Source organism: Pseudomonas sp. IT-P44, from assembly GCF_949768225.1.
In the GTDB taxonomy this organism is placed as follows: domain Bacteria; phylum Pseudomonadota; class Gammaproteobacteria; order Pseudomonadales; family Pseudomonadaceae; genus Aquipseudomonas; species Aquipseudomonas migulae.
Window position 1 is genome coordinate 1 of sequence record NZ_CATKQM010000057.1, and the last position, 115,343, is coordinate 115,343.

The window sequence follows — 115,343 nt, forward strand, 5'->3', positions numbered from 1 at the left end:
GGAGCAGTTTTGACGTTAGGAGCGAGGCTTGCCCGCGAAGAGGTCATTACAGACCGTAACAAGACCCAACCCCCTCCATGGTGTAAGCTCTCAACCTCTCCGGATTCGACCCATTGCGAGCCCTATGCCGTCGCTTTTCAAACGCTCTCTGCTGCCCAAACTGCGCAGTTTTCCGCTGACCGCCGATGCCGTCACCATCCTTTCTGGCGCTGCCGAATTTCGTCGTTGCCTGTTGGAAAAAATTGCCCAGGCGACCCGGCGCATCTATATCGTCGCGCTGTACCTGCAACAGGATGAAGCCGGCCAGGAAATTCTCGATGCCTTGCACGCCGCCAAACTGGCGCGTCCAGAACTGGACGTGGTGGTGGTCGTCGATTGGCTGCGCGCCCAGCGTGGCTTGATCGGTGCCGGCAAACAGCCGGGCAATTCGGCGTGGTATCAGGAAACCACCCGAACCCATGCCAGCGTGGTCCCGGTGTACGGTGTGCCAGTGCAGACCCGCGAGCTGTTCGGCGTGCTGCATTTGAAAGGCTTCGTGATCGATGATTGCGTGATCTACAGCGGTGCGAGCCTGAACAACGTTTATCTGCACAAATTCGACAAATACCGCTACGACCGTTATCACCTGCTGCACAACGGTGCCCTGGCCGATTCGATGCAGCACCTGGTTCAGCACGGCCTGGTCGCCTCGAAAGCGGTGCATCGCCTCGATTTGCCGAACCTGCCGACCACCCGCAGCCTGCGCCACGACATCGGCGACCTGCGCAGCCGCCTGAAACATGCGGCGTACGACACCACGACGGGCACCACGGTTAAAGACGGTTTGTCGGTCAGCCCATTGCTTGGGGTCGGCAAGAACAACCCGTTGAGCCGGGTAATCTGCGAGTTGATCGCCAGCGCCCAGCATCAACTGACGATCTGCACGCCGTACTTCAACCTGCCGTTGGCGGTGACCCGGGAGATCAACCGGGCATTGGCCCGGGGTGTGAAGATCGACATCGTGGTCGGCGACAAAACCGCCAACGACTTCTACATCCCGCCGAGCGAGCCGTTCAAGGTGATCTCGGCGTTGCCGTACCTCTACGAGATCAGCCTGCGGCGTTTCGCCAAGCGTCATCATCGCAGCGTCGACAGCGGTCAGTTGAACCTGCACCTGTGGAAGGACGGCGATAACACCTATCACCTTAAAGGCATGTGGGTCGATCAGCGTTACACCTTGCTGACCGGCAACAACCTCAATCCGCGCGCATTCCGTCTCGACCTGGAAAACGCGCTGCTGATTGATGACCCCAAAAGTGAATTGCTGCAGCCGCGTCGCAGTGAACTGGCGGAGATCTTCCAGCACACCACCCGCATCGAGCGTTATCAGGACCTGCAAACCCTGCCGGATTACCCGGCGGGCGTGGCCAAGTTCCTCAAGCGTGTCAGTCGCGTGCGCATTGAACGCTTGCTCTATCGCATCCTATAAAGCCTGACGCTGCCGGGGCCCTGGCCACAGGGCCACCAGCAGCAACAACGCAGCCGCCACCAGATACGGCAAACGCGGTTCGATGCCGTAGATCAGCGTGGCGGTCAACGGCCCGATCACCACGCCGAACCCTTGGGCGGCGCCGATGGAGCCTGCGGTCGCGCCTTGCTCCGAGGCCTCGACCGCATTGGCGGCAAGCGCGGCGAAGGACGGGAAAATCAGGCCCATGCCGCTTGCCGAGACAAAGAACCCCAGCCACAACCCCCACGCCGAATCGACCATGATGCTGCCGGAAAACCCCAGCGCAGCGACCATCGCGCCGACCCGGATCAGCCGTAGCGGCGGCCATTCCAGTCGACGCACAACCAGCTGCGAACAGATCAACGCGAAGCCGACCATGGTCAGGGCGATACCGGCCGTTTGCGCGGCGTCGGCCGGGCTCATGCCCAGTCGATCGATGGCGAAGAAGCCGACGGTGATCTGCGCGACAGAAACGCACAGCATCGCCACGAACGCGACCGCCATGGGCCGGCGCAACCGTGGATCGTTGAGGTGCACCTTGCGCGGTGCCTGACGCAAGTGCAATTCCTGAGCCTTGAGTTTGTAACGCAGCACCAGGAACGCCAACAACGGTAAAAAAGCCATGGCGTAGAACGGCAGGCTCAGGCTGTATCGGGACAGCAACGCCGCTATCGCCGGGCCGATCACCAGCCCGCAGGCGTTGGCAGCGCCCAACGCGGCCATGGCTTTGGCGCGGTGTTGCGGCTCGACGTTGTCGGCAATCAGTGCATTGCAGCCGACCGGGATCGCTGCATAGAACACGCCGATCAGCCCGCGACCGAGCATCAGCCCGATAAACGCCAGCGCCGCTGAAGGCAGGAATCGCAAAGACGTGTCGATGAACAGGCACAAGGCCCAATAGGCGAGGGTGAATCCTGCAGTGCCGAGCAACAGAATGCGTCGTCGTCCAAAGCGGTCGCTGGCCTGACCCCATGGGCGCGCCAGCACCATCCAGATCACCCCGGACACCGTCACCGCCGCCCCGGCCTGCCAGGTGGCCAGGCCCAAGACCCGGGCGATGGGCCCGATCAAAGAAACGAACGCCATCATTGCCATGGTGCAGGCCATGTTGGCGACCATGAGCGGGCGCAGGTCGAAGGTTGAAGCGGACATGGGTGAGTCTTCCGTGAGCTTTTATTATTGGCGGGGGATGGTAGCAGGAGGGGAATGTGTAGGGGCTGAAAATGCCTTCGCGGGCAAGTCGGATCGCCGCACCGCTCGCTCCTACAGGGGATCGAATACCTCTGTAGGAGCGAGGCTTGCCCGCGAAGGGGTCCGCTCAGACGCTACAAAAAAATCAATTCAACCCCAGTTTCCCACGCAACGTCGACAAATCCTCAGCCAACGTATTCACCGGCCCAACCAGCGCCTTACGGTCGCTGTCCTTCACTTTGTCATAGGTCTCAAAACCGCCATCCCTGGTTTTGTACTTCGCCAGCGTCTTGTTCACCGTGGCAAAGTTTTTGTCGACCTTGGCAATGAACGCCGCGTCCTGCTTCTCGATCTGCGGACGGAACAGGTCGACGATTTTCTTGGCGCCGTCGATATTGCCCTGGAAGTCATACAGGTCGGTGTGGCTGTAACGATCCTCTTCGCCGGAGATCTTGGTGGCGGCGACTTCTTCCAGCAGCGCCGCCGCGCCGCCCACCACTTTTTCAGGCGGGAAGGTCAGGCCGGCCACGCGGGTTTGCAGGTCCTTGACGTCTTTGTTCAAGCCATCGGCCAGTTCGCCCAGGCCCTTGGTGCTCTTCTCGGAAAACAGCGAGTATTCGATGCGGTGGAAACCGGTGAAGTCTTCGGCTTTCACGCCTTTTTCGTGGTCGTCGACACGGGAGTCGATGGAGGCGTCGAGGTCACTGAACAGCTCGGCAATCGGCTCGATCGATTCGTAGTAAACCCGGGTCGGCGCGTAGAGTTTTTGCGCGGTGGCCAGGTCACCTTTTTTCACCGCATCGGTGAATTTCTGAGTGTGGCTGGCCAGTTCGTCCAGTTGCTCGGTGACGTAGATCTTGTAATCCGAAATCGGCCCCACCAGTTCCAGCGGCGCCGTCGCCGCGAAAGCCGAAAACGGGGTGTTGAGCAAACCAAGGGTCAGCAATAACGCGAGTGGCGACTTTTTCATGGGACGGTTCCGTGTTGGGGGTTGGTTAGGCGGTGGCTTTTGTTTGTGTGGCGTTGAGCAGCGAGCGACCGATGAAATCCTGGTCGCCCGTCACACCCGGCAGGGTGAAGAAGTACCCGCCGCCGACCGGCTTGAGGTACTCCTCGAGCGGCTCGCCGTTGAGACGGGTTTGCACGGTGATGAAGCCTTTTTCCAGGTCGGCCTGGTAGCAGATGAACAGCAAGCCCATGTCCAGCTGACCATTCTTGTTCACGCCGTTGGAGTAGTTGAACGGCCGGCGCAGGATCAGGTTGGCCTGACTCGCGGCGGTGCGCGGGTTGGCCAGGCGGATGTGCGCATCGAGCTTGGTCAGCTTGCCTTCCGGGTCCTTGGCGTAATCCGGAACCTCGGTTTCGTGGGCACCGCCCATGGGCGCGCCGGTGCTTTTGACCCGGCCGAGAATGCTTTCCTGTTCCTGCAACGGCGTGCGGTCCCAGCGCTCGACGAAGTTGCGGATGATCCGCACCGCTTGATAGCTGCCATTGACAGCCCACGCCGGTTCGTCGCTGCCGGGCTGGACCCAGACGATGCGATCCATGGCCTTGGCGTCGTTGGAATCGGGGTTGGCCGAGCCGTCGCGAAAGCCCAGAAAGTTACGCGCACTCTGCGCCGGCACACCGGGTTTCACCGGTGCCTGGGGCGGCACGCTGCCTTCCTGTTTCCAGCGCACCAGCAGCAAGTCCGGCAGGTTTTTCACGATATCGCGCAGGGCGTGGATGTTGGTGTCGGTGGTGTTGGAGCAGAACTGCAAACTCAGGTCGCCGTGGCAGCAATCGGCTTCCAGCGCATCGTTGGGGAAACCGACCATGCGGCTCAGCCGTTTCGGTTTGGCGTGGGCCAGGCCGAAGCGTTCGTCGAACAACGATTCACCCACCGAGACGGTGATGGTCAGGTTGTCGGGCGTGACCACCGGGCCAAGAATCCCTGAATCCACTGGCGGCAGTTTCGGATCGACCTGCGCCACCGGGCCGCCCTTCATCAGGAACGCGATGCGCTCATTGAGCGTGCGGAACAGCCGTTCGAGGTCTTCGCGGTCACTGGCCAACACATCAAACGACACCAACATGCCCGACGCCGGGCGCGGCGTGACGATGCCGCTTTGGTGCTGGCCGCGGAAGTCGTGGTGGTCTTCGGTCCGGTCGCTGCTCGGTGCTTCGGTGACTTGCGCGGGGCTGGCGGCCATGGCCGGGCAGCTCAATGCAGAACCGGCCAACGCCACACCGGCGGCCCCCATGCCCATCAATACCCGGCGACGCTGGAGGTTGAATTGCTCTGAATCGTTCATCTGAATGTCGTCTTCTGCTACAGGCCGGATAGGCCAAGGGCGGGATCGATTCCATCGAGTGCATCGGCCAGTGCCTTGGCCTTGTCGGCGATCTGTTTGCGTTGCGCGGCGCCGACCGTGTCGTAGCTTGCATAGCCGTCCTTGACCTTGAAGCCGTTGAGTTCGGCATTAAGGCTGGCGACAGCGCTGTCGATGGTTGGCAGCAGTTCGGCGGCGGACTTGGTCAGCAGCGGGCGCAACAGGTCGACGACTTTGCGGGCAGCTTCGAGGTTGCCGGCGAAACCGTTCAAATCGGTGTGGCTGTAGCGTTCTTCTTCACCGCTGCTGGCGCGCACGTCGCCGAGGTTATTGAGGTTGCGCACCACGATGCTGACCAGTTGTTCCGGGGGCAGCGATTGCGCGAGCAGTTGTTGCTTGAGCGTGGTGACGTCGGTCAGCAGCTGTTGGGCTACCGGTGTCAGGCCGTCGAGGTTGCGTTGCTGGAACAGCGCATATTCCAGGCGATGGAAACCCACGAAGCCGGGATCCTGCTCACGCTTTTCAAAGTAATCGGCACGGGCATTGATGGTGTTGTCCAGTTCCGCCAGGCGTTGCGTGGCCGGGGCAATGCGTTGATAGGCACTGCGCGCCGGGACGTACAAGGCTTGTGCCTGACTCAGGTCACCGGCTTCGATGGCTTGTTCAAGCGCAGTGACGGCCTTGATCAGCGCGGTACTTTGGCTGCTCAGATAAACGCGGAATTCCGACAGCGGCCCGACGAAAGCCACCATCGACGGCTTGGCCTTGGCTGCGGCATCGGACGCCGCGGTCGGTGTCACGTGCAACGTGCCACGAGGGTTGCTCAGCAGGCCGCAGGTGATCGCGTAATCGCCGGGCAACAGGTTGGCGTTGATCACCTGACTCAGGCCGGGCGCGATGTTTTCCCGTTCTTCGACCACCAGCACGCCGTCAAGGATTTCCCATTCAACGGCACGATCCGAGCGGTTGACGATGCGGAAACTGGCGCGACCGGCCGGCACCGTCAACGCGTTCGGTTCGCAGCTGTGGGGGTGAATGGTCACCAGCACTTCGTCATGGTTGGCCTGGCGTTTGGCCGCGGCCATTTTCGAGGCGTAGTAGAACAGGCCGCCGGCGGCGATCATCACGATCACCGAACCGGCCACCGCCCAGCGCAAGGCGCGGGGAGGGGAGGCCTGGGGAGGGGCTTGATTTGACATGGATGCCCTTACTGACTGGAAAAAATGCATTGGCGCACGCCCACCCTGTGGGAGCGAGACCGGCTTGCCGGCGATGGTCGTTAACGATGACGCTGGAGGCCTGATGCACCGCGGCGCTCTTATCGCGAGCAAGCTTGCTCCTACAAAGAAGCGGAAGAAGGTTGTTTAGCGGGTGCGGGCGCCGGGAGAAAAAACATCACCAACGCCACCAGCAGGTAAATCAGATAAGCGCCGAGGGTGCTGACGGTGGGCGCGTCCTGATAGCCGAACATGCCGGCCAGCACCGAGCCCAGCGGCCCGTCCATTGGCAGCGTCGCGCTGAAATCGAACAGCACGGTTTGCAGCTGATTCCACACCCCAGCTTCATGCAGCGCCTGCACCGAGTTGGCGAGAATGCCGGCCGCGACCACGAGGATGAACAGCCCTGTCCAGCGAAAGAACGCGCCGAGGTTCAGGCGCATGCTGCCGGTGTAAATGAGGAAGCCAACGATGATCGCCAGGATCAGGCCGAGCAGGGCGCCAATCGGGGCCGCCGGGCCTTCGCTTTGCTGGAACACCGCGAGCAGGAAAAACACCGTTTCCAGGCCTTCCCGGGCGACGGCGAAAAACACCATGGCAATCAGCGCCGTGACCTGATGTTTAGAGCCAGTCAGCGCCTGATCGAGGGAGACGTGCAGCGAATGCTTGATCGAACGCGCCACCTTGCGCATCCAGAACACCATGGAACTGAGGATGCCGACCGCCACCAGGCCGACCACACCTTCAAACAGTTCCTGTTGTTTCTGCGGGAACTCAGCGCTGACCAGTTCCAGGCCGCCGCCCACCAGCAGGGCCAGTGCGGCGGCGAGAAACACGCCGATCCACACGGCCGGCATCCACTGGCCACGACCGGTTTGCTTGAGGTAGCTGGCGATGATGCCGACGATCAATGCGGCCTCGATGCCTTCGCGCAGCATGATCAGAAAAGGAACAAGCATTCAGCACCGTCGTGGAATTAGATAGGGTGCTAATTTGTAACATAATGACACTCATTCCCAAATGCCAATAGTTGACATTTACCTGAACCTAACCTGAACAGCCCTCAACATCACCCAAGTACCCCCTGTAGGAGCGAGCGGTGCGGCGATCCGACTTGCCCGCGAAGAGGCCATGTCAGTCACTGTGGATGTTGAATGACACACTGCTTTCGCGAGCAAGCTTCGCTCCTACGGAACTGTGTCGCTGTGCGCTACTATGCCCTCCACTCAAACAACAGGGCACACCCCGCGCAATGTCGGAAAAAGACACCATTTCCATTCAACTGGTGCGTGAAGCGCTGTTGCAAAGTTGCGCCCCTGGCGCTGCCACCGACGAGGTGTTGAACAAGGTCGGCATCGATCCGGCGCTGCTGGAGTCCGCCGTTGCCCGCGTCCCGGCCACGGCCTATGCGCGTTTGTGGCGGTTGCTGGCCCGGCGTGGCGACGATGAGTTTTTTGGCATGGACCCGCGCAAGCTCAAATCCGGCAGCCTGGAGTTTCTGTGCCGCTGCTCGATGGTCCAGCCGAGCCTTGCCGCCGGCCTGACTTCGGGGCTGGGGTTTCTGTCGTTGATGCTCGAACACCTGCCCGCGCAGCTGGTTCGTCAGCAAAGTCTCGCGGAAATCGTCTTGCTGGAAGACGACCAGGACCCTCGCCGCGCGTTCACCTATTTCACCTACTGGATGATCGTTCACGGTGTTGCGTGTTGGCTGGCCGGGCGGCGGATTCCGATTCTGGCCATCGAGTTGCGCTGCCCGGAACCGGATTTCTGTGATGACTATCAGGTGATGTTTTCCGAGAACCTGCGTTTCGACCGGCCGCGCACCCGAATGATTTTTTCGGCCGATTGCCTGGATCTGCCGATCAAGCGCAGCGCGGAAGAACTCAAGCGCTTCCTGGCCCATGCGCCGGCCAATATTCTGGTCAAGTACCGCGACCCGGAGAGTCTGGCGAGTCGGATCAAGCACGATTTGCGGCAATTGCCCGCCGAGCAGTGGCCGGAAACCGAACCTCTGGCACAGCAACTGTGCATGTCGGCCTCGACCTTGCGGCGGCGGCTGGCGGAGGAGGGGCAGACCTATCAAGGCCTCAAGGACGGCGTGCGCAAGGAACTGGCCATTGTCTGGCTGGCGGAGCCGAGTATCAGCTTCGCCGAAATCGCCACGCGGCTGGGGTTTGCCGATGCGAGCTCGTTCTACAAGGCGTTTCGCAAATGGTCGGGGTCGAATCCGGGGCATTATCGGAGTTTGATTCTGACCGAGGCGAGCTGATCCGGGTTTTGTGGTGATTGGGCGGGCCTCTTCGCGGGCAAGCCTCGCTCCTACAGAGAAATGCGATCCCCTGTAGGAGCGAGGCTTGCCCGCGAAGGCGTCAAACCAGGCGCCACATCTGTTGGATCTTGGCCAAACCAGTCAGACAACTTGATAGCTTTGACCATTGCCCCACCCCCCGCGCAGAGCGAGTATTTCGCTGTTGGTTACGCTTCCCCCAACCTAATAAAAATACCGAGGGATTCTGGCAATGCGCGATTACTTGTCTGCCACGTCACAGTTCAATTATCAGCACACCGTCGACGCCGCACTCGCGGGTAACCTGACGGCCCTCAATGCCTGTGTCGAGTGTTGCGACCGGCATGCGTTGCCAGGTCGCATCGCGCTGTTCTGGGAAGGCCGGGACGGCACCAGTGCGACGTACACCTTCAGCGACTTGCAGGACAAGGCTGCACGTTTCGCCAATTTCCTGCTGGCGCAGGGCGTAAAAAAAGGCGACAAGGTCGCCGGCCTGCTGCCGCGCAATATCGAATTGTTGATCACCGTGTTCGCCACCTGGCGCATCGGCGCGGTGTATCAGCCGCTGTTCACCGCGTTCGGCCCCAAGGCCATCGAACACCGCTTGAGCAGCTCCGGCGCCAAAGTGGTGGTGACCGACGCAGTCAATCGCTCGAAACTCGCTGAAGTCGCCGACTGCCCGACCATCGTCACCGTCGGCGGTGCAAAAGGCCAGGGCATCGTCCGTGGCGATTTCAGTTTCTGGGCCGAACTGGCCAACTATTCCGCTGACTGCGAACCGGTGCTGCTGACCGGCGAAGACCCGTTCCTGCTGATGTTCACCTCTGGCACGACCGGCCCGTCGAAAGCGCTTTCGGTGCCGCTCAAGGCAATCGTCGCGTTCGAGAGCTACACCCGCGACGCCGTGGACCTTCGCCCTGAAGACGCTTTCTGGAACGTCGCCGATCCGGGTTGGGCCTACGGCATCTATTTCGGCGTCACCGGGCCGATGGCGATGGGGCATCCGATCACCTTTTACGATGGCCCGTTCACCCTCGAAAGCACCTGCCGGGTGATCAATAAATACGGCATCACCAACCTCACTGGCTCACCGACCGCCTATCGTCTGCTGATCGCCGGTGGCGATGAGTTCGCTAAGTCGATCAAAGGCAAGCTTCGCATCGTCAGCAGCGCCGGCGAGCCGTTGAACCCGGAAGTGATCCGCTGGTTCGCCGACAACCTCGGCGTGGTGATTCACGACCATTATGGCCAGACCGAATTGGGCATGGTCCTGTGCAACCACCACGGCCTCGATCATCCGATCCACATGGGCGCCGCCGGTTTTGCTTCGCCGGGCCACCGCATCGTGGTGCTGGACGAGGAGTACAAGGAACTGGGTGTCGGCCAACCGGGCATCCTCGCCATCGACCGCACTCAGTCGCCGATGTGCTGGTTCAACGGCTACGAAGGCGCACCGACCAAAGCCTTCGTCGGCAACTATTACCTGAGCGGCGACACCGTCGAGTGGAACCCGGACGGCAGCATCAGTTTCGTCGGCCGCAGTGACGACGTGATCACCACTTCCGGCTATCGCGTCGGCCCGTTCGATGTGGAAAGCGCATTGATCGAACACCCGGCCGTCGTCGAAGCCGCCGTGGTGGGCAAACCCGATCCGGAGCGCACCGAACTGGTCAAAGCCTTCGTCGTGCTCAGCGCGCAATACCGTGCCGCGCCGGAGTTGGCCGAAGAACTGCGCCAACATGTGCGCAAACGTCTGGCCGCGCACTCGTACCCCCGTGAAATCGAATTTGTCAGCGAATTGCCGAAAACCCCAAGCGGCAAATTGCAGCGCTTTATCTTGCGCAACCAGGAAATCGCCAAGGCTCAAGAGGCCTCAGCGAAGAACGTTTCAGCTTGAATCCAAGGAAACAATGATGCAGATCGAAAACAAGGTTTTTCTCGTCACCGGCGGTGCCTCCGGGCTCGGTGCGGCCACGGCTGAAATGCTGGTCGCGGCCGGCGCCAAAGTGATGCTGGTGGACATGAACGCCGAAGCGGTCGCGGCCCAGGCTGAACGTCTTGGCGCGCAAAGCGTGGTCGCGGACATCAGCAACGAAGCGGCGGCGGAAGCGGCGGTGCAGGCCACGGTCAAGGCCTTCGGTGGCCTGAACGGTCTGGTCAACTGCGCCGGCATCGTGCGTGGCGAGAAGATCCTCGGCAAAAACGGTCCGCATGCACTGGCCAGTTTCAGCCAGGTGATCAACGTCAACCTGATCGGCAGCTTCAACATGCTGCGTCTGGCGTCGGCGGCCATCGCCGAAACCGAGCCGGATGCTGATGGCGAGCGCGGTGTGATCATCAACACCGCTTCCGCTGCAGCCTATGACGGCCAGATCGGCCAGGCGGCCTATGCGGCATCGAAAGGCGCGATTGTCAGCCTGACCTTGCCGGCGGCTCGTGAACTGGCGCGCTTCGGTATCCGTGTGATGACCATCGCCCCGGGGATTTTCGAGACGCCGATGATGGCCGGCATGACCCCGGAAGTCCGCGATTCCCTTGCCGCTGGCGTGCCGTTTCCACCACGTTTGGGCAAACCGGCCGAGTACGCGCAGCTGGTCAGGCATATCATTGATAACAGCATGCTCAATGGCGAGGTGATCCGTCTCGACGGTGCCTTGCGCATGGCCGCCAAGTAAGGAGGATTTGTCATGACCCTTTCCCACGATCCAATCGTTATCGTCAGCGCCGTCCGTACCCCAATGGGCGGTTTCCAGGGCGAACTGAAAAGCCTGACTGCACCGCAATTGGGTGCCGCCGCGATTCGCGCCGCTGTTGAGCGCGCCGGTGTTGCGCCGGACGCGGTTGAAGAAGTGCTGTTTGGCTGCGTGCTGCCCGCCGGCCTCGGCCAGGCCCCGGCGCGCCAGGCTGCACTGGGCGCCGGGCTGGATAAATCGACCCGCTGCACCACCCTGAACAAGATGTGCGGTTCCGGTATGGAAGCGGCCATTCTGGCTCATGACATGCTGCTCGCCGGCAGCGCCGATGTGGTGGTGGCGGGTGGCATGGAAAGCATGTCCAACGCGCCATACCTGCTGGACCGCGCCCGTAGCGGCTATCGCATGGGCCATGGCCGTGTGCTCGACTCCATGTTCCTCGACGGCCTGGAAGACGCCTACGACAAGGGCCGCCTGATGGGCACTTTCGCGGAAGATTGCGCTGAAACCAACGGCTTCAGCCGCGAAGCCCAGGATGCGTTTGCCATCGCTTCGACCACCCGCGCGCAGCAGGCGATCAAGGACGGCAGCTTCAAGGACGAGATCGTGCCGCTGACCGTGACCGTCGGCAAAGAGCAAGTCGTCATCAGCAACGACGAACAGCCGCCGAAAGCCAAACTGGACAAGATTGCCTCGCTGAAACCGGCCTTCCGCGAAGGCGGCACGGTGACGGCGGCGAACTCCAGTTCGATTTCTGACGGTGCGGCGGCGTTGGTGCTGATGCGCCGTTCCGAAGCGGACAAGCGCGGCCTGAAACCGCTGGCGGTGATCCATGGCCACGCGGCATTCGCCGACACGCCGGGCCTATTCCCGGTGGCACCGATCGGCGCGATCAAGCGGCTGATGAAGAAAACCGGCTGGTCGCTGAATGACGTGGACCTGGTGGAAGTCAACGAAGCCTTTGCCGTGGTCGGCATGGCAGCGATGACCCATCTGGAAATCCCCCACGCGAAACTCAACGTGCACGGCGGCGCTTGCGCCTTGGGCCACCCGATCGGTGCGTCCGGCGCGCGGATCCTCGTGACCCTGCTCTCGGCCCTGCGCCAGAAAGGCCTGAAACGCGGCGTTGCGGCGATCTGCATCGGCGGCGGCGAAGCCACGGCGATGGCCGTGGAATGCCTGTACTAGGCCAACCTACCCCCTGTGGGAGCCAGCCTGCTGGCGATGCGGTATGTCATAAAAGCAGACAGTGACTGACACGACGCCATCGCCAGCAGGCTGGCTCCCACAGAGTTCTGTGTCGTACCCAGGATTTTAAGGATTTGCCATGATTCCCAATGACGAACAACTGCAGATCAGCGAAGCGGCCCGGCAGTTTGCCCAGGAACGGCTGAAACCGTTCGCCGCCGAATGGGACCGTGAGCACCGTTTTCCCAAGGAAGCCATCGGCGAAATGGCTGAACTGGGCTTCTTCGGCATGCTGGTGCCCGAACAGTGGGGCGGGTGCGACACCGGCTACCTGGCCTACGCCATGGCCCTGGAAGAAATCGCCGCCGGCGACGGCGCCTGCTCGACCATCATGAGCGTGCACAACTCGGTCGGCTGCGTGCCGATCCTCAACTACGGCAACGACGACCAGAAAGAACGCTTTCTCAAACCGTTGGCCAGCGGTGCAATGCTTGGCGCTTTCGCCTTGACCGAGCCGCAGGCCGGCTCCGATGCCAGTGGCCTGAAAACCCGTGCGCGCCTGGAAGGCGATCATTACGTCCTGAACGGTTGCAAACAGTTCATCACCTCCGGGCAGAACGCCGGCGTGGTGATCGTGTTTGCGGTGACGGACCCGAGCGCCGGCAAACGCGGGATCACCGCACTGATCGTGCCGACCGATTCACCGGGCTACAAAGTCGCCCGCGTCGAGGACAAACTCGGCCAGCATGCGTCCGACACCTGCCAGATTTTGTTCGAAGACGTCAAAGTGCCGGTGGCCAACCGCTTGGGCGAGGAGGGCGAAGGCTATCGAATTGCCCTGGCCAACCTCGAAGGCGGCCGCGTCGGCATCGCTTCGCAATCGGTGGGCATGGCCCGAGCCGCGTTTGAAGCGGCGCGGGATTACGCCCGTGAGCGCGAGAGTTTCGGCAAACCGATCATCGAGCATCAGGCCGTCGCGTTCCGCCTCGCGGACATGGCGACCCAGATCGCCGTCGCCCGGCAAATGGTGCATTACGCCGCTGCGCTGCGTGACAGCGGCAAACCGGCGTTGGTCGAGGCGTCCATGGCCAAACTGTTCGCCTCGGAAATGGCCGAAAAGGTCTGCTCTGCTGCATTGCAAACCCTCGGCGGTTACGGTTACCTGAACGACTTCCCGCTGGAGCGGATCTACCGCGACGTGCGGGTATGCCAGATCTACGAAGGCACCAGCGATATTCAGCGCATGGTCATTTCGCGCAGTCTTTAAGAAGGAGTCCATTGTGAGTTACGAAACGATTTTGCTGGAAATCCATGGCCGTGTCGGCCTGATCACCCTGAACCGTCCGCAGGCGCTGAACGCGTTGAACGCGCAGATCGTCAGCGAACTGAACCATGCCCTCGATGGCCTGGAAGCCGATTCGAACATCGGTTGCATCGTGCTGACCGGCTCGAAAAAAGCCTTCGCCGCCGGTGCCGACATCAAGGAAATGGCTGAGCTGACCTACCCGCAGATCTACCTCGACGATCTGTTCAGCGACAGCGATCGCGTGGCCAACCGCCGCAAGCCGATCATCGCTGCTGTGAACGGTTTTGCCCTGGGCGGTGGTTGTGAACTGGCGTTGATGTGCGACTTCATCCTGGCCGGCGATAACGCCCGGTTCGGCCAACCGGAAATCAACCTCGGCGTGTTGCCGGGCATGGGCGGCACCCAGCGCCTGACTCGCGCAGTCGGTAAAGCCAAGGCGATGGAAATGTGCCTGAGCGGGCGTTTGATCGATGCGGTTGAAGCGGAGCGTTGCGGGATCGTCGCGCGGATCGTTCCAGCGGATGAATTGCTGGAAGAAGCGCTGAAAGTCGCCGCGTTGATCGCCAAGAAGTCGCTGCCGATTGCGATGATGGTCAAGGAAAGCGTCAACCGCGCCTTCGAAGTGAGCCTGTCGGAAGGCGTGCGCTTTGAGCGTCGGGTGTTCCATGCGGCGTTTGCGACGCAGGATCAGAAGGAAGGGATGGCGGCGTTTATTGCCAAGCGTGAGGCGGAGTTCGTCGGTAAGTGATGTAGCGTTCTCACGGACGTCTTCGCGGGCAAGCCTCGCTCCTACGGGTTATGTGTTGTTCATGCGAACACCGATAACCTGTAGGAGCGAGGCTTGCCCGCGAAGCTTTTTAAGGTTCACACCAGATAATTCTTCAACTCGCGGGCAATCACCATCCGCTGAATCTCGCTAGATCCTTCATAAATCTGCGTGATCCGCGCATCCCGGTAGTAACGCTCCACCGGGTAATCCTCCAGATACCCGTACCCGCCATGGATCTGCATCGCTGACGAGCAGACCTTCTCAGCCATTTCCGAGGCAAACAGCTTGGCCTGCGAAGCCTCCGACAGACACGGCTTGCCGGCACTGCGCAACCGCGCGGCGTGCAGGATCATCAACCGTGCAGCGTTGAGTTGCATGTGCATGTCGGCCAGCATGTTGGCGATGCTCTGGTGCTCGATGATCGGCTTGGCGAACTGCACGCGATCACGGGAGTAGGCCAGCGCCGCTTCGAAAGCGGCACGCGCGATACCCAAGGCCTGCGCGGCGATGCCGATGCGTCCGCCTTCGAGGTTGGAGAGGGCGATGGCCAGGCCTTTACCGCGTTCACCCAACAGATTGGCTTCGGGGATGGTGCAGTTGCTCAGGGTGACTGCGCAGGTATCGGAGGCGCGAATGCCCATCTTGTGTTCGGTGCGATCAACGATGAAACCGGCGGTATCGGTCGGCACCAGAAACGCCGAGATACCACGCTTGCCCAGGTCCGGATCGGTCACGGCAAACACAATCGCCAGTTTCGCCCGTTTACCGTTGCTGACGAATTGCTTGGCGCCGTTGATCACCCACTGGCCGTCGCGCAGTTCGGCGCGGGTACGCAGGTTATGCGCCTCGGAACCGGCTTGCGGCTCGGTCAGGCAGAAGCAGCCGATGGCCTTGCCGCTGGCCAGATCCGGCAACCAGGTCTGTTTCTGTTCGTCGGTGCCGTAGTTCATGACCGGCCCGCAACCCACGGAATTGTGGATGCTCATCAGTGCGCCCGTGGCGCCGTCGCCGGCGGAAATCTCTTCCACCGCCAGGGCGTAGGCGACGTAATCGACATAAGTGCCGCCCCATTCCTCGGGCACCACCATGCCCAGCAGCCCCAGTTCGCCCATCTTCGCCACCAGACCGTCGTCGATCCAGCCGGCCTTTTCCCAGGCTTGCGCGTGGGGCGCGATTTCGCCGCGGGCAAAGTCCCGGGCCATGTCGCGGATCATGACTTGCTCTTCGCTCAATTCGATATCGTGCATGGCTCAGCTCCCGCTCCGGTCAAACCCTTTGAAAAAACTCGCGACGTGTGTGGCGTCCAGCGCCTGCAAGGTCGGCGGGTTCCAGCGCGGGGTCTTGTCTTTGTCGATCAGCAAGGCGCGCACGCCTTCGATCAGGTCGCCGCGCTCGAACCACTGACGGTCCAGGTGCAGCTCCAGGGCAAAACAGTCTTCCAGACTCAGGTGCCGACCGCGCCGCAGCATTTCCAGGGTCACGCCCATGGCCAACGGTGAACGGCTTTGCAGCAGGTCGGCGGTGGTGGTCGCCCATTCATGGCTGTCGGCAACCGTGACGTCGCGCAGTTGTTCAACAATACCCGGCACATCGGGCAGGGCGAAGAAGTGATCGATGGCCGGGCGCAGCGCTTCCAATGGCGCGTCCGGTAGTTGCTGCACGGCGAGTCGGGCCAGCAGGCCTTGCAGGTCCTTGAGCGGCGTGTCGTGCCATTCCAGCTGATCGAGTTTTTCGTCCAGCGTCGCCAGTTTGCTGCTGTCCAGATACCAGTCGGCCAGGCCGCAATAGAGCGCATCCGCCGCACGGATCTGCACGCCGCTGACGCCCAGGTAGATCCCCAGTTCACCGGGGATGCGCGGCAGGAAGTAGCTGCCACCGACGTCCGGGAAATAACCGATGGCCACTTCCGGCATCGCCAGGCGGCTTTTCTCGGTGACCACGCGTAAATCGGCGCCTTGCACCAGGCCCATGCCGCCACCCAGGACGAAGCCGTCCATCAGAGCGAGAACCGGTTTGCGGTAATGGTGAATCGCGAGGTCGAGGGCGTATTCCTCGACGAAGAAGTCTTCGTGCAGGGTGTCGCCGTTTTTGAAGCTGTCATACAGCGAGCGGATGTCGCCGCCGGCACAAAAGGCTTTTTCGCCGGCACCGCGCAAGACCACCGCGTGAATGTTCGAGTCCTGCGCCCAGGCGTCGAGCTGACGCTGCAGATTGCGCACCATGTCGAGGGTAATGGCGTTGAGGCCGGCGGGGCGGTTGAGGGTCAGGTGACCGATATGGTTGCGAACCTCGGCCAGCACGTCGTTTTGCGTGGCATCCATGGACGAAGTCCACTTCGATGAAACCTGAGCAGTCATCACTAACTCCCTGCTTTTATTGTTCTTTATAGAGAAGCTCGCGCGCGAGCGATGCTGGATCGTAACAGTGCAAATTTGCCTAGTACAACCCGGATATGTGCAGGTCTCGTGTGCATTTTTGTAATAGCGCTGAAGAACTTCCCTCTCAAGACCACCGCGGGCCGCGCTCACGACCGAATCGGCTGTGAAAACAGCCTTATCAGCGCAATCGGGGCGTCTGGAACGGCCCTTACGACACCTGCAACAGGTTATCTGTTGGCATTCTGGCCGTGCTTTTGAAGCCGTCTGTGCCGAGGGTTTCAGGCTGGAGGCCGCAACGTGCGGCCCCTCGAACAAAACAATAAGAACGCTGTTGCGGCTCGCGCCGCACCGACTCTCTGTTCCTGCCCATAAAGGCGGTCCGGTTCGCCAGGCCGCGATAACTCCAAACAAATCGGGACTCAAGAAGATGAATATCAAATGGCTGACTTTGCCGACACTCGCGCTGCTGTGCTGCACCACCGGCGCCCATGCCAAGGAATGGAAAGAGCTGCGATTCGGCGTCAACCCAAGCTACCCGCCTTTTGAGTCAACCACCGCCGATGGCGGCGTGCAGGGCTTTGGCGTGGACCTGGGCAACGCGATCTGTGCCGAGCTGAAACTGACTTGCGTGTGGGTCAGCAATGATTTCGACGGGCTGATTCCAGCCCTCAAGGCCGGCAAGTTCGACGCCATCGAATCGTCGATGACCGTGACCGAGCCGCGCAAAAAGCAGATCGACTTCACCGACCGTCTGTACGCCGGGCCGACCGCCATCGTCACCCGCAAGGACTCCGGGCTGCTGCCCACCGCCGAGTCGCTGCGGGGCAAGACCATCGGTTACATGCAGGGCACGATTCAGGAAACCTACGCCAAGGCCAAACTGGGGCCGGGCGGCGTGAAGCTGCGCGCTTATCAGAATCAGGATCAGGTGTACGCCGACCTGGTTTATGGCCGTCTCGATGCGTCGATCCAGGACAAGCTGCAAGCACAGATGAGCTTTCTCACATCGCCACAAGGGGCTGACTTCCAGAACAGCGAAGGCATCAGCGACCCGTTGGTGCCGTCGGAAATCGCCATCGGCGTGCGCAAGGACAACGAAGAACTCAAAGGCATGCTCAATGCCGCCATCAAGGCCCTGCATGACAAGGGCATCTACGCACAGATCCAGCAGAAGCATTTCGGCGATCTGGACCTCTACAACAACTGATCCTCGCGCCCCAAGACACTGTGCCGTGAACCGGCACAGTGTTTCATCGTGGGCGCCTCAAGACAGGTGACTGGCGTGAATTCCTTCCTGAATCTGATCGGGCTCGATGTTTCGGCCCTGCAAGGCTATGGCCCATTGTTGCTGCACGGCACCTGGGTCACGCTGAAACTGTCGGCGCTCTCGCTGCTGGTGAGCATGGCGCTGGGGCTGCTCGGCGCGGCGGCAAAGCTGTCGCCGCTGAAGCTGTTAAACCTGCCGGCAACCTTCTACACCACCTTGATTCGCGGTGTGCCGGACCTGGTACTGATGCTGCTGATTTTCTACAGCCTGCAAGGCTGGCTGAGCAGCCTGACCGAAGCGATGGGCTGGCCGTACATGGAAATCGACCCGTTCGTGGCCGGGATTATCACCCTCGGGTTTATCTATGGCGCGTATTTCACCGAGACCTTTCGCGGGGCGATCCTCAGCGTGCCGCGTGGACAGCAGGAAGCCGCGGCGTGTTTCGGTTTGAACCGCTGGCAGCGGTTTCGCTTCGTGGTGTTTCCGCAAATGATGCGTTTCGCCTTGCCGAGCCTGGGCAACAACTGGCTGGTGTTGCTCAAGGCCACGGCGCTGGTGTCGATCATCGGCTTGTCGGACCTGGTCAAGGTCGCGCAAGAGGCCGGTAAAAGCACCTTCAACATGCTCGATTTCCTGCTGATGGCGGGGGCGCTTTATCTGCTGATCACCAGCGCGTCGAACTACGCCTTGCGAGTGTTGGAGCGGCGTTACAACCAGGGCGTACGGGGGATGGTGCGATGATCGAGTTGATTGCCGAATACTGGAAACCCTTTCTGTTCAGCGACGGCGAGACCCTCACAGGCCTGGCGATGACCCTGTGGTTGCTGGTGGCGAGCATCGCGATGGGCTTTGTCCTGTCGTTGCCGTTGGCGATCCTGCGCACCTCGCGCTGGGGCTTGCTGCGCTGGCCGGTTCAGCTGTTTACCTACGTGTTTCGCGGTACGCCGCTGTATATCCAGCTGCTGATTTGCTACAGCGGGATCTACGGCATCGCGGTGGTGCGCTCGCAGCCGCTGCTCGAAGCGTTCTTTCGCGACGCGATGAATTGCACGCTGCTTGCGTTCACCCTCAACACTTGCGCCTATACCGTGGAAATTTTCGCCGGGGCGATCCGCAGCATTCCCTACGGTGAGATCGAGGCCGCCCACGCTTATGGTTTGAGCGGCTGGCGTCTGTACCTGCGACTGATCCTGCCCTCGGCGCTGCGCCGGGCGCTGCCGTATTACAGCAACGAAGTGATTCTGATGCTGCACGCGACTTCGGTGGCCTTCACCGCAACCATTCCGGACATTCTCAAAGTCGCCCGCGACGCCAACGCCGCGACCTTCATGACCTTTCAGGCGTTCGGCATTGCCGGCCTGCTGTACCTCGCGTTGTCGTTTGGCCTGGTTGTCGCATTTCGTCTCGCGGAAAAGCGCTGGCTGAGCTTTCTCGGGCCGACTCATTAATCCAATTATCCAGAGCAGCGCCGAATCGGGTGCTGCTGCAGGGGTGTCTGCATGTACAAACTCACGGTTGAAAATCTGTATAAACGTTTTGGTGACAATGAAGTGCTCAAGGGCGTCTCGTTGAATGCGCGGGCAGGGGACGTGGTGAGCATGATCGGCGCCAGCGGTTCAGGCAAAAGCACCATGCTGCGCTGCATCAATTTTCTGGAACGGGCGGACGAGGGCGCCATCGAACTCGACGGCGAACGGGTCATCACTCGCCCGGGCACGGGTGGCATGCGCGTCGCCCATCCGGCACAGTTGCAGCGCTTGCGCACGCGCCTGGCGATGGTGTTCCAGCATTTCAACTTGTGGAGTCACCTGACCGTCCTGGAAAACATCGTGTTGGCGCCGTGCCGGGTGCTGGGCATCAGCCGCAAGGCGGCTGAAGAAAGTGCGCGGGCTTATCTGGACAAGGTCGGCTTGCCGCAGCGAGTCGCCGATCAATACCCGGCGTTTCTCTCCGGCGGCCAGCAGCAACGGGTGGCGATTGCCCGGGCACTGGCGGTGGAGCCGGAAATTCTGCTGTTCGACGAGCCGACCTCGGCCCTTGATCCGGAATTGGTCGGCGAAGTGCTCAAGGTGATTCAGGCACTGGCGGAAGAAGGCCGGACCATGTTGATGGTGACCCACGAAATGGGCTTTGCCCGACAGGTGTCGAGCCAGGTGTTGTTCTTGCATCAGGGGCGGGTCGAGGAGCAGGGTGATGCGACGATCCTCGACCGGCCAAACAGTGAACGTTTGCAGCAATTCCTATCGGGTCGTTTGAAGTGAGGCAAGACGTACATGGCGGATATCCGCGATCTGTCGATCGTGCTTGATCGTATCGATCAGGCAATCATTGAAGTGCTGCGCCATGAAGGGCGCATCACTTACCAAAAGCTTTCGGAGCGCGTGCACCTGACCCCCAGGCCGTGCCTGGAACGGGTGCGCAAGCTTGAACAGCTCGGGGTCATTCGCGGTTACGGGGCGATCCTCGATGAGAAAAAACTGACACCGGGGTTGTCTTTGCTGGTGTTGGTTGCGCTGTCGAACCAGAGCGGGCGGGCGGCGCAAAAAGCCTTCGAAGCCAAGGTCCGTGCTTGCCCGCAGGTGCTGGAGTGTCGCTTGATCAGCGGTGCGTTCGACTACAGCCTGCGCATGCGTTGCCGCGACATGGAACATTACCGGGTACTGACCGAAGTCTGGTTCGACGACCCGGAGCTGCACATCGACAAACTGGTCAGCCACCCGGAACTGGCGATGGTCAAGACCACGATGGAGTAATAATCACCGCAGTTCCCTTGTGGGAGCGGGCTTGCTCGCGAAAGCGGAGTGTCAGTCGACATTGATGTTGGATGACACTCCGCTTTCGCGAGCAAGCCCGCTCCCACATTTGGTTTTTGGTGTCTGCCGAATCGGCTGGGCAAGACAAAAACTACAGCCGTTTCCATCACCTTAAAAACCCTTATCAACCGGGTTTTCCCGCTCCCGAAACAGACAATGAGCCTCTCTCAACCCTCATTGAATCTGTGCCCATGCAAACCACCAATACCGTTTTGATGATTCGCCCGACACGTTTCTCTTTCAATCAGGACACGGCGGCGAACAACCGTTTTCAGCGCCCGGCCGCCGTGTCCGAAGACGTTCAGCTCAAGGCCCTGCAAGAATTCGACGGCTACGTTGCCGCGCTGCGCGGGCAAGGCGTCGAGGTCCTTGTGCACAACGACCTTGAAGCCCCGCACACGCCAGACTCGATCTTTCCCAACAACTGGTGGAGCAGCCACCCCGACGGCACGTTGGTGCTGTACCCGATGCAGGGCCACAACCGGCGCCTGGAGCGGGATAAAGGTGTGCTCGACTGGCTGCGCGACGAATACCGGGTCGAGCAGTTGCTGGACCTTTCCAGCCTCGAACAGCAGGAAGTCTTCCTTGAAGGCACCGGCAGCATGGTGCTGGATCGTCAGCAGCGTATTTGCTACGCCGGCTACTCCACCCGCACCCACGCCCGGGCGCTGGATGAGGTGGTCAACCATCTGGGTTACGAGCTGTGCGCGTTCACGGCGCAGGACCGTCAGGGCGTCGCGATTTACCACACTAACGTGATGATGAGCGTCGGTACGCGGCTGGCCATTGCCTGCCTGGCATCGGTCACGAACCCGAGCGAACGCCTGGCCCTGCGCTCGCGGCTGGAAGACAGCGGCAAGCAAGTCATCGCGCTGAACTGGAGCCAGTTGGAATCCTTTGCCGGCAACATGCTGGAAGTTCAAAGCAGTGCGGGCGACCCCGTGCTGGTGATGTCACGTACCGCCTGGCAAGCGTTGGACACCCGCCAGCGTCGGTTGATCGAGGCCCACACCACGCCGCTGCCGGTGAACATCGACACCATCGAACGCATCGGCGGCGGCAGCGCCCGCTGCATGTTGGCCGAAGTATTCCTGCCCAAACACCTGACTGCCAAGGAGCAAGTGCGATGATCGTCCGTCCCGCCACACCGGCTGACCTGCCGGCACTCCTGGCCCTGGCCCATAGCGCCGGGACCGGTTTGACCACCTTGCCTGCCGATGCGCCGCGTTTGCGCCAGCGTCTGGAATGGGCCGCGAAAACCTTTGCCGGCGACGCCGAGCGTGCCGATGCCGACTACCTGTTTGTGCTGGAGAACGACCAGAAAGAGGCGATCGGTATTTGTGCGCTGGCCGGTGCCGTCGGCCTGCGCGAGCCCTGGTACAACTATCGAATGGGCTTGTTTGTCGCGGCGTCGAAAAACCTCGGGATCAATCAACAACTGCCGACGTTGTTCCTGGGTAACGACATGACCGGGCAATCGGAGTTGTGCTCATTGTTCCTGCACGCCGATCATCGCAGCGGCCTGAACGGGCGCTTGTTGTCGAAGGCGCGGTTCCTGTTTCTCGCAGAGTTCCGTCAGCACTTCGGCGACAAGGTCATTGCAGAGATGCGCGGCTACTCGGACGAAGCAGGCATTTCACCGTTCTGGGAAGGGCTGGGGCGGCACTTTTTCAAGATGGACTTTGCCGATGCCGATTATCTTACCGGCCTGGGCAACAAGACCTTCATCGCGGAACTGATGCCCAAGTTTCCGCTGCCGACCTGCCTGTTGCCGGAAGCAGCGCGTTCGGTGATTGGCCGCGTCCATCCCAACACCGAGCCGGCGCTGGGCATGCTGCAGGCGGAAGGATTCGAACACCGCGACTACATCGACATTTTCGACGGCGGGCCGCTGATTGAATGCGCCACCGCCGACATCCGCGCGGTGCGTGACAGTCAGGTGCTGCAATTGAGCCTTGGCACCCCCGGAGAACAGGCGGCGACTTACCTGATTCACAACCGCCAGTTTGCCGAGTGCCGAATAACCGCAGCACCGGCGCGGGTGGCGGCGGGTACGTTGATTGTCGATGCCCAGACCGCAAAAACGCTGGGGTTGAGTGCCGGTGCATCGGTGCGGGCGGTGAGTCTGGCAGTACCGGCCAAGCAATTATCTGCGGCCTGACTCGAACCTTCAGGAGCGAGACTGCTCGCTCCTGAAGGGTTCTGTAGGGTGTCAGGTTCTGCGGCTAAGGACCTCAGTGATACTGCGCCGCTTGGCATGCAACTCACTGGCTTGAATCAACTGTTCAAGGTCTTCGGGCGTGACATCAAAGAAAGCTTCCATGTCCGCCAGCGCCCGTTTCAGATCCTGGGCAGTGATCGCCTGGCTGTCGATGGGCGGGTGATCGGCTGGCACCATCGGCACCGGTTCGCTGGCGCGTCTTGGGTAACGAATGCGCGTCAGGTTGTTGTATGCGAGCGCGCTGAGCAACATCGTCGAGGCGCCGAGCATTACCGGGCCGAGGGCTTTCCAGTCCAGCGCGATGGTCGCCGGGTCTGCCAATACCAGCAGCAACGCCAAGGCACCGGCCGGCGGATGCAGGCAACGCAGCCAGCACATCAGAATCAGTGACATGCCTGCGGCCAGGCAAGCACTGCCAAGGGTTCGTCCGAGCACGTGGGCGACCAACAATGCGACCACCCCAGCGCTCAAGTAGCCGCCGAGAATCGACCAGGGTTGCGCCAACGCGCCGGAGGACACCGCGAACAACAGCACTGCCGAGGCGCCCAGCGGGCCGATCAGGTGCTGTGCCACTTCGATGCCGAAAACCTGTGAGCACAGCCAGACGCTGAACATCGTACCGAGGGCCATGCCGATGGCGGCACGGCTCCATTCAGAAGGTCGAGTATTGATGGCGGCGGGGAACCAGCGAGCAAACATGAGGTGAACGGTCCGTTGCAAAAGTCGAGGCAAAAAAAAGGCTTAGCTGGGATACCCAGAAAGCCCTTGAAGTCGTTCCAACTATTGGGGGAGGAACGAGGCACAGTGTGCCGCTCATTCCAGACGGAGACAAATTCATATTAATGCAGTTTCAGTGCATTAATTTTGCTGTAAAGCCACCCGGCGTCCGCTCATGAAACACAGGAAACCGCCCATGGCGGTCAGCGCGCTCAGGGCATAAAACATCGTCGGCGCCGGGGTGTGCATCAACAGGAAACCGCAAATCACCGGGCTCAGGGCACCGCCCAGGGCCGCCAGGTTTTGTGCGCCGTAGTAACTGCCGCGCAGTTCTTCCGGGGCCAGGGTGTCGACGAACAGGAATTCGGCGGGGTAAATGATCATTTCGCCGAGGGTGAAGATGAACATCGCGATGCACCACGACACCAGGCTGTCCGCCAGGCTGAAGCCGATCAGGCCGAGGATGAACAGGCTGGTGCCACCGGCAATCCAGTAGCGCAGTTGTTCACGCTTGAGGAAACGGCCGATCTGGTATTGCAGCAGGATCACGCTGATGGCGTTGCAGGCGAGCAGGGCGGCCATGGTTTCCAGGGCGCGTTTGGAGTCCTGGGTCACCAGCAGGTATTGCGACAGGTACAGGGTGAAGCGCCCATGGACCACGGTGCTGAGCAGGCAGCCGCAAGTGAACATGATCAGCGTGCGGTCGTTTTTCAGGGTGATCAGGGTTTTCAGAAAGCTTTGCGGCTGGCCGATCACGGGTGTCTGGCTCGAATCTTTCGGGATCCCGCTCATCAGGAAGATGCTGAAAAACGCAATGCCGCCGGCAATCAGGAACGGCGCAATCGGGTAGACACCGGCGATGACCACGCCGAGCATCGGCCCCGTGGCGTAACCGATGTTGGTCAGGGTGTAGCGCAGGGAAAAGGCCTTGGCGCGCTGACCCATGGGCAGGTTTTCGCTGAGGATCGCCTTCGAGCCGATCAGGAACAGCGCCGAAGCGGTTTCGGTGATCACCAGGGTCAGGGTGGTCAAGTAGAGGTTTTCGGCGAAGGTCAGCAGCACGAAACCGATGGCGCTGGAGAGCATGGCGAGGATCAGCAGCCGGCGCTTTTCGAGGCGGTCGATGATGTAGCCGCCGTAGAGCGCTAGCAGGGTGGCGATGAACACCGCGATGCCCAGCAGCAAGCCAACGTCCTGTTGGTTGAGGCCCAGTTTGTTGCTCAGGAACAACGTGAGCAACGGGCTGGTGATGGCGCGGCTGACGACGATGGTCAGCGATACGATCATCAACCGGCGGATAACAAGCGAGTAAGTGGCCACGGTGGGGCAAATGTCCTTATTCAGATTTCAGGGTGTTCGACGGTGTACCGTGTCGCGCCATTCGCGGGCAAGCCTCGCTCCTACGGGGTTTCGCTGCCCCTGTAGGAGCGAGGCTTGCCCGCGAAGAGGCCCGCGCAGACAACGCAAAATTCAACTCAACCACCGGTCCAGCGAACCAACCGATTCCAGCGTTTCCAACCGCCACAACTGCCCGATCAGTTCCTCTGCCTGCAACCTCGGCATCACCCGCACCGCCAGACTGAAAAACTTCCGTTCCAACGCGTCATCACTCAACGGATTGCCCGGCGCACCCAGTGGCGGGTCGACGCACAGGCTCGCCTGCCGACCGTCCACTGTCCGCACGCTCACCACGGGCTCGCCATCCTCTGACAGTTGCGGGTCCACTACAAGACGAATGCGCGACATCCACAGCGCAATCTGTGGAACACGCCGTTGCTCCTCGTCATACGCCTCCAGCCGGCAATGCCCATGGACCAGGCGTGCGGCGAGGGCGTACGGCAAGCTCATCTGCGCCGCTGCGAGGCTGCTCACTTCCTGAGCGCCGCACATGTCCTGCAGAAACCCGCACAGCGAAACCTCAAGGTCTTCAACCTGATCGACATCCACCTGCAGTTGATCCAGCAACAACCCCAACGCGTCGATGGCCGAATGCGTGCCACGGCACGAGGCGTACGGCTTGATCGAACAGCGGGCGAGCTTCCACACGACGCCCAGGTCGGCATCCAGTGCTTCTGGTTGTGAAGACGCCCCGGCCAGGGTTTTCAGGAAACCGCCCCAGACATCATCGAACAGCTTCGACGGCCCGGTGATGCCTTGCTGCGCAAACCGTGCCGCCAACAATCCACCTTCGGCGGCGCGCCCGCTGTGCAGTTTTTTACTCTGCGAACCGTCGTGGATGAAGGCCCACAAGCCGCCGCTGAAACTGCCGGCAATGCCCAGTGCCGAGAGCATTTGTCCGGCGTTCAAATCCAGGATGCGTGCACTTGCCGCCGCCGCGCCAAACACGCCGCAGGTGGCGGTGGAATGCCAGCCGGCGCCGTTGTGCGCCGAATAACCGCCACAGGCTTCGAGCACGCGGCGGCCGACTTCGTAACCGATGACCACCACCGTGATGAACTCGCGACCACTGACAGGCCGCGTGGACATCGAAACAGCGGCCATCACCGCCGGCAGCACCACCGCGCCGGAATGGTCACAGCCACCGGTGTCGTCCAATTCCAGCGCATGCGCGGCGACGCCATTGAGCATCGCAGCCTGAGCGGCGCCGACCCGCAGGTCCGCGCCCCAGACCAGCGTGCCGCCGGTTTCACCCGAGAACACCAGGCGCGCCTGTTTCGCCACATCGCTGTCAGCCCCGGCCAGCGTCGCGCCAAAGGTGTCGAGTATGTGCCGTTTGGCTTGTGCAACCAGTACCGGGGGCAAGTCTTCAAATCCTGTGTTGACGCAAAACTGCGCCAGTCGTTGCAAACGCTCGGTCATAGGAGGTAGTCCCGATAATGCCGTTCGTACACCGACGCCGGGTGATCCTCGGTCACAGGCGCCGCGGAATCGGCCCACCACTGAGCGACTTCGGCTCCGGTGGCGATCCACACGTCGTTGTGTTGCTGAATACCCTGCAGCAATTCGCGCAACACGCCGATCCGTCCCGGCGTGGCAATGATTTCCGGGTGCAAACGCAGCACGTAACACAGCCCGAAGCGGTGGAACCCGGCGAAGTCCATTTGCAGGTTGCCCAGGGTGTGGCTGTAGGAGGCGATCCGCGATTGCGCCGGCGGCACCGCCGGGCTCAGGTTGAACGCGAAGTAGGGTTCGTCTTCCAGCTCGTAGTGCAAGGGCAGTTCAATCACCTGCGGCGCTGTGGGATGCGCGAACGGCAAGTCATCGCCGCGCCACGAGGAGGACCAATGAATGCCTTGGTCCCTCAGCGCCTCGATGAACCCTGGTGCGCCATTGCCGGCAGGGATGCGAAACCCCGTCGGGCGCTGGCCGGTCAATGCTTGCAGAGCCTCGCAGCCGGCGGCAATTTCGGCGCTCTGCTGCGCCAGATCGAGGGTGTCGTAGTTTTGATGGCGATACCCGGCGCAGGCAATTTCATGCCCTCCGGCCTGGATCGCCTGAAGGTGTTCGGGGTTTTCTTCGGCGACGATGCCGGGGACAAACCAGCTGCTGCGAACCCCCAGTTCCTTGAACAAACCCAGCAGACGCTCGACGCCGCGCTGGCTGCCGTAACGCCATACAGACAGTGTCTTGTCGCGCCCGGCGACTTCCGGCGCCTGGGTGAGAATCCCGTGAATGTCGTTGTAATCGACGGTCAGCACCACGGCGCAGCGATAGCCGTCGGGCCAGACGATGGAATCAGCCATGGTGATGCTCCTTCAGCCACCACTGGGCGACGTCGCGGCAAGTGGCAAACCACACGTCGTCGCGCTGACGCATGTGTTCGAAAAGTTTTTCCAGCAACAGGATGCGTCCCGGTTTGCCGGTGATCTTGGGGTGGAACAGGGTGGTCAGGCACAACCCCTCATTCATGGCGCCGTCGTACTCGCGGCACCAGTTGTCCAGAGTCAGCTCGTAGCTGGCCGTGCGGTCCAGTCCCGAAGGAAAGTCCGGCGCGCGGGTGTAGGCGAGGGAGGCGTAGTCGTCCATTTCCCAGCGACCGGGGATTTCCACCAGTGGCGTGTCGAACCCCGGCACGTTCACCAGGTACGGTCGGTCGTCGCCGCGCATGCTGCTGGAGTAGGTCACGCCGGCTTCCACCAGCATCGCCGGGGTCTCGGCGCGCCAGTCGCCGGACGGCGTGCGGAAACCTTCGGCGCGGATGTTCAGGTGTTTCCAGAACACCTCGCGGGATTTCTTCATCACGTCCTTTTGCTGGTCCAGCGTCAGGGCGTAAAAGGATTCGTGTTTGTAGCCGTGGTACGCCACTTCATGCCCGCGCTCGACAATCGCCTGGCACTGTTTCGGCCAGTTCTCCACGACCCAGGCCGGAACGAAAAACGTAGTCGGGATGCGGAATTCGTCGAGCAGGTCGAGAATCCGTGGCAGCGCCCGGTAAGGGCCGTAACCACCAAAACCGAAGTACTCGGGCTTGTGCCAGATCGAGCCGTTGAGCATCGCATCGCCGGTGGGGCCGTCGAGGTCGAAGGCCAGGGCAAGGCAGGCCTTGTGCTGGTCGGGCCAGGTGGGTTGGGGTGAGGAGGACATCAGTAGCGCTCCGCTCATCTATAGGTAAACACAACCCCTGTAGGAGCGAAGCTTGCTCGCGAATGCGGTGTGTCAGTCAGTAGAGATGTTGAATGACATACCGCATTCGCGAGCAAGCTTCGCTCCTACAGGGCAAGCATTACTTGCCGGCGTTGATGGTTGCCGTCTTGATTGCGCCCAGCTCCAGGTCCCATTTTTTCAGGATGGTCTGATAGCTGCCGTCATCGATCATGCTCTGCAACGCAACCTTCACCGCTTCGCTCAGCTCAGGCTTTTTGTTGCTCAGGCCCATGCCGGAGAACTGCACGGAAATCGGCTGGCCGACCGTTTTGTACATGTCCTTTTCCTGAGTCTTCAGGTACGACAAGGTCTCGCTGCCTTGCATCGCGGCATCGATACGGCTCTGACGCAATTGCGCACGGGCATCCGCCGAGCCTTCGGTGCCGATCACCACGATGGCCGGTTTGCCGGCGGCTTCGCAGTTGGCCTTGCTGTATTCAGCGATTTCCGCCGGGAACGTGGTCCGGCGGCTGGTGCCGACTTTCTTGCCGCACAGGTCGGTGATTTCGTTGAAGTCCTTGTTCTTCTGCAGGGTGTAGAACTGCGGACCGCTGGTGAAGTAGTCGACGAAGGTCACGCTGGCCTGACGCTCTTTGGTGTCGGTCATGCCCGACAGCACCATGTCGACGCGGTCGGTGGTCAGGGCGTTGATCATTTGCTCGAAGCCGGTTTCCTGCCATTTGATCTTCACGCCCAGACGTTCGGCCAGGGCGTTGCCCAGATCAACGTCCACACCGGTGAGGGTATTGGTGGCCGGGTCCTTGAAATCCATCGGCGGGTAGTTCGGCATGATCGCGACGACGATCTCGCCTTTTTCCTTGATGCTGGCCGGCAATTCGGCGGCGAAGCTGACGCTGGATGCCATCAGGCCTGCGAGTACTGCTGGGATTACGATGTTCTTCATGGTCGTTCTCTTATGTGTGTTGTTACGCCAGCCGGCGCTTAGGTTCGAACGGCAGAAATGAAGCTTTGGGTGCGCGGGTTTTGCGGACTTATTAGTATTTCTTCGGGGCTTCCTGCCTCCACGATCTGCCCGCCGTCCATGAACACCATGCGGTTGGATACTTCGCGAGCGAAGCCCAGTTCATGGGTGACGACGATCATGGTCATGCCGGATTGCGCGAGATCGCGCATCACCGACAGCACCTCACCGACCAGTTCCGGGTCGAGTGCCGAAGTGGGTTCATCGAACAGCATCAGCTTGGGCCGCATGGCCAATGCGCGAGCAATGGCGACACGTTGTTGCTGACCACCCGAAAGCTCGATCGGGTAGCTGTTGCGCTTGTCGGCCAGGCCGACGCGGGCGAGCAGTTCCAAAGCTTCTTCGTGCGCCTCCTTGGGCGAACGCTTGAGCACCTGGCACGGCCCTTCGATGATGTTTTGCAGCACAGTCATGTGCGGAAACAGGTTGAAACGCTGGAACACCATGCCGGTGGCCAGGCGTTGACGGGCGATCTGCGACTCGTTGAGTTCGTGCAGTTTGTTGCCGACGATGCGGTAACCCACCAGCTCGCCGTCGACCCACAGGCCGCCCTTGTCGATCTTTTCCAGCTGGTTGACGCAACGCAGCAAGGTGCTTTTGCCGGAGCCGGACGGGCCGATGATGCACAGCACTTCGCCTTGCTCGACTTCGATGTTGATGTCCTTGAGGGCGTGGAAATGGTCGTAATACTTGTTCAGGCTCACGGCCTTGACGATGCTTCTCATGTTCGACTCCTCAAGAACGCTTGCCGGCGCCGCGAGCGAAACGACGCTCCAGACGGCTTTGACCAAAGGACAGCACGGTGACTGTGGCCAGGTACCAGATACCCGCGACGATCAGCAGCTCCATCACTCGGGCGTTGGCGTAGTAGATGTTCTGGGCGTTGTAGAGCAGCTCCGAGTACTGGATGACGCTCGCCAGCGAGGTCATTTTCACCATGCCGATAAACTCGTTGCCGACCGGTGGAATGATGATCCGCATGGCCTGCGGCAGGATGATCCGGCGCAGCGCTTGCAGGCGTGGCATGCCGATCGACTTGGCGGCTTCGTACTGCCCGGTGTCCACCGACAGCAGGCCGGCGCGCACCACTTCGGCGGTGTAGGCACCCTGGTTGATGCTCAAGCCGAGGAGGGCGGCCACGAACGGCGTCATCAGGCTCACGGTGTCCATTTCGAACACGCCAGGGATGCCGATGGTGGGGAAGATCAGCGCCAGGTTGAACCACAACAGCAGTTGAAGGATCAGCGGCGTGCCGCGGAACAGCCAGGTGTAGGTCACTGCCACGTAGCGCAGGATCGGGTTGGCCGACATGCGCATGATCGCCGTGATTACCCCGAACACAATGCCCAGCCCCATCGCCAGCACGGCCATGACGATGGTATTGAGCAAGCCCCACATGATCGCCTGGGACGTGAGGAACTGGCCGATGTACGACCACTCGATCTTGCCTTCGGCGAAGGCCCGCACCAGGCCGATGATCGCGATGACGATGACCGTGGCGAAAAAGATCCGCCCGTAGTAACGCCGTGGCACGTGATCGTACTGGGTGATATCGAACTGGTTTTCCGCCAGTTTGCGCTCCGCCTGGAGTCGTTCTGCCTGAGTCTGGCTCATGTTGTTTCTCCGAACACTGGTATTACAGGTCAAACACAATTCCCTGTAGGAGCGAAGCTTGCTCGCGAAAGCGGTGTGTCATTCACCACTGATGCTGACTGACATGGCCTCTTCGCGGGCAAGTCGGATCGCCGCACCGCTCGCTCCTACAAGGGATCTGCGTTGTCTATCAGAGGCGGAAGCCCTGATAGTTCTCGGTCCATTCGTGTTGCGCGGCGAGGGCGGTCTTCAACCGGCCGATCTGCTCGCGCACCTGCTGCGGCGCCGTACCACCCCAACCGCTACGGGCGGCGATGGCGGCTTCCAGCGTCAGGCTGTCGCGCACTTCCGGGGTCAGGCGCGGGTCGATCTCGGCCAACAGTGCCGGCGAGGCTTCCCACAACTCGATGTCGTGTTTCTCACAGGCCTGAACCAGCGCGCCGGTGATTTCATGGGCTTCCTTGAACGGCACGCCGCGCACTGCCAGCCAGTCGGCCACTTCGGTCGCGAGGGTGAACCCGAGCGGTGCCTGACGGCGCAGCTCTTCAACGTTGACCTTCATGGTCGCGACCATCCCGGCCATGGCGGGCAGCACCAGCAGCAAGGTGTCGACGCTGTCGAGCACGCCGTTCTTGTCTTCGCTCAAGTCGCGGTTATACGACAGCGGCAGGGATTTCAGGGTGGAGAGCAGACCGGTGAGGTTGCCGATCAGGCGACCCGCCTTGCCCCGGGCCAGCTCGGCAATGTCCGGGTTTTTCTTCTGCGGCATGATCGAGCTGCCGGTGGCGTAGGCATCGTCCAGTGCAACCCAGCGAAATTGCCGCGACGACCACAGGCAGAATTCTTCCGCGAGGCGGGAAATGTTGATCCCGAGCATGCTGGCGATAAACAGGAACTCGGCGACGTGATCGCGGCTGGCCACGGCGTCGATGGAGTTTTCGCACACGCCGCTGTAACCCATTTCTTTGGCCGACTGTTGCGGCAGGCGTGCGATGGCGGAACCGGCCATGGCGGCGGCGCCGAGTGGCGACAGCGAGGTGCGGATGTCCCAGTCCACCAGCCGTTGCACGTCACGCAGCATCGATTGGGCATGAGCGAGCAAGTGGTGAGCAAAGACGATCGGTTGCGCCTGTTGCAGGTGAGTGAAACCGGGGCAGATGCTTTCGATGTGCTGTTCGGCCTGATCGACCAGCGCTTGCTGCAAGGCCAGCACTTCGACGGCCAGGGTGCGGACGTGATCACGCAGGAACAGACGCAGGTCGTTGGCGGTCTGGTCGTTGCGCGAACGGCCGGCGCGCAGCTTGCCGCCCAATGGGCCGAGGCGCTCGGTCAGCAGGCGTTCGATGAAGGTGTGGACGTCTTCGTCATCCAGCGTTGGCGCGATGCTGCCGGCTTTGAAGTCAGCGCCGATACCTTCCAGCGCGCCCAGCATGGTGTGGGTTTCCTGCTCGCTCAACAGCCCGGCGCGCTGCAGTTCACGGGCATGGGCCTTGGAACCGGCGAGGTCATACGGGGTCAGGCGAAAGTAGCGTTCGGGGCAACGGGACAGGGCCGCCAGGGCTTCGGATGGGCCGCTTTTGAAGCGGGCACCCCAGAGACGGTCGGTGGTTTGAGACATTGTTGTTTTCCTCGTCGGTAAAGCGAACTGAAATTGATGCGCAGAGCCGGGAAGACCCGCCGGAAATAATTCGGGCGTGGTTCGGCCTAAGCAGTTTTCAAGAGGGCAGTTGCAGCGTTGCGAGAGCTGATCGAAGTGTCAGCTTTTAGTAGTTCGAAATCAGTGAGTTGGCACTGAAGTACGGGGATTATTAGCGGTTGCCAAGCCTGGTTTTCTGTGTTCATTATTATTGGCCAGCTATGTTTTTGTTGTTGGGCACAGGTTGTTGAATAGCGCGCCAGAGGTAAATAAGCATTATGGAAACCCCACTTTCCAATTCCGGAAACCCGGCGCCAAAAACGGCGCATCGGGCGCCACTGGCCCTCAGCGGGCTGGATTTCAAACTGCTCAAAGTGTTCAAGGCCGTGGTCGAGGCCGGTGGTTTCAGTGCGGCGCAGAACGAGCTGAATGTGGGGCTGGCGGCCATCAGCAAACAGATCTCCGACCTTGAAATCCGCATCGGTATGCGCTTGTGCACCCGAGGTCGCGAGGGCTTTCATCTGACCGAAGAAGGCCGTCTGGTGTATCAGGCGTCGATTGATTTATTTGCCTCGGTCGACAACTTTCGCGACCGGCTTAGTTCAGCGCAGAACGAACTTATTGGCGACTTGGGTGTGGGGGTTATTGATAATACTATTTCCGATCTTAATTCACCGTTAGTTGCAGCGCTTAGACGGATAAATGAAGAGTCGCCGAAAGTAAGGTTTCAACTTCAGGCGTCACAACTGGATGAAATTGAAAGAGGGGTCGTAGAGGGACGCCTCGTAGCCGGTATTGTGCCGGTTTATCAGAAACGCGAAGAGTTCGACTATTACACGCTGTATGAAGAACGCTCGGAGGTTTACTGCGCGATCGGCCACCCGTTGTTCTCGGTGCCGGACGCAGAAATTGGCAGCAACGTGCTCAAGGATTACGAGTGCATCAACCACCGCTACGCGATCCACCGCGACAAACTGAATTTTGCCCGATACGACAGTTTTTCCGCCTCGGCCACCCAGGTGGAAGCCGTGGCGCTGCTGATCAAGACCGGGCGTTTCGTGGGTTTTCTACCGCAGCATTACGCCGCGTCGATGGTCGCCCAAGGGCAATTTCGCGCGGTGCGGCCGGACCTCATTCACATCAGCACGCCGTTCAATCTGATCCTGCGTCACAACACCGTGCGCAGTCCGTTGGTGAAGGCGTTTGCCCAGGCGTTGGGCGTTGATTTGAAGGTGCCTGTTTGTTAATCAAACTTTACTGACACCATCAAACTGTAGGAGCTGGCTTGCCAGCGATAGCAATCAAAAGATCACCACAAAGTCCAAGGTCCTCATCGCCGGCAAGCCGGCTCCTACAGTGTTTTGCGTATGCCTCTGTCAATCACGCAACAACCGAAGCCACTGGCCATTGTTGATGCGGAATCGGTAACTTGCGCGAGTCGCCTCGCCCCATCGGAAAGTACATAAACCCGCTGCGCGCCAACCGGTCTGCGTCATACAGATTGCGTCCATCGAATATCACCGGCGCTTTCAATCGTTGCTGGATCAGATTGAAATCCGGCGCCTTGAACTGCTGCCATTCGGTGCAGATGATCAACGCATCGGCGCCGGCCAGCACCGATTCCGGGGTGCCCATGAGCATCAGCTTCGCTTCGTCGGGATACAAATGCTGGGTTTCCTGCATCGCCTCCGGGTCGAACGCCCGCACGCTGGCACCGGCGGCCCACAGCGATTCCAGAAGTACCCGACTCGGCGCGTCGCGCATGTCGTCGGTGTTGGGCTTGAACGCCAGGCCCCACACAGCAAACGTCTTGCCGCGCAAATCGCCTTTGTAGAATGCGTTGATGCGCTCGAACAGTTTGTGTTTCTGCCGCTGGTTGATGGCTTCCACCGCTTGCAGCAGGTCGCTGGAGCAATGCGCTTCCTCGGCGCTGTGGATCAAGGCGCGCATGTCTTTGGGGAAACACGAACCGCCATAACCGCAGCCGGGGTAGATGAAGTGGTAGCCGATGCGCGAATCGGCGCCGATGCCCAGCCGCACAGATTCGATGTCGGCACCGAGGTGTTCGGCCAGTTCGGCGATCTGGTTGATGAAGCTGATCTTGGTCGCCAGCATGCAGTTGGCGGCGTACTTGGTCAGCTCGGCGCTGCGCAGGTCCATGAACATGATCCGGTCATGGTTGCGGTTGAACGGTGCGTAGAGGTCGCGCATGACATCGCGCACGTCATCGTTTTCGCAACCGATGATGATACGGTCCGGGCGCCGACAATCGGCGACAGCCGAACCTTCTTTCAAGAACTCCGGATTGGAGACGATATCGAACTGCAGTAACCGGCCGACCTTGATCAGGCACTTGTCGATGTGCGTGCGCAAGGTATCGCCGGTGCCCACGGGGACGGTGGATTTCTCCACCAGAATCACCGGCTGCTCGCGGTGGCGGGCCACCGCTTCACCCACCGACAGCACGTAGCGCAAATCCGCGGAACCATCGTCCCGGGACGGCGTGCCCACCGCAATGAACAACACCTGACCGTGTTGCACCGCGAATTTTTCATCAGTGGTGAACTGCAACCGCTTGGCCTCCAGGCTTTCGCGCACCAGGCTGGCCAGCCCCGGCTCGAAAATGCTCACGTGGCCTTGCTGCAGCAACTCGACTTTTTTCTCGTCGATGTCCATGCAAACCACGTCGTGGCCGACTTCAGCCAGGACAGCGGCCTGCACCAGGCCGACGTAACCGCTACCAAATACACTGATTTTCATAGGTCACTCCTGAGTGTGGACGCGTGAGCAGGTCGAGCGTTGATGGTGATGACGCCCAGAATGACCAGGGCCACCCCGAGGCTTTTGGAAAGGCTGAAGTCTTCGTTGAACACTGGCAGGACGGCGGCCAGCAGGTACACCAGCGCGTAGCTGATGCTCAGCAGCGAGTAAGCCCGGCCCAGCGGCACATCGCGCAGGGCCACGAGCCAGCTGAGCATCGACAGGGCGTAAGCGAGGATGGCGGCCAGCACCACGGCGACGGCGCTCGGGTCGAGGCTGGCGGTCAGCAAGTGCTCCGGTGACGGCAGGCGCGTCATGCTCCAGCGCATGCCCAACTGCGCGGCACTGCCGAGCAGCACGCTGCCCAGGGCGAAGGCGATGCCCCGGCGCAGGCTCATGCGTTCAACCCCAGCAAAATCACGCCGCCGATCACCAGCGCTACGCCCAACCAGTGGCGGCGGTCGATGGTTTCGTGGAAGACAAAGCGAGCGATCAGGGTGATCAGCACAAAATTCAGGCTCAACATCGGATAGGCGACGCCGACTTCAAGTCGCTGCAACACCAGCAGCCACACCAGCAAACCCGCGCCCAGCGCGGCGAGGGCCAGCCACAGCCATGGCGAGCGCAGTTTTTCGCCCCAGCCCGACGTCTTGCCGCGCCAGTTCTCCACGGCGTATTTCTGGGCGATCTGACCCAGGCAGGTCAGCAGGCAGGCCGCCAATACCAGCAACAGGCTCATGTCGCACCCTGAGGGAATATCAAAATCACAAGGTTGCCTTGTTCATAGCGTTTGCCATCCTTGGGCAAGCGGTCGATTTCACGCAGCTCGTCTTCACCCTTGACCCGCATCAGCACGCCTACCGAGCCACGCTGACGGGCGTCGTGCATCCACTGTTGCACGCGATCAGGGTCGACGCGTTGCGACGCGCCGTCAGGATAAGCGAGGCCATATTTCAGTTCGCCTATCGTGTTGTACAACGCCACGTCCGGGCGTTTCAGGCGCCAGGCCAGGGCCGAAGCGGCGCCCAGATCGTTGCTCAACAAACTGGCGGTCTCGCCGAGCTCCCGGGCATGCTCAAGGACAAACTGGTCGGGCATTTTGTTCGCCACCACCGATTCGGGTATGGCCGCCGGCAAGACCCCGACCAGCAGCAGGCTGCCGAAGGCCGGCGCCGCCCAGCATTGCAAGGGCCGGAACGCTTGCAGCAGGTTGGCCATGATCCAGCCGATCAGGCCGATGAACACCAGCACCAGGTTGTGCAACTCGTGGTCGTACAGCGGTTTTTTCAGTTGCAGGTACACCAGCGTGAAGAGGGTGGTCAGGCCCAGCATGAGATTGAGCAAACCATTGAGGCCCAGTACCCGGCCTTGCTCCAGCCGCAAGCGATCCGCCAGCGCATGCCCCAGCAGCAAGGCCAGTGGCAGCAGGCACGGCATGATGTAGGTGGGCAACTTGCCGTTGCTCAGGCTGAAAAACAGCAGCGGCATCAGCAACCACAACAGCAGGAAAGCGATGTTTGCCTGCCTGCGGGTTTGCCATGCCTGACGAAGTGCAGACGGCAGCAGCACCACCCACGGCAGACTGAACGCCACCAGCAACGGCAGATAAAACCACCACGGCGCGTCATGCTGCGCGTCCTCACTGGCGAACCGGCGGATGTGCTCGTGCCAGAAGAAAAACCGCCAGTAATCGGGCTCCTGCGCGTGCACCGCCAAGGCCCAGGGCAGGCTCACGGCGATGGCCACGGCAATTGCCAGCGGGCCGTAGATCAACAGTTCACGCCAGCGTTTTTGCCAGAGCATCCAGGGCAGGGCGATCAGCACCGGCAGCAGCCAGGCGAGAAAGCCCTTGGTCAGGAAGCCCATGCCACAGGCCAGGCCCAGTGTTGCCCAGGCAATCAGGCGTCGGGCGTGGGTGGCGCTATCCAACGCAAACCACAAGGCGACCAGGCTCAGGTTGACCCAGAAAGTGAACTGCGGATCGAGATTGGCGTAGCCGGCTTGCCCGGCGACCACGGTGAAACTCATGTACAGCAACGCGCAGGCAAAGCTTTTGCGTGGCTCGTTCCACAGCCGGCGAGCGATCAAGTAACACAGCATCACACTGAGCCCGGTACTGATGGCCGAAGCAATCCGCACCCCGAACAGATTGTCGCCAAACAGTGCCTGGCCAAGGGCGATCATCCAGTACCCGGCCACCGGTTTTTCGAAATAGCGCAGGCTCATGAAATGCGGCGAGATCCAATTGCCGCTCAAGAGCATGTCCTGGCTGATCTGCGCGTAACGGGTTTCATCGGGAATCCACAGACCGTGGGTGCCCATTGGCAGCAGGTAGCCCAGCAGGAAAAGACCCAGCAGCGGCGGCAGTACCCAGCGTTTACTCATGCACCTTGCACTCCCAGCCAGCCTTCACGGCCGTCGAGCGTGCCGCGCAGTACGCGACCGGTCGGCAAGGTGCCTGGCGCCTTGGGCAGCCATTCGCCCAAGGGTTGAAAATGGATACCTCGCTGGCGCGCAGCGGCCAGCAGTTGACGAAAATCGTTGGCCATCAGAATCCCTTCTACTTCGGCGTGGATCGTATAGACGTTGAGTTTTTCCGGGGAGAATCGATCGAGAATGAACCCGTTGAAGTCCTTGGCCGCGAGCGTTGGGCCAACCACTTCATCGAAGGTCGGCAGGTCCACCGGAATCTGCGGTGCCCCCAAACCACCCCTGGCCAGAGTCGGCTGGAACAGGCTGTGGCCACGGCAATCGCTGTTGTAGCGAAAGCCGAAAGCCTGCTTGGCCTCGATCACGCGCTCGTCCGCGCGCCAACCGGCGGCTGCCGAACACTCGATTTTTTGCCCGAGGATGTCGCCGAGCGTGTCCACGCCCTGGCGGATCTGCTCGATCAACTGTGCGTCGCTCCAGCGCCCGGCATTGGCCTGCCAGCCGTGGTGATCCCAGGCATGCAGGCCGACTTCATGACCTGCATCCCGGGCCTGGCGCATCAAGTGCCCGAGGTCGCGGCCAATGGGTTTGCCCGGCCATGCGGTGCCGGCCAGCAGGATGTCCCAGCCGTACAGCCCGGCGGCGTTGGAACGCAGCATCTTCCACAGGAACTGCGGACGGATCAGGCGCCACAAGTGGCGCCCCATGTTGTCCGGCCCGACGCTGAAGAAAAACGTCGCTTTGACCTGCGCTTCATCGAGCATCTCCAGCAGCCGGGGCACTCCTTCCCGAGTACCCCGGTAGGTGTCGACATCAATCCGGAGGCCTGCCTGCATCAGCGCTTGTCCGCGATTTCGAGCATCGCTTCACGCAAGAAGAAATCCAGGGTGTTGCCGATGGTTTCGCTCATCTGCACGGTCGGCGCCCAGTCCAAAAGACGCTTGGCGTTGTCGATGCTCGGTTTGCGGTGGGACACGTCCTGGTAACCGGTGCCGTAGAACGCCTTGCTTTCAACGTCGCGGAAGCCGGCGAACGGCGGGAAGTTGTCGCGCAGCGGGTGGGCTTCGAACTGGCGCAGCAGCTCTTCGCCCAACTGACGGATGCTGGCTTCGTTGTCCGGGTTGCCGATGTTGATGATCTGGCCGTTGCAGGCATCGTTGTCGTTATCGATGATCCGCGCCAACGCTTCGACGCCGTCTGCAATGTCGGTGAAGCAGCGTTTTTGCTCACCACCATCGAACAGGCGAATCGGCGTGCCTTCCACCAGGTTGAGGATCAGTTGCGTGATCGCCCGGGAGCTGCCGATGCGTGCCGAGTCCAGTCGATCGAGGCGCGGGCCCATCCAGTTGAAGGGGCGGAACAGGGTGAAGTTCAGGCCTTTCTGGCCGTAGGCCCAGATCACCCGATCGAGCAATTGCTTGGAGATCGAGTAGATCCAGCGTTGCTTGTTGATCGGCCCGACCACGAGGTTGGACGTGTCTTCGTCGAACTTGGCGTCCTGGCACATGCCGTAGACTTCCGAGGTCGACGGGAAGATCACGCGCTTGTTGTATTTGACGCAGTAGCGCACCAGTTTCAGGTTTTCTTCGAAGTCCAGTTCGAACACGCGCAGCGGGTTGCGGGTGTACTCGATCGGCGTGGCGATCGCCACCAGCGGCAGGACCACGTCGCACTTCTTGATGTGGTACTCGATCCACTCGGAGTGGATGCTGATGTCGCCTTCGACGAAGTGGAAATGCGGATGGCTGCGCAGGCGTTCGATGGCGTCCGAGCCGATATCCAGGCCGTAGACCTCGTAGCGGTCGTCACGCAGCAGACGCTCTGACAGGTGATTGCCGATGAAGCCGTTGACGCCGAGGATCAGCACCCGGGTGCGCCGTGGAGCGCGCCCTGATTCGGCACCGCGCAGCACGGAACCGTCGACCAGCCCCAGTTCGTTGGCCAGTTGCGGGCCGCTCAGGTACAAACCGTTGTCGTTGCGTTGACCGGCAGTGATGACCAGGGAATCTTCGCCGCAGGCAATACGCAGCGGATCGACGCTGATGACCCGGCCCGGTGCCTGACCTTCGTTGCCCTGGGCGACTTCGGCGCTCCACACAATCAGTTTGTGCTCACCCACCGCGCAGAACGCGCCGGGATAAGGCTGGGTCACGGCGCGTACCAGATTGAACAGTTCTTCGGCCGGTTTTTGCCACATCAACTTGCCGTCGGCAGGCGTGCGGCGACTAAACACCGTGGCTTTCGATTCGTCCTGCGGGGTCTCGCTGACTTTCCCGGCGAGCAACGCCGGCAACGTGTCGCGCAGCAGGTCGGTGGCGGCCACGCGCAACTTGCCGTGCAGGCTCAGCGCCGTGTCGCTGCGCTCTATCGCGACTTTTTTCTGGGCGAGAATCGCGCCGGCATCGGCCCGTTTGACCATGCGGTGCAGGGTCACGCCGGTTTCGCTTTCACCGTTGACCAGCACCCAGTTGGCCGGTGCACGACCGCGATAGCGCGGCAGCAACGAACCGTGCAGGTTGAACGCGCCGTTAGCGGCCGTGGCCAGCAACGGCTCGCTGAGCAGGTGGCGGTAGTAAAACGAGAACAGGTAATCGGGGTTGAGCTTGGCGATGCGTTCGATCCACAGCGGATGATTGACGTCTTCCGGCGCGTGCACCGGGATCCCCTGACGGGCGCACAGTTGCGCAACCGAGCCGTAGAAGGCGTTTTCCTGCGGATCATCGGCATGGGTGAACACGGCGGCAATCTCGTAACCGCTGGCGAGCAGGGTTTCGATGCCGGCACAGCCAATATCGTGATAGGCGAAGACAACAGCTTTTGCGCTCATGAGAGAACCTGATCTGAAGAGGTGGAAGTGAGGCCGTCGACGGTGACCACAGGCGCCGGGGTGGCCGGCTGGCCGCGCAGGACTTTTTCGATGAAGAACCGCGGACGGGCGCGAACGTCGCTGTACATGCGCCCGAGGTATTCACCCAAAAGACCCATGCCGATGAATTGCCCGCCGGTGAACACGAACAGCACGGCGAACAGCACGAACGTACCGTCACCGGCCCAACTGGCGCCGAACACCAGTCGCAGGACGATCAGCGCCATGGCGAATGCCACGCCCAGTCCGGCCATGGCGAAGCCGACAATGCTCAGCAACCGCAGCGGCGTGGTGGTCATGCACGTGATCAGGTCGAACATCAGATTGATCAGGCGCATGGGGCTGTACTTCGATTCGCCGTGTTCGCGCTCGGCGTGGGTCACCAGGATTTCCGTGGTGTGCCGGGCAAAGCTGTTGGCCAGGATCGGAATGAACGTGCTGCGTTCACGGCAGGCGAGCATGGCGTCGACAATGGTCCGGCGGTAAGCCCGGAGCATGCAGCCGTAGTCGCTCATGGCGACGCCCGTGGAGCGCTGCACGGCGAGGTTGATCAGCTTCGACGGCCAACGGCGCAGGGCCGAATCCTGGCGGTTGTTGCGCACCGTGGCGACCACGTCATAGCCGAGTTCGGCCTGAGCCACCAACCGTGGAATTTCTTCGGGCGGGTTTTGCAGATCGGCATCGAGGGTGATGACGACATCGCCCTTGCACTGCTCGAAACCGGCCATGATTGCCGCGTGCTGGCCGTAATTGCGGTTGAGAATGACCGCCACCACCGGGCTGCACTCGCGACTGGCGGCTTCTTCAAGTATCTGCGCCGAGTGGTCGCGGCTGCCGTCGTCGACCAATACGATTTCATAGTCATGGTGCAATTGCTGGCACGCCGCTTCGGTGCGCCTGAGCAGTTCGGGCAGGCTGCCCTGTTCGTTGTAGACCGGGATGACAATTGACACACAACGGATCGGATAAGGTTTCACAGGCGTCTGTCCACAGTGTTTTCGATGGCGCTGACCACACGGTCGACGTCGTCGTGGGTCATGTCGGGGAACAACGGGATCGAACACAGGCGCGCCGAGTTCCATTCGGTGTTGGGCAGGTAGATGTTGGGGAATCGCCGGCGGTAGTAGGTGTGCAGGTGAGTGGCGATGAAGTGAATGCCGGTGCCGATGTTTTGTTCCTGCAGGGCTTTCATGAACGCCTCACGGTCCAGCCCGCAGCGCTCGGTGTCGATGCGCAGGATGAACAAGTGCCAGGCGTGCTGCTGCGGGTAGGCCGGAATCGCCAGCGGTTGCACCGGTGAGCCTTCCAGCCGTTGCAGGTAAGTCTTGGCCAGTTCGGTACGCTTGGCGTTGATCTGGTCCAGGCGCTCCAGTTGCACCAAAGCAATGGCCGCATTGATGTCGGCCAGGTTGTATTTGAACCCCGGTTCGATCACTTGGGCCTGGGGTTTGCGGCCGTGGGTCAGGCGGTCGTAGGCATCGACGCCGAGGCCGTGAAACTTGAGCATGCGCACCCGGTTGGCCAGCGCTTCATCATCCGTGACGAACATCGCGCCCTCGGCGCAGGTCATGTTCTTGATCGCGTGGAACGAGAAGATCGCCGTGCCTTTCGCGCCGACGTGACGATTTCTGTAGAGGGTTCCGGCGGCGTGGGCGGCGTCTTCAATAACGGGGATGCCGTGTTTGTCGGCCAACGCATAGAGCGGGTCGAGATCGAACGCGGCGCCGGCATAATGCACCGGAATGATTGCCCGGGTGCGCGGGGTGATGGCCGCTTCAATGTGCTCCATGTTGCTCATCAGCGTGTCGCGGTCAACGTCGACGAACACCGGTGTCGCGCCCAGCAGGCAGATCATGTTGGCGGTGGAGACCCAGGTCTGGGACGGGGTGATCACTTCATCGCCGGGACCAATGCCCAAGGCCAGTAATGTGACGTGCATGGCGCCGGTCGCCGAGGAAAGTGCGACGGCATGACGGCAACCCACGTAGTTGGCGAAGTGTTCTTCCAGTTGCTGGTTTTTCGGTCCGGTAGTGATCCAGCCGGAGCGCAATACTTGCTCTACGGCAGCCATTTCTTCATCGCCGATACTGGGGCGGGAGAAGGGGAGAAAAGCCTGACTCATGGGCACCTCAAGGCTGTTGGCTTAGTGGTGTGGCTCTAGATAATTATTGGATCCAATAAAAGCGTAGCCGAATAATCTAAAGCTGCATCAATGAGTTGACTCATCATGCTGACAATCCGCTTTCATTGACTTTTCCTGCCTGGACCGGCAGGTTGGGAGCCCCTTGCGGCTCACCGGATGTATTAGAGGTTAGGCGCGTTTTTGTGAAAGGAACATGAAAAACCAGTCGGCGAATCGTTTTTCTGACAGCTATTAAGCCCGTGTTCAGACTACTGCCGTTCATCGCGTTTTTAGTAGAAAGGTCCTACAGAAGTGTTCCGCTTTATATGAAGGATGTTTCAATCCTTAGTTGTTTTATTGTTCTGTTTCCACTCAAGGCCGTTTTGTTTTGATTGACTTACCTGTTGCTGATTCAACTGCTGCAAAGAGCCCGATGACCGTGTATCTGGCGCGACTGGCGCCGTCCAGCCAACTGACCATGCGTTATGTGTTGCAGGATGCCGCCGACCGTCTGGGCTTCGAAGACATGAACGTCGAGGAAATTCCCTGGCACGAGCTTCAGCCCGAGGATGTGATCGCGCTGGTCGCGGCACTGCGTGAGGATGGCTACGCGCCGAATACGTCGTCGCTGTACGTCAACGCTGTGCGCGGGGTGATGAACGAAGCGTGGCGCATGAGCCTGATCAGCCAGGAACACTTGCTGAAAATGCGTTCGGTCAAGGGGATTGCCGGAACGCGGCTGTCCCAGGGGCGCAACCTGCGACGCTCGCTGATTCAGGAAATGATGGCGGTCTGTGCCGCGGACCCACGGCCACAGGGCCTGCGAGACGCGGCGATCATCGGGATTCTGTATGGCTCGGGCATGCGTAAATCGGAATCGGTGAACCTGGACCTCGATCAGGTGGATTTCACCGAGCGCAGCCTGCGGGTGACCGCCAAAGGCAACAAGCAATTGATCAAATACGCACCGGCCTGGGCATTCGCCAAACTGGATGCCTGGCTGGAGCTGCGCCGTTCGCAGCTCAAGGAAGGCGAAGTGGACGATCCGTTCCTGTTCAATCGCATTCGCCGTGGCAGCCACATCACCCGTGAGCGCATCACCAAGCACGCGATCTATTACATCGCCCGCCAGCGCGGTGCGCAGGTCGGGGTGAAGATCATGCCCCACGATTTTCGCCGCTCGTTCATTACCCGGGTGATCGAGGAACACGACTTGTCGATCGCGCAGAAACTCGCCCATCACAGCAATATCCAGACAACCGCCAACTACGACGTGCGGGATGATAACGAGCGGCGACGGGCCGTGGATCGTTTCGACCTTTAAGCTTCGCTCAACACGTGGGCGTGACCGATGGTCGAGACGTGCACCGCACTGCCGGTGGGTGGCGCGTACAGGCCCGAACTGCGCACCATGAGCGTGCGACCGGGCTGTTCGGCGGATGGCGGCGACTCCAGTTCCACGGTCAAGGTGCAGGTATTGCCGCTGAAATCCCGTTCGGTCACCACCGCGCGGCACCCAGTGGCCTCCACCGCGCTCGGCACGATGCCGACCACTTGCAGCTGCTCGGGCCGCAGCATGATCTGCGCGCAACGGTTGTTGCGATGGTTGTTGACCGGGATCCGCCCCAGATCACAATGCGCCCAGCCAGCCTCGATCCTGGCGGGCATGACCACCGCATCGCCGAGGAACAGCGCGGTTTGTTCGTCACCGGGGTAGCGGTAGAGGTCCAGTGGATGACCTGACTGCACCAGTTGGCCATCGCGCATGACCGCCAGTTGATCGGCAAACGACAGCGCCTCACTTTGATCATGGGTCACCAGGATGGTGGTGACCCCGGCGTCTGCCAGCAACCGCGCGACCAGTTTGCGCATGGCCGCTCGCAAGCCGGTGTCGAGCGCGGAAAACGGCTCATCAAGCAACATCAGGCGTGGCTGTTGCGCCAGTGCCCGCGCCAGAGCCACACGTTGTTGCTGGCCGCCGGAAAGCTCGTGGGGCCAACGATTGGCCATGCTGGAATCCAGTGCCACGCTGTCCATCAGTTCAGCGATACGCTCCTGTTTTTGCGCACCCTTGATCGACAGGCCGAAACCGATGTTGGCGGCCACGGTCATGTGCGGGAACAGGGCGCCGTCCTGCGGGACATAACCTATCTGGCGTTGGTGCGCCGGGACTTCGTGGGTGTCGTCCACCAACGTCTGGCCGTTGAGTGTCAGGCGACCCCAGTCCGGAAACTCGAAACCGGCGATCATGCGCAACAAGGTGGTTTTGCCCGAACCGGAAGGCCCGACGATCACCGTACGGCTGCCCGTTGGCACCGACAGGCTGATGTTTTCCAGGGCGCGTTGCGAGCCATAGGATTTGCAGATCGAATGCAGTTCAAGAGCGTTCATCGGCCAGCCGTTTTTTTGGATTGGTGATAGAGGAGCCCGGTCAACGGAAGTGACAGCAGGATCATCAGCAAGGCATAAGGCGCGGCAGCGGCGTAGTCGATTTCGCTGGTCAACGCCCAGAACCCGGTCGCCAGCGTGCGCGTGCCATTCGGTGCAAGCAGCAGGGTGGCTGTCAATTCATTGGTGATCGCCAGAAACACCAGCGCGGCGCCGGCGGCTGCACCGGGCGCGGCGAGGCGCAGGGTAATCAGCCACAGTGCGCGGCCGGGCGAGCGACCGAGACTGCGCGCGATGTTCTCCAATTCCACCGGTGCCTGGGCGATGCCGGCCCGCAAGCTGACCAGCGCACGGGGTAAAAACATCAGCAGATACGCCAGCAGTACGGTGATCGTGGTCTGATAAATCGGCCGGGCGAAATGTACCGTGACGGTCACCAAGGCCAGGGCGACCACTATGCCCGGCAATGAGCTGGTGATGTAGTTGCAGCTTTCGAGGGCCCGTTGCAGCCGCCCCGGCGAGCGGATCGACAGCCAGGCAATCGGGATCGCCGCGCAGGTGGTGAGGGCCGCACCCGCAATCCCTAGCAGCAGCGTCTGTTGCAGTGCCGGCATCAAGTCGGCCATCTGCCAGACGTGCACACCACCGGCGATCAGCCACTTGCCCAAGGTGATCAACGGCACCCCGAGCGCGAGGGCGCAGGTCACGATTTGCAAGGTCAGCGCGAGTACCGTGGGCACCTTTTTCAGGCGCACGAGCTGCTGCTCCCGGGCGCTTCCGGAACCGACGCGGGCATAACGCGCATTGCCACGCGCTGTCGATTCAACGGTAAGCATCGCCAGGCAGCACAGCGCGAGAACACTGGCCAGCATGTTCGCGGCAGGTCCGTTGAAGGTGGATTTGAACTGATCGAAGATCGCCGTGGTGAAGGTGTCGAAGCGGATCATCGCGTACAGGCCATATTCGGCCAGCAGGTGCAGCCCCACCAACAAGGCGCCGCCGCAAATGGCCAGGCGCAACTGCGGCAGCACGACGCGAAAAAATACGGCCCAGGGCTTGAGCCCCATTGATTGCGCGACATCTTCAATGGCCGGATCGAGCCGACGCAAAGTCGCCGCAATCGGCAAGTAGAGGAAGGGGAAGTAGGCGATGACCGAGACCAGAACCCCGGCAAACAGCCCGTGAATCGGCGGCACCAGGCTGACCCAGGCATAGCTGTGGACGAATGCCGGAACCGCCAGCGGCGCGGTCGCCAGTAACGACCACCAACGTCGCCCCGGCAGATCGCTGCGCTCGGTCAGCCAGGCCAGTGTCACGCCCAGCGCGATGCACAAGGGGATCGTGATCAACACCAACAACACCGTATTGATCAACAGCTCGCCAACCCGAGGCCGAAACACCAGCGCCAGCAAGGTCGACCAGCCAGTTTGTACGGACACGCCGATGACAAAGGCGATGGGCAGCAGCGCGAGCAGAGAAACCAGCACCGACAAACCGATCACCCACGCACCGCCGCGACCCACGAACAATCCGCGGGAGCGGCGGCGTAAAGTTGCGGGAATCGCCTCAGCGACGCCCGCGGGTAATGTTTCAGGTATCAATTAGAGCAGTCCGGCCTGAGTCATCAGCTCCACGGCTTTTTTACTGTCGAGTTTCGAGGCGTCGACTTTCGGCGCGTCGAGCTGCTGCAGCGGCACCAGTTTGGGGTTGGATTCAGCGTTCTTGCCTACAGCATATTCATAGGAGTTACCGGTCTTGAGGATCGCCTGGCCGTCTTTGCCGGTGACCCATTTCAGGAACGCCTGTGCTTGATCCTTGTGTTGGCTGGACGCCAGGACACCGCCACCGGAAATACTCACAAACGCGCCCGGGTCTTTGTGCTTGAAGTAGTGCAGGGCGGTGTTCTTGCTGTTCTCGCCGGTCTTGGCCTGATCACCGAAGCGGTAATAGTGATAAATCACGCCGCTGTCAATTTGCCCGGCGTTGACCGCTTTGAGCACCGAGCTGTTGCCCCGGTACGCGGTAAAGTTGTTTTTCATGCCCTTCAGCCACTCAAGCGTGGCGGCTTCGCCCTTGAGCTCCAGCACGGCGGCGACAATCGCCTGGAAGTCGGCACCAGCCGGGGAGGCCGCCCAACGGCCTTTCCACTTGGCGTCGGCGAGGTCCATCAGCGACTTCGGCAATTCGGCTTCGGGCAGTTTGCCCGGGTTATAGACAAACACCGTGGAGCGCGCGGCGATCCCGACCCATTTGCCATGGGCCGGACGGTAGGCTGCATCGACCTGTTCCAGGGTGGTCGGCGCCACCGGTGCAAACAGCCCGGCGTTGTCCACCAGCACCATGGCCGGGGAGTTTTCGGTCAGGAACACGTCAGCCGGGGAGGCCGCGCCTTCCTGCACGATCTGATTGCCCATTTCCGTGTCGTCGCCATTGCGTATCGTGACCTTGATCCCGGTTTCCTTGGTAAAACCTTCGACCCAGGCTTTGGTCAGGCTTTCGTGCTGGGCGTTGTAGACCACGATACCGTCGGCATCGGCGGCGTAGACGTGGCCGGCGCTCAGCAGGGCAGTGGCCAGCAGGGCTTTTTTCAGGAAAGAGGGGATATGGCGATTCATGCTTCGGGCAGCTCCTGTTTTTTTGGGCGTCATGCGCAGGAATTCGCGGGTCAACCAATGCGAATCATTTGCATGTTTCGGATCGCTGGAATGTAGTGGGTACAATGAGAAAAAAACGTTAAATAAACCGTTAATACATGTCATTTTCATTCAGATTAGCAGTGACTCAGCGCCTTGCGCGGTCGATCTGATTCAAACGATGTCGTCGATCAGGATATGGCGCTGGCCACGGCTGCAAATCTCGATTCTGGCTTCGACCTCGTAGACCTCGCGCAGCATCTGTTCGGTGATCACTTCATCGCTGGGGCCGCTCCCCCGGGAGGTTCCATTGGCAATCACCAATACCTGATCGGCAAAGCGTAGCGCTTGATTCAGGTCATGGATGGCAATAAATACAATGACTTCGCGTTTGCGTGCCAGTGCGCGCATGAAGTTCAGCACTTGCACCTGCCGATGCATGTCCAGCGCGCTGGTCGGTTCGTCCATCAGCAGGATTTCCGGTTCGCGCACCAGCGTTTGTGCGATCGATACCAATTGCTGCTGCCCGCCACTGAGTTCACCGAGGTTGCGAAAGGATAGTTCGGTGATGCCGAGCGCGTCGAGAATCTGGTCCACGAGTTTCAGCTCGTCGTCGTGAACGACCCATCCCGGCGTCAGTTGTTTGCGGGCCAGCAGCACGGATTCGTAGACGGTCAGCCGGGCACTGGCATTCAAGCCCTGAGGCATGTAGCTGATGCCCTGTGGCCCCTTTTTCGAGCTCTGCAAGTTGACCTGGCCCGGGCCGTCGATCAGCCCGGCCATGCGTTTGAACAGGGTGGATTTACCCGCTGCATTGGGCCCGACCACTGCGACCACCTGGCCACCGATAAACGTTGCCGTGGTCACGCCGCTAATGATTTCGCGCTGGCCATAGCGGGCGCCAAGGTTTTCAAGCTGGAGCTTCACCATGTGTTTTTCTTCCCGCCAAGGATCAAAGAGATGAAGAACGGCACGCCGATCAGCGAAGTGACCACGCCAATAGGGAAAATCGCGCCGGGGATCAGGGTTTTGCTGACCACCGAACTGGCGGACAGAATCAGCGCACCGGTCAGCAATGACGCCGGCAAAAAGAACCGTTGATCTTCACCAATCAGCATCCGGGCAATGTGCGGGCCGACCAGCCCGATAAAACCGATGGTGCCGACGAAGGCCACCGGAAACGAGGCGAGCAGGCTGACCATGATCAGCGTCTGGAAGCGCAAGCTGCGCACGTTGATCCCGAAGCTCGCGGCTTTGTCATCGCCTAAGCGCAGGGCCGTCAGGGCCCAGGCCCGTTTGGCGAAAATCGGCAGGGTTATGAGGATCACCGCGCAAATCACCCCGAGTTTTGGCCAGGTGGCTTTGGTCAGACTGCCCATGGTCCAGAACACTACGGCCGCCACCGCTTGCTCGGTGGCAAAAAACTGCACCAGTGCCAACAACGCGTTAAACGTAAACACCAGGGCAATGCCGAGCAACACGATGGTTTCGGCGGTTACGCCGCGACGCATGCTCAGAAAGTGGATCAGCAGCGCGCAAAGCATGGCCATGATGAACGCGTTCAGCGGCACCATGTACTGCGCCGCCAGCGGGAACAGCGCCACCCCGAAAGCCAGTCCCATTGCCGCGCCAAAACTGGCGGCAGCAGAAAGGCCCAGGGTGAATGGACTGGCCAGCGGGTTGTTGAGGATTGTCTGCATCTGCGCACCGGCCAGCGACAGCGCCGCGCCGACCGCAACCGCCATCAGCGCGACCGGCAAGCGGATGTCCCACATCACCACCCGCACTTGCGCCGACGCCGTGTCCGGTGAAAACAGGGCGCCAAGCACCTCCTTCAGGCTGTAACTGGCCGGACCCAGCGCCAGATCGAGCAGCACGCTGAACACCAGCAACACCGCCAGCGCCACCAGGATCAGCCGTTTTCGCAGGACTCGTTGACGGTACGTCACGCTCTGCGCAATAGGCAGTTCACCTAGCGAACTCATGGCTTGCCCCCGGTTTTATCAAGGCTGACGAAGTAGCCCGGTTGGTAGGGCACAGGCAGGAAGCGCTCGTGGAGTTCGCGAAACGCGGCGTCGGGATCCAGATCGGCAAACAACGCCGGATGAAACCACTTGGCCAATTGCTGGATGGCCACAAACTGGTAGGGGCTGTTGTAGAACTGATGCCAGATGGCATGAAACGCTTGATCGTTCTGCGCCTTGATGCCGGCATAGGCCGGGCGTTGGGTGTACCAGGCCAGTTTGTGCCGCGCTTGTGCCAGGTCCGCGCCCGGTCCGACGCCTACCCAGCGACCGCCGGGCGCAAAGGCTTGCCAGTTGGCGCTGGTGACGACCACTTGATCCGGGTTGGCGACGATCACCTGTTCGGGGTTCAACTGGCCAAAGGTGTTCGCGATGATGTTCTTGGCGATGTTGTTGCCACCGGCCATGTCGACAAACAGGCCAAAATTTTCGTTACCGAAACTCAGGCAACAATCGTCGGTGTACCCACCGATTCGCTCGATGAACACCGTGGGCCGCGCAGGGTGTTTGGCCTCGATGACGTCGGTGACACGACGGATCTGTTGATTGCGGAAGTCGATAAACGCCTCGGCGCGCTCTTCCTTGCCAAACAACTGGCCGAACAGGCGCATGGTCGGCTCGGTGTTTTGCATCGGGTTGTTGCGAAAATCGACGTAGACCACCGGGATCCCCAGCGCGTCGAGCTTCTCGATGTAGCGCGCATCTTCGGTGGCGTGCTGCGCTTCGATGTTCAGGACGATGACGTCCGGTTGTTGCGAGATCGCTTGCTCGATGTCGAAGGTGCCGTCTTCAAAGCCGCCGAAGGTGGGAATCCTGGCGATGTCGGGGAACTTGCGCAGGTAGGCGCCGTAAGTATCCGGGTCGGACTGAATCAAGTCCTTGCGCCAACCGACGATGCGCTCGATGGGGTTTTGCGTATCCAGCGCGGCGACCAGGTACAACTGGCGCCCCTCGCCGAGAATCACCCGCCTGACCGGGAGGTGAACCTTGACCTTGCGGCCCAGCAGGTCAGTGACCGTGACGGCGGCGGGATCCGGATTCGCCGCGAGCGCGGTGCGCGGCGCCAGGGAAAACCACACCACGCCCAGCAGTCCCGCCAATAGCAGGGCCGCGAAGGCGTGGCGGCGTGGATGAACAGATGCCATGGTTGAAACCTTTACAGGTAGCCAGACCGGGCAACGGCTCAGGCCGTTGCCCGGGGCTGAACGTTTCAGAAGTCGACGGTGGCCGACAGTTGCAGGGTGCGCGGCGAACCTTGTGAGAAGGCGCCATAGGACGCGACACCGGACCAGTACTCACGGTCGAAAACGTTCTGCACCGTGGCCCGGAATGTGGTCGGACGCTCCGCGATGCGCGTGGCGTAACGTGCGCCAACATCGAAGCGGGTCCATGGGTCGAGTTCCTGGGTGTTGGCCTGGTTAACGTATTGGCTGCCGGTGTAGATCGCGCCGCTGGTCAGCGTCAAACCTTCGATCCACGGCGTATCCCACTCGGCCCACAAGTTGGCCTGGACCTCGGGCACGCCCACCGGTTTGTTGCCGCGATTGGCAACGGTTCCGGTCTTGGTCAGTTCAGCGTCGAGGACGGTGACGCCACCGAGCAGGCGAGTGCCTTGGGCGATCTCGCCAAACACGTTCAACTCCACGCCCCGGTTGCGCTGTTCACCTTGTACCGAGAACACACCGGAGGCCAGCTCGCCGCTGGGTTTCTTGATCTGGAACAGGCTGAGCGTGGAGGTGAAGGTGCCGTAGTCGACCTTGACCCCGACTTCCTGCTGGCGGGAAATGTACGGCGCGAAGATCTCGCCGGAGTTCGACGCGGTGGCCGGGGCGATGTCGCCCTTGCTCAAGCCTTCGATGTAGTTGTAGTAAAACGACACGTGGTCCCAGGGCTTGACCACCACCCCGAACAGCGGCGTGGTCTCGCTTTCGTCATAAGACGTGGTGACGGCGCCGGCCGCGTTGAAGTTGTCGGATTCGATGTTCTGCTTGCGCAGGCCGACAGTGACCTGCAAGCGTTCATCCAGTACCGAAAGGGTGTCGGCCAACGCCACGCCCGACAGTTCTGTCTCGGAGACTTTGAGGGCATCCGGTTCGGCAATGGACGGTTTCGGACGGTCGATCGGGTGGTACATGTTCGACAGCACGGCCGGGCCGGAGATGATGCCGCGTTTCAGTTCGTCGCGATAACGGGTGACCTGCAACGTGGTGCTGTGGCTGATCGGACCGGTGTCGAAGCGCAGGCGGGCACCGGCGTCGACGGTGTAGCGCTCGACTTCGAATTTGTAGTAGCCCGGGATTGAAGAGGTGTCACCCGCGTTGTTGAGAATGGTCGGGGTCTGATCAGACATCCGCTTCACGTCCGACCGGCCGCCACCGGCGTGGGCGAACACGGTCAAGGCGTCGTTGAGGTCGTACTCGGCACCGAGCAGGGCCGATTTATCGCGGGTTTCGGCCCATCCCCAGTCCTGGCTCACGTTGGTGCGGCCGTTGGCGGCGGAGGGAATTTCCACGCCCGAGGCGATGAGAAACGGACGGGACGCGGCGTCGAATTGTTCTTTCTGGCTGATCAGGTCCAGGGTGGTTCGCAGGCGATCACCCTGATAGTCCAGGGAGATGGCGCCGATGTCGACGTCCCGGGATTGATCGTCGATGGCCGTGTCGCCTTGCTGGGTGCTGCCGTTGACGCGCACACCGAAGCGACGCTCTTCGCCGAAGCGCCGGCTGACATCGACGTGGCCGCCGATCTGCGAATCCATGGCGTAGCTGGCGGTGAAGCGGGTCAGGTCCTCGTCGAGGGAACGCTTGGGGACTACGTTGATCACGCCACCGACACCACTGTTCGGCGACATGCCGTACAGCAGGGCGCCGGGGCCCTTGATCACTTCGATACGCTCGGCGTATTCGGTGAAGACCCGGTAGTTGGGCGCAACGCCGTACACCCCGTCGAACGCCAGTTCGCCGAGGTTGCCTTCGCCCACCGGGAAACCGCGAATGAAGAAGGAATCGACAATGCCGCCGGTCTGGCCAGTGGAGCGTACCGAGGAGTCGCGCTCCAGCACATCGGCCACTGTCACGGCCTGCTGATCTTTCATCAACGTCGAGGTGTAGTTGCTTACGCTAAACGGCGCGTCCATCACGTCCTTGTTGCCCAGCATGCCGAGACGCCCGCCACGGGCGACCTGACCGCCCGGGTAGGCTGGCGGCAAGCTGCCCTTGCGACCGTCGGTGCCGTTGATCGTGGTTTCGGCAAGGGTCAGGTCACCCTCGCTGTTGGCCGGGATCGGCGCCAGGGTGTAGCTGCCATCAGTGCGCGGCACTATTTGCAGGCCGCTGCCGGACAACAGTCGGGTGATCGCTTCCTGGGTCGAGTAAGTGCCGGAAAGCCCCGGACTCATCAGGCCCTCGGTCATTGATGGCTGGAATGACAGCGCAATGCCGGCGTCCACCGCGAACTTCGACAAGGTTGCCCCCAGCGGGCCGGGGGCAATGCTGTAGGCGCGGGTCGCAGTGGCATCCAGTGACGCAGGCGCGGCAAGGGCAACGGGGCAGGCGACGCCGGTCAGGGCAAGGCTTAGCAACGCGCTGCGGATAGCCAGCTTGAGTGAGCGATCCGAACGCAGAGGGCGTGCAACGAACATGGAGTGATGACCCTTTCGACGAGGTTGAGAAGTTCTTCCTTTCCTTGCCAGTCGAGATCAAAAAAAGTATCACCCGCTCAGCCATTTTTTTTTGCGCGAGGTTCAGGCGGGGGAGAGCGTCACCCAATAACCGCTCAAGTGGCCGGTTGCGAGCACCGGGTAGGTTTGCACCAGCATGTTCAAGGTGCGTTGGGTATCGCTGATGGGGAACGCGCCAGAAATGCGCAGATCGGCAATCGCCGGATCACAACGCACGAAGCCTTTGCGATAACGCGCCAGTTCCGCGATGAAGTCGGCCAGACGCATGTTGTCGGCCATCAGCATGCCTTGGGTCCAGGCGCTGACGGAGCGGTCCACCGGGTTCAACAGGCCGAAAGCCTGCGATGAAAAGTCGGTGCGTTGCCCGGCATTGACGATCAAGGGCGTTACGCCGTTGCCACCAGGCAGTTCAACCCTGACAGCGCCGTCCAGTACTGCGAGCTGAGTGCGGGTTTGCAGTTCGCGCACCGTAAACCGCGTGCCCAATGCCTGCATTCGCCCCTGACGGGTAGTCACCAGAAACGGTCGGGACTGGGGGGCTGCATCCGGTGCGGTCTGCACCAGGATTTCACCTTCACGCAAATTGATCAGCCGTTGACGGGCGTCGAACAGCACATCGATCGCCGAATCGGTATTGAGTGTAATGCGCGAGCCATCGGCCAGCGTCAACTCGCGTTGCTGGCCCACAGCAGTCCGGTAGTCGGCCGACCATTGTTGGGATTCGACCAGTTTCCAACTGCCCCAACCGGCGGGTAACACGGCCAGCATTATCGCCAGTTTGCCGAGGGCCATGCGGCGTTCGGGATTGCTCGGGCGATCCAGCGCCGACATCGCCAATGACGGGGGCAGGCCGCCCAGTTTGCTTTGCAGCAGTTGGGCCCGGCCCCAGGCGCGGCTGCGTTCAGGGCTGCTGACACGCCAGCATTCCCACTCGGCGCGCTCGGCATCGTCAAGGTCGCCTTCGCTGATGCGCATCAGCCACTCGGCCGCTTCGTCGAGTACTTGCGGATCAATCTGAGTAGGCGTGGCGTAGGTCGACATTCATTCCACCAGCATCAGGCATTGAACGAAGGCCTGTTTCATGTAGCGCTTCACGGTGATCAGCGACACGTCCAGTTGCGTGGCGATGTCGTCGTATTTCAGCCCGCTGATCTGCGACAGCAGGAATGCGCGTTTGACCAGCGGCGGCAGGGCGTCGAGCATCGCGTCGATTTCGTGCAGGGTTTCCAGCACGATGAAACGCAATTCGGGCGAGGGCGCTTCAGGGGCAGGCAACAGCGCGAGGGCATCCAGATAGGCGCGTTCAAGCGCCTTGCGCTGATACCAATTGACCAGAATGCCCTTGGCCACACAGCTCAGGTAGGCCCGGGGTTGTTCAATGACCGCGACCCTGGAAGCCAGTATGCGTGTGAAGGTGTCTTGCGCCAGGTCCGCCGCATCCATGGCGTTGCCCAGTTTTTTGCGCAGCGTGGCGTACAACCAGCCGTGATGGCCGGTATAGAGGGCCTCGATCGCGCGCAGATGATTGTGATGAGTCGCGGGCAGGGTATCGCTCATGGATGATAATTTTTAGCGATTGAGAAGTATTCCCAATCCTAAGTGACTGCACCCCTGCGGCGCAAGGGGGAGGCTGATCAGTCGCAGCGTGGCGCTTCGTCCGGTTGCAACAGTACTGATCGATAACGCAAGGCGACAATGAGCACCAAGGCCATTGCGTAGGCCAGGCAAACGATCAGATAGGTGTATTGCAGGCCGTAGACCTGGCTGAGCAAACCGCCCAGGGAAATACCTGCGATGGAAGCCAGTTGCGCAGTGCTCTGAGCCACTCCCAGTACGTAACCCTGTTGTGAACTGTCGACCGTCTTGGAAATCAGCGCCATCAGCACCGGCGTCGTGGCGCCCAGCAGCACACCCCACAGGAAGTAGGCCATGACAAACACGGCCGGGTTTCGGGTAAGGCCGGCGACACCGGTCAGGCCGATGCAGCCGATGACAACCCAGGACATTCGCTGCAGGGTTTGCTGTTGGGTCCGGTGTTCGAAGTAGCTTGCCCAGCGTGTCGCCGAAAGGATGAAGCCCAGTGCCAGCAAGCCGTAACACAGGCCCGTGACCGAATTGCCGACCTCAAACACCGAGCTGACGTACAACGAAAATGATGTCTGCGGCAGCATCCGCGCCAACAGCAGAATGCCCATGACGCCCAACAGCGACATCAGGGGCGAGCCCTGCCACACGCCGCGTGCCCGACCCGGCTGCGGCGCAGCATCCACCACCGGCGTTTTTTTCACGGGAGGCACATCCGGCAACGTCACGGCCGCCACCACGGTGCACACCGCGCAGAGCGCCGAAGCGATGAGATTGATCCAGAAAAAAGTCGCGTAATCGAGAATCAGACCGCCGACCACTGCGCCGAGCAACGAGCCGACGTTGGTGGAGATTTGCAGGATCGCAAACAGGCGGGCCCGCCGTGAGGGCGCCTCGATACTGACCCCGTAAGCCTGGGCTGGCGCGATATACCCGGCAAAGGCGCCTTGCAGGAAGCGCAGCAGCAGAATCACCCAGATATCACTGCACAGTGCCAACCCCAACTGAGTCAACGACAAACCGGCCAAGGCACGAATCATCATCAACTTGTGACCATAACGGTCGCCGATTCGGCCCCAGAAGGCGCTGGTCAGCATGATGCCCAGCATCGGGCCAACATACACGGCGATGCTGGCGAAACTGAACAGCGATTCCGACGTGGTCAGCCCGCGCAGGTAGACCGGCCAGAACGGGCCGCTCATTTCCATCGCACCCATGGAGATGAGCTGGATCGTGAACAGAAGATAAATCAGGATTCTGACGCTGGAACCCTGAAAAGTGCCTGAATGGAACATCGGTCAGCCTCGGTGGTTGGCCGGCATCCTACGTGCTTTGCCATCAAGGGAAAACCATATCGGGCGTTCTGTATCGGTGTCAGTTGGCAGACGGACAGCCTCGCTGCGCAGTGGTTGCTGCCTGGCTGATCAACGCGGCCAGGCGTTTGACGTTGTTTTGCTGGGCCAGCACCAAGTCATCAATGGAGGGGCCTGAAGGCGTCTGCAAGGTGCTGCGGCACGTAATCAGCGTGCTATCGCCTTCGCCGGGATTACGCAGGCGCCATTTGACGTCGATCAAACCGTACTGCCCGGGAATCGAGTCAAAGCGTTGCACATCCAGACGTACCGATACTCTTCGCTGCGGACTGCTGTTGGCCAGTTGATCCACCAGAGCACTGCGCAACTCATCCACCAGACTCGCAGCCCACCATTGGGTTTCGAGAATTGCCACGCCGCTGTTGCCCTGACGAATGACGATCTGCGGGCGATCGACCTGGGCCGGCACGCTGAGGCTTTCGATCTGGATTTCCCCGCCGTTGCCTCGTGCGGTGCCGCTCGATTGTGCCGGGGTCAGGGTGTGGAACTGAATCGGGTCACTGCGGCAGGCGGCGAGCAGTAGACACGCAGTGACCAAGGTAATCTTCAGCGGAAAAGCCATGGGTGTTGCTCCTGTGGTCAGTTGCGCGGTGGGCCCTGTAGGTCCGTCGGTGCTGCGTTATTGGGACGACCGCGAATCAGCGACTCTGGATGCCGGCCCAGGTAATCCGAGAGCTCACGCAGGGAGCGCGACATGCGCCCGAGTTCTTCCAGGGTCTGGGTCAATTGCTCGCGTTGCGGCGAGTCTTCGGCAAGGGTCGAGCTGGCCGATTGCAGGGTTTTGCTGACGTCTGCCAGGGTGGTTTGCACGCCAGGCAGGGTCTTGGCGTTGAATTGCGCGAGGCCCTTGCGCAGCTCTACGAGGTTGCTGTCGAGGTTGCCGGCGATGCGCTCGATGGGCAGTTGGTTGATCTTGGTGACCATGCCTTCGAGTTTTTCCTGCAACTGTTCGAGGCTGCCAGGAATGGTGGGAATGCTGACAGGGCGGGCGGTCGGGTCGAACACGACTTTCTCCGCTTTGGGGTAGAAGTCGAGTGCGATGTACAACTGGCCGGTCAACAGATTGCCGCTGCGCGCCTGGGCCCGCAGACCGTTTTCGATAAAACTGCCCATCAACCGTACGCCGGCGGCTTCGTCATTGGGGTCATGCTTCAACGCTTCAAGCATTCTGGCGTGGGCCTGGCCGAGCCGTTGTGGGTAGATCACGATGCCGACGTTGACCGGAAAGCTGCGTTTTTTCGGGTCGAAATCCAGATTGACCGACACAACCCTGCCGAACTCGATGCCGAGGAATTCCACCGGCGCACCGACTTTCAACCCGCGCAATGCCTGGTCGAAACGCAAACTCAGGAACTGCGCCTTGCCGCTGGGCGGGGCGAGGGCGGTTTGCTGGTCTTCGAACAGCTCGAAGCCTTTGTCCTCTAGCGCCGGTTTATCGTTGGGGCTGTATTCCGGAGCCCTGAACGCGATGCCGCCCACCAATATGGACGAGAGCGACTCGGTCTTCACCGAAAAACCGTTGGCGCCGACGTTGACATCAATGCCGCTGGCATTCCAGAACCGGGTGTTATCGGTGACGAAGGCATCGTTGGGCGAATGGATGAAGACTTCGAGGTTCACCCCTTTGCCGTCGGCATCCAGGGCATAGGCGACCACTTGGCCGACCGGAATTTTGCGGTAGTAGACGGGGGAACCAATGTCGAGCGAGCCCAGGTCCTGGGTGTGCAGCGTAAAGCGCTTTCCGGGTTCGCCATAGGTAATGGGGGGCGGATTTTCCAGCCCGGTGAAATTCTTTGACCGGGCATTGGCCTGGCCGATGTCGGCGCCAATGTAGTCCCCGGACAGCAGTGTATCGATGCCCGACACGCCGCCAGCACCGATGCGGGGCCGCACCACCCAGAATTGCGAGTCTTCGCGGGTGAAACTTTCCGCCTGCTTGGACAGTTTGATGGTGGCGTTGACGCTTTTCTGGTCGCCGCTCAGTTCCACGTCGGAGACATGCCCGATCACCACGTTGCGGTATTTGACTTCGGTCTTGTTGGCGGTCAGGCCGCTACCGGTCTTGAACGTGACGGTGATGGTCGGTCCTTCCTGCAAAATGCTGTGAACCACCAGCGAAATACCCACCAGCACCGCGACAATCGGCACGATCCACACCAATGAAACGCTGTAGCGGCGGGTCTTGATGGGGGCCTGCCCGGGAGCTTGCGGCCCGTCAGCGGCTTGAGACTTCATCCATGACCTCCTCGTTTTCGGAATGTTGCTGATCCCAGATCAGACGTGGGTCGAAACTCATCGCCGACAGCATGGTGAACACCACCACCAGACCAAAAAACAGAATGCCCGCGCGCGGTTCGATATCGGCCAGCGCCTGGAACTTCACCAACGAAGCCACCAGGGCGACCACGATCACGTCAAGCATCGACCAATAACCGATGAGCTCGACGAAACGGTACATTTTTGAGCGCTCCTTGCGCGCCCAATCACTGTCGCGCTGAACGGTCACCAGCAATAACGACAGGGCGACGAACTTGATGCCCGGCACCGCGATGCTGGCAATGAAAATGATCAGGGCGATGTCCCAGGCGCCGTGCTGCCAGAAATCCAGCACACCGCCCATGATTGTGCTGTCCGCGCCGCTGCCGACCATTTTGGTGTTCATCACCGGCAACACATTGGCCGGGATGTAAAACACCAATGACGTGATCAAGTAGGCCCAGGTTCGGGTCAGGGCGTTGGTTTTGCGCCGATGCAGCGGCGCACCGCAGCGTTCGCATTCGTGGGGGTCGCCGGTCATGTCACAGGCCAGGCCGCAGCTGTGGCAGAGACACAGGTTGAGTTCGCTGGCGACTGGTGGCGTGGTCATAAGACATCCCACAGTTCACGGACATCGCGCCCGGCGATGCGGATCATCATCAGGCTGAGAATGGCCAGTGCGAACAGGCCGATGCCGGGCAGGACGTCGAGCAACCCGGCAAGCTTGATCACCGCGACCATCGCCCCCAGCAGGCAGACTTCCAGCATGCTCCAGGGCCGCAGGGTTTCCAGCCAGCGCATACAGAATTTGAAACCCGGCGAACGACGGGAGGCGAGGGCAAAACTCAGGACCCAGATCAGCAGCAGCAACTGGAAAATCGGCGCGATGATCATGGCGATGGCCGCCACCATCGCGATGAAGGTAATCGGACCCAGACTCAGGGCCTGCACCGAATCCCACAGCGTCGCGCTGTTTTTCAGGCCTTGCAGGCTGATGCTCATGACCGGGTAGAAATTGGCGAATATCCACAGCATCAGCGCGGTGACGGTCAGCGCCAGCCGCTGCTCCACCGTCAGGCCGTTATAGCGCTGAAGCACGCCGCCGCAGCGCGTACAGAGGGTTTTCTGATGTTTGGCGAGCGTGACTTTTTGATACACGCAGTCGCAGTGCTCGCAGATGATCAGTTGGTCAGTCGTAGCCATAGGCCGCACTCGCCAGGAGGCAGGAAAGTCAGAGCACATCCTCAATATAGAAGTGCCTTGCAATTGAGCAAATTAAAAGGCGGACTTAAAGTCACTTGCTGGCGATCGGGCCTTGAGTCCTGCACTGATCTTGCGGCCGCCATCGCCAGCAAGCCGGCTCCTACAGGGGTTGGTGTTTACCCGGTGGATCGGCTGCGCACGGATATTGTAGGAGCCGGCTTGCCGGCGATTGGGCCTTGAGGCTTGCGATTATCTTGAGGACGCCATCGCCAGCAAGCTGGCTCCTACAGGATTTGGTGTTTACTCCGTTGATTGGCTGCGCACGGATATTGTAGGAGCCGGCTTGCTGGCGATTGGGCCTTGAGGCTTGCGGTTATGTTGAGGACGCCATCGCCAGCAAGCTGGCTCCTACAGGGTTTGGTGTTTACCCGGTGGATCGGCTGCGCACGGATATTGTAGGAGCCGGCTTGCCGGCGATTGGGCCTTGAGGCTTGCGGTTATGTTGAGGACGCCATCGCCAGCAAGCTGGCTCCTACAGGGTTTGGTGTTGACCCGGTGGATCGGCTGCGCACGGTTATTGTAGGAGCCGGCTTGCTGGCGATTGGGCCTTGAGGTTTGCGGTTATCTTGGGGGCGCCATCGCCAGCAAGGGGTGGGTGTTTTAGCCTAGGACTTCGCGCAGGCGATACCAGAACATGCCGAGGGCCAGCAGCGGTGAGCGCAGCTTCGGGCCGCCGGGGAAGGTCATGTGGGGCACGGCGCTGAATACGTCAAAGCCTTGGCTGTGCCCGGCATGAATCGCTTCGCCCAGCAGTTTGGCGCACCAATGGGTCACGTTCAGGCCGTGACCGGAATAACCCTGTGCGTAGAACACGTTCGGATGCTGACTCAAGCGCCCGACCTGCGGGAAGCGATTGGCGGTGATACCAATCTTGCCGCCCCATTGATAATCAATGCGCACATCGGCCAGCTGCGGGAACACCTTGAGCATTTGCGGGCGCATGTAGGCGGCGATGTCTGCCGGATCACGCCCGGAATAATGGCAGGCACCGCCGAACAGCAAACGCCGGTCCGCCGAGAGCCGGTAGTAATCCAGGCCGACTTTCTGGTCGCACAGCGCCAGGTTCTGCGGGATCAACTGCGTTGCGACGTCAGGCGTCAACGGCTCGGTGGCGATGATGTAGCTGCCCGCCGGAAGCACCTTGCCGCTAAGCTTCGGTTCGAGTTCGTCCAGGTGCGCGTTACACGCCAACACCAGGCTGCCGGCGCGCACCGTGCCCCCGGCACAACGCACCTGCACGGTATTGCCATGAATCAACTCCAGCACCGGGCTCTGTTCGAAGATCTGCACCCCAAGCGATCGCGCCAGTCGCGCTTCGCCGAGCACCAGATTGAGCGGGTGCAAGTGCCCCGAGCCCATGTCCACCAGGCCACCGGCATACACGCCTGAATTCACTACGTGTTCACGGATCTGCTCCGGCCCGACCAATCGCGTTTCATGGGCGTAACCCGACTCGACAAGGCCTTCCTGCTCAGCCTTGAACGCCGCGAACTGTGCCTTGGTGTTGGCCAGTTCGCAAAAACCCCAGCGCAGGTCGCAATCGATGCCGTGCTCGCGGATGCGCTTGCCCACCAGCTCGACCGATTCGGTCCCCGCGCGCTCCAGGTAACGCACGCCTTCTACACCGATGTGCCGGGCGAAACCGCTGACGTCATGGCCAATGCCGCGGATCAACTGGCCACCGTTGCGCCCGCTGGCGCCCCAGCCGATCCGCCGGGCTTCCAACAAAATCACCGAGAGCCCGCGCTGGGCCAGTTCGATGGCCGTGTTGACCCCGGTAAACCCGCCGCCGATCACGCAGACATCGGCGACAAGGTCCTCTTCCAGCGCAGGGAAGGGCGTCAGCGTATGGGCCGATGCCGCGTAATATGAACGTGCATGTTCGTGGTTGTACTGATTCATTTGTTGGACTTCACTTTGCTCCAGGAACGGGTCATCAGCCGCATGATCGCCTGGGGCGGGGTGGTCGAGATGTAGAGCTTGTCGAGCACTTCCTGAGGCGGGTAAACCTCGGGATTGTTCACCAACTCTGGGTCCATGAATTGCTTGGCGGCCGGGTTGGGGTTGGCGTAACCGACCGAGGCGCTGACCTTGGCGATCACTTGTGGGTCGAGCAGGTAGTTGATGAAGGCGTGCGCCTCTTTTGTGTTGCTGGCGTCGGCAGGAATCGCCAGCAAATCGAACCACAGGTTGCTGCCTTCCTTCGGAATCGCATAGGCGATGTTCACGCCGTTCTTGGCTTCCTTGGCGCGGTTGGCGGCCTGGAACACGTCACCGGAATAACCGAACGCCACGCAGATGTCGCCGTTGGCCAGGTCCGACACGTACTTGGATGAGTGGAAGTAAGTGATGTAAGGCCGGATGCTCAGCAGCTTGGCTTCGGCCTTCTTGTAGTCCTCGGGATTTTCGCTGCGCGGGTCCATGCCCATGTAGTTGAGGATCGCGGGGAAGACTTCATCCGCCGAGTCCATCATCGACACGCCACACTGGCTGAGCTTCTTGATATTTTCCGGTTCGAACAGCACGGCCCAGGAATCGATGTGATCGATGCCCAGCACTTGCTTGACCTTGTCGACGTTGTAGCCGATGCCATTGGTGCCCCACAGGTAAGGCACCGAATGCTCGTTACCCGGATCGTTTTTCTCCAGTAGCGCCAGCAGTTTCGGGTCGAGGTTCTTGAAGTTCGGCAGCTGTGCGCGATCCAGCTTGAGGAACGCGCCGGCCTTCACCTGGCGCGCGAGGAAGTGGTTGGACGGCACCACCACGTCATACCCGGTACGGCCGGCGAGCAGTTTGCCCTCCAGGGTTTCGTTGGAATCGAAAACGTCGTAGATCACCTTGATTCCGGATTTGGCCTGGAAGTCGGCGAGGGTGGTTTCGCCGATGTAATCGGTCCAGTTGTAGACGCTGACCTGTGGTTGAGCCTGGGCAACAGCGCTGAACAGCAGGGCCAGCGCGACCGGGACCACGGATTTCAATAGACGCATATCGACACCTTTGGAGTTGTTGGATTCTTGTAGGAGCGAGGCTTGCCCGCGAAGGCGGACTGCCAGCCAACGGCGATGTTGAATGTGCTGGACTCTTCGCGGGCAAGCCTCGCTCCTACACGAATGTGTGATCTCGTGTGGTTTTCAGACGCTAAGAAGCAAAAACTCCCGCTCCCACGAGCTGATCACCCGTTTGAAATTCTCGTGCTCCGCTCGCTTGACCGCGACATAACCGCGGACAAACTTGCTGCCCAGATAACGCTCGATGGTTTCGCATTCTTCCATCTGCGTCAGCGCGTCTTCGATGGTGATCGGCAGGCGCAGGTTACGTCGTTCGTAGGCCCGGCCCTGTACTGCAGCGCTCGGCTCGATACGTTCGACCATGCCGAGGTAACCGCACAACAGGCTGGCGGCGATGGCCAGATACGGGTTGGCATCGGCGCCGGGCAAGCGGTTTTCCACGCGCATCGCCTCAGGGCTGGAGGTCGGCACACGCAGGCCCACGGTGCGGTTTTCCTCACCCCACTCGACGTTCACCGGCGCCGAGGTGTCCGGCAGGAAGCGGCGGAACGAGTTCACGTTGGGCGCGAACATCGGCAGCACTTTGGGAATGTATTTCTGCAGGCCGCCGATGTAATGCAGGAACAGCTCGCTCATCTGCCCGTCGGCATTGGCGAAGATCGGCTGGCCGGTGGCGATGTCCACCACACTCTGGTGAATGTGCATGGCGCTGCCCGGCTCGTCGCCAATCGGCTTGGCCATGAACGTCGCCGCGACGTTGTGCTTGAGCGCGGCTTCACGCATGGTGCGTTTGAACACGGTGATCTGGTCGGCCAGGTCCAGCGCGTCGCCATGACGGAAGTTGATTTCCATCTGCGCCGGGCCGTCTTCGTGGATCAGCGTGTCGAGGTCCAGGCCCTGTAATTCGCACCAGTCGTAAACGTCTTCAAACAGCGGGTCGAATTCGTTGGCGGCGTCGATGGAAAACGACTGACGCCCACTTTCCGCACGGCCCGAACGGCCCATCGGCGCCTTGAGCGGCAAGTCCGGGTCTTCGCAGCGCTGGGTCAGGTAAAACTCCATTTCCGGCGCGACAATCGGCTTCCAGCCTTTGTCGGTGTACAACTGCAAGACTTTCTTCAGCACGTTGCGCGGCGACAGTTCAATCGGGTTGCCGAACTTGTCGAAGGTGTCGTGGATCACGATTGCGGTGGGCTCGATGGCCCATGGAATCACGTACACCGCATCGGAAACCGGCTTGCACACCATGTCGATGTCGGCCGGGTCGAGCAGGTGGTAGTAGATGTCGTCGTCGACAAAGTCCCCGGTTACCGTTTGCAACAGCACACTTTCCGGCAGGCGCATGCCTCGCTCATGCAGGAACTTGTTGGTGGGCGCAATTTTGCCGCGTGCAATGCCGGTCAGGTCGCTGACGACACACTCGACTTCGGTAATCTTGTGATCTTTCAGCCACGTGAGCAGCTGATCGAAAGGGACATTCATAAAGACCTCGTTATTGGTTTTATTAACGCCGGGGAGGGTGGTTTCATCCGCCACACACTTCCCCTGGGACGCGTTGACGACTATCTTGGGCGAGCCTTGACGTTCCATCTATCCACTTTCAGCAGCACCAAAACGCACCAAACGAGTGCGTAAGGTCACCCATGACAGCGTGCAATCCATTACAGGTCCAAGCGTTCGATACCGCCGATGTCGCCGAGCAAATCCGCGCCACCCCCGGCTGGGTCCAGCATTACCAGCAGATGTCGCCGGGGCATTTCGCCGGGCGGGTGCGTTACCTCGACCTGCAGGGCGTAGAGATTTACGAAGAACACATGAACACCCGGGTCGAGCAGAATTTCAGCGCACCCGAGGGTGCACTGGCGTTCTGTTTCGATCGCAGTGACAACGCGCTGTACGTGCTGAATGAAGAAAGCCGCAACATCTGGATCACGCCGGAGAACTACCAGGAAATCGCCGTGGTGTTCGGGCCGGAGTTCGTTCAGCGTCACGGTCTGAATGTCGCCAGGCTCGAAGGTTTGTTCATGGCGCCGCTGAATTCGGGGCAGAACGCGCTGTTCAGCCGCTGGCTGAGCGGGACTCTGACCCGGTTGGCGCAAACCCTCGATCCGCCGAGCAAAGAGGCCTTGACCCAGCAGTTGCTGGAAGACTGCCTGTACATCCTCGACAACGCCTCGGTCTGCCTGGATCGCGGCGGATTGCAGCGCCGCGCTGAAGAGCGGGCGGTGATGAAGCGCATTGGTGAATGGGCGGCCGATTCCCCGGAAGAAACCCTGAACCTGCTGGAGCTTTCCCGGGTTGCCGGGGTGTCATTGCGTCAGTTGCAGCACGCGTTCAAGGCGTACACCGGCATGACGCCGACCCATTGGCTGCGTCTGCGCCGACTCAACAGCGCGCACCGCGAACTGCTCAATCGCTCGTCCTTGGAAACCACCGTAGCCGAAGTGGCGATGCAGTGGTCGTTCTGGCATTTGGGGCGGTTTTCCAGCAGCTACCGAGCGTTGTTCAAAGAGCTTCCCAGTCAGACCCTTGCGCGTAAAACCGGCCGGGCATCAAGCCGCTGAACCGATCACTGCTCAGCGTGGCTTGGTTGCTTTGGGCGATTTAGTGCTGCCGGGGATGTGCAGATAAGCCATGACGCTTTCGGTCAACTCGGTCGCCAGTTTGACGGCTTCCTTGTTGCGCGCCATCACCCCTGCGACCAACCCTTCGATCAAGGCGAGTACGGCGATGTTGGAACTGGTCATGACCGGGTGATCGGCCGGGGCGAACAGAACGTGATCGGCAACGCTGGTCAGCGGCGATGCAGGCGAATCGGTGATTGCCAGCACCTTGGCCCCGCGTTCATGGGCGAAACGGGCGAGTTGCAGGGTGTCGAGCGAGTAACGCGGCAGGGCAATCGCCAGCAAGACGTCCTGGTCGGTAATCGCGGCCAGACGGTAAGCGGCGTTTTCGTTACCGCCCTCCATGCTGATAGCGGTGGCGTCCGCACAGAACGGCATCAGCGTCGAGGCGGCGAGGCCGGCAAAATAGACGCTGTTGCCAAACCCAAGAATGTAGATTTTGCGTGCGTTGATCAGGCTGGTGACGAACGCTTCAAACGTGTCTTCATGGTTGTTGGTCGCCGCCGTCGCCAGGTTACTGGTGGCGCTCTGGATTTGTTCCTGCAGCCCAAACGCGCCGTCGGGGCGATGCGCCAGTTCGTTGCGCAGCTTGTCGACGGGCGAGACCATTTGCTGCAACGTCGCCACCAGCTCGGCCTTCATGCCGGTGTAGCCGCCGAGGTTCAGGGCTTTGGCCAGGCGGTTTACCGCTGCGGGTGAGGTGGACGTGACGTGAGCCATCTCTTCAATGGTCAGCGTCGCCGCCTTCAGCGGGTGGCGCAGAATGAAGTCGGCCACCTTGCGCAGTGACGGTGGCAATTCGGAAACGGTTTCCGCCAGTTTGCGCATGACCGGCGCGGCATAGACCGTGGTGTCTTTCGATGGGGTCGGCATATCCGGCTCAACATTTCCTGAGAATTAGAGAAGGCCTGGCATGAGGTTGGCGCGAGTGTATCCGAAGCCGACCCTCGGCGTGCACCGCAAGGGCGAGGGTCGGTGATGCAAACGCGCGGATTACTTCAAGCTGCCGGCCAAAAACTGTTGCAGCCGTTCGGACTGTGGTTTTACCAGCACCTCACGTGGGTCACCGCGCTCTTCGACCAAGCCCTTATGCAGGAACACCAGTTGATTGGAGACTTCCCGGGCAAACCCCATTTCGTGGGTCACCACCACCATGGTGCGGCCTTCCTGAGCGAGATCCTGCATGACCTTCAGCACTTCGCCGACCAGCTCGGGGTCGAGTGCCGACGTCGGTTCATCGAACAGCATCACTTCCGGTTCCATGGCCAACGCACGTGCGATCGCCACGCGCTGCTGCTCGCCACCGGACATATGCGCCGGCCACGCGTTCATGCGGTGCGCCACGCCGACTTTGTTCAAGTAATGCTCGGCCTTTTCCCGCGCTTCTTTCTTGCCCAGCCCCTGCACATGCACCGGGGCTTCCATGACGTTTTCAAGGGCACTCATGTGCGACCAGAGATTGAAGTGCTGAAACACCATCGACAGTCGCGAACGCATGCGCTGCAACTGCCGGGGTTCGGCAGCCTTCAGGCCACCGAGTTTGTTGTTCACCAGTTTGAGCTGCTCGCCATTGAGCACGATATTGCCCGCGTTCGGCTGTTCCAGCAGGTTGATGCAGCGCAGGAAGGTGCTTTTGCCTGAGCCGCTGGAACCGATGATGCTGATGACGTCGCCCGCTTTCGCTTCCAGGGATACGCCCTTGAGCACTTCGTGGGTGCCGTAGCTTTTGTGCAGGTTCTGGATTTCAAGTTTGTACATTCTGTTCACTCTCTGGTGTCAGTCGCTGAGTAAGCGGCCCTGGCGAATCAGGCGGGTGCCGGCGACTTTGGCCAGCCACAAACCGGGCTGGGCAAAACGCAGACGTTCGCGAGCATAAAGGATGCCGTCGGTGCTGGCGCGCACGATGCTGTGGCGATCGTTCAGCGGGTCAAGCACTTCAAACAGTGGATCGCCAACCTTGACCCGGGCGCCCAGCGGTTGCAGGAAACTCACCACACCAGGGTGCGGCGCGTAGGCGTATTGCGTCCCGGCGAATGGCGTTGCTTCACAAGCGGATATCGGGGCCTGGGGCCAGTCACCGCTGATCAGGCCTTGTTCGGCGAGATAGCCGAGAATGGCCTCCGCGCTGTCGACACATTGCTCGCGCTCGGTGTCGGCCATGCCACGCAATTCGATGGTCGTGGCCACGCACGCCATCGGGATAGCCGCTTCGGGAAACAGCTCGGCCAGGCGTAACCAAGGGATCGCACAGGCTTCATCGAAGGCGCTGCCGCCAGCATCTTCGGCCAGCAGGGCGGCACCGGCGCCCAGGCGTGCGGCCAATGAGCGCAAGCGTGGCCAGTGTTGCGGCATGGCATAAAGCAGCATGATCGACTCGAAGTCGCAGTGCAGGTCCAGCACCACGTCGGCGTCACACGCATGCTGCAACAGCAGGCGACGCAGGCCATCCAGTTCCGAAGTGGCTGGTGGTATGTCGGCGAGGACATCGGCCATGGCGCGACGGATCAGCGCGGTGTTGACGTCTGCGTCGGCGCCCAGTTGGCCTTTCACCAATGCGGCTACGGCTTCGGTCAGCTCGGGGAAATCACGATTGAAATTCTTGCCGCTGGAGAACTCGAAGCGACCTTGATGGGTGGCCTGGAACATCTGGGCGATGCCGATGGGGTTGGACATCGGCACCAACTCGACGACCCCGTTCAGGCGACCTTGCTCTTCCAGTACTCGCAGACGACGTTTGAGTTCCACCGCCACGCGCATCCCCGGCAACTCGTCGGCATGCAGGGAGGCCTGGATGTAAGCCTTGCGCGGCCCGCTGCCAAAGCGAAACAGTGACAGGCGCCGCTCGGTGCCCGAAGCACTCCACGGCAACAGGTATTCAATGTGCTCCATAACAGCTCCTTAATGCTTGCGCGGTGCCAGGTATGCCAGCCAGCGGCGCTCGGCCAACTTGAACAGACGAACCAGGATGAAGGTCAGGGCCAGGTAGATAAGGCCGGCAGTGATGAACGCCTCGAACGGCAGGTAGAACCGCGAACTGACTGTTCGCGCGGCCCCGGTGATATCCACCAGCGTGACGATCGACGCCAGGCTGGTGGTTTGCAGCATCATCAGCACTTCGTTGCTGTACTGCGGCAGCGCCCGGCGCAAGGCCGACGGCAGCAGAATGCGGCGGTACAAGGTCACGCGCGACATGCCCATGGCTTTGGCCGCTTCGATCTCGCCGTGAGCCGTGGCCTTCAAACTGCCGGCCAGTAACTCCGCGCTGTAGGCACTGGTGTTGATCGCGAAGGCCAGGCACGCGCAAAAGGTGGCACTGGACAGGTAGGGCCAGAGCGCGCTTTGGCGTACCGACTCGAATTGCGCCAGGCCGTAATAGATCAGGAACAACTGCACCAGCATGGGCGTGCCGCGGATCACGTAGGTGTAAAGCCAGGCCGGAAAGTTGATCAGCGGCGACCGAGACACCCGCATCAGCGCCAGCGGAACGGCCAGGACCAGGCCGAAGGCCAGGGAAATCAGCAGCACTTTCAGCGTCACCAGGATGCCGTTGAAATACAGCGGCAGGTTTTCCCAGATCAGGTTGTAGTCGAGCATCATTGGTTGCTCCCCCTCACAGTTCGGCGGCTTTGATGCCGACCGAGTAGTGTTTTTCCAGATAGCGCAGCACCAGCAATGACAGGCTGGTCAGCATCAGATAGAGCGCCGCTACTGCGAGGAAAAAGGTAAACGGCTGGTGGGTGGCGTCCGCAGCGTTCTTGGCTTTGAACATCATGTCCTGCAAGCCGATGACCGAGATCAGCGCGGTGGATTTGGTCAGCACCAGCCAGTTGTTGGTGAAGCCGGGAAGGGCGAAACGAATCATCTGCGGCACCAGAATTCGCCAGAACACCTGCGCGCCCCTCATGCCATAAGCGGCACCAGCCTCGGCCTGGCCTTTAGGGATCGCCATAAAGGCGCCGCGAAAGGTTTCCGACAGGTAGGCACCAAAAATGAAACCCATGGTGCAGACACCGGCGATAAAGGGATTGATATCGATATAGCGGGTGTAACCGAGCGCAAGAGCGACGCGGTTCACCAGATCCTGGCCGCCGTAGAAAATCAGCAGGATCAACACCAGGTCGGGAATGCCCCGAATCAGGGTGGTATAACTTTCGCCCAGCATCGCCAGCCATTTCAGTGGCGACAAACGAAAGGCCGCTCCCAGCAGACCCAATGCTATCGCCATGGCCATGGAAGTCAGGGCCAGGTTAACGGTCAGCCAGGCGCCATCGAGAATGCTCGATCCGTAGCCGTGAAGCATGATGAAGTTCCTCAAGCGAGCGCGGTGAGGCGCGCAAACAAGCCCAAAGCGACGCCTGCCCGGGGGCCGGCGCCAGAGTGGCGGTGAAGGCTTATTCGCCGTAGATATCGAACGCGAAGTACTTGCTCATCACTTGCTGGTACTTGCCATTTTCGCGGATAGCGTCAATGGCGGCACTCAGGCGGGCAACGTTGACACTGTCACCTTTACGCACCGCGATCCCGGCGCCCCGGCCGAAATATTTCGGGTCGTTGATGTCCGGCCCCACCAGGGCGAAATCCTTGCCTGCCGCGGTTTTGATAAAGCTTTCGTTGGTGTTGACGATGTCGGCCAGCGTCGCGTCCAGACGGCCCGATGCCAGGTCCAGGAACGCTTCATTCTGCGAGGAATAGCGCACCACCTCGATCCCGCGTTCCGCCAGTTGTTCGGTGGCGAAACGGTCGTAAGTCGAGGCGCGTTGCACGCCGACTTTCTTGCCTTTGAGATCAATCAGCGGGTCGTTGATCACGTTGCCGGCCTTCATCGCGAACTTGCCCGGCGTGTGGTAGTACTTTTTGCTGAAGTCGACCGACTTCATCCGGTCTTCGGTAATCGACATCGACGACAGCACGGCGTCGATCTTGCGCACTTTGAGTGACGGGATCATGCCGTCGAACTCCTGGATGACCCACTCGCATTTGATCTTCATTTCTTCGCACAGGGCATTGCCGATGTCGTAGTCGAAACCGCTGACGTTGCCCTCCGGTGTCTTGAAGGAGAAGGGAGGGTAAGCGGCTTCGATACCGATACGCAGGCTGTCTTCGTCGGCATGCGCCAGGAAGCTTGTTGCGCACAGTGCCATGGCGCCTAGAAGTGCTCTTTTGTTCATTTTGTTGACTCCTTGAAGGGGCGTTTGGGTGGTCCGGGTAGAAGCCGTCCGATCTGGCGATGTCGCAGTCCCTGAAATGTGTGCGGCTATAATTGACACGTTTTATTTCATTTTGCAACTGTGTGAAAATAAACATATCAGTACGGGGCGCACAAATCCTCGGCGTGCATGACTCCGAAACCGCTGTGTAGTGAGGGCCGTCAGTCACCCGTCGGAGGAGGGGGAGCGGGGGTGATCTACACTCTTGATGGCTGAGAAAAATGCCAGGAGGTTTTCATGAACAGGTTGTCTTGCATTGGCCTGTGTCTCGCGCTGTCGGTTGTCGCTACTCAGAGTCGGGCCGAAACGGTTGTGCCGATGAAAGGGCAGAACTCGCAACAAACACAGCTGGACATCAATGAGTGCCACAACGTGGCCGCCAGTCAGAGTTCATCGACGCAGCCAACATCCGGTGGCCGCCTGAAAGGCGCGGCGGTCGGTGCCGCTGCAGGAGCCGCTGGAGCTCAGGTTCGCGGGCGCCAGCACGACGAGTTTTATGACCGCGTCGATGACGATGTAAAGCAGGATTATCGGCAGAATCGCGCCAAAGAGACGGCAGCGGCAGGCGCGGTGGTCGGTGGCTCGCGTCAACGCCAGGAGCGCCGGGCGCAGCAGAAAACCGCCGCTTCGACCAGCTCGACGGCCTATACCAGTTGCCTGCAAGGGAAGGGGTATCAGGTCAATCCCTGAGCGTGTTTTGGCGGCCGCTGATCCAGCAGATACACCATCAGGCAGGCATACAGCGTCACCAGAATGAACAGTCCCATGCGCACGGCGAACGCGGTGTAGACGTCCTTGCCTGCGATGCTGTCCTGCACCGACTGGCCCAGCAGAATGATCATCGTGATCAGGCTGTTGAGCCAGAACCCAGGGCTCAAGCGGGTAGGGCTCAACGCGTAGAGCTTGCGCGCAATGATCAAACCGAACAGCAGCATCCACAGAAAAAACATCCAGAGGTGCACAAACAGGCTGAGTGCACTCCAGAACAGCACCGCCAGCACACCGGCGAGCAGGGTCGAACCGACCAGTTCGCGACCGGCGTTGCGGGCTGTGGTGGAACTCTGCTGACCCAGGCCGACCGCCTTCAGGATGATCGGCAGATAGCTTGCCGGATCGATCAATGCCAGTAAAAACGCCGGCAGCACAATCAGGGTTGCACGCAGCGCCACGCGGCTGACTTCTTCGGCCGGCATCGGCGGCGCGACCGGCGGCGACGGTGCGTTGGCAGGTTCAGGAAACAGCCAATGACTCAGCCCGACCACCATCACGGCCAGCATCAATCCTTTGACCAGCGCCCCGATGACCGTCGCTGCGAGGTCGAACTCGGCAACGCCGGCCGAGGAAATCATGGTCAGGCCGATCACCAGGAAAGTGACGATCAAATTGTTGCCGCCGCGCAGTCCAAAACGAAACACCAGAAACAGGCACACGCCGATCAACAGCACGCCGCTGACCGGGTAATAACGCAGGATCGGAATCAGCAACAGGCCGACGCCGGTGGTCAACATTGCGATCAGCGCGAGCGCCAGTCCAGCCTTAAACGGCAGCGCACGATTGACGCTGGCGAGCAGCAACAGAGCCAGCACCGGCGCGATGAACGGAATCGGCAATCCCAAACCGAAACTGGCTGCCAGGCACATCGCGGTGCCGGTGGCCAGGCGCAATGCGCGCTGCTCCCGGGGCGTGCGCTCAGTAGGCATACGACAGCCAGCTCATCAGGCCCACAAACAAGCGGCCGAGTGGATTCAACGGATTGCCCTCGGTGGGGAACGCCATGACTTCAGCCTGACCGCCGGTACGAATGGCGCGACTGTCTTGCAGTTTGGCCATCGAGTCTTCGGAAAACTCGATGATCACCGGAAAGCGTTGCGCCGGGCGCAGCCAGTCACGGCTGTTTTGCACAGTGGGCAACGTACCGGGCGGCGGCGTCTGACCGACACTGACGCCGTAACCGACACTGCGCACGCGCCCGTCGAACACCTCGCCCGGCAGCGCATCCAGAACGATTGCCACCGGCGTATCGACCCGGACCCGACCGAGGTTGTTTTCGGTCATGTCTGCGCTGATCCAGACATCGTGGATCGCGATCAGCGTCATCACCGGAGTGCCAACGGCAGCGAACTGCCCGGCGTCAGTGCGCAAGTCGGTGATCAAACCGGCCGAACGCGCACGAATCTGCGTATTGGCCAGATCCAGTTCGGCTTTCGACAACGCGGTGGCTGCGCTGCGCAGCAAGGCGTTCTCTTCCTCGCTGCCACCTTCCTGCTCACGCGCGCGCTGGACTTCGGCACGCGCAGCGGCGACTTGGCTGACCGCTTGTTCGCGGTTGGCCCGAGACACTTCGAGCAGGCGCACGGAAATGGTCCCGGGGTCATCGCGGTACAAACCTTCAAGGCGCTGATTGTCCTGGCGAGCCTTGAGTTCGTTGGCTTGTGCAGCGCGCAAATTGGCCTGGGCCGAGGCAATGCCGGCGGTACTGGCGCCGATCTGGCGACGTGTCGACTCAAGGTCTGCGCGCGCACGATCGACGGCGATCTGATAAGGCTGAGGATCGACCTCGAACAGCACGTCTCCCGCCTTCACGTCCTGATTGTTGCGCACGTTGACGCGAATGACCCGACCGGCCACTTCCGCGGCCACCGGAATGACAAAGGCACCGACCCGAGCCTGTTGCGTATAAGGCGTGTATCGGTCGGCCAACAGATACCAGGCCAGGCTCAGGAGGATCAACAGCAGCACCCACTTGAGCCCTTTTTTCGCCGGGTCGGCAGGCGGTTCAGGCGCCTTGGAGGAGGGCGCCTCAGGGGAGGGTTGCGCGGCATCACTCATGGTCCGTTACCTTTTTTGGCGGCTGCGGGCTCATCCAGTAAATCGCCCCAGTCCGTGCGTTTTTTCATGTCCTGGCGGGTGGCCGGATCAACGATCGGCTGGGCGCTGTACCAACCGCCGCCCAGCGCCTTATACAGCGCGATCACATTGCTCACGGCATTGCTGCGGCTGACCAGGTAATTGTCCTGTTGCTCCAGCAATGCACGTTGCGCGTCCAGCACCCGCTGAAAGTCGGAATAGCCTTCGCGATACTGGGCGCTCGCCAGCACCAACGAACGTTTGGCGGCGACTTCAGCCTCACGCAGGATGCTTTCGCGCTCCAGGGATTTGATCAGCCCATTGGCGGCGTCATCTGCCTCGCGAGCCGCCTGGCGAACCTTGTCGCGGTAAGCCTCGATCAACTGCTGCAACCGCGCATCCTGCACGCGCACGTTGTTGCTTATCTGGCCATGGTCGAACAGGTTCCAGCGCAGGCTGGGGCCACCGATCAGGTCCAGACTTCTCGAGGTGCCATTGAGCGTGTCGGCCGACCAGACGATGCTGCCCAATAAGGTCAGCGACGGGTAGAAATCGCTTTCGGCCACACCGATCAAGGCCGACTGGGCCGCGACATTCAGTTCAGCAGCGCGTACATCGGGGCGTCGCAGCAGCAGATTGGCCGGGACGTCCTGCAGCACGGCGCGGTCGACCAGCGGGATCAGTCCTTCATTGTCGATGAGTTGCGGTAGCGCACCGGGCGGCTGGCCAATCAACACCGCCAACGCATTGCGCGTGCGCAGCAACTGATCCTCGAAGCTGGGGATGGTGCTCAGGGTGCCCAGGTATTGTGTCCTGGCTTGCTGCAAGTCGAGTTCGGCTTGTTGGCCGCTGTTGAACAGCTTTTCGGTGATCTCGAAATTACGCTTTTGCTGTTTGGCGTTTTCCCTTGCAACCCGCAAGCGTGCCTCGGTGGTGCGCAACAAGAAGTACGTATCCGCCAGCTGCGCGCGCAGCAGCACGAGCACGTCTTCATAGTTGGCATGGGCGGCGAAGTAACTGGCATCGGCCGACTCGATCGCTCGGCTGAAACGCCCCCAGAAGTCCAGCTCCCAGCCAATGTCGAACCCGGCACTGTGCTGCCAGAAATGGCTGTCCTGAGGATTGTTCCCGCCGGATTGTCGGCGGTTGAAGTACAGACTGTCGGCGCTGGCTTGCTGCAGTTGCGGATAGCGTCCGCTTTGGGCAATCCCCAATTGCGCACGAGCCTCCATGACCCGTAGACCAGCGATTTTCAGATCCGAATTGTTCGTATCCGCTTCGGCAATCAGACGATCGAGGACGGGATCACCGAAGACTTGCCACCACTGACGCAAATCCGGGTTCAGGCTGCGTTGACTGGATTGCTCAAGGGCAGGGGAGCTCCAGTGCTCGATCCAGGTGGGCTTCGGCGACTGAAAATCCGGCCCCAGACGTACGCAGCCACTCAAGCCGAGCACACCCAGCAGCAACAGTTGTCCCGATCGCGTCAGATGCATGCATGTTTTCCAGCCAAGGAAGTTCACAGGAGCATAGACGTCCAAATGATCAACTGACTGCTAAGCTGTCCAAACATCTGACCCTTTTAACAGGTACGACAGCCATGAATGCACCCCATACCGCTGGATGGCGATTCAAACTGGGCATCGCGATCATTTGTCTGATGCTCGGCTCCTGGCTGTTGGTGCCGATCATGGCGGCAACCGACATGCCGGGTTCCAAGATCGCCGCGCTGACCGGCGTCCTGTTTATCAGTAACAAAGTGCTGTTGATTATCGTCATTGCTGTCATGGGCAAGGCGGGGTTTCAGCAGCTTAAAAGCACTGTATTTGGCTACGTGTCTAAACTGGCACCAGCAACCGACACCGAAGTTGGGCCATGGCGTCATTGGATCGGTGTCGTGATGTTTTGCCTGCCGCTGATTTCGGCATTTCTGGAACCCTATGTAGACAGTATCTGGCCCGGACTCAGGCCCAACATCTGGCAGCTCCAGGCGTTGGGCGACTTGATGTTGATCGGCAGCTTTTTTGTACTGGGGGGAAACTTCTGGGAAAAAGTGCGCGCATTGTTCATTCGAACCGCGCGAGTGGTGAACACCAGTGCAGTGTGATTATTGATTAACTTAACTAAAGGGCTATTTAGTATAGCTATTTGCCATCATGGCATTCGGAGCAGCCATTGCAGCTAAACAGTGAAGCACTCGTGACCGCGCTTAACCTTGAACCACATCTCGAAGGTGGCTACTACCGAAGAACCTATCAGGCTGATCAACAGCCTTTGGTCGAGACGATTGGTGGTCCACGTTACACGATGAGCTCCATCTATTACCTGTTGACCACAGATTCGCCCGTCGGCCAGTTTCACCTGAACCGATCCGACATCATGCATTACTACCACCTGGGCGACGCCATTGAGTACAGCCTGATTTTCCCGGACGGCACATTAAAAACTGTCGTGATGGGCAGCGACGTTTTGGCCGGAGAATGTTTGCAGCTGCTTGTACCAGGCGGCATCTGGAAAGCTTCGCGGTTGATGAAGGGATCGACGGGATTCGGTTTGATCAGTGAAGCGGTAACACCAGAGTTTCATTTTGCGGACATGGAAATGGGCGACAGGAAAAAGCTCAGCGAAGAATTTCCAGAGCATGGAGCGCTGATTGAGCAACTGACGAGAGATTGAGGATCGAGGGGGAATCGGTGCTTCAAAATCTGCGTGCAACCGGGCTGATCTCGAAACACATTGTTACGTGTAATGTATATTATGTTAAACCAGAGGCCATGTTAGAAATGTTCATGAGCCTCGTAAGGCACTGATTCGACAAACCCACTTCTGACGTCCACTCTTTAAACGGGCCATATCCTTTGTGTTCATGGTGAACCATTGAATGAGGTGGCTGCCGATGAAGCTGATTCAAGGTCGCTTCTCTTCAGGTCAGCGTGTACCGCTGCTCGTGCAAGCTGGTAATGCGGCTCCGTTGCCCATACTCGTTCCGTTCATCTACGTCCAACTCAAACTCAGGCACCGCGCTTACAATACGGCGGCAGCGCATCTGCGAGCGATCCAGGCTTTCTATAGCTATGTCAAAAGCCGAGATCTGGATATCGATGAGGCCATCTTGGCCTGCCACTTCGAGGCGATTCTGGCTTTACTGGACGGTTACGCCATCTCGCTCCAAAGCGGCCGTCTAGCCGACAACCTGGTCGCCCGTATCGTCAAAGCTGAAACGACACCTTTGCCGCAGATCGATCCGCGTACCCGTGACCAGTACCTGCGGTTGCTGAAGCAATACCTGTCCTGGTGCGTCACCCGTTACATTCCGCGCGCCCGTCAGAACTCAACCACCCTGGCTAACATCGAAGTTGTATTTGCAGATGTCGCCGACGTCATTGAGCGGCGCTTTGAGAGCCATATCATCTATGTTCGTCCCGGCCGCACTCGTTACCGCAGCCTGACAGATACGCAACTCCAGATCATTCGCACATTCATTGTCCCGGGCGCTGCGGAGAATCCGTTTCCGGAACGACTGCAGTTGCGCAATTGGCTAATGATTGAATTGCTGCTGGAGACTGGTATCCGCCGCGGAGAGCTTCTGAAGCTCTACACCACCGATATCAATCAGGGTTCTCAGCAAGCTTATCTCAGCATCAATGACCGCGAACATGACCCCGGAGATCCGCGCGCTGAAGAGCCTGCACTGAAAACACACGGGCGGACCGTAGGTATCTCGACACAGTTGTATGAGGTCTACGAGCGCTATATTCAGAGCGAGCGACGCCCAGTGCGTGACGGAAAACCGATGAAATTGCAGTACCGATATTTGTTCATCTCTGACCGAGGCCTCCCGTTGTCGATCCGCGCGTTGTCTAACGTCCTAGATCGGCTGTTTCTGACCATTGAATTGGCTGATCCAGGGTTGTTGCCTACACTTTCTGCGCATGACTTTCGCCACACCTTTGCAGACCGGTTTTTGGCTTACCTGGTCGAAAAGCATGGGTATGACCTCGAGCGGGCCACTGACGAACTCCGACGAGTCTGCGGTTGGTCTGAGACTTCGACGATGCCACGTCGTTATGCAAGTCGTTATTTAGCCGAGTCGGCCAACCTCCACAACGCCCAGCGAGCCTCGACAGCCCGGAGCCGACTTGACTGTTAAGGAGGTTCGCCGTGACCATATCAGCTGATCAAGAACACGCGTCACCCTCCTCCTCTTTGCCAGCCTACGTGTTCAAGGGGCCGGCTCAGGTTGCGATTCGAACTCGCACTAATGATCAGCCAAAGTACGTCGATACACGTCTGCCGGCGTGGACGTGGTACGACGGTGGGCTCGCAATGACAATCGATTGGGCTGCGCTCCATCTGAATCCTGACATCATGCAAATCGCCAAAGCGTTCGTTGCATATGCACTCGAAAAGTACGCACCGGTGACGGCATTCAAAGCATCCGGATTGAGGCTCACCTGATCTCCAACTAGTATAGATAAATATCTAAATTTAGCACAGGTCACTGAGGCTCGACTAAAGTTAAATGTCAAGCCCTCGATGAATTACTATTCAGGAAAATTTTAAAGGGCGCGCCTCAAGCTCCTATTCTGACGCCACGAGCAACTACCAAATATTGTGCTGAACGGTTCGCCAACAAACCAAATCCAGAAACCAAATAGTTAGCCGCACAGAAATAAAGGACTCTATGAAATTTCACCAATTTATTTTATTCCGTGGAAATCACGAGCTATTTTGGCGCGCAGATAGCGAAGATGGCACAGGGGAATTTGAGCGCGATATCTCGTTGTGCTTTGCCACGTCTTTGGACCCCCTCAATCGTCAGATTGCCATATCATGCAGACAAACCTCGTCCGCTGCACTTAGAAAAAGAATTGAAATTTTTGTTGATATTTATAAAGGGCCTGACCCGAGAATCAATAAAATTAAGTCTTTCGTTGAAAAAATACCCGACGGAGAGCATTTTTTCTATATACCCTACAAGTCAAGGCTTACCAATCAAGAAAAGGTATTGATGACCGTTGAGCTAATGGCTGCAGATGCCGGGCAAAATGTAGATAAAGCTCTAAATGTGTTTGATAAAAATATGGGGTATTTCTTCGAGCACTATGAACTCGACGGTAAAATCCCAGAAAAGAAAACCTGGATTGGCGAGCGCTCGAAGAAAAAACGCATTTGCCGATTCTGCAAGAACACCCGAGTGCATCCTCACAGCGATCCGACCCAAGAAGCCAAAACAACATTTAAACAAGAAGCTCACGCGATATCGGAGGCTCTAGGGAACAAAACTCTTATCCTGCATGAGGAGTGCGACGCTTGTAACAAATATTTTTCCGAGACGTGTGAAAGGCACATTTATACTTATTTGAGGTGCCTGGGGACTTTCTTCAAAGTCAAGAGCAAAGATAACAAAGTGTCGTCAATCAAGGGTGAAAACTTCCAAATAACTTACTTATCTAAGGACCGGAAAGAAACAATTCTTGCCGCAGTCAATGCCCCCTCAACTGAGGCGCCTGAAACTATAGGTTTAGATCCGCACGAACTTTCTAGGCAGATCTTAGCTCTTGATTTTGCTATCAGCTATACACTGCCAGATGGCGAGGAAGCACCTCAAGACCGACCGCCGACCAGCATTCCACTTAAGTTCAAAGAGAAGCTCAGTCCTCAAGAAGTATACAAAGCACTCGTAAAGTTTGCACTGAGCGTTATTGAAACGGAAAATTTAGTTGGCTTCGAAAAAACTTTGGAATGGGTCTCCGGTAGTCGCAAAGTGACAGCCCTTCCGAAAATAGCAATTTTGAGATCCTATGCAAGCTTTTCAAAAGCGGCTGAACTGATAATCTATCGCCGAATTAGTAACGACAAAACGTTGCCTTTAGCGATCGGGGAGCTTCAATTTACTTTCCAAAAAATGATCTTCATCATCCCTTCCTTTGATGAGGCAGAGGCCAACTTCATTACTGACGAAGAATTCAAGCACTATTGGGATTTCTGTCTATTTAACGCTGTTCAAGGATGGAGTTTCCAGGACTTTTCCGATCCAGAGGAAAAGGAGTTCATTTTCAACATGAACCTTTCTGAGAACAAATCCCCCCATCAAGAGGAAGCGGATACGTCTCAAACTATTAAATCCTAGGGACTCTCAGATCAAGTCGGCACAGGCCGCCTGGCCTGTGCTGAAATAGACCCGCATGATCATCCTCCCCCGTCAAGGATGCTGGAAATCCTATACCATCGGAATCCCAGCGTTGGTGAGCTCATTTCAGTATCGGTATTGGCGTATTTGCTCTTTGGTATATTCGACTATTTCCTGCGCAGCTGAGATTTGCTTCTGCTTTTCAGCTTCGCTTACGAATCTCAATCTTCTGAACCTACTCGTCAGCATTTCCATTTGGAGCTCTAAGATTGGCCTAACTACAAACACATGGCCGAAAATCGATTTTGCATGCTCCATGGCGAAATTTACTTCAGCATCCCTGCTTAGGACGCTCGTGACATTATCCTTTTGAAGGAAAACTTTGCCAGTTCCTGCGTTCACGTTATGCGAGTGATCGATTATGTAGGGGGTGTCATAAAGCGCTGGATTGCTCTCAACTCCTCCTTTAAATATCGGCTGCCTCAAAGTATAGGACGGGCTATATGAAGTACGATCAAAACAGTTGGGCAAAATTTTCTGAGTACCTTGGGTTATGCCCCAGTTAGCAATGTTGGTGCCTGGGAACACTGCTTCGAACTCAGGGTAAGGAAAGCCAACAGAGTGAGCTACAAGGAAGTCAGTAGATGCGCTTACGAATACAAGATTGTTGACCCTTACCATCAACGCTGTTGGGCTGGACATGAATGTCAAGGAATTAGCCCCTGACCATTTAAGGGTCTTTTCGGGAAGATAGGTATTTGTGATGGATAGGTATCTATCTTTCACTCCCACCCTTTCATTTATGTAGTGATTTGGCGGCAAGGAAAATACTGACTTATTCATGTAGGAAACGCCGAGCCATGTGCCAGCTCTTAATTTGTCGAACCAGTCGAGCAAAATTTCCAGTTCCTCTCCAGTGACGCTTTCGTCCTCACTCAGTCGTTCGATGATTCCTTTAACTCGTCCTTCTAAGCCGCTAAAGTTATTGTTGCAGGTGTCACACGCTGGAAATGTGTAATTCTTACCGGGGAAGATAATCTCCTTCCCCGTGACCCAGTTCGTACCAACGCTCGTGTCCTTAGAGTGGAAGCCAGTCATTTTTAGCAGCCACTGCGGATAAATGTGCTCTTTTGTCCTTGATTCTGGCGAGTTCCCACAGAAAATACATTGCGCTGCCACTCTATGCACCTTATAAGAGTTGATGAATAAAAACTTTAGACCGGGTAAAGGCCTGCAGCTAAAATCATAACAAATTTATATGCCCGCAGGTAGTGCTCGCGGATAATATTGCCTTTAAATTTTGTTATGCTAGCCGGGTCTTGATGTGGTTTTAATTTCGTTTCGCGAAATGTCTCGATGGTTTAATTTTTTGCCAGAGGGTGGGTAGGCGCTTCGCCAGATGCTCTGGATTTAGGTGCGAGCAAGGCGAAATTAAAAAGTCATCGGGTTTCCGGCATTAAGCTCTTCAGCGTTATATGCGTGAGTCCACATCAATATTAAATTCTAGCTGGCGTAATCAACTGCAAGCGCCTCGGCTTGTTGGACTTGCTCAGAAATTGTAGGTAAGTAGATACCAAAAAGCCGCACTCATTAAGCTGCGACTTTTAATTTTAGCACGTTCTGATTGCTAAATTCTGAAACTTGCCAAGATTTGCATGGGCGCTGAACTCTACTTTTGAACTTTGTAAGCTCTGTCAGCCTTGGCATACTCTTCCTCGCGAGCGCTCATCGCTTCGAGGCTACTTTTCACCGTCGTTTGTTGGGCAGCTTCGTATTTCTCAAACTCCTTAACGGCTACCACCTGGCTGAAGCCTAAAGCGATAACGCTATGAATTATTGCGGTCGCGTTTTGCTTTAATAGGCCAAGCCCTGAAATCGACAGTGCGTGAGTGATCCTAGCTTCTTCCCATAGAGCTTTGGCGACTTCTACTTCTTCTCTAGTGATCATACAAATTTCCTTTTGAGTCACGAAAACTTTGATATCCTACGCCCCGGCGCTGGAGCCGTTGGGACGACTTGGAGTGGCGAAAACACAAGCGCTGCATACAAGGAAGGCATCTAAGCTGTAGGCTGCAAGGTCCGCGCTGATTACTATGAGCTTTTCCCTCGACCTCGCGCAACTGGTTCGCTACTTGAAAATCTTTCAAGTAGCCTGAATGATCTCGTGGCTTATAATAGACGATTATTCTTCTAACTCAGTTTAGGTGATGACATGGATGTAATCAAAACGAACGAAGCTGGTAAGCCTGCTAAGCGACGCAATCATACAGTGCCCAAAGCCATTCTTAAAAACTGGCTACTTGATGAAGAAGGTGATCCCCATCACTTATTGCTTGCGTGCAGTAGCGCGGAGGTGAGGAAGCATGTGGGCAGAGAAGCCGGATTCGCAATCACTGATTGGCGATACGTTCCGGTGGATGATCGGGAGAATGCTGGCGGTCACCGTGATGAGTCGTTGGAGGACTGGTTTTCTAAAGGAGAGAACTATTTGGCCAGCGTAACCCAGAAAATCAGAAGTGGAGACTCAGCTATCAGCCAAGGTGAGTTTTCAGGGTTGATTGGTGCTGCAGTCGCCCTCGGATTCCGTAGCAGCTATGAGTATGGGTTAAAGGAAAAGCTGTTCTTAAAGCTGAAACCTGACCTTACTGCAAACGAAGCTTGCTATGAGGTTGTGCAGTATTTCAAAACGCTCTATGAGAAAAAAATTTCTCAGTTTGAAGGGTGGGACTTCAGTTTTTTAATAAACTCTGAAGTAAAGTTGATTATAGGCGACAGGCCGCTTTTTGATATGACCTTACACAGAACCAACACCAAACTTTTGACAATACCATTGGCGCCTAATCTTCTAATGGTGGGCATCCCTCCGAAAACACCTGGCAAGCAGTCCTTTGAAGTCATAAGCGGCACCCGGAGTTTATTTGAGCAAACAAATGCCATGACAACCAAGCTGGCCCGAGAATTTATCGTGGGGTCTTCAGTTGAGGAATTGTCAGCTTTACTACCAATGTTTGAACCTGAAGCCTTCAATTCGCGAAAAGCAGAGGATTCACTGGTAGCATTCTCTGATGAAGGCGAGGTTGCTCGCCGCAAAATCTACAATATCAATCAATAGAGTCTCGATTCAGCATGACTTTTGTTGACGAGTGTTCTCTCAAGAGAGCTTAAGTCGAGCTCCTCTAAACAGAAGTTAAACTGCGGGTTCAAGGTTTTCAACCAAATTCCCGGAATCACTGGGAGACTGGCAGAAACCCTGAGCCCCGCACAGAACCCTTACGTGCGGTTTCTATTCTAGACGACTTTTGATAGCACCCAGCTCTACCCCGATCTCATGCAATGGCCGTCCGTGTCCCGCTGAGCAGGCGAATGACCGCTAATAGTCCAGTCGATGCAGCTTTGGCGCTGCAACAAAATCTAATAGAGGCTAAAGGACTCTATAGATCTCAGAAACTACCTGCATCGTTGCGTCTTCGATCGTTCCTTCATTACGGCATAAAACCCAGCCGTGATCTGCAATCGCTCGCTCGAACGCCTCGGTACAAGCGACATGTTCTTCCAGCTTATGGATCACAGTACTGCTCAGTCCACGCCGTCGTGCCGCTGCTCTCGCCCATGAAATATCAGGCGCGGTGACAACCCCGACATGCAGGTCTGGCACTCGCACGTTTCGATCAATGTTCAACTGTAGAATCTCTGCAAACGGGACTGTCCGGCGAAACGCGGCATCTGACGGGTACCAGCGATCGATCAAGATGATGCTGTCTGGTGGCTGTTTAGCCAGCACGTGCCGGGAAATCCAGGTACGGCTATCAGCAAAGCGCTCACAAACCGCCAACTCCAAATCCCTGCTGGAATTTCTGACGAGTTTGTTAACGAGGGTCATTGTTTCACCCCTGAAGGGATCGCTTTTTTTCTCGCAAAGTCGGATCACCTTCTTGTTGTCTGCCCTCAGTACTTTCGTAACGGCCTCCAACAGTGTGGTTTTGCCGGTTCCCTTGGGCCCATCTAGAGAAACAAATAGCGAACGATTCATTCTTCACATAACGATTGATATACGGTTTTTTGGCCCGGCTCGTTCGCTGGAACCGCTTGGCGCGACTAGCGAATCGAGTGGAGGGTCCTTATGAACAGAGATTGATGAACACTTTAACCCGGTTTCCGGCTAACGGGTCTCAGAATCCAGGGGGCCAGCCGCTTATGAACACCGCAAGCAAGTCGCTCCCAAAAGGCATCGCTCGCAATCTGTGCAAGCGTCAACAAAGCGTTACTTTTTTGAAACACTTCACAACCGTAGATCAGTAAAACCTGATTTTTGACACTCTCCCGATATGCGGTCACAACTTTTGCACTCCGCTGGGTCCTAACACGGTGGTCGTCGATGGAATATTGGCGTCTAGCGAGGTTCTTACCCGATACGGAGATAAGCTAATGATTTTCAATGTGCAAAATTATGGCGCCAAAGGAGATGGCATCACAGACGACACGGCAGCGATACAAAGTGCGATTGATGCGGCGGCCGCTGCAGGCGGTGGGCAGGTGTATATGCCCACCGGGACATATATTGTTTCGGGAGGTGAGGAACCCTCCGACGGCTGCCTGATGCTCAAGAGCAACGTCTATCTGTACGGCGACGGCATGGGCGATACGACCGTTAAGGTGGCTGACGGCTCCGACACCAAAATCACGGGGGTCATCCGCTCGGCCTATGGCGAAGAAACCCATGACTTTGGCGTCAGCAACCTCACTATCGACGGTAACCGCGACAACACCACCGGCAAGATCGACGGCTGGTTCAATGGCTACATTCCCGGTCAGGAAGGTTACGACTCCAACGTCACCCTCGACAGCGTCGAGATCAAGGATTGCTCCGGGTACGGTTTCGACCCCCACGAGCAGACCGTCAACATGGTCATCAAGAACAGTGTGTCCCACGGCAATGGCCTGGACGGCTTCGTTGCGGACTTTCTCAGCGACAGCACCTTCGAAAACAACGTCGCCTACGACAATGACCGCCACGGTTTCAACGTCGTCACCAGCACCCACGACTTTACCCTCAGCAACAACGTTGCCTACAACAATGGCGGAAGTGGCATCGTGGTGCAGCGCGGCAGCGAGGACATCCCCTCCCCCAGCAACATCACCATCACCGGTGGCGAGGTGTACGGCAACGGCGCTGAAGGCGTGCTGGTCAAGCTGTCCAGCGATGTAACCGTCAGTGGTGTCGATATTCACGACAACGCCAGCGCCGGGATCCGCATCTACGGCAGTAACCATGTCGAGATCATCGACAACACACTCAACAACAACTCTCTGGGCGCCCCCGTACCGGAAATCATCATCCAGTCCTACGACGACACGCTGGGCGTGTCCGGCAAGTACTTCAACGGCAGCGACAACACAATCCAGGGCAATATCATCAGCGGCAGCAACCTGTCGACCTACGGTGTTGCAGAGCGCAATGAAGACGGCACCGATCGCAACGCCATCATCGGCAACACCATCAGCCATACCAGCAAAGGCGCCACACTGGTCTATGGTGACGGCAGTTACGTCAGCGCCACGGTGCCAATGACTACCGTGCAGGGCACGGCTGGCAACGACACTCTGCTGGGCAGCGCGGCCAGCGAAATTTTCTATGGCGCAGCCGGAAACGACACTATCAATGGTGGGGCCGGTGGCGACACTCTAGTGGGCGGTGCGGGCATCGACAAACTCACCGGCGGCACGGGTGCCGATACGTTTCGTTTCGTCGCCCAGTCCGACAGTTACCGCAACGCAACCGCAAGCTTCGATGACACCATCACCGACTTCGACGTCACCCAGGACAAGATCGACCTCGCTGGCCTCGGTTTCACCGGCCTGGGCAATGGCCGTGGTGGCACCTTGCAGGTCAGCTACAGCGCCGGCAACGACCGCACCTACATCAAGGACTACGATGCCGACGTCAGCGGCAATCGCTTCGAGTTGATTCTGTCCGGCAACCTGGCGAGCACCCTTACCGCCAGCAACTTCATTTTCAATCGGGTGGTCACCGGCACCAGCGGCAGCGATTCGCTGGTGGGTAGCGATTCGGCTGACACCCTGCTCGGTCTGGCGGGCAACGACAGCCTCAGCGGCGGTGCAGGCGACGACAACATTGACGGCGGCGCCGGCATGGATACCCTTACCGGTGGCGCCGGGGCGGACACCTTCGTGTTCTCCAACCGCCTGGACAGTTACCGCAACTACAACACCGGCGGCGCCAACCTTGGCGACCTGATCACTGACTTCAATATCGCCGCCGATAAGATCGATCTCTCGGCCATGGGTTTCACCGGCCTGGGTGACGGCAAAAACAACACCGTGTACCTGGTGCTCAACACTGCCGGTACCAAGACTTACATCAAAACCCTGACCGCCGACGCCAATGGCAACCGTTTCGAGGTTGCGCTGGACGGCAATTATCTCGACAAGCTGACCAGCGCCAATTTTGTCTTTGCCACTTCGCCAACGGTCAACCACGCGCCGGTGGTGGCAACGGCGTTGCTGGATCAGAGCGCCACCGAAAACACCCCGTTCAGCTACGTCGTGCCGGCCACCAGTTTTACCGATGCGGATAACGACAGCCTCAGCTACACCGCCCAACTGGCCGATGGCAGCGCCCTGCCCGGTTGGCTGACCTTCGACACCGCTACCCGTAGTTTCAGCGGCACGCCCAACGACACGGCATCGGGCAATTACTCCATCAAGGTCACTGCATCCGATGGCAGCAACGCAACCGTCAGCGACAGTTTTACGCTGGCTGTACAGGACGTACCCGCCGCACCCACTGTGATCAATGGCACACCGAACAACGACACGCTGACGGGCACCGCTGCCAACGAACAACTGTTCGGTGGCGCTGGTAACGACACCCTTAATGGCGGCGCCGGCAACGATATCCTGGTCGGCGGCACCGGCGCGGACAAACTCACCGGCGGCGCGGGCGCCGATGTATTCCGCTACACCTCAAAACTCGACAGCTACCGCACCGCGTCCACCAGCGCCAGTGACCAGATCCTCGATTTCGACGTGACCGCCGACAAAATCGATGTCTCGGCGCTCGGCTACACGGCCTTGGGCAATGGCCTGAACGGCACGCTGCAAGTGACCTACAGCGCTTCGAGCAACCGCACCTACCTCAAGGATCTCACCGCCGACGCCAATGGCAACCGTTTCGAAGTGTCGCTGGCGGGCAACCTGGTGAACAGCCTGACGGCCAATCATTTTGTCTTCGCGGACCAGAACACTCCCAGCAATGTTGCGCCGGTGGTGGCCATCCCCCTTCTCGACCAGAACGCCACCGAAAGTTCGCCGTTCAACTACACCGTCACCCACGACAGTTTCACCGACGCCAACCAGGATGTGCTGACCTACACCGCGACCCTCGCCGACGGCAGCGCCCTGCCCGCCTGGCTGAGTTTCAACGCCACCAGCCTGGCGTTCTCCGGCACGCCGATCAGCACGGCGTCGGGCAATTACAACGTCCTGGTCAAGGCCACCGATCCTTCTGGTGCGTCGGTCAGCGACAGCTTCGCCCTGGTGGTGGCCGATGCGCCCGCCAACACCATCACTGGCAGCAACAACGCCGAAAGCCTCAACGGCACGGCGGGCGCCGACCTGATCCTCGGCCTCGGTGGCAACGACACCATCAAGGCCGGCACAGGCGCGGACATCGTCGACGGCGGCGGCGGACGCGATTCGCTGTACGGCGGCGACGGGGCCGACGCCTTCCGCTACACCGACGTACTCGACAGTTACCGCGACTACGACGCCGGTGGTGTCACGGCGACCGACACGGTCTACGACTTCACCGCGGGCGTCGACAAGATCGACGTTTCAGCGCTGGGTATTCTCGGCCTCGGCGATGGCAGCAATGGCACGCTGTACATGACTCTCAACGCGGCCGGCGACAAGACCTACATCAAATCCGCCGAGGCCGACGCCGATGGCAATCGCTTTGAAATCGCCCTCAACGGCAACTACCTCAACACCCTGACCGCCAGTGATTTCGTGTTCGGCGAGCGCGCCCAGCAAGACATCCTCTACCTGCCCACTCTCGGCCAATCCAATGCGCGCCTTTTGCGCATGACGGAGGACGACGATCAATCCGGCACCTCGATGCTGGTAAAAGACCTGGACCGCTACACCCCCTATGACGTGCGCAGCCAGTTCACCGACGCCGATGGCAATGGCATCGACATCGCGGTGGGTGGCAGCACGGTCAATGGCCTGTCGACCTTGGGCGCCGAGGAACTCAAGTTGTGCTGGTGGCTGACCGACACTAACCAACCCGGGCCTGCACTGTTGCGTGCCGTGGCGTTGCTGCAGGACCAGCTCACCGAACTCAAATCCATCGATAACGTCACCATGGGCATCATCTGGGGCCAGGGCGAGGAAGCCGCTCAGGAGATTGGCCGCTCCACGGACAAAGCCGCAGCAGCATCGGCCTACAAGGCCGCGACCCTGAATGTGTTTGATTACCTGCATGCCCAGTTCGGCAACTTCAGCGTGTACATGATGGAAACCGGTCACTACGAGCAGGACGCTGCGCGTGCCCGTGGTTATTCGGAAGAGAAGATTGCCTCAATCGTTGCGGGGGTTGGCTATGTCCGCGCCACCCAGGAGGCCATCGCCGCCGAGCGCGCCGACGTCAAGCTGGCGGTGGACTACACCGACCTGCCCTTGCGCTACGAAGTCGATCCGCTGGTCTATCCCGATGACGTCTGGCACCTGCACGAGGAATCAGCGGAAATCGTTGGCCAACGCCTGGCCGATTACATTGCCAATGACCTGGGCTTCCAGGGCGATCCCACCGACAACAACAGCGTGCAGGCCATTTTCGACAACGCTCAGAACCAGGGCGGGATGATTGCCGGCACTGATCAAGCGGACACCTTGGTGGGCAGCTCGGGCAACGACACACTGGATGGCGACTTGGGCGCCGACACAATGACCGGTGGCGATGGCAACGACATCTACGTGGTCGATAACGCGTTCGACAGTGTGGAGGAAACCAACACCTCGACCGCGCAGATCGATACCGTGCAGGCCTCGGTCAGCTGGACGCTGGGCGCCAATCTCGAGAATCTGGTGCTCACCGGCGTATCGGAAATCGACGGCACCGGCAATGAGCGGCGTAACTTCATCACCGGCAATGCTGCCGACAACGTGCTCGATGGTGCCGCAGGGGCCGACAGCATGAGCGGTGGCGATGGTGACGACACCTACTATGTCGACAATGTCGACGACACCGCGATCGAGACCAACAGCAATGCGGTGCCTGGAGGGGTCGACAACGTACACAGCAGCCTGGCGGCATATACCCTCGGCAGCAACGTCGAGAATCTGTATGTCGATAGCGCTGGAGCCGCCAATGGGACAGGCAATGCGCTGGACAACACGCTGTTCGCCGGTGCCGGCAACAATGTGCTGGACGGACGCGATGGCAACGACACAGTGTCCTTCGAGCGGGCCCTGGCGGGCGTTACTGTAAACCTGTCGACGTCCGCACAACAAAACACTGCGGGGTCGGGGCTCGACACCTTGAAATTCCTTGAAAACGTGACGGGAAGCGCCAACGCCGACAGTCTGTCGGGCAACAGCGCCGCGAATATCCTGAACGGTGGTGCCGGTAACGACACGCTGGTGGGTGGTTCGGGCGATGACCGACTGATCGGCGGCGCAGGCACCGACAACCTCACCGGCGGCACTGGCGCGGACACCTACGCGTTTGGAGCGCTGTCGGACATGGGCGTCGGGGCTTTACGCGATGTGATTAGCGGTTTCAAGACCACTGAGGGTGATCATCTGGATTTCACCAGCCTGGACGCCAACCCGCTGACCGCCACCGTCGACGCATTCATGTTCATTGGCAGCAACGCCTTCGACCCCACCAACGCCACTGGCCAACTACGCTTTGCCGACGGCATCCTCTCCGGCAGCGTCAACGCCGACGTCACCCCCGAGTTCGAATTCGAGATGGTGGGCGTCAAGGAGCTGCAGGCCAGCGATTTCACAGCCTGACCTGATGTGAGGGAGCCTGCTCGCGATAGCGGTCGGTCAATCAGCTTCCATGCTGAACGTACCGCCGTCATCGCGAGCAGGCTCCCTCCCGCAGGTTTTTTTCGGTGCCTGAAAATCAAAGACCCACACAGACTATTGTGGCGAGGGGATTTATCCCCTCGCCACAATTCACCACGGCCAGTCGCGCTGCCAGCGCAGGACTGGCTTCACGCTCATTCCTCTTTGAAGGCCGCAAGCAAGCGCTCACGCAAAGGTTTCATCAGGTAATTCATCAAGGTGCGTTCCCCCGTCACCACCGTGACATCGGCGAGCATGCCGGGGCGCACCAGCAGACCAGCGGCCTGCAGCGAGGCGACGGTGTCGGCGGGAATTTCAACCTTGGCGGAAAAGTACGGCTGGTGCGTCTGTTCATTGATCAACTGGTCCGCCGACACCGTAGTCACAGTGCCGGTGACCGTCGGCGTATCCACCCGTTGCAGGGCAGTGAAATGCACATGCACCGGCAAACCCGGGCGTAGCTTATTGGCCATCAGCGGCTCGAAACGCGCGGTGATCGCCATCGGCGCATCCAGCGGTACCACCTGCATCAGGGTTTGGCCAGCCTGCGCAACGCCCCCGACCGTGTGAATGCTCACGTCCATGACCTGTCCGGATACCGGCGCACGGATCGCGCCGTTGTCGACTTCAAACTGCAAGGCATGAATCTGATCGGCATAACCGGCCGCCTCGGCAGAGACTTCGCTGAGCTGCGTTTCGGCATCGCGGCGAAATTCCTGCTGCGCCTGCAAGGCCTTGAGCCGGCTTTCGCTGATCGCCTGGCGGGTCCTGCCAACATCGCCCACTCCGGAGGAAATCTGTCCAGCCAATTGGGCTGCATTGCGCTCGGCCTCGAGCAGTTTGTTACGCGGAATGTAACCTTCACGGGCAAGATTGCGCAGGCCTTCCAGCTCCTGCTGCTGGAAGTGCATCTGCGCGTCGTAGTTGCGCTTGACGCCCTCGTAGCCGAGCAATTGCTGCTGCAAGGCCGCGGCTTCGTGTTCGATGATCTGCAAACGGCTGCCCAGTTCTGCACGGCGGGTCAGAAACAGCTGGCGCTGTAAGGCCATGGCGGCCTTGACCCGCGGCTCGTCGGCACGCTCCAGCAGTTCAACGGGCCATTGGATCTCGGCTGAACCCAGGCGCTCGGCGATCAACCGCGCCTCGACGCTACGATCATTGAGCAACTTGCCCAAAGTCACGTCCCGTTGCGCCTGCGCCTGCACCGTATTGAGCTGGACCAGCAACTGTCCCTGGGTGACGCGCTCGCCTTCGCTGACCAGCAGCTTTTCTACCACCCCACCGACCAACGACTGCACAGCCTTGCGTTCGCCCGCCACCACCACGGTGCCGCTGCCCACGACACCCTGGTCGAGTGGCGCCAGACAGGCCCAGAGCAGGAAACCGCCCAGTGTCAGGACCAGGAAACCCACACCATAGCGTGCCGCGCCCCCGGCGTCGGTGCTGGCGCGTGGCTGCACTGTGGTGCCGCGCGCACTCAGCCCATGCTCACTGTACGTTTGTGCCTCTGGGGTCAGATCACGCATCTCCGCCAGCCTCCCTGACCGCGGCCGGTCTTGGCCCCGGTCTCAATGCCTTGAGCAACCGATCCCTTGGACCGAATGCATGTTGAGTACCGTCCTTGAGCACCAGGATGTGATCAACCACTGCCAGCACATTCGGCCGGTGGGTAATCAGCACCACGGTGCTGCCAGTAGCCTTGAGCGCATTGATGGCCTGCACCAGCGCCACCTCTCCGGCTTCATCGAGATTGGAGTTGGGTTCATCGAGCACGATCAGCGAAGGGTGCCCATAGAGCGCGCGAGCCAGGCCGAGGCGTTGCTTTTGTCCACCGGACAAGCCAAGCCCTCCGGGGCCCAGCGGCGTATCGTAACCCTTGGGGAATTTGAGGATCATCTCGTGAATGCCGGCGTGACACCCTGCGGCGATGATCTTGTCGGCGTCCTGCTCGCCGAAGCGGGCAATGTTGTCGGCCACACTGCCGTCGAACAGTTCAATGTCCTGCGGCAGGTATCCAAGGTGCGGGCCCAGGGCGTCGTGGGACCATTGACTGATCTCGGCGTCGTCCAGGCGCACCGACCCGCCCATGGCCGGCCATACCCCGACCAGCGCCTTGGCCAGCGTTGATTTACCGCTGGCGCTGGGGCCAACGACGGCGAGCACTTCACCTTTGGTCAGGCTGAAATTGATGCCCCTCAGGATCGGTTGCGAGGCGCCGGGCGGGCCGACATACACCTGATCCAGGCGCAGCGCGCCGGTGGGCGGTGGCAACGGCATGCGCAGGCGCTCGCGCGGTTGCTGAGCAAGCAGTTGGCTCAGGCGCTGGTAACTCTGGCGTCCAGAGTTGAATTGCTTCCACGAACCAATGGCGATTTCCACGGGAGCCAGGGCACGCCCCAGCAGCAGCGACATCGCAATCATCATGCCCGCAGACAATTGGCCTTCCAGTACCAGCAGCGCCCCCAGGCCCAGGGCCAGCGACTGTCCGGAGATGCGCACGAAGCGGGTCGTCGCGGTGATACGCGCGCCGCGGTCGCTGGCATGGGACTGGGCGGCAATGATGCGTTGCTGCAGCAGGCTCCAGCGCTGGCGCAACGGCCCGAGCATGCCCAGAGCCCGGATGACTTCGGCATTTTGTAGCGTGCTGTTTACATAGATCGACGACTGCACGCCCAGGCGATTGGCTTCGTCCAGGCGTGTGCGAGTCGCTAACTCGCCCCACAGCGCCAGGCCGATCAGTACCAGCGCGAGAACCAGCGTCAGCACGCCGAACCAAGGATGAAAGATGAACGCCACCAGCACGAAGATGGGCAACCACGGTGCATCCAGCAAGGCGATCAGGCCCTGGCCGGTGATTAACTGCCGTAGCGTCGCCAGATCGGTGAGCACCTGCGCCGGGTTCGCGTTGTGCTCACGCAGGCTGCGGGCGAAGGCGGCATCGAAAATCCGCTCGCCCAGGGCCTCGTCCAGCCCGGCGCTCATGCGAATCATCACCTCGCCGCGTGCCCACTCGATCAGGGCGCTGAACATGAACAGTCCCAGGGCGATCAAGGTGAGCATGAATAAGGTGGTTTCGTTGCGACTGGTCAGGACCCGGTCGTACACCTGCATCATGTAGAGCGACGGCACCAGCACCAGCAGGTTGATCACACCACTGAACAGCGCCAACGACCAGAACACACGGCGATAGCTTAATAACGCGGCATCAATGTCATGCCGTGGATCGAGAAGCAAACCCATAGAGTGTCGCCCGCAAAAGGAATAGTCGGTCCAAGACGCAATCCATCGCGAGCTTTTTGCCCTCAGGCGTTGGAAAAAAATAGACGTAGTCTGACGTGCCGCTAATCAGAGACGATCCTCGTCGCTAGGCGTGAAATACTGACAACGCAACCTCGGGTTAGTGCGGGCCGGGTTGTTGGGGGTGACGGGCGGGGATGTTGCACAGCGCCACGAGTGAGAAAGCATGGAAGACCGCGACCTCTTCGTTGCAGGGGATCGCAAATCCTTCTGAGACGGGCGGGTAGTAATTGCTGGTTTTATCCAATCTTGAGATTTCTCCCTCCGCCGCGTATTAGTATTTGCACCTGACTGACGCGATCCGGTGCGGCCAATGCGTGAAATCTACAGCGTCTTCAACTCCAATGGAGCCTATGAAACCGCTGCCCATGAGCATGATGAATTCATGATCATGGTGCCGGAGCATGGTTTGTTGCGATTCAAGGACGAACAAAGCGGCCGTTCGACGTCGATAGTTGACCGACAGTTCGTATTGGTCCCACCCCAGTGGAGCCATTCCTCATCGTCAATGACAGTGAGCCAGGGGCACGTTGCGTTCTATGTCGACCCGGATTACATGAGCTATGCCCTGCGTGATCTGTCCGGTGATGCCAATCGTTTGTTGCGAGTACCGACGTTGGGTATCTGGCACGCCTCGGCACCGTTTCATCATCTATTACTGGCGAAAAAGGCCTTCAGTCAACCGGATCGCTACGTGGATCGGCGTCGGCAAATCACCCAGACCGACCACTTGCTGCTCCTGGAATGCCTGGCGATTTCCCTGAGCCAGCCAAGCCTGCAACGTTCTTCGACCGAACGTCATGGTGCGGCATTGGTGCGTGATGTTCAGCGCTATCTGGATGGCAACCTTGAACAGTCTCCGGGATTGGACGAGATCGCTGAAGCCTTTCATGTTTCACGACGCCACCTCACCCGCTTGTTTGCCCAACACACTGGCGAATCCGTGTTGGCCTGCGTTCAGCGCATGCGCCTGGAGCGAGTGAAGAACCTGCTGCAGCACACGCGCATGTCGGTGCTGGAGATTGCCAACAGTGTCGGCTACGAGTCCCCTTCCCACCTGGCCCAGGTTTTCCGACGCGCGCAGGGCTGCTCGCCTGACGAGTTTCGCCGTAACACCAACCGGTAAACCCTCCCGATTATCCATGGCCCGATCTCGCGCATGATGAGGCCCGATCCCGTGCGCCCGGAATTCATCCGCCCTGCATCCTGAGCCCTGATAAAACAACAAGAGGATGGGGCCGTGAGGCAAGAACCCTTTATCAGTTTCGCTGATGTGCAGAAGAGCTTTAAGGTCGATGGGCGCCAGTTTGTGGCCGTGCGCAATGTATCGCTTGAGATCCAGCGTGGCGAAATCATTACGTTGGTCGGCCCGTCCGGGTGCGGCAAATCGACGTTGTTGAACATGACCGCGGGGCTGTTCGGTCCTACCGAAGGTCGGGTTCATTACGACGGCGCCGAAGTCAAAGGCGTCAACACCCGCGTCGGCTACATGACCCAGGCTGACCACTTGCTGCCATGGCGCACAGTCGCCGGCAACATCGCCGTACCGTTGCAGATCCGGCGCCTGGGCAAGCGTGAAATCGACGTGCGCGTCGAGGAACTGTTGGCGCTGGTCGGGCTGACCGGTTTCGGTGCCAGCTACCCGAACCAACTGTCCGGTGGCATGCGAAAACGTGCTGCGATGGCCCGATTGCTGGCCAGCGATCCTGAGACCTTGCTGATGGACGAACCGTTTGGAGCCCTCGACGCGCAGATGCGCCTCACGCTGCAAACCGAACTGTTGCGACTGTGCAAGAAACTGAAAAAAACCGTGCTGTTCGTCACCCACGATGTCGACGAAGCCATCGCCCTCGCCGATCGCTGCGTGGTCTTTGCCGGACGTCCCGGCACCATCGATCACATCCTTGAGGTGTCACTGGCGCAGCCACGCAATCTGGTGCAACTGCGTTCCGATCCGCACTACGTCGAACTCTGCGCCGCCCTTTGGCAGCGCCTGGCCCCAGACATCGCCGGTGCCGCCGATCCTTCCTCGCCGGCTCACTCTCTGGAGGCCCTATGATTCAGGTCTATCGCTTGCTGTTCCTGGTGTTTCTGCTGGTGCTGTGGGAAGGCATTTCCCGTTGGTTCGGCGTCGAGTTTTTCATCAGCCGGCCTTCTGCCGTGGCGGCCAGTTTGTGGAAGATCCTGCTCAACGGCGTGTTTTTCTACCACGCAGGGATTACCACGCTGGAAGCCGTACTCGGATTCTTCTTCGGCTCGGTCGCCGGTCTCGCTGCTGGCCTGCTGTTAGGGCGGGCCAAAGTCCTGGCCGACATCCTCGACCCCTTCCTCACCGCGTTCTACAGCTTGCCGAAGGTCGCTCTCGCGCCATTGTTTATCCTCTGGTTCGGCATCGGCTTGCCGATGAAAGTCATTCTGACCGCGGCAGTGGTGTTCTTCCTGGTGTTCCTCAATACCTACAGCGGTGTGCGCAACGTGTCCCGCGAGCAGTTGACCATCCTGCGCCTGATGGGCGCCCGCGAGCGTGATTTGTTGAGCATGGTGGTCATTCCCTCCGCGTTCACCTGGGTGTTTACCGGGTTGCGCCTGTCGGTGCCGTACGCCCTGATCGGCGCACTGGTGGGTGAAATCATCGCTGCCAATCGCGGGCTCGGCTACTTGCTCTCCGACGCGGCTTCGCAGTTTGACACCGCCGGTGTGTTCGCCGCGCTGGTGGGCATCATTGCCCTGGCGCTGATCCTCAATACCGCGGTCAAGCTGGCCGAACGCCGTTTGATGCCGTGGAAAGCCAACGACGCCGAACGTGAAGTGGCGGTTTGAGCACACCTACGATTTGATTATCCGGAGTTTCATCATGTTCAAACGTCTAGTAACGGCGACCGCGTTCGCCAGCGTATTGCTCTGTGGGTTCGCGACCCAGGCCGCCGAGTTGACCAAGGTCAAACTGGCGTTTCCCAGTGAAGGCTTCTTGTATGTGCCGATCTATGTCGCGCAGAAGCTCGGCTATTTCGCCGAAGAAGGGCTCGACATCGAAGTCATCGTCTTCCAAAAAGGCGGTTCTGCAGCCCTTACCGCTGTGCTCGGACGTGATGCCGACGCCTATGTCGGCCTGCCTGCCGTGGCGATTCGTGCCCGCACCAAGGGCCAGAATGTCCAGGCATTCGCCTCAGTGCAAACCCAGTTCGGCAGCACGGTGGTGATCGATGCGTCATCTGCCAAGAACGCGGGCGTATCCGCGGCGTCACCGCTGACTGCCCGGGCACAAGCCTTGAAAGGATTGAAAATCGGTGTCACCGGTCCCGGCAGCACCACCGATATGCTGGTTCGCTATCTGGCCAAGGACGCAGGCCTGAGTCCGGACAAAGACCTGACCATCATGCCGATTGGCGGCGCGCCGAACATGCTGGCGGCGTTTTCCCAGGGCAGCATCAATGGTTTTTCGCTGTCACCACCGACTATCACCACCGCCGAACAGCAAGGGGGATTTGTGCTGATGGACCTGGCCAAGGGTGAATATCCGCCGCTCAACGGTTTCCTCTTTACAGCGATGATTGCCCGGGAAGACTGGCTGGCCAGTAACACCGACACCGCACGAAAAATGGTGAAGGCCCTGTGGCGCGCCGAGCAACTGATCGCCACCGATCCGGACAAGGCTCGGGAAGCCGTGCGGCCGTACTTCGCTCACACCGCCGCGCCGATTTTCGATTCGGCATGGACAGCGTCACTGCCCTCTTACCCGGCCACGCCAAGGGTCGAGTTGTCGGGCGTCCAGAAGAACATCAGTTTCATGAACGCTGTCGAAGCGGAACCGGTCAGCCTTGATCCGCACACAGTATTTACCAATGCCATCGTCGATGCAGTTGCACCCGTTTTATCGGACGCTCAAGGAGCGCAGAAATGACCCCGCAAGTTCATCTGGTCAATGTATTCCCTGCTGCGGAAAACGGCGGCAACCCGGCACCAACCGTTGCTCGCGCCGACGGTATGAGCGCTGCCGACATGCAGGCAGTGGCCCAGGCTTATGGTCACGAATGCGGCTTCGTCTGTTCGCCACCGGCCGGAACCGACTATGACTTCAGCTTCCGTTTCTGGGTGCCGAACCACGAAATGGAGATGTGTGGACATGCCTCGGTCGGCGCCGTCTGGCTGCTGGACCGACTGGGGATGTTGCCTAAGGATCAACTGTCGATCTGGACCTTGAGTGGACGCGTGGACGCGCGGGTCATGCGCGATGGGGATGGTGGCGTACAGATCGAAATCACCCAGCCCATAGGTCAGGTCGAAACGCTCTCGTCCTCGGACATCGAAGCGGAAATCCTCTCGGTGCTGGGCATCAGCTCCAATGAGTTGGCTCCGCTACCCATCCAGAACGCGGCCACCAGCCGGGTGAAAACCCTGATCCCGCTCAAGAGCGTAGCGGTGCTGGATGGACTGAAACCCGACTTCCGACGGGTTGAGCAATTGTGCGAGCGCATCGGCTCAACCGGTTTGTACCCCTACGCAGCACTGGACCTCGCCACTCGCCAATTCGACGCACGACAGTTTCCAAAATCCTCCGGCTATCCCGAAGATGCGGCCACCGGTATTGCGGCCGCTGCCTTGGCCTTCGGGTTGCTGGAAAACGGCCTGGTGAGTGCTGATGAACGCCCGGTGCGTGTTCGTCAGGGTCGGGCTATGGGCCGCCCTTCGGAGATATCGTTGCGCTTTCGCCGGGATGCTCAGGAGCAGATCCAGGGATTGTGGCTCGGCGGGCCGGTGAGTTTTGCGCAGGTGACCCCATGAGCATTCGAGAGAAACTGAAGCTGTTGGGCCTGCAATTGCCCGATGCCCCTGCCCCCAAGGGTGACTACGTGCCGGTGGTGATCCACAGTGGTGTGGCCTATGTCAGCGGGCAGGTGTGTCGCCTGGCCGACAGTGTAATCAAAGGTCCGGCTCGGGCAGACATGCCTGCAGAAACCTTGATCCTGGCTGCTCGCACCTGTGTGTTGCGCGCTTTGAGTGCGCTGGAACAAGCGACCGGTGATCTGGAATGCGTCGAGCGGATTCTGTTCGTACGCGGATTTGTCTATGCCGAGGACGGTTACCAGGAATACTCAAAAATTCTCGACGAAGCTTCGCGTTTGCTGATCGAGCTGTTTGGTGAGCGCGGGCAACACGCGCGCTCCGCGCTGGGCGTCGCCGGGCTTCCAGGCAGCGGATTGCTGGAATTGGAACTGGTGGCGGCAGTGCGTTAGAGCGCTTTCTCACCAGGCCAATCAATCAACCATGAAAGCTCTCGCGTTGAAGTGGCACATTCCTCAGCGCGACTGCGGCCTGGGAGCCAATGTCGACGCTTGCCTCTTATCCATGGCCCGATTCCGCGCGTGATCAGGCCCGATCCCACGCGCCCAAAAAAATTCCGCCTTGCAAACTTCCCCCTGACAAAACAACAAGAAACAATAGGAAGGTGTTTATGCCAATGCTCCCTCGCCATCCATCGCTCGTTAAGCGCAGCCATCTCCACGTGGTGGTGTGTGTTTCGACACTCGCGCTATCGTTGACCGCCTGGGCGGCCACTCCTGGTCCCACGAAGTCCTACCAACAACCTGCGCTGGAGCCGATTGGCGAAGTGCAGGCCATTTATGACGGCAATCTCAGCGAGGACCTGGCCGTCACTACCTTTCGCAATACTGATCGTTTGTTTCCTGTGCGGGCCATCAAGGCGGGCAGCCACCCTTTCCCGTTACCGCGCAGCGGCACGCCACTCGGCCCGGTTGCCTTTGACTATAAAGGCAAGCGCTACAGTCTCGATGACTACGTTGCGCTGAATCGGGTAACAGGCCTGTTGGTGCTCAAGGACGGTAAAATCGTGACTGAGCGATACGAAAAAGGTAATACCGCCGACACCCGCTGGATGTCGATGTCGGTGGCGAAATCTATCACCTCTACCCTCGTGGGCGCTGCCTTGCAGGACGGCGCCATCAAAAGCCTCGATGACAAAGTCACCCACTATTTACCCGCGCTGGCCGGTAGCGGATACGACCAGGTCACCGTACGTCAAATTCTGTCCATGCGCTCCGGAATCAAATGGAACGAGAAATACACTGATCCAACATCGGACGAACGACAGTTGATCAAGCTGCGAATCGAACAAGTGCCTGGATCGCTCCTCAATTTCATGGCAAGCCTGCCCACCGCTGCACCTCCTGGCACTCGCACCAACTACAGCACCGGTGAAACGCAAGTCTTGGGACAACTGGTCAGCGCCGCCGTGGGCAAGCCACTGACGCAATACCTGAGCGAAAAGATCTGGGTTCCCTATGGCATGCAAACCGATGCCAAATGGTGGCTCGACGGCCCCAATGGCAATGAAGTGGGCGGCAGCGGCATCAGTGCAACCCTTGAAGATTACGGGCGTTTTGGCCAGTTTTTCCTCAGCGGCGGCAAGGCCGGTGCACAGCAAGTGTTGCCTGAAGACTGGATGAGCTTCGCCAGCGCGACCACTGGCACAGATGCGGCCTACGGTGACTTTGCCAACATGTGGTGGCCAGGCTGGACCGATGCATCCAAGGCCGATAAAGCCTTTACTGCTGCAGGCACTTTTGGTCAGTACCTCTACATCAACCCGACCAAAAATGTGGTGATTGTAGTGTGGCAAGCACAGACCAAACCCACCGGTGGTGAGGTTATCGACGACATGGTCGCCTTTGACGCCATCAGCAATACCCTTCAGTAACCGGTTTCTCGGGTTCATGTATAGGCGTTGGAAAAACGCCTATACATGAAGAAGACAGCCAGAATTTGTTCTCTAATGTTGTTCTAGCGTGTCGGCATGGGCGTCCTGATTGACAGGCGCGTGGATCGAGATGCCATACGCAATCAGGCAGCCAACCCCGCAGCTTCCCACCACCAGGCACATGGGCCATGAAGTGCCATCAGCCAGGTGACTGCCCCACAGACTGGCCAGCGCCCCGGTGGCGAATTGCACCGAAATACCCAGGGCGACACTCGCCCCCGCCTGCCTCGGGAACATGCTCATCAGGCTTGCCGTTCAATTGGCTCCGAGCAACCCGGTGACGCCCGTGTACAGCACCATACAAAGTACGATGCTCCACAGCCCGCCCCACTGTGCTTAAGGAAATGGGAGGTATTTAATTTGCGGGTGTCTGGAATGACGCCAGCTCGCTTGTTCAGGGTTTCATAATCTTGATACTTGCGAACGTTGACTCGTCACGCGCCTGATCCAGCAAATTCATCGGCCTTGCCGGCGGAAGTACTTGCAGAGTCGGACTTGCTGCCACTTGCGGTTGCGCCACCAGTCGCTCATCGCTGGGTGGAATGCCGAAACACTCGCGATAGCACTTTGAGAAATGGGGGGTGGACACAAAGCCGCACACCACCGACAACTCTACGATGGAGATCGGCGTTTGCTTGAGCAACTGACGTGCGCGGATCAGGCGCAATTTGAGGTAATACCGCGACGGCGAGGAATGTAGATATTTCTGAAACAACCGCTCGAGCTGTCGACGGGACAAGCCAACATAACTCGCCAGTTCGTCGAGCTCGATCGGCTCTTCCAGATTGGCCTCCATCAAGGCGACGATTTCCTGCAACTTCGGTTGATGGGTGCCGAGCATGTGCTTGAGGGGCACTCGTTGGTGATCCTGCTCGGTGCGGATTCGCTCGTAGACGAACATCTCGGAAATGGCCGCTGACAGTTCATGACCATGATCGCGACTGATCAGGTGCAGCATCATGTCCATTGGCGCGGTTCCACCGGAGCTGGTGAAGCGGTCCCGGTCGAGAGTGAATAAACTGGAGCTGAGGTTCACGCGCGGAAAAGCTTCCTGCATGGCGGCCAGAAATTCCCAGTGCACGCTGCAATCGAACCCGTCGAGCAAGCCTGCCTGGGCCAAGGCCCAACTGCCTGTGCACACGCCCCCGATCCGCTTCGAGCGTCGCGCCTGGGCTCGCAACCAGACAACGTGCTCCCGGGTCACGGCGCTTTGAATGCCGATGCCTCCGCAGACAATCACGGTATCAAGCATCGGTGCGTTATTGATCGATGCATCCGGAGTGATCGGCATGCCGTCGCTTGCCCATACCTGCTCGCCTCCCAAACTGAAAGTGTGCCAGCGATACAGCTCCTGACCGGTCAGCTGGTTGGCCATTCGTAGCGGCTCTACAGCAGAGGCCAGAGAAATCAAAGTGAATTGGTCCAGCAGCAAAAAACCAATGGTTTGGGGAGAAACGGCCCTGGGGGTGTCATATGCCATCGAAGATTATTCTCCCAGTGAGCGGTAATGGCCCGTGGCGCGGGCGGTTTTACCGCCCCACCACTGCTCGCGTACTTATAAGATCGCAAGCAGGTTTACGCTGAAGCGGCTATGCACTTTCCGCCGCCGCCACCCTCTGCGGCTGCCCGTGGTGACGCGTGGTCACAAGGCCGATAAAGGAAATCACCAGCGCCAGGACGATGGTCGAAGAAACCTCCATACGGTGTTCGGGCGTCACCATCATCACCGCCAACGCTGCGCTGATGAAGGCGATGACGAACCAGGTCAGCCAGGGAAACAACCACATCTTGAAGGTCAGCGTGACGTTCTGCCGACGCAGAATCCTGCGCATGCGCAATTGCGACACGGCGATAACCAGGTACACCAGCAACGCAATGGCGCCAGAGCTGGCGAGCAGAAACTGGAATAAACCGGCGGGCATGAAGTAGCTGAACAAGGTCACCCCGGCACCCAGCACGGTGCTGGCGATTACCGCAGCCCTCGGCACACCCGCCGACGACGTCACCTTCAATGGTTTCGGTGCATCACCGCGCTTACCCAGCGAAAACAACATGCGCGAGGAAATATAGATCGACGAGTTCATGCAGCTGGCCACGGCAATCAACACCACCACATCCACCAGCAACTTGGCATGGGGAATGTTCATCAGCTCCAGTGCCCGCTGGTAAGAGCCGACAGACGCCAGCAACGGATCATTCCAGGGCACCACGGAAATGACCACGAAAATGGACAGCAAGTAGAACACCCCGATCCGCCAGATCACCGAGCGTGTGGCTTTGGCGATGTTCTGAGCAGGGTTGCTGGATTCGGCGGCCGCAATGGTCACCGCTTCCGTACCGATGAAGCTGAACATGATGGTGATGAATGCGCCGACGACCGCTGACAAACCGTTGGGCGCAAACCCGCCATATTCGTCCATGAGTCGACTCAACCCGCTGGCTTCCCGCTCGGGAATCCACCCCATCAGCACCGCAAAACCAAGGCCGATAAACCCGATGATCGCCACGACCTTGGCCATCGCAAACCAGAATTCGAACTCGCCGTATTTGGACACGCTGAAGAGATTGGTCACGACCAGCAGGATGATCGACAGCAAGGCAAACAACCAGGTATCGATCTGTGGGAACCATTGGTTCAATACATGCCCGGCCGCGAGCGCCTCGATGGGGATCACCAGCACCCAGAACCACCAATACAGCCAGCCGATGGTGAAGCCCGCCCAACGCCCGATTGCCTGGTCTGCATAGGTGGAAAAGGATCCGGTGTCCGGGTTGGCAACCGCCATTTCGCCCAGCATGCGCATGACCAGAACGACTAAAAGGCCGGAGAACAGATACGCCAGCAATACCGCCGGACCGGCGGCAGCGATGGCATGTCCCGACCCGACAAACAAACCTGCTCCGATAATCCCCGCGATGGAAAGCATAGTGACGTGGCGCGGCTTGAAACCCTGTGCCAACTGACCGTTCGAATCTTTAGAGTTCAGGCTATTCATTGTTTTTTTTGTTCTCTGGTGATCGACGTTAGAGCGTGCTGACTGAGGGTCAGGCGATCATCATTTCTTCCTGTTGCCCCTTATCGAAAGCGGCGAACCTCAACGCTTCTGAGCATTTCCCATCAGTCATCGTGACTACACAGCCATTAAATGACGCGTCACCTTACGCGTCCAGTCTTCAACGCAAGTAGCCCGAGCGCGCCACCTGTGAGTCTGATATCGACATGCGCCAGCGTGACAACCCATTACCGGTTTACTACCTCGGCGAATGCCCCGTGGGCGCCGTTAGTGTCCAGAGCCTGAGCTGGCTGACCTCCAAGGGTAATCAAAATCGAGGAATGCTCGCAGTGCGAACACAAGTCCGTTCACGAGGGCAAAATGCACGCGTGTGGTCATGACGGCCATACCGCCATGCTGTTGGGAGCAGTACGCTACTTTTCGTTGAACCGAGACTTCCCCGGCACCATTCACTTCATCTTTCAACCAACCGAAGATGCCCGGGCCTGCGCAATGGCAAACGTCCACACGCCCAACTACGACTTCAATGACTCGATCCTGGCTACTGGTTCTGCCTACTGGGTCAATTTGGTGAAGGTAGCCAACAGCTGATCCTTCTTCCAGGCACGTTCCATCCAACCGGTGCAGGCGCATCGGTTGGAGCAGATGACTCCGTAGTCTGCCTTCACGGAATTCAGCGCAGACAGATACTATGTTCAAACAAAATGAAATCGTCCCTTCGATCGAATCGGATCAGCAGGCTCTCGAGCTCAACGGCCTGCCTACATAAGGTCTTACTGGAATGAATATATCTCCGATCCTCTCAGCGTTCATTGCCAAACTAGAAGATGAAAGCAACGATATTACCAAACGACTATTTTCCGGGGATTTTTCCGACTCTGGATCGTTCCCCCTGATCACAGAGAAATTCATCAGTAATGATTCAGAGTTATTTGAAAATGTTATACCCGCCCTTCTTTCCGACTTGACCAACACCTCACTAGCACAGGAGATACTGTCATTTGAACGATCACAGCTGAACGCTAAAATTGAACGCCTTTACAGCGAGGCAATCAAACGTCCCGATGTTGAAAAATGGAACCTTGCATTGGCGTCGCGCGACGAATCAGCGTTAAAAAAACTTTCTTATGAAAGCCTGCGCGAGGAATCTGAACTTACATTCAACAGTGTACTTCTGACCATTGCCGGCGCCGAGAACTACACCGAACGCCAGAATTCCGAAAACTATTTCCACGCTACGCTTTTAAAGAAAATACAAGACAAAATAAACTCAGAGAAAAACACAGATAAAACTTATAACAAACCCAATCTGAGAATGACTGATATTTATTATTACTACAAAAATCTAGGCATTGATATCACCAACACTGACAAGCAATATGAGAAATATGGATTATATTCAGTAACCGAAAATACCGAAATATTATCTGGCTTACCCGCTAGAATCATGGATCGCGCCAGAGAAGCACAGTTTTTTATTGATACACCAGAACACATTCTAGACATGTTTATATGCGCAAAAAAAGAACTATTGATAGATAAATTGTCGTTTTTGATAACGTCCAACATGATTCTTGAAACAAAAGAGAAGATATTTTTTTTCATGGAGGGCATTCCGCAAATTCTTCCAAAAACAGTTAAGGAATTTCTCGAGGATGAATTTGAAAGTGCGACATGCGAAATAGTAAAAACAGCCAAAGCCAAAACAACCACACTAAACATACCTCCTGCATCCAAATACTTTCGAAACGATTCGGATAGCGACATCTGGTGTTATTCCAACGACAAAACCTTACAGTTTGAAGAAATTTGCAAAAAACCAATTATTCTTGATGACTGCGTCATAACCCAATTAATCCATCTCGAATACAAGCTGGAAGATGACACTATAAAAATTGCGCACCTGGATCACGAATACATATTTTACACCTACGAAGAATTTGACAAGAGACTCTCTAACATCGATCAAAAAGGCGGGGCAAAAAAGAGAATAAAGACTTTCAAAATTGACGACTCATCCATACCGCTAATACTGAATGATGGAACATTCTTTTTATACACCGTTATTGATGCGTACTTTTCGGAGGCCTACCTCATAAGAGATTTTTTTCTGCCGATCATGAGCTTTCTGGAACCCAAACCCTCCATCTCATCATCAGCAAATGAGGCTGCCGACACCATCCAGAACTCGAGGCTTCCGCCGTCTTGATCATGAACCACCTCCGCGAAAGCAACGCCACCCCGTCAGCTACACTCATTCGATACATCTCCGCACAGAGACTTCGACCATGGTCACCAAAACCGCAATCGTGTTCGCTGGCGGCGGCAGTTTGGGTGCGGTGCAGGTGGGAATGTTGCGGGCCTTGGTCGAGGCCGATGTTCGATTCGACATGGTCGTCGGCGCTTCGGTAGGCGCTATCAACGGTGCCTATTTTGCCGCAAGGCCCGATTCCGAGGGCGTCGAGGCGCTCGCCGGATTTTGGCGTGGGCTGAGTAAAACTGACATCTTTCCCCTCTCCTGGATCGACACCTGCAAAGGACTGATCAAGCGGCGTGGCTTTTTATTGCAGCCGGCGGCGTTACACCGATTGCTGGGACAGGCACTTCCCATTCATCGCATCGAAGAAGCGACGCTGCCTCTGCATATCGTCACCACCGATCTGCTCAGTGGTGCCGAGACGGTTCTGTCCAGTGGCAACCTTGAGCAGGCGTTGCTGGCCAGCGCTGCCATCCCGCTGGTGTTCCCCTGCGTGCAAATCGCCGATCAGTTTCTGGTTGATGGCGGCGTGGCAAGCAATACACCTATTTCGACGGCCGTAGCCTTGGGAGCCACCAACGTCGTGGTCATCCCCACCGGCGTGAGTTGCGCCCTGACACAACCGCCCCGGGGCCTGGTCGCCTTGGCCCTGCACACCGTCAACCTGATGAGCATGCGTCAACTGGTGAGCGACATCGAACACTTCCGCGCTGTCACCAGCCTGCACATCGTCCCGCCGTTGTGTCCTGTGGATGTCTCGGTGTTCAACTTTGACCAGACCGAGTCTTTGCTGCAGCGTGCCTATGTGCAGACCCTTCGGTGGCTGGAACGTGGGGGGCTCGAGCGCACCAAGGTACCGGGCGCCCTGACCCTCCATTCACATGCCCATGAGCATTGAGTGATGTGAATGACCTGTAGAACCACCCTGCTCCCTCGTCGTTTGCAACACGGCATCAAATCTTGAATTGCCCCAGCAAGCTTTGCAGACGATTGCCGATCATATACAGCTCATCGACGGTCTTGACCCCGCTCTTGGTCTGGTTGGCAACGGAATCAATGGCCCGCGCGATCTGATGCACCCCGCGGTTGATCTCTTCAGCCACCGAAGTCTGTTCCTCCGCAGCGCTCGCGATTTGTGCGTTCATCGCGTTGATGGTCGCGATCAGTTCGACAGTGTTGCCCAGGAACTCGCCCGCCTGATCGGCCTGAGCGTTAGCGCCTTGAGCCGCTTTGGTGGATTGATGCATTGCACTGACCACGCCATCAGTCGTGCCCTTGAGACGCTCAACCATCGCCTGGATTTCCTGGGTACTGCGCTGAGTACGACTGGCCAACGCGCGCACTTCATCGGCAACCACCGCAAACCCTCGCCCGGCAGCGCCGGCACGAGCGGCTTCGATAGCCGCATTGAGTGCCAGGAGATTGGTCTGCTCGGCAATCGAGCGGATCACATCCAGCACGGTGACGATAGAAGTCACATCGTTTTGAAGGCTCTTCATGGCGAGACCACTCTCATCAAGCTCCACGGTCAGTGCCTGAATTCGAGTCATGCTGCCATTGACTATTTGCCTGGCGTGCCGGGACTGTCTGTCAGTTTCGACGGCGGCGTCGGCAGCGTTTTGTGCGCTAACCGATACTTCTTGCGCTGCCGATGACATCTCATTTATCGCCGCAGCCACCTGGTCGGTTTCCTGGCGCTGCTTATCCATGGCACGGTCAATATGCCTGCTCTGCTCGGCCACATGGCTCACAGATCCATTCAACTGCTCGCTCATGGCGACGATCTGGCTGACGAGGCTGTGAATCTGATCGATAAACGCGTTGAACGAACCGGCAAGTTGCCCAAGCTCATCTCGACTGACCACCGGCAGACGCCGCGTCAGATCGCCCTCGCCCGCAGCGATTTCATCAAGGTGGGCCCGGATCAGGGTCAAGGGACGTAAGCTGCGCTTGACCAGCAGTAAAGCCAACACACCGATAATGCCAACCAGCACACAAGCAATGATGGCGATGCTGAACATCAAGCTGTGCACCCGCGCATCAACATCAGCCCGCACCTTGTCGACCTGAACGTCGATACTGTCCAGATTGATCGCCGTGACCACGACCATGTCCCACTTGGGCAAATAAAAACTGTACGCGAGCTTCGCCACCACCTTATCGGTGTTGACCAGCCCTCCTGAATAGGTGACGAAGTGAGTCTCATTTTTTGCCGCAGCGACCATTTCGCGGTTCAAGTATTTCCCGTTGATGTCTTTGCGATCACTCATGTTGGTGCCGACGCCTTCGCTGCTGTCACCGCGAAACAGGCGTACAACCTGGCTGTCATAACCGATGAAATAGCCGTCATCGCCATACTTCATTTTCGACAAGCGGCTGATCGCCAAGGCTCGGCTGGACGGATCCCCGGCAGCAGCCCGATCATAAAGTTCGGCTATTGAAGTGCGAGCAATGCTCGCGTAATCCTTGAGCCGAGTGCGGCTCTCTTCAAGCAGTCGCTCGCGGGTCTGAGCGACTTCTTGCTCGGCCTGGGACTGCAAAGTGCCACGGGTGCTCAAACCTGAAACCAGGGCAAACAGCATTACCGGAAACAAGGTCAGCAACAGTATTTTGGTTTTAAACGACATCGTTGAAATCCTTCACCCAATCCTGTGAGGCCGAGGCTGAAAAAGCGGCCTGCGAATATCGCGAGGCCGCGATCAGGGAATCACCAGAGCGCGATGTCGTAGGTAAAGTAGATCCGGTTGCTGTCTCGGCCACGGGAATAATCAGAGCGATAAACATAGTTGCGCAACCGCACACCCAAGCCCTTGAAGGTGCCTTGTTGCACGACATAAGCCAGTTCGGCGTCACGTTCCCACTCTTTTACCGTGGTGTTGGACTTACCGTCGTTGCCGCTCAGATAGCGAGTAGAGAACGTCAGGCCCGGCACGCCGAGGGCGGCAAAGTTATAGCCGTAATTAAGCATCCAGGTTTTTTCATCCTCCTCGATGAACTTGCCTATCCCGGCGTTGCTGAACGAATAAACCGTTGCGCCACTGATAAAGGGCAGTCCTGCATCACCACTGAGGGTCTGATAGCCGCCGCCGAATGTATGGCCGGAAATGGCGTAGGACAGTTGCCCGCTCAGCATGTTGTTGTCGATCTTGCCGCCGTAGGCCGAGCCGGTATCGACACTGTTGAAGTAGCGCAAGTCACTGGTCAGCACGCCGCCGCCCAAGGGTAGATCGTGCTGGACACCTGCAAAATTCTGACGGTAAAAGTTTTCCAGCTCACCGTAGAAGTAACTCAAGCGAACGCTCTTCCCCAGCTTGTATTCGGCCCCTGCATAGCTGAAGTCCCCTGATTTATCTCCGCCGTAACCGTCGGGCACAATCGGCATGCTGTCGCTGGAATCGCGCAGTTTGAATCGATCCAGATAGCCCCCGGTGAGGGTGAGGTTTTCGATGTCGACGCTACTGATCTGCGTGCCTTGGTACGTTTGCGGCAACAGACGCGCGTCGTTATAGATCAGCACCGGAGTCTTGGGTAACAAGGTGCCGTATTTGACTGTGGTCTTGGCCAGTTGGGCCTTGGCAGTCATTCCCAGGCTTGCAAATTCGTCAGCCGCGCGACCGTCATCATGGACGGGCAGCAAGCCCGTGCCGCTGCGGCCACGGCCGGAGTCGAGCTTGACCCCGACCAGGCCAAGGGCATCAACACCAAACCCGAGGGTGCCGGGGGTAAATCCCGACTGGTAATCCAACAGGAATCCCTGGGCCCATTCGGTTCGTTCGCTCTTCGCCGTCCTTGCCGACTTGGCACTCAAGCCATGCTCGTCGCGGAAGTTTTCATTGAAAAAGACGTTGCGCAATTGCAGTTTGAGCTTGCTGTCATCGATAAATCCTTCTGCGCTAGCACTGGCCAGCGGCAACAAACCAAGAAGTGAAAACAGCGCCCGTTGGGTATGCAAAGTGGTCATGGAAAACTACTCATTGTTGTTATTTGGGGTGCAGAACAGCGCGCGCCTCGCTGGCGAGGCGCCTTGGGAGAAAACAGGTGGCTTGGGTGAATCAGGTGAAGAGACTGATCGCCCCTGTCAGCAGGGCTAGCGCGGTGATGACCAGTGAAGTGAGCACCGCCCATTTGACGGTGGCTTTCTGGAAGTCGCCGATATCGCGATCGACCATCCCCACCAGCAACAGGGTTGAGGCGACCAGCGGACTCATCAGGTGTACTGGCTGCCCGAGAATCGACGCGCGGGCGATTTCCACCGGATCAATACCATACGCCGCAGCGGCATTCGCCAGAATGGGCACCACGCCAAAGTAATAAGCATCGTTGGACAGAACGAACGTCAGCGGCATGCTGGTAATCGCCACCACCAGCGGGAACAGATGCCCCCAGGACGGCGGAATCCAGTCAACCAGGGTTTGCGCCAGGGAGTCGACCATCTTGGTGCCGGAGAAAATCCCGGCAAAGATGCCGGCGGCAAACACCAACAGTACGACGGTCATGGCGTTGCCCGAATGGGCGAGGATGCGTTCCTTCTGAATATCCAGTTGCGGATAGTTGATCATCAGCGCCAGTACGAAGCCGATCAAGAACAGGATCGCGGAATGCATGATCCCCATCACCAGTGCGACCATCACCGCGATCACCAACAGCAGATTGACGTAGGCCAGTTTCGGTCGCTTGTACGGCGTGTCTTCAAGAATCGCCTTGATGTAGCAATCTCCCCCGCCGCTTTCCAACTGGATATTGCCGATCCGTTTGCGCTCGGCACGGCCCAGCAGAAACGCGGTGAACACTACCCACATGGCGCCGCCAATCATGGTCGGCAGCAACGGCACGAAGTATTCACCGGCATCCAGGCCCAGCGCCGCGATCGCTCGGGTCGCCGGCCCTCCCCAAGGCGTCATGCCACTCATGATGCTCAGAGAAAGCATGGCAATGGTCGCCAGAATCATCGGGTTCATCCCGATACGTTTGTACAGGGGAAGCATTGCCGCACAGGTGATCATGTAGGTGGTGGTGCCATCACCGTCCAGGGCCACCAGCAGCGACAGCAACGCTGTGCCGACAGCGATTTTCATCGGGTCGCCGTTGACGCGTTTGAGGATCTTGCGAATCAGCGGGTCAAACAGACCGGCGTCGATCATCAAGCCGAAAAACAAGATCGCGAACAGCAGGAGCGCGGCCGAAGGAGCGACCATTTTCAAGCCGTCGAGCATCATCTTGCCGGTAGTGCCACCGAAACCGCCAATGACGGCAAACACAATCGGCACCACCGTCAGCGCGACAATCGGCGATAACCGTTTGGTCATTATCAGGACGGTGAAGACCACCACCATGGCCAATCCAAGCAATGCGAGCATAGGTCAGTTCTCTTGTTCTTATGAGTAGCGTGGCCGACGCACAGGCGCGCGACCCCGTCCCCGCCAGACGGCACGATCAACGGTGCCTGGCGGGAGTTATTCATTGAGGTATTTAAGGGGGCTGGATTCAGCCGCGAACGGTCAAGCGTGTTCGGTGACCTTCAGGCCATCCCAGTCGGGGTTCTGGACTTGGGCTGGGGGTGCGGCAGGCGAAGGTTTGCCGTCCAGAGTCCGCATCAGTGTTTCGCGATCACAGGCGTTCTCCGAGATGGACATCACCACGGTAGCCACGGCGTTGCTTGCCAGACTGGTCAAAGCCCGGGCTTCCGACATGAAACGATCGATACCGATCAGCAAGGCAAGGCCGGCCAAGGGAATGTCATGGATCACTGTCAGCGTCGAAGCCAGCGCGACAAAACCGGCACCGGTGACGCCCGCTGCACCCTTGGAGGACAACAGCATGATTGCCAGCATGGTCACGGTCTGTGTCAGGCTCAGTTCGATGTTGCAGGCCTGAGCAATGAACACCGCTGCCAGCGAGAGGTAGATGGCCGTACCATCGAGGTTGAACGAGTACCCCGTTGGCAACACCAGCCCCACCACGCCTTTCTTGCAACCCAGGGCTTGCAGCTTTTCCAGCATCCGCGGCATCACCGGCTCGGTGGAGGAAGTCCCGAGCACCACCAGGAATTCTTCGCGGAAGTAGCGCAGCAACTTCCACAGACTGAAGCCATTCGCCCGGCAAATGCTCCCCAGCACCACAAAGACGAAGAAGGCGCAGGCGACGTACAGCGTCATGATCAGCTTGGCCAATGAGCCCAGCGATGTAATACCGTACTGGCCCACGGTGAAGGCCAAGGCGCCAAAGGCACCGATCGGAGCGAAGCGCATCAAGTAGGAGAAGATCTTGAACACCATGTGCGAGGCGGATTCCAGTACATCCAGTACCGGCTTGCCGCGCTCGCCTATGGCCGACAGCGCAAAACCGCAAAGCACCGCGATGAACAACACCGGCAGTACTTCACCTTTATTGAAGGCACCGATGAACGTGTCGGGGATGATGTGCATGAAAAACTCGACCACTCCCAGCTTCGCGGCCGAATCGGTGTACTGCGACAAGCCCTTGGTGCTCAACTGGGTGGGGTCGATGTTCATGCCCACACCGGGTTTGAACAGGTAGACCGACACCAGGCCAATAATCAGGCTGATCACGGTCAACGCCAGGAACAGCAGCATGGTCTTGCTCAACAGGCGTCCGAGGGAGCGTTTATCGCTCATACCCGCGATACCCGTGACGATGGTGCAGAACACCACCGGAGCGATCATCATCTTGATCAGTTTGATGAAGGCATCACCCAGCGGCTTCAAGGCGATGGCCTGCTGCGACCAAAAATGTCCGACCAGTACGCCCAACAGCACGGCGCAGAGAATCTGAAAGTAGAGCGATTTTACAACTTTCATGGCATCACCCATTTTTAGAATTGTGCTGATGCAAAAACGGCAATGACTAGGGGACGTTATCCGGCGAGTCGTTGGGAAGCCGCGGCGTAGACAAAACCGGAGAACAGCCTGCGCGATGTACGCACTACCGAAGCACGAATGGTCTCACCCTGAGCGCCGGTGTAGGACAATACGACATCTATTCCACCACTTGGGTGTTCAATGCGTACTTGCTGCAAGCGCGGCTCGCTAACCCCGCCGAGCAATTGCGCGACCACACTGCCTTCAGTGACACAAGCAGTGGCCAGGCCGATGGAACCGGTGATCGCCAAGGCCCGGTGGCAATTGTGTGGCATGAAGTAGCGCACCTGGATTGTGCCGCCAGCCTTGGCCGGTGAAACCAGTACTGGCTTGGGGATCACTTTGTCGCTGACATCACCCAGGCCCATTGCCAGGCCAGCTTGCAGTCGCAAGGACTCCAGGCGACGCAGGAACTCTTTGTCGGCATCCAGCTCAGCAGGACTTTCATCACCGCGCTTACCCAGCTGGCCGGCTTCGACGATCATCATCGGCATCGCCATGTCGATGCAGGTCACTGCAATACCGTCGATCAGATCCTGCGTTTGACCAGTCGGGAAAAGCTTGCCCGTCTTGCTGCCCGCCGCATCCAGGAAAGTCAGTTGCACAGGAGCGGCGGTACCCGGCACACCATCGATGGCAGTGTCGCCTTCATAGCTGACCTTGCCACCCGGGGTCTGTACCTCGGCGTTCACAAACGTCCCCGTGTTGAGGTTGCGAATACGCACACGGGTCAGGTCTTTGGTGCCTTTTACCAGCCCCTGCTCGATGGCGAACGGGCCAACGGCGCAAAGCATGTTGCCGCAATTGGGCGCAGTGTCGACTCGACGCTGGGAGACCATGACTTGAACGAACAGGTAGTCGACATCCGCGTCAGGATGCAGCGACGGGCTGACGATCGCCACCTTGCTGGTTTGTGGACTACCGCCACCGATGCCGTCAATTTCCAGCTCATGGCCAGAACCCATAAGGTTGAGCAGCAGCTCATCACGGTCTTCGATCGCAACAGGTAGATCCCAAGCGAGAAATACCGGGCCCTTGGAAGTACCACCGCGCATTAGCACACAGGGAATTCGTTGCATGAATACTGACTCTTGTTGATCAATGGGGGTTATTGATGTCTTGTGAGCAAGAGTCGCAGGCTTTAAAAATTGTTTCCAATGCAAATATCAGCCTGATTATTGCGTTTGGCGCATGACGAATCTAGGATGACCAGGCTGAACAACGCTCGTCTGCCGAGATAAAAAAAGTGAATTATGAGCTCAATGACATCCGATCTTTCGTGAAGATCGCGGAACTTGGAAGCTTCCACGAAGCTGCCGATGCCTTGCATCTTTCTCAACCCGCGTTGAGTCGGAGAATGAAAAAGCTTGAAGAGGGATTGGGAACTGCGCTTCTTGATCGCACGACAAGAAGGGTAAGCCTCACCAGCGTTGGGCGAGACTTCCTGCCCAAGGCACGACGCCTACTGGATGACTTCGACGACTCGATACTTAACATCCGCGAGCTGGCGGAGCGGCAGAGCGGTCGCGTCACCCTCGCCTGCATCCCCACCGCAGCCTTCTACTTCCTCCCTTCGGTCATCCGCCTCTACAACGAACGCTATCCACAAATCCGCATTCGTTTGCTTGATCTCAGTGCGAACGAAGGACTGGAGGCTGTTCTGCGTGGCGAAGCCGACTTTGGCATCAACATGATGAGCGGCCAGCACCCGGACATTGAGTTTGTGCCGTTGGTCAACGAGCCTTTTGTTTTGGCGTGTCGACGCGATCATGAGCTGGCCGGGCGCAGTTCGGTCACCTGGTCTGAACTGAGCAATTACCGCCTTATCGGGGTCGGTCGCCTGAGCGGTAACCGCATGTTGCTGGACCACGCGTTGTCGGGCTTGAGCTGGCGTCCACAGTGGTTCTATGAGGTGCAACACCTGTCTACATCGCTGGGCCTGGTAGAAGCTGGCCTAGGCGTTTCGGCAATGCCGAGCCTCGCAATGCCGGCGGTGGATCATCCAACCTTGGTGAGCGTCCCCTTGATAGAGCCTGTCGTGAACCGATCGCTGGGACTGGTTTACCGAAGAGGCGCCTCACTCTCTCCGGCAGCGGAAAAATTCGTCTCGATACTGCTGGAACAGTGGGAGCAATGACCCCCCTCGTTCAGCCAGCTTTAATAAGTGCATAGGGCAACTCGTCCCGCGCGCGTTCACTGAATGCAGGCGTATATTGGTATTGGCGATCCAGGAAGTTGAGGCGGTAGAGGTCGCCAATGGTATGGCGGACGAAAGTGCTGGCAAAAACCAACGGATAACCCGGAATGCTGGAGGTGCGACATGAGCCAATATCAACGCCTCTTTCTGATTGTCGGTCCAACCATGCGTCACACGCCGGCGATGGAGCGGGCAGTTGCACTAGCCAAAGCCACTGACGCAGTGCTGCATATCGCGGTGTTCATTGAAGACGTCGACATCTTGGGGTTGATGAGCGGGAATGAGCAATTTCGCGAAATCTGTCAGCAAGAGAACCAGAAGTGGCTGCAAGATGAAGCCCAACTGATACGTGGCAATGGCATTGCGGTGACCACCGAAGTTGTATTGGCTCGGGACGTACTTCAAGAAATCCTTCAGCATGTGAAAGACTTGCAACCGGACCTGGTTATCAAGGACGTACACCACGAATCAGCACTCAAACGCGTATTCGTCACGCCTCTGGATTGGCATCTGCTGCGCGATTGCCCGGTTGCTGTTCATCTGGTCAGCGAAATCAGGTGCCCACTTCCGCGGGTGATAGTGGCGGCAGTGGATTTGTCGCATCCAGAACACCAGATTAACGACCTCAATGACCGGATCATCGTGGCTGCGCAGCGGATGGCCATGCAGTGCGATGCAGAGCTGCACCTGCTGCACGCCTTCGACCCATCGCTGACACATATCTCTGACGCCGGTGCCGGCGCCGTGACTATGCCGGGCTTCAGTACCGATGTACGTCGATCACTGCATAAGTCCTTCATTACGCTGGCTGAAAACTACCGAGTGCCCTCTGAACGACAACATTTCATTGAAGGGCCGCCCACCAAAGTGATGTCCGACTTCGCGGCCCACACCCGAGCCGATGTGATGATCATGGGCGATACGCACCGTAAAGGGCTGCACAAGCTAATTGGCAGTACTACAGAG

100 protein-coding genes (1 of these 100 running past the window's edge) are annotated in these 115,343 nt (G+C 59.1%); 37 read left to right on the forward strand and 63 right to left on the reverse strand.

Going from position 1 to position 115,343, the window contains the following annotated elements; all coding sequences use genetic code 11:
- The first annotated feature begins 124 nt into the window (after positions 1 to 124).
- Positions 125 to 1,468, forward strand: a complete 1,344-nt coding sequence (gene pssA / locus ACM6IO_RS23875) for a CDP-diacylglycerol--serine O-phosphatidyltransferase (RefSeq protein ID WP_414912345.1) — start codon at positions 125 to 127, stop codon at positions 1,466 to 1,468.
- Here pssA and ACM6IO_RS23880 read toward each other — a convergent pair.
- The 5 genes from ACM6IO_RS23880 to efeU form a co-directional block, all read right to left on the reverse strand.
- Complete coding sequence (locus ACM6IO_RS23880; RefSeq protein WP_223414365.1) at positions 1,463 to 2,641, reverse strand: MFS transporter; 1,179 nt, start codon at positions 2,639 to 2,641, stop codon at positions 1,463 to 1,465. The two genes, pssA and ACM6IO_RS23880, sit on opposite strands and share 6 nt — an antisense overlap.
- A 184-nt stretch (positions 2,642 to 2,825) precedes the next feature.
- Positions 2,826 to 3,650, reverse strand: coding sequence for an iron uptake system protein EfeO (gene efeO / locus ACM6IO_RS23885; RefSeq protein WP_008038359.1), 825 nt, complete (start codon positions 3,648 to 3,650; stop codon positions 2,826 to 2,828).
- 25 nt (positions 3,651 to 3,675) lie between these two features.
- Complete coding sequence (gene efeB / locus ACM6IO_RS23890; RefSeq protein ID WP_414912346.1) at positions 3,676 to 4,974, reverse strand: iron uptake transporter deferrochelatase/peroxidase subunit; 1,299 nt, start codon at positions 4,972 to 4,974, stop codon at positions 3,676 to 3,678.
- A 17-nt stretch (positions 4,975 to 4,991) separates the two neighbouring features.
- Positions 4,992 to 6,191 (reverse strand): iron uptake system protein EfeO, encoded by a 1,200-nt coding sequence (efeO, locus tag ACM6IO_RS23895; RefSeq protein ID WP_414912347.1) that lies wholly within the window; start codon positions 6,189 to 6,191, stop codon positions 4,992 to 4,994.
- Between the two features lie 140 nt (positions 6,192 to 6,331).
- On the reverse strand, positions 6,332 to 7,168 hold the full coding sequence (gene efeU / locus ACM6IO_RS23900; protein ID WP_414912348.1) for an iron uptake transporter permease EfeU: 837 nt from the start codon (positions 7,166 to 7,168) through the stop codon (positions 6,332 to 6,334).
- A 293-nt stretch (positions 7,169 to 7,461) separates the two neighbouring features.
- On the opposite strand from efeU, the gene ACM6IO_RS23905 reads away from it, so the two are divergent.
- The 6 genes from ACM6IO_RS23905 to ACM6IO_RS23930 all read left to right on the forward strand — a co-directional run bounded on the left by ACM6IO_RS23905 (position 7,462) and on the right by ACM6IO_RS23930 (position 14,431).
- The gene (locus ACM6IO_RS23905; protein ID WP_223481280.1) at positions 7,462 to 8,478 is read left to right on the forward strand and encodes an AraC family transcriptional regulator; all 1,017 of its coding nucleotides are present in this window, start codon (positions 7,462 to 7,464) and stop codon (positions 8,476 to 8,478) included.
- Between the two features lie 250 nt (positions 8,479 to 8,728).
- Positions 8,729 to 10,393, forward strand: coding sequence for an AMP-binding protein (locus ACM6IO_RS23910; protein ID WP_414912349.1), 1,665 nt, complete (start codon positions 8,729 to 8,731; stop codon positions 10,391 to 10,393).
- A gap of 16 nt (positions 10,394 to 10,409) precedes the next feature.
- Positions 10,410 to 11,171 (forward strand): SDR family NAD(P)-dependent oxidoreductase, encoded by a 762-nt coding sequence (locus ACM6IO_RS23915; protein WP_008026522.1) that lies wholly within the window; start codon positions 10,410 to 10,412, stop codon positions 11,169 to 11,171.
- A 12-nt stretch (positions 11,172 to 11,183) separates the two neighbouring features.
- Entirely contained in the window at positions 11,184 to 12,377 is a 1,194-nt protein-coding gene (locus tag ACM6IO_RS23920) for an acetyl-CoA C-acyltransferase (protein WP_192227238.1), read from the forward strand.
- Positions 12,378 to 12,516: 139 nt separating this feature from the next.
- A complete protein-coding gene (locus tag ACM6IO_RS23925; protein ID WP_008026517.1) occupies positions 12,517 to 13,644 on the forward strand; it encodes an acyl-CoA dehydrogenase in 1,128 nt (375 codons plus the stop codon).
- Between the two features lie 13 nt (positions 13,645 to 13,657).
- A complete protein-coding gene (locus ACM6IO_RS23930) occupies positions 13,658 to 14,431 on the forward strand; it encodes an enoyl-CoA hydratase (protein WP_192227237.1) in 774 nt (257 codons plus the stop codon).
- Between the two features lie 116 nt (positions 14,432 to 14,547).
- Here ACM6IO_RS23930 and ACM6IO_RS23935 read toward each other — a convergent pair whose 3' ends face one another.
- Entirely contained in the window at positions 14,548 to 15,699 is a 1,152-nt protein-coding gene (locus ACM6IO_RS23935) for an acyl-CoA dehydrogenase family protein (protein ID WP_008026512.1), read from the reverse strand.
- A gap of 3 nt (positions 15,700 to 15,702) precedes the next feature.
- Positions 15,703 to 16,809: an enoyl-CoA hydratase/isomerase family protein gene (locus tag ACM6IO_RS23940; RefSeq protein WP_414912350.1), complete on the reverse strand. Its 1,107-nt coding sequence runs from the start codon at positions 16,807 to 16,809 to the stop codon at positions 15,703 to 15,705.
- A 448-nt stretch (positions 16,810 to 17,257) separates the two neighbouring features.
- Between ACM6IO_RS23940 and ACM6IO_RS23945 the strand changes: the two genes are divergently transcribed.
- The 7 genes from ACM6IO_RS23945 to astA all read left to right on the forward strand — a co-directional run bounded on the left by ACM6IO_RS23945 (position 17,258) and on the right by astA (position 23,071).
- Positions 17,258 to 18,037, forward strand: a complete 780-nt coding sequence (locus tag ACM6IO_RS23945; protein WP_008026508.1) for a transporter substrate-binding domain-containing protein — start codon at positions 17,258 to 17,260, stop codon at positions 18,035 to 18,037.
- Positions 18,038 to 18,112: 75 nt separating this feature from the next.
- Complete coding sequence (locus ACM6IO_RS23950; protein ID WP_192227235.1) at positions 18,113 to 18,838, forward strand: ABC transporter permease; 726 nt, start codon at positions 18,113 to 18,115, stop codon at positions 18,836 to 18,838.
- The gene (locus tag ACM6IO_RS23955) at positions 18,835 to 19,545 is read left to right on the forward strand and encodes an ABC transporter permease (protein WP_414912351.1); all 711 of its coding nucleotides are present in this window, start codon (positions 18,835 to 18,837) and stop codon (positions 19,543 to 19,545) included. Before ACM6IO_RS23950 ends, ACM6IO_RS23955 begins: the two co-directional genes overlap by 4 nt.
- A 51-nt stretch (positions 19,546 to 19,596) precedes the next feature.
- Positions 19,597 to 20,358, forward strand: a complete 762-nt coding sequence (locus ACM6IO_RS23960; protein WP_414912352.1) for an ABC transporter ATP-binding protein — start codon at positions 19,597 to 19,599, stop codon at positions 20,356 to 20,358.
- Between the two features lie 12 nt (positions 20,359 to 20,370).
- Positions 20,371 to 20,850 carry an Lrp/AsnC family transcriptional regulator gene (locus tag ACM6IO_RS23965; protein WP_008026500.1) on the forward strand — a complete coding sequence of 160 codons (480 nt, stop codon included), beginning with the start codon at positions 20,371 to 20,373 and terminating at the stop codon, positions 20,848 to 20,850.
- 251 nt (positions 20,851 to 21,101) lie between these two features.
- Positions 21,102 to 22,040, forward strand: coding sequence for a citrulline utilization hydrolase CtlX (ctlX, locus tag ACM6IO_RS23970; RefSeq protein ID WP_008038378.1), 939 nt, complete (start codon positions 21,102 to 21,104; stop codon positions 22,038 to 22,040).
- Positions 22,037 to 23,071, forward strand: a complete 1,035-nt coding sequence (gene astA, locus ACM6IO_RS23975) for an arginine N-succinyltransferase (protein WP_414912353.1) — start codon at positions 22,037 to 22,039, stop codon at positions 23,069 to 23,071. Before ctlX ends, astA begins: the two co-directional genes overlap by 4 nt.
- A gap of 51 nt (positions 23,072 to 23,122) precedes the next feature.
- Here the strand turns inward: astA and ACM6IO_RS23980 are convergent, their stop codons facing one another.
- The 9 genes from ACM6IO_RS23980 to argH all read right to left on the reverse strand — a co-directional run bounded on the left by ACM6IO_RS23980 (position 23,123) and on the right by argH (position 32,646).
- Complete coding sequence (locus tag ACM6IO_RS23980; RefSeq protein ID WP_223479986.1) at positions 23,123 to 23,830, reverse strand: HPP family protein; 708 nt, start codon at positions 23,828 to 23,830, stop codon at positions 23,123 to 23,125.
- Between the two features lie 159 nt (positions 23,831 to 23,989).
- Positions 23,990 to 25,168, reverse strand: coding sequence for an MFS transporter (locus ACM6IO_RS23985; RefSeq protein ID WP_192227230.1), 1,179 nt, complete (start codon positions 25,166 to 25,168; stop codon positions 23,990 to 23,992).
- A gap of 150 nt (positions 25,169 to 25,318) precedes the next feature.
- Positions 25,319 to 26,668 (reverse strand): MmgE/PrpD family protein, encoded by a 1,350-nt coding sequence (locus ACM6IO_RS23990; protein ID WP_414912354.1) that lies wholly within the window; start codon positions 26,666 to 26,668, stop codon positions 25,319 to 25,321.
- Positions 26,665 to 27,552 carry a polysaccharide deacetylase family protein gene (locus ACM6IO_RS23995; RefSeq protein WP_414912355.1) on the reverse strand — a complete coding sequence of 296 codons (888 nt, stop codon included), beginning with the start codon at positions 27,550 to 27,552 and terminating at the stop codon, positions 26,665 to 26,667. The genes ACM6IO_RS23990 and ACM6IO_RS23995 overlap by 4 nt, the downstream gene beginning before the upstream one ends.
- The gene (locus tag ACM6IO_RS24000) at positions 27,545 to 28,393 is read right to left on the reverse strand and encodes a polysaccharide deacetylase family protein (protein ID WP_192227227.1); all 849 of its coding nucleotides are present in this window, start codon (positions 28,391 to 28,393) and stop codon (positions 27,545 to 27,547) included. Before ACM6IO_RS24000 ends, ACM6IO_RS23995 begins: the two co-directional genes overlap by 8 nt.
- 139 nt (positions 28,394 to 28,532) lie before the next feature.
- Positions 28,533 to 29,357 (reverse strand): ABC transporter substrate-binding protein, encoded by an 825-nt coding sequence (locus ACM6IO_RS24005; protein WP_008026483.1) that lies wholly within the window; start codon positions 29,355 to 29,357, stop codon positions 28,533 to 28,535.
- A 38-nt stretch (positions 29,358 to 29,395) separates the two neighbouring features.
- Positions 29,396 to 30,160, reverse strand: coding sequence for an amino acid ABC transporter ATP-binding protein (locus ACM6IO_RS24010; protein WP_008026481.1), 765 nt, complete (start codon positions 30,158 to 30,160; stop codon positions 29,396 to 29,398).
- A 10-nt stretch (positions 30,161 to 30,170) separates the two neighbouring features.
- Positions 30,171 to 31,049: an amino acid ABC transporter permease gene (locus ACM6IO_RS24015; RefSeq protein ID WP_008026479.1), complete on the reverse strand. Its 879-nt coding sequence runs from the start codon at positions 31,047 to 31,049 to the stop codon at positions 30,171 to 30,173.
- Between the two features lie 169 nt (positions 31,050 to 31,218).
- Complete coding sequence (gene argH / locus ACM6IO_RS24020) at positions 31,219 to 32,646, reverse strand: argininosuccinate lyase (RefSeq protein WP_280163926.1); 1,428 nt, start codon at positions 32,644 to 32,646, stop codon at positions 31,219 to 31,221.
- Positions 32,647 to 32,942: 296 nt separating this feature from the next.
- Between argH and ACM6IO_RS24025 the strand changes: the two genes are divergently transcribed.
- Positions 32,943 to 33,911: a LysR family transcriptional regulator gene (locus ACM6IO_RS24025; protein ID WP_008038396.1), complete on the forward strand. Its 969-nt coding sequence runs from the start codon at positions 32,943 to 32,945 to the stop codon at positions 33,909 to 33,911.
- Between the two features lie 133 nt (positions 33,912 to 34,044).
- On the opposite strand, the gene ACM6IO_RS24030 is transcribed toward ACM6IO_RS24025, so the two are convergent.
- The 8 genes from ACM6IO_RS24030 to arnB are packed head-to-tail and all read right to left on the reverse strand — an operon-like array spanning position 34,045 to position 42,842.
- Positions 34,045 to 35,424: a UDP-glucose dehydrogenase family protein gene (locus ACM6IO_RS24030; protein ID WP_008038398.1), complete on the reverse strand. Its 1,380-nt coding sequence runs from the start codon at positions 35,422 to 35,424 to the stop codon at positions 34,045 to 34,047.
- The gene (gene arnF / locus ACM6IO_RS24035) at positions 35,421 to 35,822 is read right to left on the reverse strand and encodes a 4-amino-4-deoxy-L-arabinose-phosphoundecaprenol flippase subunit ArnF (RefSeq protein ID WP_008026471.1); all 402 of its coding nucleotides are present in this window, start codon (positions 35,820 to 35,822) and stop codon (positions 35,421 to 35,423) included. Before arnF ends, ACM6IO_RS24030 begins: the two co-directional genes overlap by 4 nt.
- Complete coding sequence (gene arnE / locus ACM6IO_RS24040; RefSeq protein WP_192227224.1) at positions 35,819 to 36,163, reverse strand: 4-amino-4-deoxy-L-arabinose-phosphoundecaprenol flippase subunit ArnE; 345 nt, start codon at positions 36,161 to 36,163, stop codon at positions 35,819 to 35,821. Before arnE ends, arnF begins: the two co-directional genes overlap by 4 nt.
- Positions 36,160 to 37,809, reverse strand: coding sequence for a lipid IV(A) 4-amino-4-deoxy-L-arabinosyltransferase (arnT, locus tag ACM6IO_RS24045; protein WP_414912356.1), 1,650 nt, complete (start codon positions 37,807 to 37,809; stop codon positions 36,160 to 36,162). Before arnT ends, arnE begins: the two co-directional genes overlap by 4 nt.
- Complete coding sequence (gene arnD / locus ACM6IO_RS24050; RefSeq protein ID WP_414912357.1) at positions 37,806 to 38,690, reverse strand: 4-deoxy-4-formamido-L-arabinose-phosphoundecaprenol deformylase; 885 nt, start codon at positions 38,688 to 38,690, stop codon at positions 37,806 to 37,808. Before arnD ends, arnT begins: the two co-directional genes overlap by 4 nt.
- Positions 38,690 to 40,681 (reverse strand): bifunctional UDP-4-amino-4-deoxy-L-arabinose formyltransferase/UDP-glucuronic acid oxidase ArnA, encoded by a 1,992-nt coding sequence (gene arnA / locus ACM6IO_RS24055; RefSeq protein ID WP_414912358.1) that lies wholly within the window; start codon positions 40,679 to 40,681, stop codon positions 38,690 to 38,692. Before arnA ends, arnD begins: the two co-directional genes overlap by 1 nt.
- On the reverse strand, positions 40,678 to 41,697 hold the full coding sequence (arnC, locus tag ACM6IO_RS24060; RefSeq protein WP_414912359.1) for an undecaprenyl-phosphate 4-deoxy-4-formamido-L-arabinose transferase: 1,020 nt from the start codon (positions 41,695 to 41,697) through the stop codon (positions 40,678 to 40,680). The genes arnA and arnC overlap by 4 nt, the downstream gene beginning before the upstream one ends.
- On the reverse strand, positions 41,694 to 42,842 hold the full coding sequence (gene arnB, locus ACM6IO_RS24065) for a UDP-4-amino-4-deoxy-L-arabinose aminotransferase (RefSeq protein WP_414912360.1): 1,149 nt from the start codon (positions 42,840 to 42,842) through the stop codon (positions 41,694 to 41,696). Before arnB ends, arnC begins: the two co-directional genes overlap by 4 nt.
- Positions 42,843 to 43,275: 433 nt before the next feature.
- Here arnB and xerC point away from each other — a divergent pair, with 433 nt between their 5' ends.
- Positions 43,276 to 44,166, forward strand: coding sequence for a tyrosine recombinase XerC (xerC, locus tag ACM6IO_RS24070; RefSeq protein ID WP_008038408.1), 891 nt, complete (start codon positions 43,276 to 43,278; stop codon positions 44,164 to 44,166).
- On the opposite strand, the gene ACM6IO_RS24075 is transcribed toward xerC, so the two are convergent.
- The 17 genes from ACM6IO_RS24075 to ACM6IO_RS24155 all read right to left on the reverse strand — a co-directional run bounded on the left by ACM6IO_RS24075 (position 44,163) and on the right by ACM6IO_RS24155 (position 64,532).
- Positions 44,163 to 45,233 (reverse strand): ABC transporter ATP-binding protein, encoded by a 1,071-nt coding sequence (locus ACM6IO_RS24075; protein ID WP_223434219.1) that lies wholly within the window; start codon positions 45,231 to 45,233, stop codon positions 44,163 to 44,165. The two genes, xerC and ACM6IO_RS24075, sit on opposite strands and share 4 nt — an antisense overlap.
- On the reverse strand, positions 45,230 to 46,828 hold the full coding sequence (locus ACM6IO_RS24080) for an ABC transporter permease (protein ID WP_414912430.1): 1,599 nt from the start codon (positions 46,826 to 46,828) through the stop codon (positions 45,230 to 45,232). The genes ACM6IO_RS24075 and ACM6IO_RS24080 overlap by 4 nt, the downstream gene beginning before the upstream one ends.
- A gap of 3 nt (positions 46,829 to 46,831) precedes the next feature.
- Entirely contained in the window at positions 46,832 to 47,845 is a 1,014-nt protein-coding gene (locus ACM6IO_RS24085; RefSeq protein ID WP_008026448.1) for an iron ABC transporter substrate-binding protein, read from the reverse strand.
- A 192-nt stretch (positions 47,846 to 48,037) separates the two neighbouring features.
- Positions 48,038 to 48,793 (reverse strand): ABC transporter ATP-binding protein, encoded by a 756-nt coding sequence (locus tag ACM6IO_RS24090; RefSeq protein ID WP_414912361.1) that lies wholly within the window; start codon positions 48,791 to 48,793, stop codon positions 48,038 to 48,040.
- Positions 48,787 to 49,848: a FecCD family ABC transporter permease gene (locus ACM6IO_RS24095; protein ID WP_192227216.1), complete on the reverse strand. Its 1,062-nt coding sequence runs from the start codon at positions 49,846 to 49,848 to the stop codon at positions 48,787 to 48,789. Before ACM6IO_RS24095 ends, ACM6IO_RS24090 begins: the two co-directional genes overlap by 7 nt.
- Positions 49,845 to 51,032 carry an ABC transporter substrate-binding protein gene (locus ACM6IO_RS24100; protein WP_414912362.1) on the reverse strand — a complete coding sequence of 396 codons (1,188 nt, stop codon included), beginning with the start codon at positions 51,030 to 51,032 and terminating at the stop codon, positions 49,845 to 49,847. Before ACM6IO_RS24100 ends, ACM6IO_RS24095 begins: the two co-directional genes overlap by 4 nt.
- 65 nt (positions 51,033 to 51,097) lie before the next feature.
- Entirely contained in the window at positions 51,098 to 53,527 is a 2,430-nt protein-coding gene (locus ACM6IO_RS24105; RefSeq protein ID WP_207284301.1) for a TonB-dependent receptor, read from the reverse strand.
- 102 nt (positions 53,528 to 53,629) lie between these two features.
- Positions 53,630 to 54,607, reverse strand: a complete 978-nt coding sequence (locus ACM6IO_RS24110; protein ID WP_280163938.1) for a FecR family protein — start codon at positions 54,605 to 54,607, stop codon at positions 53,630 to 53,632.
- Entirely contained in the window at positions 54,608 to 55,123 is a 516-nt protein-coding gene (locus ACM6IO_RS24115) for a sigma-70 family RNA polymerase sigma factor (protein ID WP_008026436.1), read from the reverse strand.
- A 77-nt stretch (positions 55,124 to 55,200) separates the two neighbouring features.
- Positions 55,201 to 56,445 carry an MFS transporter gene (locus tag ACM6IO_RS24120; protein ID WP_414912363.1) on the reverse strand — a complete coding sequence of 415 codons (1,245 nt, stop codon included), beginning with the start codon at positions 56,443 to 56,445 and terminating at the stop codon, positions 55,201 to 55,203.
- A 79-nt stretch (positions 56,446 to 56,524) separates the two neighbouring features.
- On the reverse strand, positions 56,525 to 57,085 hold the full coding sequence (locus ACM6IO_RS24125) for a membrane integrity-associated transporter subunit PqiC (protein WP_414912364.1): 561 nt from the start codon (positions 57,083 to 57,085) through the stop codon (positions 56,525 to 56,527).
- 17 nt (positions 57,086 to 57,102) lie between these two features.
- Complete coding sequence (locus ACM6IO_RS24130; protein WP_008038427.1) at positions 57,103 to 58,758, reverse strand: intermembrane transport protein PqiB; 1,656 nt, start codon at positions 58,756 to 58,758, stop codon at positions 57,103 to 57,105.
- Positions 58,739 to 59,389: a paraquat-inducible protein A gene (locus ACM6IO_RS24135; protein WP_008038428.1), complete on the reverse strand. Its 651-nt coding sequence runs from the start codon at positions 59,387 to 59,389 to the stop codon at positions 58,739 to 58,741. Before ACM6IO_RS24135 ends, ACM6IO_RS24130 begins: the two co-directional genes overlap by 20 nt.
- The gene (locus tag ACM6IO_RS24140; RefSeq protein WP_008038429.1) at positions 59,386 to 59,982 is read right to left on the reverse strand and encodes a paraquat-inducible protein A; all 597 of its coding nucleotides are present in this window, start codon (positions 59,980 to 59,982) and stop codon (positions 59,386 to 59,388) included. The genes ACM6IO_RS24135 and ACM6IO_RS24140 overlap by 4 nt, the downstream gene beginning before the upstream one ends.
- 660 nt (positions 59,983 to 60,642) lie before the next feature.
- Positions 60,643 to 61,944, reverse strand: coding sequence for an NAD(P)/FAD-dependent oxidoreductase (locus ACM6IO_RS24145; RefSeq protein WP_414912365.1), 1,302 nt, complete (start codon positions 61,942 to 61,944; stop codon positions 60,643 to 60,645).
- Positions 61,941 to 63,029 carry a polyamine ABC transporter substrate-binding protein gene (locus ACM6IO_RS24150; RefSeq protein WP_008026423.1) on the reverse strand — a complete coding sequence of 363 codons (1,089 nt, stop codon included), beginning with the start codon at positions 63,027 to 63,029 and terminating at the stop codon, positions 61,941 to 61,943. Before ACM6IO_RS24150 ends, ACM6IO_RS24145 begins: the two co-directional genes overlap by 4 nt.
- A gap of 144 nt (positions 63,030 to 63,173) precedes the next feature.
- Positions 63,174 to 64,532 (reverse strand): glutamine synthetase family protein, encoded by a 1,359-nt coding sequence (locus ACM6IO_RS24155; RefSeq protein WP_414912366.1) that lies wholly within the window; start codon positions 64,530 to 64,532, stop codon positions 63,174 to 63,176.
- A 161-nt stretch (positions 64,533 to 64,693) separates the two neighbouring features.
- On the opposite strand from ACM6IO_RS24155, the gene ACM6IO_RS24160 reads away from it, so the two are divergent.
- Complete coding sequence (locus ACM6IO_RS24160) at positions 64,694 to 65,614, forward strand: helix-turn-helix domain-containing protein (protein WP_414912367.1); 921 nt, start codon at positions 64,694 to 64,696, stop codon at positions 65,612 to 65,614.
- A 12-nt stretch (positions 65,615 to 65,626) separates the two neighbouring features.
- Here ACM6IO_RS24160 and ACM6IO_RS24165 read toward each other — a convergent pair whose 3' ends face one another.
- From ACM6IO_RS24165 to ACM6IO_RS24190, 6 genes are all read right to left on the reverse strand, one after another.
- A complete protein-coding gene (locus ACM6IO_RS24165) occupies positions 65,627 to 66,547 on the reverse strand; it encodes a MurR/RpiR family transcriptional regulator (protein ID WP_008041565.1) in 921 nt (306 codons plus the stop codon).
- A 120-nt stretch (positions 66,548 to 66,667) separates the two neighbouring features.
- Positions 66,668 to 67,432, reverse strand: a complete 765-nt coding sequence (locus ACM6IO_RS24170) for an ABC transporter ATP-binding protein (RefSeq protein WP_008026415.1) — start codon at positions 67,430 to 67,432, stop codon at positions 66,668 to 66,670.
- A gap of 18 nt (positions 67,433 to 67,450) precedes the next feature.
- A complete protein-coding gene (locus tag ACM6IO_RS24175; RefSeq protein ID WP_008026414.1) occupies positions 67,451 to 68,563 on the reverse strand; it encodes a succinylglutamate desuccinylase/aspartoacylase family protein in 1,113 nt (370 codons plus the stop codon).
- Between the two features lie 9 nt (positions 68,564 to 68,572).
- Entirely contained in the window at positions 68,573 to 69,271 is a 699-nt protein-coding gene (locus ACM6IO_RS24180; RefSeq protein ID WP_008026413.1) for an ABC transporter permease, read from the reverse strand.
- Positions 69,272 to 69,284: 13 nt separating this feature from the next.
- A complete protein-coding gene (locus ACM6IO_RS24185; RefSeq protein WP_008026412.1) occupies positions 69,285 to 69,974 on the reverse strand; it encodes an ABC transporter permease in 690 nt (229 codons plus the stop codon).
- 91 nt (positions 69,975 to 70,065) lie between these two features.
- On the reverse strand, positions 70,066 to 70,842 hold the full coding sequence (locus tag ACM6IO_RS24190; RefSeq protein WP_414912368.1) for an ABC transporter substrate-binding protein: 777 nt from the start codon (positions 70,840 to 70,842) through the stop codon (positions 70,066 to 70,068).
- Between the two features lie 276 nt (positions 70,843 to 71,118).
- Here ACM6IO_RS24190 and ACM6IO_RS24195 point away from each other — a divergent pair, with 276 nt between their 5' ends.
- Complete coding sequence (locus ACM6IO_RS24195) at positions 71,119 to 71,571, forward strand: YMGG-like glycine zipper-containing protein (RefSeq protein WP_008026410.1); 453 nt, start codon at positions 71,119 to 71,121, stop codon at positions 71,569 to 71,571.
- On the opposite strand, the gene ACM6IO_RS24200 is transcribed toward ACM6IO_RS24195, so the two are convergent.
- Genes ACM6IO_RS24200 through ACM6IO_RS24210 form a run of 3 tightly spaced genes read right to left on the reverse strand, consistent with a single transcriptional unit; the run spans position 71,556 to position 75,224 of the window.
- On the reverse strand, positions 71,556 to 72,581 hold the full coding sequence (locus ACM6IO_RS24200; protein WP_414912369.1) for a DUF2955 domain-containing protein: 1,026 nt from the start codon (positions 72,579 to 72,581) through the stop codon (positions 71,556 to 71,558). The genes ACM6IO_RS24195 and ACM6IO_RS24200 overlap by 16 nt on opposite strands.
- A complete protein-coding gene (locus ACM6IO_RS24205; RefSeq protein ID WP_192227202.1) occupies positions 72,571 to 73,710 on the reverse strand; it encodes an HlyD family secretion protein in 1,140 nt (379 codons plus the stop codon). The genes ACM6IO_RS24200 and ACM6IO_RS24205 overlap by 11 nt, the downstream gene beginning before the upstream one ends.
- Positions 73,707 to 75,224, reverse strand: a complete 1,518-nt coding sequence (locus tag ACM6IO_RS24210) for an efflux transporter outer membrane subunit (protein ID WP_192227201.1) — start codon at positions 75,222 to 75,224, stop codon at positions 73,707 to 73,709. Before ACM6IO_RS24210 ends, ACM6IO_RS24205 begins: the two co-directional genes overlap by 4 nt.
- 104 nt (positions 75,225 to 75,328) lie before the next feature.
- On the opposite strand from ACM6IO_RS24210, the gene ACM6IO_RS24215 reads away from it, so the two are divergent.
- The 5 genes from ACM6IO_RS24215 to ACM6IO_RS24235 all read left to right on the forward strand — a co-directional run bounded on the left by ACM6IO_RS24215 (position 75,329) and on the right by ACM6IO_RS24235 (position 79,861).
- Positions 75,329 to 75,835, forward strand: coding sequence for a transporter suffix domain-containing protein (locus ACM6IO_RS24215; RefSeq protein WP_008041543.1), 507 nt, complete (start codon positions 75,329 to 75,331; stop codon positions 75,833 to 75,835).
- Between the two features lie 68 nt (positions 75,836 to 75,903).
- Positions 75,904 to 76,404, forward strand: a complete 501-nt coding sequence (locus tag ACM6IO_RS24220) for a cupin domain-containing protein (protein ID WP_192227200.1) — start codon at positions 75,904 to 75,906, stop codon at positions 76,402 to 76,404.
- Positions 76,405 to 76,624: 220 nt separating this feature from the next.
- Positions 76,625 to 77,878, forward strand: a complete 1,254-nt coding sequence (locus ACM6IO_RS24225; RefSeq protein WP_414912370.1) for a tyrosine-type recombinase/integrase — start codon at positions 76,625 to 76,627, stop codon at positions 77,876 to 77,878.
- An 11-nt stretch (positions 77,879 to 77,889) separates the two neighbouring features.
- Positions 77,890 to 78,186 (forward strand): hypothetical protein, encoded by a 297-nt coding sequence (locus ACM6IO_RS24230; protein WP_414912371.1) that lies wholly within the window; start codon positions 77,890 to 77,892, stop codon positions 78,184 to 78,186.
- Positions 78,187 to 78,412: 226 nt separating this feature from the next.
- Positions 78,413 to 79,861, forward strand: coding sequence for a hypothetical protein (locus ACM6IO_RS24235; RefSeq protein ID WP_414912372.1), 1,449 nt, complete (start codon positions 78,413 to 78,415; stop codon positions 79,859 to 79,861).
- Between the two features lie 126 nt (positions 79,862 to 79,987).
- On the opposite strand, the gene ACM6IO_RS24240 is transcribed toward ACM6IO_RS24235, so the two are convergent.
- Together ACM6IO_RS24240 and ACM6IO_RS24245 are read right to left on the reverse strand one after the other, a co-directional pair.
- Complete coding sequence (locus tag ACM6IO_RS24240; RefSeq protein WP_414912373.1) at positions 79,988 to 80,959, reverse strand: hypothetical protein; 972 nt, start codon at positions 80,957 to 80,959, stop codon at positions 79,988 to 79,990.
- Positions 80,960 to 81,530: 571 nt separating this feature from the next.
- Positions 81,531 to 81,809, reverse strand: coding sequence for a hypothetical protein (locus ACM6IO_RS24245; protein ID WP_192227199.1), 279 nt, complete (start codon positions 81,807 to 81,809; stop codon positions 81,531 to 81,533).
- Between the two features lie 264 nt (positions 81,810 to 82,073).
- On the opposite strand from ACM6IO_RS24245, the gene ACM6IO_RS24250 reads away from it, so the two are divergent.
- Entirely contained in the window at positions 82,074 to 82,973 is a 900-nt protein-coding gene (locus ACM6IO_RS24250; protein WP_414912374.1) for a DUF4238 domain-containing protein, read from the forward strand.
- A 309-nt stretch (positions 82,974 to 83,282) separates the two neighbouring features.
- On the opposite strand, the gene ACM6IO_RS24255 is transcribed toward ACM6IO_RS24250, so the two are convergent.
- Positions 83,283 to 83,891: a dTMP kinase gene (locus tag ACM6IO_RS24255; RefSeq protein ID WP_192227197.1), complete on the reverse strand. Its 609-nt coding sequence runs from the start codon at positions 83,889 to 83,891 to the stop codon at positions 83,283 to 83,285.
- Positions 83,892 to 84,286: 395 nt separating this feature from the next.
- On the opposite strand from ACM6IO_RS24255, the gene ACM6IO_RS24260 reads away from it, so the two are divergent.
- On the forward strand, positions 84,287 to 89,902 hold the full coding sequence (locus tag ACM6IO_RS24260; protein ID WP_414912375.1) for a putative Ig domain-containing protein: 5,616 nt from the start codon (positions 84,287 to 84,289) through the stop codon (positions 89,900 to 89,902).
- Between the two features lie 212 nt (positions 89,903 to 90,114).
- Here the strand turns inward: ACM6IO_RS24260 and ACM6IO_RS24265 are convergent, their stop codons facing one another.
- A complete protein-coding gene (locus ACM6IO_RS24265; RefSeq protein ID WP_414912376.1) occupies positions 90,115 to 91,485 on the reverse strand; it encodes an HlyD family type I secretion periplasmic adaptor subunit in 1,371 nt (456 codons plus the stop codon).
- Positions 91,478 to 93,199, reverse strand: a complete 1,722-nt coding sequence (locus tag ACM6IO_RS24270; RefSeq protein WP_223451440.1) for a type I secretion system permease/ATPase — start codon at positions 93,197 to 93,199, stop codon at positions 91,478 to 91,480. The genes ACM6IO_RS24265 and ACM6IO_RS24270 overlap by 8 nt, the downstream gene beginning before the upstream one ends.
- Positions 93,200 to 93,569: 370 nt before the next feature.
- On the opposite strand from ACM6IO_RS24270, the gene ACM6IO_RS24275 reads away from it, so the two are divergent.
- The 7 genes from ACM6IO_RS24275 (at position 93,570) to ACM6IO_RS24305 (ending at position 99,971) form a co-directional block, all read left to right on the forward strand.
- Positions 93,570 to 94,382 carry an AraC family transcriptional regulator gene (locus ACM6IO_RS24275; protein ID WP_008041536.1) on the forward strand — a complete coding sequence of 271 codons (813 nt, stop codon included), beginning with the start codon at positions 93,570 to 93,572 and terminating at the stop codon, positions 94,380 to 94,382.
- A 114-nt stretch (positions 94,383 to 94,496) separates the two neighbouring features.
- Positions 94,497 to 95,315 carry an ABC transporter ATP-binding protein gene (locus ACM6IO_RS24280; RefSeq protein ID WP_414912377.1) on the forward strand — a complete coding sequence of 273 codons (819 nt, stop codon included), beginning with the start codon at positions 94,497 to 94,499 and terminating at the stop codon, positions 95,313 to 95,315.
- Entirely contained in the window at positions 95,312 to 96,076 is a 765-nt protein-coding gene (locus tag ACM6IO_RS24285) for an ABC transporter permease (RefSeq protein ID WP_008041534.1), read from the forward strand. The genes ACM6IO_RS24280 and ACM6IO_RS24285 overlap by 4 nt, the downstream gene beginning before the upstream one ends.
- Before the next feature lie 34 nt (positions 96,077 to 96,110).
- On the forward strand, positions 96,111 to 97,157 hold the full coding sequence (locus ACM6IO_RS24290) for an ABC transporter substrate-binding protein (protein ID WP_414912378.1): 1,047 nt from the start codon (positions 96,111 to 96,113) through the stop codon (positions 97,155 to 97,157).
- A complete protein-coding gene (locus ACM6IO_RS24295; protein WP_414912379.1) occupies positions 97,154 to 98,038 on the forward strand; it encodes a PhzF family phenazine biosynthesis protein in 885 nt (294 codons plus the stop codon). Before ACM6IO_RS24290 ends, ACM6IO_RS24295 begins: the two co-directional genes overlap by 4 nt.
- Complete coding sequence (locus ACM6IO_RS24300) at positions 98,035 to 98,490, forward strand: RidA family protein (RefSeq protein ID WP_414912380.1); 456 nt, start codon at positions 98,035 to 98,037, stop codon at positions 98,488 to 98,490. The genes ACM6IO_RS24295 and ACM6IO_RS24300 overlap by 4 nt, the downstream gene beginning before the upstream one ends.
- A 218-nt stretch (positions 98,491 to 98,708) precedes the next feature.
- Complete coding sequence (locus tag ACM6IO_RS24305; RefSeq protein ID WP_414912381.1) at positions 98,709 to 99,971, forward strand: serine hydrolase domain-containing protein; 1,263 nt, start codon at positions 98,709 to 98,711, stop codon at positions 99,969 to 99,971.
- A 72-nt stretch (positions 99,972 to 100,043) separates the two neighbouring features.
- On the opposite strand, the gene ACM6IO_RS24310 is transcribed toward ACM6IO_RS24305, so the two are convergent.
- The 3 genes from ACM6IO_RS24310 to gabP form a co-directional block, all read right to left on the reverse strand.
- Positions 100,044 to 100,274, reverse strand: a complete 231-nt coding sequence (locus tag ACM6IO_RS24310) for a hypothetical protein (RefSeq protein ID WP_414912382.1) — start codon at positions 100,272 to 100,274, stop codon at positions 100,044 to 100,046.
- 151 nt (positions 100,275 to 100,425) lie between these two features.
- Complete coding sequence (locus ACM6IO_RS24315; RefSeq protein WP_414912383.1) at positions 100,426 to 101,511, reverse strand: GlxA family transcriptional regulator; 1,086 nt, start codon at positions 101,509 to 101,511, stop codon at positions 100,426 to 100,428.
- Between the two features lie 109 nt (positions 101,512 to 101,620).
- Positions 101,621 to 103,027, reverse strand: a complete 1,407-nt coding sequence (gene gabP / locus ACM6IO_RS24320) for a GABA permease (RefSeq protein WP_192227185.1) — start codon at positions 103,025 to 103,027, stop codon at positions 101,621 to 101,623.
- Positions 103,028 to 103,357: 330 nt separating this feature from the next.
- On the opposite strand from gabP, the gene ACM6IO_RS24325 reads away from it, so the two are divergent.
- The 3 genes from ACM6IO_RS24325 (at position 103,358) to ACM6IO_RS24335 (ending at position 106,200) form a co-directional block, all read left to right on the forward strand.
- Complete coding sequence (locus ACM6IO_RS24325) at positions 103,358 to 103,636, forward strand: M20/M25/M40 family metallo-hydrolase (protein ID WP_414912431.1); 279 nt, start codon at positions 103,358 to 103,360, stop codon at positions 103,634 to 103,636.
- 190 nt (positions 103,637 to 103,826) lie between these two features.
- On the forward strand, positions 103,827 to 105,254 hold the full coding sequence (locus tag ACM6IO_RS24330; protein WP_414912384.1) for a hypothetical protein: 1,428 nt from the start codon (positions 103,827 to 103,829) through the stop codon (positions 105,252 to 105,254).
- A 79-nt stretch (positions 105,255 to 105,333) separates the two neighbouring features.
- The gene (locus ACM6IO_RS24335) at positions 105,334 to 106,200 is read left to right on the forward strand and encodes a patatin-like phospholipase family protein (RefSeq protein ID WP_414912385.1); all 867 of its coding nucleotides are present in this window, start codon (positions 105,334 to 105,336) and stop codon (positions 106,198 to 106,200) included.
- A gap of 55 nt (positions 106,201 to 106,255) precedes the next feature.
- Here ACM6IO_RS24335 and ACM6IO_RS24340 read toward each other — a convergent pair whose 3' ends face one another.
- The 5 genes from ACM6IO_RS24340 to ACM6IO_RS24360 all read right to left on the reverse strand — a co-directional run bounded on the left by ACM6IO_RS24340 (position 106,256) and on the right by ACM6IO_RS24360 (position 113,259).
- Positions 106,256 to 107,929 (reverse strand): methyl-accepting chemotaxis protein, encoded by a 1,674-nt coding sequence (locus ACM6IO_RS24340; RefSeq protein WP_414912386.1) that lies wholly within the window; start codon positions 107,927 to 107,929, stop codon positions 106,256 to 106,258.
- Between the two features lie 80 nt (positions 107,930 to 108,009).
- Complete coding sequence (locus ACM6IO_RS24345) at positions 108,010 to 109,263, reverse strand: OprD family porin (RefSeq protein WP_414912387.1); 1,254 nt, start codon at positions 109,261 to 109,263, stop codon at positions 108,010 to 108,012.
- Between the two features lie 91 nt (positions 109,264 to 109,354).
- Entirely contained in the window at positions 109,355 to 110,659 is a 1,305-nt protein-coding gene (locus tag ACM6IO_RS24350) for a CitMHS family transporter (protein ID WP_414912388.1), read from the reverse strand.
- A gap of 141 nt (positions 110,660 to 110,800) precedes the next feature.
- Positions 110,801 to 112,132, reverse strand: a complete 1,332-nt coding sequence (locus tag ACM6IO_RS24355; protein ID WP_192227181.1) for a dicarboxylate/amino acid:cation symporter — start codon at positions 112,130 to 112,132, stop codon at positions 110,801 to 110,803.
- A gap of 44 nt (positions 112,133 to 112,176) precedes the next feature.
- Entirely contained in the window at positions 112,177 to 113,259 is a 1,083-nt protein-coding gene (locus ACM6IO_RS24360; RefSeq protein ID WP_223480008.1) for a 4-oxalomesaconate tautomerase, read from the reverse strand.
- Positions 113,260 to 113,426: 167 nt separating this feature from the next.
- Between ACM6IO_RS24360 and ACM6IO_RS24365 the strand changes: the two genes are divergently transcribed.
- Both ACM6IO_RS24365 and ACM6IO_RS24370 read left to right on the forward strand, forming a co-directional pair.
- Positions 113,427 to 114,317, forward strand: a complete 891-nt coding sequence (locus ACM6IO_RS24365) for a LysR family transcriptional regulator (protein ID WP_032832639.1) — start codon at positions 113,427 to 113,429, stop codon at positions 114,315 to 114,317.
- 183 nt (positions 114,318 to 114,500) lie between these two features.
- Positions 114,501 to 115,343, forward strand: partial view of a universal stress protein gene (locus ACM6IO_RS24370; RefSeq protein WP_414912389.1) — the 5' portion only. Its footprint extends 60 nt past the window's final position; the window shows 843 of its 903 coding nt (coding positions 1–843); it begins with the start codon at positions 114,501 to 114,503; its stop codon lies off the right edge, out of view.

Coding starts and splice junctions, on each gene's coding strand:
- ACM6IO_RS24130 (WP_008038427.1), bottom strand. CDS start 58,758: ATGAAGTCTCAAGCCGCTGACGGGCCGCAAGCTCCCGGGCAGGCCCCC.
- ACM6IO_RS24335 (WP_414912385.1), top strand. CDS start 105,334: ATGGTCACCAAAACCGCAATCGTGTTCGCTGGCGGCGGCAGTTTGGGT.
- ACM6IO_RS24245 (WP_192227199.1), bottom strand. CDS start 81,809: ATGATCACTAGAGAAGAAGTAGAAGTCGCCAAAGCTCTATGGGAAGAA.
- ACM6IO_RS24150 (WP_008026423.1), bottom strand. CDS start 63,029: ATGCGTCTATTGAAATCCGTGGTCCCGGTCGCGCTGGCCCTGCTGTTC.
- ACM6IO_RS24075 (WP_223434219.1), bottom strand. CDS start 45,233: ATGAACGCTCTTGAACTGCATTCGATCTGCAAATCCTATGGCTCGCAA.
- arnB (WP_414912360.1), bottom strand. CDS start 42,842: ATGAGTCAGGCTTTTCTCCCCTTCTCCCGCCCCAGTATCGGCGATGAA.
- ACM6IO_RS24005 (WP_008026483.1), bottom strand. CDS start 29,357: ATGAAGAACATCGTAATCCCAGCAGTACTCGCAGGCCTGATGGCATCC.
- ACM6IO_RS24355 (WP_192227181.1), bottom strand. CDS start 112,132: ATGGGTGATGCCATGAAAGTTGTAAAATCGCTCTACTTTCAGATTCTC.
- ACM6IO_RS24200 (WP_414912369.1), bottom strand. CDS start 72,581: ATGCCTACTGAGCGCACGCCCCGGGAGCAGCGCGCATTGCGCCTGGCC.
- ACM6IO_RS24115 (WP_008026436.1), bottom strand. CDS start 55,123: ATGAGCGATACCCTGCCCGCGACTCATCACAATCATCTGCGCGCGATC.
- ACM6IO_RS24110 (WP_280163938.1), bottom strand. CDS start 54,607: ATGTCGACCTACGCCACGCCTACTCAGATTGATCCGCAAGTACTCGAC.
- arnF (WP_008026471.1), bottom strand. CDS start 35,822: ATGAGCCTGCGCCGGGGCATCGCCTTCGCCCTGGGCAGCGTGCTGCTC.
- ACM6IO_RS24360 (WP_223480008.1), bottom strand. CDS start 113,259: ATGCAACGAATTCCCTGTGTGCTAATGCGCGGTGGTACTTCCAAGGGC.
- ACM6IO_RS24215 (WP_008041543.1), top strand. CDS start 75,329: ATGAATGCACCCCATACCGCTGGATGGCGATTCAAACTGGGCATCGCG.
- ACM6IO_RS23990 (WP_414912354.1), bottom strand. CDS start 26,668: ATGACCGAGCGTTTGCAACGACTGGCGCAGTTTTGCGTCAACACAGGA.
- ACM6IO_RS24025 (WP_008038396.1), top strand. CDS start 32,943: ATGGAAACCCCACTTTCCAATTCCGGAAACCCGGCGCCAAAAACGGCG.
- ACM6IO_RS24090 (WP_414912361.1), bottom strand. CDS start 48,793: ATGGTGAAGCTCCAGCTTGAAAACCTTGGCGCCCGCTATGGCCAGCGC.
- efeO (WP_008038359.1), bottom strand. CDS start 3,650: ATGAAAAAGTCGCCACTCGCGTTATTGCTGACCCTTGGTTTGCTCAAC.
- ACM6IO_RS24255 (WP_192227197.1), bottom strand. CDS start 83,891: ATGAATCGTTCGCTATTTGTTTCTCTAGATGGGCCCAAGGGAACCGGC.
- ACM6IO_RS24180 (WP_008026413.1), bottom strand. CDS start 69,271: ATGATGCTCGACTACAACCTGATCTGGGAAAACCTGCCGCTGTATTTC.
- ACM6IO_RS23940 (WP_414912350.1), bottom strand. CDS start 16,809: ATGACTGCTCAGGTTTCATCGAAGTGGACTTCGTCCATGGATGCCACG.
- ACM6IO_RS24310 (WP_414912382.1), bottom strand. CDS start 100,274: ATGAGCATGTTCCCGAGGCAGGCGGGGGCGAGTGTCGCCCTGGGTATT.
- ACM6IO_RS24330 (WP_414912384.1), top strand. CDS start 103,827: ATGAATATATCTCCGATCCTCTCAGCGTTCATTGCCAAACTAGAAGAT.
- ACM6IO_RS24265 (WP_414912376.1), bottom strand. CDS start 91,485: ATGCGTGATCTGACCCCAGAGGCACAAACGTACAGTGAGCATGGGCTG.
- ACM6IO_RS23980 (WP_223479986.1), bottom strand. CDS start 23,830: ATGTTTGCTCGCTGGTTCCCCGCCGCCATCAATACTCGACCTTCTGAA.
- ctlX (WP_008038378.1), top strand. CDS start 21,102: ATGCAAACCACCAATACCGTTTTGATGATTCGCCCGACACGTTTCTCT.
- astA (WP_414912353.1), top strand. CDS start 22,037: ATGATCGTCCGTCCCGCCACACCGGCTGACCTGCCGGCACTCCTGGCC.
- ACM6IO_RS24085 (WP_008026448.1), bottom strand. CDS start 47,845: ATGAATCGCCATATCCCCTCTTTCCTGAAAAAAGCCCTGCTGGCCACT.
- ACM6IO_RS24125 (WP_414912364.1), bottom strand. CDS start 57,085: ATGGCTTTTCCGCTGAAGATTACCTTGGTCACTGCGTGTCTACTGCTC.
- ACM6IO_RS24275 (WP_008041536.1), top strand. CDS start 93,570: ATGCGTGAAATCTACAGCGTCTTCAACTCCAATGGAGCCTATGAAACC.
- ACM6IO_RS24015 (WP_008026479.1), bottom strand. CDS start 31,049: ATGAGCCAGACTCAGGCAGAACGACTCCAGGCGGAGCGCAAACTGGCG.
- ACM6IO_RS24295 (WP_414912379.1), top strand. CDS start 97,154: ATGACCCCGCAAGTTCATCTGGTCAATGTATTCCCTGCTGCGGAAAAC.
- ACM6IO_RS23925 (WP_008026517.1), top strand. CDS start 12,517: ATGATTCCCAATGACGAACAACTGCAGATCAGCGAAGCGGCCCGGCAG.
- ACM6IO_RS24210 (WP_192227201.1), bottom strand. CDS start 75,224: ATGCATCTGACGCGATCGGGACAACTGTTGCTGCTGGGTGTGCTCGGC.
- ACM6IO_RS24010 (WP_008026481.1), bottom strand. CDS start 30,160: ATGAGAAGCATCGTCAAGGCCGTGAGCCTGAACAAGTATTACGACCAT.
- efeO (WP_414912347.1), bottom strand. CDS start 6,191: ATGTCAAATCAAGCCCCTCCCCAGGCCTCCCCTCCCCGCGCCTTGCGC.
- ACM6IO_RS24350 (WP_414912388.1), bottom strand. CDS start 110,659: ATGCTCGCATTGCTTGGATTGGCCATGGTGGTGGTCTTCACCGTCCTG.
- ACM6IO_RS24185 (WP_008026412.1), bottom strand. CDS start 69,974: ATGCTTCACGGCTACGGATCGAGCATTCTCGATGGCGCCTGGCTGACC.
- efeU (WP_414912348.1), bottom strand. CDS start 7,168: ATGCTTGTTCCTTTTCTGATCATGCTGCGCGAAGGCATCGAGGCCGCA.
- argH (WP_280163926.1), bottom strand. CDS start 32,646: ATGTCTCAAACCACCGACCGTCTCTGGGGTGCCCGCTTCAAAAGCGGC.
- ACM6IO_RS24030 (WP_008038398.1), bottom strand. CDS start 35,424: ATGAAAATCAGTGTATTTGGTAGCGGTTACGTCGGCCTGGTGCAGGCC.
- ACM6IO_RS23945 (WP_008026508.1), top strand. CDS start 17,258: ATGAATATCAAATGGCTGACTTTGCCGACACTCGCGCTGCTGTGCTGC.
- ACM6IO_RS24250 (WP_414912374.1), top strand. CDS start 82,074: ATGGATGTAATCAAAACGAACGAAGCTGGTAAGCCTGCTAAGCGACGC.
- arnT (WP_414912356.1), bottom strand. CDS start 37,809: ATGAGTAAACGCTGGGTACTGCCGCCGCTGCTGGGTCTTTTCCTGCTG.
- ACM6IO_RS24135 (WP_008038428.1), bottom strand. CDS start 59,389: ATGACCACGCCACCAGTCGCCAGCGAACTCAACCTGTGTCTCTGCCAC.
- ACM6IO_RS24235 (WP_414912372.1), top strand. CDS start 78,413: ATGAAATTTCACCAATTTATTTTATTCCGTGGAAATCACGAGCTATTT.
- ACM6IO_RS24190 (WP_414912368.1), bottom strand. CDS start 70,842: ATGAACAAAAGAGCACTTCTAGGCGCCATGGCACTGTGCGCAACAAGC.
- ACM6IO_RS23910 (WP_414912349.1), top strand. CDS start 8,729: ATGCGCGATTACTTGTCTGCCACGTCACAGTTCAATTATCAGCACACC.
- ACM6IO_RS24340 (WP_414912386.1), bottom strand. CDS start 107,929: ATGTCGTTTAAAACCAAAATACTGTTGCTGACCTTGTTTCCGGTAATG.
- ACM6IO_RS23920 (WP_192227238.1), top strand. CDS start 11,184: ATGACCCTTTCCCACGATCCAATCGTTATCGTCAGCGCCGTCCGTACC.
- arnE (WP_192227224.1), bottom strand. CDS start 36,163: ATGAGCCTGTTGCTGGTATTGGCGGCCTGCCTGCTGACCTGCCTGGGT.
- ACM6IO_RS24195 (WP_008026410.1), top strand. CDS start 71,119: ATGAACAGGTTGTCTTGCATTGGCCTGTGTCTCGCGCTGTCGGTTGTC.
- ACM6IO_RS23955 (WP_414912351.1), top strand. CDS start 18,835: ATGATCGAGTTGATTGCCGAATACTGGAAACCCTTTCTGTTCAGCGAC.
- arnA (WP_414912358.1), bottom strand. CDS start 40,681: ATGAGCGCAAAAGCTGTTGTCTTCGCCTATCACGATATTGGCTGTGCC.
- ACM6IO_RS23965 (WP_008026500.1), top strand. CDS start 20,371: ATGGCGGATATCCGCGATCTGTCGATCGTGCTTGATCGTATCGATCAG.
- ACM6IO_RS24205 (WP_192227202.1), bottom strand. CDS start 73,710: ATGAGTGATGCCGCGCAACCCTCCCCTGAGGCGCCCTCCTCCAAGGCG.
- ACM6IO_RS23880 (WP_223414365.1), bottom strand. CDS start 2,641: ATGTCCGCTTCAACCTTCGACCTGCGCCCGCTCATGGTCGCCAACATG.
- ACM6IO_RS24170 (WP_008026415.1), bottom strand. CDS start 67,432: ATGTACAAACTTGAAATCCAGAACCTGCACAAAAGCTACGGCACCCAC.
- arnD (WP_414912357.1), bottom strand. CDS start 38,690: ATGCAGGCAGGCCTCCGGATTGATGTCGACACCTACCGGGGTACTCGG.
- ACM6IO_RS24315 (WP_414912383.1), bottom strand. CDS start 101,511: ATGGCATATGACACCCCCAGGGCCGTTTCTCCCCAAACCATTGGTTTT.
- ACM6IO_RS24105 (WP_207284301.1), bottom strand. CDS start 53,527: ATGTTCGTTGCACGCCCTCTGCGTTCGGATCGCTCACTCAAGCTGGCT.
- ACM6IO_RS24225 (WP_414912370.1), top strand. CDS start 76,625: ATGAAGCTGATTCAAGGTCGCTTCTCTTCAGGTCAGCGTGTACCGCTG.
- ACM6IO_RS24160 (WP_414912367.1), top strand. CDS start 64,694: ATGACAGCGTGCAATCCATTACAGGTCCAAGCGTTCGATACCGCCGAT.
- ACM6IO_RS24240 (WP_414912373.1), bottom strand. CDS start 80,959: ATGACTGGCTTCCACTCTAAGGACACGAGCGTTGGTACGAACTGGGTC.
- ACM6IO_RS24140 (WP_008038429.1), bottom strand. CDS start 59,982: ATGGCTACGACTGACCAACTGATCATCTGCGAGCACTGCGACTGCGTG.
- ACM6IO_RS24155 (WP_414912366.1), bottom strand. CDS start 64,532: ATGAATGTCCCTTTCGATCAGCTGCTCACGTGGCTGAAAGATCACAAG.
- ACM6IO_RS24145 (WP_414912365.1), bottom strand. CDS start 61,944: ATGAATCAGTACAACCACGAACATGCACGTTCATATTACGCGGCATCG.
- xerC (WP_008038408.1), top strand. CDS start 43,276: ATGACCGTGTATCTGGCGCGACTGGCGCCGTCCAGCCAACTGACCATG.
- ACM6IO_RS24270 (WP_223451440.1), bottom strand. CDS start 93,199: ATGGGTTTGCTTCTCGATCCACGGCATGACATTGATGCCGCGTTATTA.
- ACM6IO_RS23960 (WP_414912352.1), top strand. CDS start 19,597: ATGTACAAACTCACGGTTGAAAATCTGTATAAACGTTTTGGTGACAAT.
- ACM6IO_RS24165 (WP_008041565.1), bottom strand. CDS start 66,547: ATGCCGACCCCATCGAAAGACACCACGGTCTATGCCGCGCCGGTCATG.
- ACM6IO_RS24175 (WP_008026414.1), bottom strand. CDS start 68,563: ATGGAGCACATTGAATACCTGTTGCCGTGGAGTGCTTCGGGCACCGAG.
- ACM6IO_RS23915 (WP_008026522.1), top strand. CDS start 10,410: ATGCAGATCGAAAACAAGGTTTTTCTCGTCACCGGCGGTGCCTCCGGG.
- ACM6IO_RS24000 (WP_192227227.1), bottom strand. CDS start 28,393: ATGTCCTCCTCACCCCAACCCACCTGGCCCGACCAGCACAAGGCCTGC.
- ACM6IO_RS24290 (WP_414912378.1), top strand. CDS start 96,111: ATGTTCAAACGTCTAGTAACGGCGACCGCGTTCGCCAGCGTATTGCTC.
- ACM6IO_RS24285 (WP_008041534.1), top strand. CDS start 95,312: ATGATTCAGGTCTATCGCTTGCTGTTCCTGGTGTTTCTGCTGGTGCTG.
- ACM6IO_RS23905 (WP_223481280.1), top strand. CDS start 7,462: ATGTCGGAAAAAGACACCATTTCCATTCAACTGGTGCGTGAAGCGCTG.
- ACM6IO_RS24260 (WP_414912375.1), top strand. CDS start 84,287: ATGATTTTCAATGTGCAAAATTATGGCGCCAAAGGAGATGGCATCACA.
- ACM6IO_RS24300 (WP_414912380.1), top strand. CDS start 98,035: ATGAGCATTCGAGAGAAACTGAAGCTGTTGGGCCTGCAATTGCCCGAT.
- ACM6IO_RS24305 (WP_414912381.1), top strand. CDS start 98,709: ATGCCAATGCTCCCTCGCCATCCATCGCTCGTTAAGCGCAGCCATCTC.
- ACM6IO_RS24345 (WP_414912387.1), bottom strand. CDS start 109,263: ATGACCACTTTGCATACCCAACGGGCGCTGTTTTCACTTCTTGGTTTG.
- ACM6IO_RS24100 (WP_414912362.1), bottom strand. CDS start 51,032: ATGGCATCTGTTCATCCACGCCGCCACGCCTTCGCGGCCCTGCTATTG.
- ACM6IO_RS24120 (WP_414912363.1), bottom strand. CDS start 56,445: ATGTTCCATTCAGGCACTTTTCAGGGTTCCAGCGTCAGAATCCTGATT.
- ACM6IO_RS23935 (WP_008026512.1), bottom strand. CDS start 15,699: ATGCACGATATCGAATTGAGCGAAGAGCAAGTCATGATCCGCGACATG.
- ACM6IO_RS24095 (WP_192227216.1), bottom strand. CDS start 49,848: ATGAGTTCGCTAGGTGAACTGCCTATTGCGCAGAGCGTGACGTACCGT.
- gabP (WP_192227185.1), bottom strand. CDS start 103,027: ATGAATAGCCTGAACTCTAAAGATTCGAACGGTCAGTTGGCACAGGGT.
- ACM6IO_RS23995 (WP_414912355.1), bottom strand. CDS start 27,552: ATGGCTGATTCCATCGTCTGGCCCGACGGCTATCGCTGCGCCGTGGTG.
- pssA (WP_414912345.1), top strand. CDS start 125: ATGCCGTCGCTTTTCAAACGCTCTCTGCTGCCCAAACTGCGCAGTTTT.
- efeB (WP_414912346.1), bottom strand. CDS start 4,974: ATGAACGATTCAGAGCAATTCAACCTCCAGCGTCGCCGGGTATTGATG.